Source organism: Kribbella sp. NPDC050459, from assembly GCF_040655315.1.
GTDB lineage: Bacteria > Actinomycetota > Actinomycetes > Propionibacteriales > Kribbellaceae > Kribbella.
On record NZ_JBFAJQ010000003.1, the window covers coordinates 560372 to 647837 of the forward strand.

Sequence of the window (87466 nt, forward strand, 5' to 3'; positions counted from 1 at the left end):
TCTGGGCGCCGTCCTGGGGATGGGTCATCGTCGCCAACATCCTGCTCGGTATGAGCCAGGGACTCACCTGGTCGACGACCGTGATCATGAAGATCGACCTGGCCGGACCCGAACGGCGCGGGCTCGCGATGGGGCTGAACGAGGCGGCCGGGTATGTCGCCGTCGCGGTGACCGCGCTCGCGACGGGCTACCTCGCGGCCCGTCACGGGCTCCGGCCGGCGCCGTTCCTGCTCGGACTCTCGTACGCCGCCCTCGGCCTCGGGCTGTCCGCGCTCGCCGTACGGGAAACACGCGACCACGCGCAGCTCGAGGCCGCGGGTCACCACAGTCGCGGCGAACTGACCGATCAGGAGGTGTTCACACGGACGACTCTGACGGAGCCCGCGCTGTCGTCGGCCAGTCAGGCGGGGATGGTCAACAACCTCAACGACGGGCTCGCCTGGGGCCTGTTCCCGATCCTGTTCGCCACCGCGGGACTGTCCGTGGCGCGCATCGGGATCCTCGCCGCCCTCTACCCCGCAGTCTGGGGCCTTGGGCAACTTGTCACCGGTCCGCTGTCGGACCGCCGGGGCCGCAAGCGGATGATCACGGGCGGCATGCTCGTCCAGGCCGTGGCACTGGCCGTGATCGCGGCAGTCAGCTCCTTCGCGCTCTGGGCCGCCGCCGCCGTACTGCTCGGCATCGGCACCGCCATGGTGTACCCGACCCTGCTCGCCAGCATCGGCGACGTCGCCCATCCGGCCTGGAGAGCCCGAGCCGTCGGCGTCTACCGGCTGTGGCGCGACGGCGGCTTCGCGATCGGCGCGGTCCTGGCCGGCGTGATCGCCGACCTCTGGGGCGTGCGCGCTGCCGTGGGGGTGGTGGCGGCCGTTACCGCGCTCTCGGGTCTCGTCGTCGCGCTGCGCATGTACGAGACCCACCCTCGTCGTACCAGCGATCTGCCAAGGGGGAAGCGATGATCTATCTGGACCACAACGCGACCACACCGATCGACCCGGCCGTCACAGCGGCGCTGCTTCCCTATCTCGGCGACAGCTTCGGCAATCCGTCCAGCGAGCACTCGTACGGCGCCGAGCCCCGGGCCGCGCTGGATCTGGCCCGGCGTGAGCTCGCCGCTCTGCTCGGTACGGGCAACGGCCACGTCATCTTCACGGGCTCGGGATCGGAGGCCGACAACCTCGCCGTCCGCGGCACTGTCCTCGCCGCGGACGCCGCCCGACCGCACGTCGTCACGCAGGTCACCGAGCATCCCGCCGTCCTCCGATCCTGCCAGGCGCTCGAGCGGTGGCACGGCGTCGAGGTCACGTACCTGCCGGTCGACAGCTTCGGCCTGGTCGACCCCGGCGACCTCGAGGCCGCGATCACGTCACGGACTGTGCTGGTCTCGATCATGGCGGCCAACAACGAGACCGGGGCACTGCAACCGCTCGCCGATCTGGTGCCGGCGGCACATGACCGGGGCGTGATCTTCCACTCGGACGCGGCGCAGATCCTCGGCAAGCTGCCGTTCGATGTCGATGCCTTGGGCATCGACCTGGTGACGGTCGCGGGTCACAAGATGTACGCCCCCAAGGGCGTCGGCGCGCTCTTCGTGCGGGCCGGCGTACAGCTGGAGCCGTTGGTGTACGGCGGCGGGCAGGAGTACGGCGTGCGCGCGGGGACCGAGAACGTCGCCCTCGCCGTCGGACTCGGAGTTGCCGCCCGGCTGGCAGCCGAGCATCTCAACGACCGCCACCGGATCCAGAAACTGCGTGACACCTTGCAGGATGAGCTGACTGCCGAGCTCCCCGGGCGCGTGCACGTCAACGGCCCGCTGGCGCTCCGGCTGCCGAACACGCTCAACCTCAGCATCGACCGGACGACCGGTGCCGACGTACTCCGCAACGCGCCCGGCATCGCCGCCTCCACCGGATCGGCCTGCCACAGCGGCGACCCGGAGCCGTCACCCGTCCTCACCGCGATGGGCCTCGACCGCGACCGGGCCCTCGGCGCAATCAGGCTGTCCCTCGGCCGCTCGACGACAGCCGAGGAGATCGGCGCGGCGATCGGCCAACTCGCGGCGGCTGCGCGGATCGTCTGATGGCGATCGACGAGCGGGTGACGCAGGTCCAGGCCGGGCTTCCGCGCCTTACTCCGGCGCAGGCCTTCGAGGCAGTGCGGCGCGGTACGGCGTACATCGTGGACACGCGGCCCGAGTACCAGCGCCGCGCGGCCGGTGAGGTGCCCGGGGCGATCGTGATCGAGCGGAACCACCTCGAGTGGCGGCTCGATCCGTCGAGCGCGTCGCGCATCCCCGAAGCCGTGTCGTCCGGCATCCGGTGGATTGTGCTCTGCGAAGGCGGCTACTCGTCGAGCCTCGCCGCCGAGTCGCTCCGGGAACTCGGCTTGCTCCGCAGTACCGACATCGCCGGCGGGTTCCAGGCGTGGCACGCGGCCGGGTTGCCCGTCGTACACCCGGCGACGCCGACCCGGCCGCGCGGCGCGGGGTCAGCTGGCTGAGCCTTCGATCGGCTTTCGCAGCCGAACGCGTTCGAAGTAGCCGGCCCACAGTCGCCGACGCTCCACCAGCGTGAAGCCGACCCGCTCGCCGACGGTCGCCGGCCGACCGTGCCACCAGCGCTTCTCGAAGTGGTCGAGCAACACCACCTCGCCTCCAGGCCGGATCACGCGGTAGGCCTCGGCCAGGGTCGCCGCCCGGTCGTCCACGTCGCAGATGGCCAAGGTGCAGACCACGGCGTCGAACGAATCGTCGTCGAAGGGCAGCCGCTGACCGTCGGCAACAGCCACGCGAACTGCTCGGCCCAGCGCATGCAGCCGCTCCCCCGCGACCTCGACGCGCTCGCGGTCGATGTCCACCGCAACCACTTCGAGGTCGCCCGGATACCACCGAAGGTTCAACCCGCTGCCAACCGCCAACTCCAGCGTCCGCCCGCTTGCCTGGCGGCACACCCATTCCCGGCTGTTCCCAATCAACACCCACTCACAGCCATACCCAGCGCCGTACCCCGAACGACGGTCCAGTCGACGGCGCCGAGCACGATCCGATCGGTTTGTGCGCAGCATCCGAAACACCTACCGCCGAGCCTACGCCTAAGCTCACCAGCCAGTGAGCATGCTCGCGTCGTGCGGGAGGTTCGGACACCCCGCACCACACACAGCGCGTGCGTCAGGTCAGGCGTGGTCGCAGGTGCACGGGCCTTCTCCGCAGCATGTCGCGGCGGGAGCGGCGCTGAGCGACAGGAGTGACCGGCCGGCTGGTACCACGACGGGCTCCGGGGCCCGGACGGTCCTCGCCGCCTGCGCCGCACGAAGCGCCCGGTGTGTGGGCAGACGCTTCTTCCGGCCAGCACGAATGCCGTTGCCGATCACCAGCACCTCGGCGAGCTCGTGCGACGCGACCACCGCAGCCAGGCCCAGTACGCCGGTCGCGGCCAGCGGCACCAGTGCAACCAGAATCCCTCCGGACAGCACCAGGTTCTGCGTGAAGATCCGCCGCGCCGCCCGGGCGTGCGCGATCGCATCCGGCAGCCGGCGCAGATCCTCACCCATCAACGCCACGTCGGCGGCCTCGATCGCCACGTCGCTACCCATCGCCCCCATCGCGATCCCGGCATCTGCGGTCGCCAGCGCCGGCGCGTCGTTGATGCCGTCACCCACCATTGCCACCGGACCACGCGTCTTCAACTCAGTCACGATGCGCGCCTTGTCCTCCGGTAGCAACTCAGCACGCACGTCCTCGATCCCGGCCTGCGCGCCGATCGCGACCGCCGTACGAGCGTTGTCGCCAGTCAGCATCACCACGTCAACGCCCTGACTCCGCAGCATCGCGATCGCCTCGGCAGCCTCAGGCCGGATCTCGTCGCGCACCGCAACCGCGCCGAGCAGTACGCCGTCGTACTCGACCAGCACCACAGTCGCCCCAGCATCCTGCAGCCGCCCGACGTCGGCGACCATCGCGCCGGCCGCGATGAACCCGGGCTTCCCCAACCGAGCCCGACGCCCAGCGACCGTACCCTGAAGCCCGTGGCCGGGCACCGCCTCGACATCGCCCCCCGGCGTCACCACGTCGGTGGCCGCCAGAATCGCGGCAGCCAGCGGATGCTCGCTCCGCGCTTCCAAAGCGGCCGCCACCGACAACACCCTCGACCGATCCTCGCCGGACACCGCCACGACCTCAATCACCGTCGGCTCGTTGCGAGTCAAAGTCCCGGTCTTGTCGAGCGCGACCACGCGGATCGCGCCGAGCGCCTCGACCGCAGCACCACCCTTGAGCAGTACGCCGGCCTTCGACGCAGCCCCGATCGCCGCCACGACCGCGACCGGCACCGACAGCGCGAACGCACACGGCGCCGCCGCCACCAAAACCACCAGCGACCGCTCGATCCACACACCGGGATCACCCAGAAGACTCCCCAAACCGGCAACCACAGCGGCCAGCACCAGCACACCGGGCACCAGCGGCCTGGCGAACCTCTCAGCCAGCCGCTGACTCGCACCCTTACGTTCCTGAGCCTCGTGCACGATGTGGACCAGCCGTGCCAGCGAGTTGTCCTCCGCCGTGGCCGTCACAGTCACCTCGAGTACGCCGGCCCCATTAACCGTCCCGGCGAACACCTCCGCGCCGACTCCGACCTCCACCGGCACCGACTCACCAGTGACCACCGACGTGTCCAGCGAACTCCGCCCGGACGACACCACGCCGTCCGTCGCGATCCGCTCTCCCGGCTTCACCACAAGCACATCCCCGAGCCGCAACTCCTCCGGCCCAACCACCACTTCAACGCCGCCACGCAGGACGGTCGCCGACGGCGGCACCAGACTCAGCAACGCACGCAATCCGTGCTGCGTCCGCGCAACGGCGTACCCTTCAAGGCCCTCGGCGATCGAGAACAGCACCGCCAGCATCGCCGCCTCGCCATAATTGCCCAAGGCAACCGCGCCGACCGCGGCGAGTGTCATCAACAGACCGACGCCGATCCGCCCACGCAGCAACGCACGCACGGTCCCCGGCACGAACGTCGTCGCACCAGCAATCAGCGCCGCAAGCTCGAGAAGCCGCGCCACATCGGACGGTACGAAGAGCGCGGCCAGGAGCAGCACCGCGGCCACCGCCGCCACCTGCAGCTCGCGCACCTGCCAGATCGCGGCCGGCGGCGCGCCCTCTTCCTCCGACAGCACCGGCCCGTCGGTCGCGCAGCAAGCGTCAGCCACCAGAGACCTCGTCCACGCAGTCGTAGTCCTCAGGCCCGCAGACCTCACCCGCCGCACCCTGATGGTCGACGAGCAGGACAAGCGCGGCCAGATCCGCCAACGCGTGCGCAAGCTTCGGATCAGCCAACTCGTACCGCACCCGCCGCCCGACCTGGACAGTCCGCACCAGCCCACAGCCCCGCAGACAAGCGAGATGGTTCGACACGTTCCCCCGAGTCATCCCCAACTGATCAGCCAGATCCGAAGGAAACCCGGGCTCATTCAGCAGCGCCAGCAACAACCGCCGCCGATTCTCATCCGCCAACGCGACCCCGACACGACCCAACGCCGCCGCATCCACCGCAACAGCCAGTCCGTCACTCATGCGCAAGACGATACAGCCCAGCCTGAATTAAGCCAAGACTGTATTGATCTGGTCGGTCAGCACACCCAGACTCGCATCCGTAGCCGAGGCGCCCCGAGGTGACAACCCCGGGGCGCCTGCTGTTCCGGGGTGGTCAGACCACTCTGTCGTTCACCTGCCCTGGAGTACGTCGAACAGGTGCGTGTGATCGTTCGTGCCGAGAACCGCCTCGGCACCCGGTCCGTTGGCCCAGACCGGCACGACGGCGCCGGTGTGCTGCTGGCTCGGGCCGCTCGCGACCGGCGCCTTGCCGTCGCCGCCGAACCCCGCCGTACCGTAGGTCAGCGTCAGCGTCTGACCGTCCTTGGTCGTCAAGTTGGTCGAGTAACCGGTCGGCAGACCGGTCCCGGAGGCGTCCTCGCCGACGATCTGGCTCGTGTGCGAGTGGTCCGCGGTGACGACGACCAGCGTGTCCGGGTGCGTCTTCTGGTAGTCGAGCGCGACACCGATCGCCTTGTCGAAGTTGACCGTCTCACCGATCTGGCCGCAGGCGTTCGTGGCGTGGTCCTGCTTGTCGATCGAGGCGCCCTCGACCTGCAGGAAGAAGCCCTTCTTGTTCTCCAGCAGGCTGATCGCCTTCGAGGTCATGTCCGCGAGGCTCGGCTCGCTCGCCGGGCGCTGGTTCTCCTGGCAGGACTGCGCCGCACCGCCCTTGCCGAGCGCGGCGGCCGGGCCGCTCCACTCCAGCGACATGTTGCTCTTGGTGAACAGGCCCAGCACCGGCTTGCCGGCCTTCGCCGACTTCAGTCCGGCCGCGTCGGTGACGTACTGGACGCCGTTCGCCTTGGCCTGGTCGACCACGGTCTTACCGGCGTACGGGCCGCCGGTGATCTGCTGCTCGAACCGGCCACGGCCACCACCGAGCAGTACGTCGACCTTGTGATCGACCTCCTGCTCCGCGATCGACCCGAGGCCACCGGCCGCCTTGGTCTCCTTCGGGCAGGCCGCCATGTCGGCCGGGCCCTGGCAACCGCGCAGCGACATGTGCGAGGCCAGCACGGCGGGAGTCGCGTCGGTGATCTCGGCGGTGGAGACGTCGCCGACCTTCAGGCCGCGCTTCTGCGCCAGCTCCAGCACCGTCTCGTAGTTCGTACCCGGCACGTTCTCTGCGCTGCTCGGGCCCTGCGAGATCCGCTCGTCGATCGTCTTCTTGCCGGTCGCCCAGCTCGACCCGGTGGAAGCCGAGTCCGGGTCGTAATCCGGCAGGTACGGCGCCTTGACGCCAGGCTTCACCGACCACGTCGTGTCGAAGCCGGTGTAGCGCGCGCGGTCGACGTTCAGCTTGTTCCGCACGCCCTGGTAGTACCGCGCCGCGGTGATCTCCTGCGTCCCCATGCCGTCGCCGAGGAAGAAGATCACGTTCTTCGGCCCGCGCTGCGGCTGCGGGTTGTGCTTGCCGGCGTCACCGGCCTGAGCAGAGTCGAACGCACCGCTGGCGGCGGCCGAGGCCATCCCCGCCGCGGCAATCACCGTGGCAGCGGCGAACGCAGCCACAAAAGCCTTTTTCCTGATCATTACGGGCCTTTCCGATCGGACGAAACATCGGGACCGTATGCAGTCGTCCCATCCGCCAGGTGGCCGTCAGGCGACCACAAGGTGACATGCGCGCCACCCGGAGGCTCTCTCACCAGGCTGACGGCATGAGCCTCGACATCCCTGACCAGGTTCGCAAAACGGTCATGGCCGACGGGAACGACTCTTGGCTTGACGAGTTGCCCGGCCTGGTCGACTCGCTGGCCCAGGAGTGGTCTCTGGCGATCGGCCCCAGCTTCGCGGGCGGTCACGCCGCACTGGCCGTCGAGGTGACGCTCGCTGACGGAACCCCGGCGGTCCTCAAGATCGGCGTGCCAGGTCGCGACATCAGGCACGAAGCCGCGGCGTTGCGCCTCGCAGACGGGGCGGGATGCGCCAAGCTGCTGCGCGAGGACCTGGGTCGACAAGCCCTTCTGCTGGAGCGCCTCGGTGCTCCGATGTACGACGTCGTGCCCGACCCCACAAGCCGCCACAACCTGCTGTGCGACGTGGCGGTTCGCCTGTGGCGTCCGATCGCTCCCGACATCGACCTTCCCACCGGCGCGACCTTGGCCGAGCAGTACGCCGACCGGCTGCCCAAACTGTGGGAGCAGGCCGGCCGACCATGTTCACCGGCCACCGTGAAGGACGCCCTGAACTGCATGAACCGCCGTCGCGCCGCCCACGACGACCGCACCGCAGTCCTGGTCCACGGCGACATCCACGAAATGAACGCCCTCCAGGCGAGCGACGGCACCTACAAGCTCATCGATCCAACCGGCCTACGAGCCGAACCCGCCTGCGACCTCGGCACCATCGTCCGCTGCAACCCAGACCTCGGCGACGACCTGCGAGCCCGGACCGAGCGCCTCGCCCCCCGCACAGGCGTCGACGCCACCGCCATCTGGGAATGGGGCACCATCCACCGAGTCATCAGCGGCCTCTACGCCCACACCATCGACTTCCAGCCCTTCGGCCACCTCCTACTATCCGAAGCAGACCGCCTCACCGCATAGCCACCGACTGATCACCGAGACGTAACAGGGGCAAGTCAGCCGCGGTTGTAGGGCTGCACCGCCGCCTTGCTCGCGCCGACCCTCACGTTCCGGAAGTCGGAACGGAACGTCGCGCTCGGCTGGTAGTCCTTGTACATACCGAACTTGATCCTGAATTCGTTCTTGAAGGAGTCGTCGGCGCACCTGGAGCGCGTCGCGTAGCCGAAGTACTCGTCCTGCTCGAAGAGCTTCTCCTCGACGGTGGTCGCTCCGACTCTCTTGTGATACACCGCGATACTCCCCTTCGGCGCGCCGTCGTGGTAGGGCTCCACGTGATACTTGATGACGAAGGAATGCCACTCGTTGGTCCCGACGCTCTTGGTCGCCATCGAGGTGTTGTAGTCCGTGCCCGGCTCCTCGCCCCGGCGGACGAACTGGAGGTTGTGCCCGTTGCCGGCACCGGACTGGATGCGCACGCCGCCGATCGGGTTCGCGGTGCACTGCCACAGCTGCAGCACGTACGCCCCGCTGCCCGTCACGTCATCGACGCCCTCGGGGATGCGAACGTCGAACCCGACCCACACGTCGGTGTGGAACGGCAGGTCCCACCCGGTCGCCAGCTCCGAGCGGTCCCGGAGAGTATTCCCGGCAGCGTCCTTCCAGGTGTTCTTGGCGGGGTCCTCGACGATGGCGCCTTCGTACTCGAAGTCTTTGTCCGTGCGGAACGTCAACGCCCGCGCGTCCGAGGTCCCGGTGATCTGGGGTGCCTGCCCCGCTCCCTGACACTTGCCAGGAAACCAGCCTGCGCCCTCCCGGAGGTTGCCGCCGGCGCCCAGCGTCGCACTGCACGCACTGGCGTTCTCGATCGTCCAGCTCTCACCCGCGATACCCGCCGAATAGCTGGGCACCGCGGCTGCTGCCGCGCTGGCGGTTCCTGAGTTCGTCACTGCGGCGAAACCCACCGAGGCGCTCAGGGTCAACGCCACGGTGAGAGCCATCGTGTGTCGAGCACGTCGACTTGGGGCGGGGATCTGCATCTGTGTCACTCCTTAAAGGTCGGGAGGTGTTCCAGGGCTGCGGTTGACGGGATCTCGGGGGCGGGTAGGTCTTGCCTTCGCAGGGTCTCTGCGAACGCTGTGAGGCTCGGAGTCTGGTAGACGGCGGCGGCTTCGTCGGCGAGCCACAGAGCGGTTCTGTCCAGGTCCGAGGGCTGCCGCGGCCAGATCCAGCGGCGGTCGTCGTCGGCATGGCCTGCCCAGAAGTGGAACGCGTCGCGGAGACTGCCGAAGCCGGGTTCGGCGGGCGCATTCCACAGGTCGCGGCCTGCAGCAGCTGCGACCCGACAGCAGACGGCGAAGGCTCTCAGACAGTAGATGGTGTAGAGCAACGAGTCGGGACGAGCCAGTTCTCTCGGGAGTGCGCCGCCGCGAGCAATGTGGCGCAGCCGGATGTCGAACCGATCGAGGATCTTGGTGAGCGCGGCCCGATCATCGACGAACTGCAGATAACGCAGTACCTGCGCGTCCCACCAAACTCCGTGGTTGTTGGTCATCCGTTCTTCCTGCCGGCCGAGTTCGCTCGACCGCATCCAGTGGGTCAACTCGGCGAACCAGTCCTGCAGGAGTGGGAGGCGTTCGGTGAATCGTCCGGCCTTCACCAGCAGGTCGACGTGGTCCAGGAGGTCGGTCAGGAGCGTCGCCTCGATCTGCCCGATCGCCGCACCGTCGTGCTGACCGGGCAGCGCGGCAGCGTGAGCGAAGTTGGGGCGCATCGCGGTCGCCGGGTCCAGGAACCAGCGTTCGAGACGTGCCTCCGCGGCATCGGCGTAGCGCGCCTCGCCGGTTCGGAGGTGGGCTTGCACCAGGGTGTTGACGGCCGCGGCCGTCTGCCGGAACCGCCGTTTGTCGTAGCGATCGCTCCACGCGTCCGGGTTCCGCCGGCCGTCGACCCTGATGTACGGCAGACCGTCGGCTGTCTCCGGATTCGGCCAGGAGTAGTTGCCGACCGAGTAGTAGTCGTGGGCGTCTCCGGCCCAGTCCGACGGCTCCCGGTCGAGGATGGAATACGGCTGACCGGCCAGGAACTCGTCGGCCAGGGTGACCAGCTGACGGCTCACTTGGGTCCCGCCTCCGAGAAAGCCTGTTCGAACTCGGACCGGATCTTGTCGCCGCCGCCGTTGCGCCACTTGGTCACGGCCGCCTTCCAGCTCGAGACGGGTGCGCGTCCGGCCAGGATGCCGTTCCGTGTATCGGTCAGGTCCTTGCCCAACTGCAGACCCTTGGCCGCATCGGTCTCGGAGTACAGGCCCTGGGTCGGATCAGGCGCGAGAATCGGCAGCGCGGCTTCCTGGTAGTCGAAGCGGGCCTGGGCGACATCGCGCCGGCCCGGGTCGTAGATGGCCAGGGTCGGTCCGCTGACGTACCCGAACGGCACCAGCCGCAGATTCTGGCCGCGCGAGTTCACGATCGGGTCGCTGCCCTCCAACTTGTACGTCTGCCCCTCGATCCCGAAGTTGCGCAGGAGGTACTCGGAAGATCCGAACGGCGCGGCGAGCCAATCGAGGACCCGGAGCACCTCGCGAACCCGGTCCGGTTCGGCGCGGGTGACAGCGGTGAACGCCTGAGCTGCACTCCCCCGCGGATGGACGGGCTTGCTCGCCGCGTCGTAGCCGAACATCGGAAGAGACCCGAGCTTGAAGCCCGGTACCTCGGCTCCCCACATCTCGTACTTGCTCCAGCCGGCGTACCCGCCGAAGACGATCGGGGTGGTCCCGTTGGTGAACCAGTCGTTGCGCTGGTTGTTGGACGCCACCAGGCCGTCCGGATGGAAGACGCCGGCGTCGGCCAGCTCGCGGGTGTCGGCCAGCGCCTTCTCGTACGCCTCGAGTTCGATGTTGGAGGTGAACTTCCCGCCGTCCTCGCTCCAGCTGCCGGGGATGCCCAAGGACGCGGCGATCATGGTCAGAGTGCTGCCCGGATCGCCGCAGGCCCAGCGGGACTTGCGCTCGTTGGTCAGCCCCTTCAGCAGTGCCTTGAACTCTCCGATGTCCTTGGGCTGCGCGGGCAGTCCGGTACCGGCGACGAGGTCGGCGCGGATCCAGGCGACCGACGGGATCGGTACCCGGGCGATCGGTACTCCCCACAGGGCGTTGCCGTACACGGTCTTGCGCCACGAGTCGGTGGACAGACCCGCCAGGTTCGGATAGTCCTTGACGGCATCGCCCGACAGGTACTCGGTCAAGTCGGTGAACTTTGCCTTCAGCAACGCGGGCAGCTGCTGCACCGAGCCGTAGATCGACACCAGGTCGGGCAGGTCTCCGCCGGCCACGGTCGTCGCGAACCGTTGAGCGTAGTCAGCCGCCGGCGCGTACGTGATGTCGAGCTTTCCACCAAGTCGCTTGTCGACCTCCTGCCACAGCGGATTGTCGGACTTGCCGGGCGCCACCGGGTCGAAGGTGTAGGTGAGGGCGGAGATCTGGCCACCCGACAGCGGGGGCTTGCTGACCGACGCGACGGGATTCGGCGGGTACTCGAAGTACCCGCTCATGCCGAGCGGGCTTGCGCTCTTCAGCGCGGGTTCGGCGTTCCCGGCCTTGGCGAACGCCGGGAGAACGTCAGCTCCGATGCGGCCGGAGGTTCCCGCCGTCGTCTTGGCGGAGCAGCCGAGACCTGATCCGGCGGCACCGGCGACGGCTGCCGCGGACAGCCCTTTGAGCAACGTACGGCGCGAAAACGCATCCATGGTTACGGTTCCCTCCTCATGGCGGGCGTCCGGTCGATCAGCCTTTGACGGCGCCGATCAGAAGTCCCTTGCTGAAGTGCTTCTGGATGAACGGGTAGATGATCAGGATCGGGATGACGGACATGACCAGAATCGCCATCTGGATCGACGCCTGGGGCGGCAGCGACTCGGTCGACGCCGAGAGCTCGTCCGTACCGAGCGGTGTCTGGTTCACGACGAACGTTCGCAGGACCAGCTGCAGCGGCCACTTCTCCGGCGACGGCAGGTAGAGCAGGGCAGAGAAGAACGCGTTCCAGTAGGCGACGGCGTAGAACAAGCCGACCACCGCGACGACGGCCTTCGAGAGCGGCAGGACGATGAGGGTGAGGATCCGGAGTTCGCCGGCCCCGTCGATCTTCGCCGACTCGGTCAGCTCACCGGGAAGCTCGAGGAAGAAGGACCGCATCACGATCACGTTGAAGGCGTTGACCACCACCGGCAGGATCAACGCCGCCAGGTTGTCGATCAGGCCGAGCTGCTTGACGATCAGGTACATCGGGATCATGCCCGGATTGAACAAGAGGGTGAACAGTGTCATCAGCAGGATGGGCTTGTGCAACAGCGATCCCGGCCTCGACAGGGCGTACGCGAGCATGATGGTGCAGGCCAGCGACAGCACAGTGCCGACAGCGGTGACCGCGACCGACACGCTGAGGGCCCGCGTCACCACTCCTCCCGACAGAACGGCCCGGTACGCCGCGAGCGACGGCTCGCTGGTGAAGAGCACGAGTCCCCCGCGCGCGCTGATATCGCGTTGCGGCGCCAGACTCGTCATCACGACGGCGACGAACGGCACGATCACCGCGAGGCAGGCCACGGTCAGCAGTCCACCGCGCGCCGCGGTCGCCCAGCGCGGTTGCCGTCCCATCCAGGCAGGCCGCTCGTCCGACGCCGGGTGACGGTTGCGCCGAGCCCGGCGTTCAGCGGTGGTTTCCAGCAGTCCGGTCATTTCGAGTACACCCCTCGCTCCCCCATGGCGTGGGCGAACCGGTTCGCCCCGAGGACGAGAACCACGCCGACGACGCCCTTCACCAGGCCGACCGCGGCCGAGACACCCCAGTTCCCGCCGATGATCCCGTTGTTGTAGACGTAGGTGTCGAGCACCTCGGAAGCCTGCGCGCCGACCGGACCCTGCTGCAGGAGGATCTGCTCGAAACCGACCGTGAGCGAATCACCCAGCCGCAGGATCAGCAGCAGGACGATCACGGGCCGGATCGCGGGCAGTGTGACGTGCCACAGCTGCCGGAGCGGGCCGGCCCGGTCGATCGCCGCCGCCTCGTACAGGTTCAGGTCGACCTTGGACAGCGCGGCCAGGAAGATGATGGTCGACCAGCCGGTGTCCTTCCAGATCACTTGCGACGTGATCAGCAGTTTGAACAGCTCCGGTACGCCGATGATCTGGAAGGTTCCCAGGTCCGCGGAACGCAGCCACTCGTTCAGCATTCCGCCGTTGCCGAACATCTGCTGGAACAGCGCCACGACGATGACCCAGGACAGGAAGTGCGGCAGGTAGAGGATCGACTGCGTCAGCCGCTTGGCTCGTTCGTTCAGCATCGTGTTGAGTACCAGGGCCAGCGCGATCGGCAGCGGGAACACGAACAGCACTTGGACCATCGTGATGATCAACGTGTTGACGAGCGCGTTCAGGAACTCCGGGTCACCGTTGAAGATGACCGAGAAGTTGCTCAGGCCAACGAAATCCGATCCGCTGATGCCGAGGAACGGCTGGTAGTCCTGGAAGGCGATCACGTTGCCCAGCAGCGGCAGGTAGTGGAACAGAACCAGGACGATCACGCCCGGTACCGCGAGCACGAGCAGCACCCGGTCCCGGTGCCATCGGGCCGCGAGCTGCCCGCGGACGCTGGTCTCGCGGGCGGCAGGCGCACCGGGATCTGCGCCGGCCCTCGGCCGCACCTTGGTCCCCGACGACATCAGCGGATCCTGCTGCCGACCGCTGCGACGGCGCCCTCGACCATCCCCCGCACGCGCTCCTGCGCGCCGTCCCGCGCCTGCCGCGCGACTTCGGCCGCGGCCGGCCGATCGTCGGCGATCTTCTGCAGGAGTTGCCCGGCCGCAGCGTCGGCCCCAGGTCCCAGCTCGACGAACGGCAGTCCGAGATCGTTGTACATCTGGCCCTTGATCGTGTCGGTCGGCTGACGCAGGTAGACCGACGGAACACCTTCCGCCAAGGCGATCAGAGGTGAGTGGCATTCCATGCTCACGACCGCGCCGGCCTGCCGGTACACCGCGGCCGCCTCGGTCAGGTCCCAGAACCGCGGCAGGATGTGAACCAGGTCGGCCACGTCGGCAGGGAACGTCCCCGCGAACTCCGCCTCGGCGATTTCCATCGCGTAGCTCATCTCCGGCACGACGAGCGCCGGCTCGCCAGTGGCTCGCACCCACCCGATCACGGTCTGCCGCAGAACGTCCAGGTCGGACTTCAGATAGCCCGCGTTGTAGGCCGTCCGGCGAACATCCTCGGCTGCGGGTGGGTAGTTCCGGATCTGGTGGTACGGCGTGAAACGCAGCCGCGGTACGACGCAGAGGAAGCGTCCGGGCTTCAACCCGTACTCCGCGAGGACCGCCTGGCCGTCGCCGTCGTCGACCACGTCGAACATGACGGTGGCGTCCGGACCGAACGCGATCGCGGGCGCCCCGAGGTCCTGGCCGGCCAGGAACCGCTCGGTCAACGAATCCCGGCAATAGACGAACGTGGCCGTGTCGAGCACCTCGCGCTGGAGTTCGGTGAGCAGGTCACCGTCGATCGCGCTGATCATGCTCGCCGCCCGCGCCAGCGTCGAGCCGTACGGCCGGAGCGGATCTACTGTCACACCGAAGATGCCGTGCGGCTTTCCGGTCCGCCGATGCCATTCGGCGACCTCCACCTGGGCAACGAGCGATGGCCCCGACCCGTGGACCAAAAGGTCGCCTTCGGCAAACAACCGGTCCAGCTCCGGGCTGAGCGGCTCGCCGGGCACGACCCGGTCCTCGACGATCTCGACGTCCGGAAAGTAGCGGCCGAGCATCTGCCGTACGTTCTCGTCGATGCTGAGGGCCCACAGCGTCAGCTTCGCTTCCGGTGCGTAGCGCTGAAAGGCCCGGAGCGCGCCTGGCGTATGGGCGACGTCGCCGATGTTGACGGTTTGCCAGCCGGAGACGAGAACGACGTGAACCATGAGGAATTCCCTGTCCAGCCCATCCCGAGCAGCGGTGGGCCTACGGTCGATTCGGAGCTACGGCGAGCATCATGCCGGTGATTCATCGGTTAATCAAGGTCCGACGAATGCGTCGACGGTGACTTCTCGGCAGGTGGGCGCTCAGCCGGCGTACGGTGCTGTCGATCCTCGATCGATCAGTTTCGGCGCCGGCCGCGTCACCAGTGCCGACTGGACGCGGCGGCCGTCGATCATCCGGCGCAGTGTCGTATAGGCGCGCATTCCGGCTTGCTGCACAGGCATCCGGACCGTGCTCGGTGCGGGCCGCATGGCGTCGGCGATAGGCAGATCCTGGTACACGACGATCGACAGATCGGCGGGAATCCGCAGGCCGAGATCGAGAATCGCCGCGATCGCTCCCGGTGCCGCGACGATGTTGTCGATGATCAGCGCGGACGGCGGCCGGGCCGAGCCGAGGAGCTCGCGCGTCGCGGTCGCCAGATCCGGCGGCTCGTAGCCGACCTGCTTGATCAGCGACCGGTCGAAGCGCACACCCGCTGCCCGCAACGCCGAGCGGTAGCCGTCGACCCGGGCGCTACTGGCGATCGGGACGAGGGGGCCGCCGACCAGTGCGATGCGGCGGTGCCCGAGACCCAGCAGGTGCGTCGTGGCCAGACCGATCCCGGCCGCGTCGTCGATCCACACCGACACGGAGTCGTCCGGGCGCGGGTTCTGCAGGATCACGTACGGGATCGACCGCTTGGTGAGTTCCTCAGCGGTCTCGGTCCCCCACTGGGTGGACCGCAACAACACCCCGTCGACCATGCCCGTGCCGACGATCCGGCTCATCAGGTGGCTGCCCGGCTCGATCCACAGTGCGTCGGCCAGCAACAGCACGTCACCGTGTTCCTCGGCGGCCGCGTGCATGCCACGAATCGCCAACTCGAAGACCGGGTTCGCGATCTTCGGCACCACCGCTGCGATCACACCCGATCTGGACAGTCGCAGCGACTGCGCGGCGTGGTTGACGCGATAGCCCGTGTCCTGGATCGCCTGCTCGACGCGGAGCCGGGTCGCCTCGCTCATCCGGATGTTGCCGCGAGCCCCGGAGATCACCGCGGAAACCACGGCCGTGGACACCCCGGCCCGCATCGCAACGTCCTTGATCGTGGTCATGCCGCCAGCGTAACGGCACCCGCCCTTGACGCCGACAGTCTCGTCATACGCAGTGGGTGAGGCCCAGGACGAACCAGATCTCTGCCGGAGATCAAGCGTTCTGTCCCGAGGCCCCACGTGATCACATCGTCATCGCCGTCCCTCGCAGGAGCGTGCGACAGTGACGTTCTCGAACGTGCTCTCCGTGGATGCGTAGAGCCCGACGCCGCCGTTCCGGACCACGGTGTCGCGACCCTCCAGGATCTGAACGCCGTTCAGCGTCACGGTGATGCGGTCGCCGTGGACCGCTGCACCAAGCTCGACGGGACCTGTCAACGGGTTGCTGAGGGACACCGTGCCCACCGTGACCGGACCCGAGGCGTGAGCTTCGCGGACGATACTCGCGTACTGAGTTCTGTTGCTCGTCTTGCCGAGGTGGATCCGGTACCCGTAGGAGTCCGAGGTGTCTCGCAGCGAGATGCCCGCGGTGCCGACGGATCCATTGATCGTGACCCTGACCTTCGCGGCATAGTCGCACGTCTCGGAGAAGCGTGACGGCAACGTCGAGTCGGCCAGTACGTGCGCCCTGCCGTCGGTAGGCGTGAGCTTCAACTGACCCGAGTTGACGGACGCCTTTCCTGCGATACCCCGCCAATTGGCCTGGTCGAGCCCTTCCTTGATCGTGATGTTGTCGAAGGCCGCGGACCGGCCGTTCGTGGAGGCGGCGGCACCACCCGTCGGCAATTGCGTGTCATCTGCGGAGATCGACGTGTTGCCCACTGTGGCGATCAGATGCTTCCCGACTGCTGAAACGGTCAACGTGTGCGCGCTGTCTGCGTTGATGGGCAGCTCCTTCTCCGCGAGGAGCGTAGACGTCGCGTTGTAAACCTTCACGAGCTGCAGCTTCGCGCCGCCCGACGTACTGACGACATCGGCCCGGTAGTAGTTGCGGGAATCGTGGTAGCGGAACGCGAGACCGGTCGTTGCCGTCGTCTGGTTTCGTGTCCCCGGAACGATGTCGGCAGTCACGACCACGTCGTCCGGTACGTCCTGCTGCACCGCCAACGACTGCGTGTCCGTACTCGAGGTCTGCACCAGCTGCGTGTCTGGCTGCGCGCCGCCCAGCGTCCAGGTGCCCTGGACCGGCGTCCAGCCGTCAAGGGAGCCGTTGAAGTCATAGGCGGTGCTGTCCAGGCTCGCGTCGGTGAACTCCTCGTTGAGCAACGGCTTCGGGGCGAAGGCCGCCTTGGCCGAGACGGTGACGAGGTCGCCGGTGCGGGCGAACGCGGTCGGGATGCCGTTGATCTTCACCGCGCGTGCCTTCGGTGCGTTGATCGTGAGGGTGCCGGTGAAGGGGTCTCCGAGCGAGATCCGGGCGGTAGCGCCCTGCAGTTCCACACTGAGGTCGGACACGACTCCGGAGGCTTTGACGACGGTGTCCCCGTCGTCGACCAGCGACGATCCCTGGGTCAGCGCGTACCGCGTCAGCCCGCCGCCCTTGGCACGCTCGATGTAGGCGGTCTCGGCGTTGGTCGCGGCATCCCCGAACTGCCTCGCCGAGGGAATCGCCTCGCGCGACAGGTAGAAGCGGCCGGTCGCTTTCGGCAGGTCGATCTTCATCGCGCTGGCCATGGAGTGATCTACCTGGGGCAGTTCGATGCGCGACGCCTTGACCGAGGGCGCGGCGCCGGCCTTGCCGGGAACTACGACCGTGTCCACTCCTGTGGCGCCGGAGGCGGACCAGTCGTACGACAGATAGTCGACGTCGGTGAGAACCTGCTCGCCGACGCGCACGGCACCGTTCTTGTGGACGTTCGACGTGAGATCGGCGCCGGCCGGGGCCACGGGGACGAGCTGCACGCCGGCAACTGGTGCGGCGCCGGGCACTGTGTCGAACCCGACCGTGGCGACGTTCGTGTTCGGGTCGACGGTGACCGGATCGCCAGGGAAGTGCCAGAGCTGCCGGTAGTCGTGTGCGCCGGTGTCACCCGTGAGGTCGTCGGAGACGACCCAGAAGCCGGGCTTGACGAAGTAGACGACGCGATCGTGCGCGATTGGCCGGTAGGCCTGCGTCTTACCGCGGTAGATGTCGAGGCCCGCGTTCGAGCGCCACAGCGACGTCGAGCGGGGCAAGCCGGCGGGCTGTGGTTGTCCGTCGACCTCGATGGTGTTGTGCGCCTCGGTCGTGCGGCGCATCCAGTCGTTGGTCGGGGTGGCGCTGTAGTCGCCCGCTCCGGGGTCGACGATCAGCGGGCGCCCGTACGCCGCCATCACCAGGCTGAGGTCGTCGGGATGCCGATGGGAGGCCGTATAGCTGGAGTTCTGGTTGTTGATCAGCATGTACCGGGCATCGGCGTCCCACCCGGACCGCTGGACCGCATAGCTGATCGGAAACACCGTGGACGACAGCGTCGGGAGGGTCCCCTCGGTGCGCCCGGAGGCGACCCAGGTGAAGTCGGACCAGGAGTTACGCTCACCGGTCTTGCGAATCGCGCTCGTGCCCGCGTCCGTGTTCGGAGAGTCGCCGACGAGCGCGGGCTCGAGATTCGGCTGACGGGTCGCGAACAGCGCATCCGCGATCCAATCCGCTGACTGAACAATCCCGTCTGGCAGGGTTCGCCCGTTGGCATCCGCGACTTGGATCATCGTGTTGATCAGATCCGCCACGTAGGCCTGATAGTTGAACGTCGGCTCGCGGTACACACCGTCGCCCTTCACCCAGGCGCGCAGGAACCGCTCGACAGAGCGCACCACGAACGGCTCCCAGACGAAGGACGCCTTGAACTCGGGCAGATAGACCGCCGAGACGTAGATCGCGCGGGCCATCGAGACGTACCAGTTGTTTCCGACATGGATCTGCAGCACAGTCGCGAGCAGCTCCGTCGTCGCGTGCACGCCGGACAGATACGCCACGAGGTCCTTCGCGTCGATGCTCGGCTCCGTCCTGAACACGGAGAACGCGCTGACGAGCTGGGCCAGCCGCTTGCCGCCCGACAGGTTGCGGTTCTGCGGCCAGCTCGGATTGTCGGCGAAGAAGTCCAGTGAGATGTCCATCCACGCCGACGCGTACGCCGCACGCTTCTGCGGGTCGCTCTCCTTCAGATAAGCGCTCGTCAGCGTCGACATGAACGCGAAGTCGCTCATCAGGACCTGTGCGCTCCCTGGGATGGTCTCCGTCCCGCCCCAGAGGTCCGCCCAGTCCACGTCGATCCGCTGCGCGGCATCGTCGTAGAAGTCACGGGTCACGGTGCCGAACCGGAAGATCCCCGCCGCCAATTCGTCGGCGGTCGCGTCGCCGCCTCCTTCCCCGCCCACACCCGGATAATCGATGCCCGAGCGCCCCGCGTAGTAGACCTTGAGCTCGGCCGCGGCGCCCGCCTCGTCGCCGGCGGCAAGCTCCGCCGCCACGCGGGCGAGCCCCGGACGCGTCAAGTCGAGCAGCTCGCCGAGATCCGACATGTCGCTCGTGGCGGCCCGGGCCGGCGACAGGCTCGTCGCCAGCAGAGCCAGCGCGACTGTCGTCGCAGCCCACGCACGCGCACGGCGGCGAGTGCTCCGCCGAAGAAGTCTTCGTTGCATCCCATCTCCTCATGACACGTGAGAGTTCTTGCTGAGTCCTTCGACTGCACCCACCAGCGCCCAAGCACCCCGACGGTTCGCACGGTCGGTCCAGGGGTGCGCGGCGGTTGACCGGCCCGGTTCCGAGCCGAGGCCAGTTAGGTGACGTATCGTTAATTCACCGCAGATTTGATTGCGACGTTACGTCAACGGTTCGAGGGAGACAGGCAAGCGTGACAACGCAACGGGACATCGCCCGCACAGCCGGGGTATCGGTCGCGGTGGTGTCGGCCGTGCTCAACGGCACGACCCACACCCGGATGAGCGAGGCCACCCGTGCGCGGGTCCTCCAGGCCATGGAAACCCTCGACTACCAGCCCAACCAGGCGGCCCGGTCCCTGCGGCTCAACCGCACCGGCATGATCGCGCTGATCCTCCACAAGCTCGACAATCCCGTCTACGCCCAGCTGCTGCGCGGCGTCTACGCGGCCGCGGCCGAGCGCGGCGGGACAGTCCTGCTCGGCGACGCCGAGACGATGCGCTCAGGCAGCCAGTTCGTCACCCGGCTGCTCAGCCACGGCACCGTCGACGGCATCCTGATCCGGGACGACTCACTGTTCGACGACGACGTGATGGCCGAGCTTCGCTCCCACCCCAAGCCGATCCTCAGCCTCGACTACGCCCAGGACCACCCTTGGGTCGGCATCGACGACCGCCGCGCGGGCGAGGTCGCGACCCGGTTCCTGCTCAACCTGCGCCATCGCCGAATCGTCTTCATCGGCGGGGCGACCGGGCACGCGTTCCAGCAGCGTTACCTCGGATATCAGCAGGAGATGCAGCAGGCCGGCCTGGAACCGGCGCCGCACCTGGCCACCGGATTCGGTGAGCAGGCCGGCGCCGACGGGCTGCGACAGGCGCTGCAACTGCCGGCCGCGCCGACCGCAGTCGTGGTGAACAACGTCATGAGCGCCGTCGGGGTACTGGCCGCCGCCCGGGATCTCGGCATCGCCGTACCCGACCAGCTGTCTGTGGTCGGGATCCACGACGTCGGCCTGATGGAACACCTGCGCCCAGCCGTGACCGCGGTCCGGATGCCCCTGTACGAGCTCGGCCGCGCCGGCGTCGAGGGGCTGTACGAGCTGATGGCGGGACGACCCTGCGCCGGCGGCATCATCGCCGATCCCGAGCCCGAACTCGTCGTCCGCGACTCGGCGACGGCCCTGGCTGACGCCTGACCAGGCGCGGTACGTCAGACAGACGTGCAGAAAGGGCGACACTCATTTGACGTGGCGTTATGTCATTTCCAGCGCTTCACGGTCCGGGCTGGTCGTCATGGTCGCCGACGGTGCGGTGCGGGGCCAGGTCCAGGCGAACCGCAGGATGAGGGCGAGAAGGATCAATTCCAGGACGACGCCGAGGCCGTAGAAGAACAGCCAGGACCCACCCACCACGTTGAATGCCGTGACGGGGACGTAGAGCGCTGCCACGATGAGGTTCGTGGTGCGGTTCACCCTGGCGGGCAGCGTCATCGACACCACGACCATGAGGGCCGGGATGGCCACGAGGGTCAGCGCCGCGGTCGAAAAGGTCTGGGAGAGGTCGAACTCGAAGACCCTGCCGTCGAGGATGTCTTCGACGACGCCGGGGGTGAAGAAGTTGAGAATGTCCACGTAGGCGTAGAGGAACATGAAGCTCGTCCACGCTGCGGCGAGCTTGGCTCGCACCGGGATCGGCTGGTCTTGCAGTGTGACGGTGGCGGGTTGACGTGTTCTCATCGTGGGCTCCGTTGTCGTGGTGAGGATCGATAGGTCCACGGTCGCCCAGCCCGGCGGCGGGCGCCTCGGCCTGGAGGCTGGGGTTCGCCTGGCCGATGGCATGGTCTGTCTCTAGTTCTTTCGGCGGGTACGCCGAGGCGCGCCCGATCCCTAGGCTGGAGCCGTGGTCACTATCCGGCGCTCCATCTGGCATGAGCCGCGGCCTGCTGACGCCCCACCCATCGGCCGGCTCGACTGGCTGCTGGTGGGCGTGCTCGCGGCCGCCGCCTTGGTCGAGGGCATCGCTCGGCCGGGCTTGGCCTGGCGACCCCTTGTGACGGTGCTCGCCCTGGCGCTGATGCCTGCACTGCTCTGGCGGCGGCGCCGCCCCCTGATGGCTGCCCTGGTCGGGTGGGGCGTCGCCGGGCTGCTCTCGGTCCTCCAACTGACTACGCACGCCGGGGATCTCGGCCTCGACTCCATGACGGCCGTCGTGATCCTGCTCTACTCCCTGGTGCGGTGGGGCTCAGGCCGGGAGATCGTCGTGGGGACGGCGTTCGTGACGGTTGTCGTCGTACTGGGGATGTACGCCTCCTCCGCGAGCCGGTCCGAGATTTTCGGCGGGAGCGTCCTCTTGCTGTTGTTCGTCGCCCTCGCGGTGGTGTTCCGCTACCGCGCGGACCTCTGGCATCGCCGACAGCGCGAGATCCGCAATCAGGAGCGGGTGGCGCTGGCGCGCGAGCTGCACGACACCGTGGCCCACCACGTCTCGGCCATCGCGGTGCAGGCGCAGGCCGGTCGCGTGGTCGCCGGCATCCAGCCTGAGAAGGCTGCCGATGTCCTGGCGGCGATCGAGAGCGAAGCGTCGCGAACCCTGGCGGAGATGAGATCCATGGTGCGGGTACTGCGTGAGGAGGAAGGCGTCGCCTACTCACCACAGCTGGGTGTCGCGGACCTGCCTGCCCTGGCGCGCGCGGACGCGACGCCCACCGTCGAGGTCTCGCTGGACGGTTCGTTGACCCGGCTGGCGCGACCCGTGGACGCCGCGCTCTATCGGCTCGCGCAGGAGTCGCTGACCAACGCCGTACGGCACGCCCGGAGCGCGACCCGCGTCGGGATCGACGTACGCCGGGAGGGCGACGCGGTCAGGCTGCGTGTCAGCGACGACGGACAGACCGAGCCGGGGCCGGCCCCCGGGCCTGGGTTCGGCCTGCTGGGCATGGCCGAACGCGCCCAGCTCCTCGGCGGATCGCTCTCCGCGGGCCCGGGGCCCGGCGGTGGCTGGGTGGTCGAGGCCGTGCTGCCGGTGGAGGCGTTGGGATGAGCATCCGTGTTGTCGTAGCCGACGACCAGGACTTGGTCCGGACCGGGTTGGTGATGATCCTCGGCGCGCAACCCGACATCGACGTCGTGGGGGAAGCAGCAGACGGGCTCGAGGCGCTCGACCTGGCGAACCGCCTGCGTCCCGATGTCCTCCTCGTCGACATCCGGATGCCCGGGCTCGACGGCGTCGAGGTGACCCGGCGCCTGGCCGGGCCGGACGTGCCGGACCCGATGGCGGTCGTCGTGATCACCACCTTCGACCTCGACGAGTACGTCCTAGGCGCCCTCCGCGCCGGCGCCCGCGGCTTCCTGCTCAAAGACGCCGGTCCGCAGCTCCTCGTACAGGCCATCCACGCGGCAGCCAACGGCGACGCGCTGATCGCCCCCAACGTCACCCGCCGCCTCCTGGCAACCTTCGCCGACCGGTCGCCAGTCGTCCCGGTCCAACCCATCGACCCGCTCACCGACCGCGAGGAGGAGGTGCTCGCACTGGTGGCACGGGGCCGGACCAACGCCGAGATCGCCACCGAGCTCTTCGTCGGCCTGAGCACGGTCAAGTCCCACGTCGCATCGCTGATGACCAAACTCGGCGCACGCAACCGCGTGGAGATCGCAATGTGGGCACACGACACCAGACGCGTGAGACCAAATTAGTAGGTACAAATCGCAGCGTAGGCGCCTGGGGTTCATGAGCTTTCGCCGGAGGTGATCCTGCGCACCACAGGCTTGCGGACAACCTCGATCAGGCCGTCGACCGGGACGTCGAGTTCGAGGCCGACCCCAACGCCTTGCGATTGTTGCTCGAGACCGCGCGCGGCACCCGGCGAAATCAGGTCCGGAAGTCAACAGACAAGGAGCACTCGCTCTAGGGTCTACCCAGCTACATGAAGGCGGCACTCGCTGTTGCCTCCCGACAGCTGACACGATGACCAGGTGCGTGACATCACCGGCGACTTCGAGATCCACCTGACGACCACAAGGTCGGGCGTCACCGTCGACCGGACCGGCGGCGAGTTCCGGACGACCACGTGGACCTCCGACGACGTCGCCGCGTTCGCGGCGAGCCACGGGCTGAAGTTCAGCGACATCGAGCTCGACCGCGGACAGTCTCCCAAGCAGCCAATGGTGACAGTGCGGGCGAGCGGCACGCTCGAGGAGGTCGAGCGGGTCAGCCGCGAGTGGAGTGACCGGATGCGGGCGGAGCACTTCTCCGTGGTCAGGACCAAGGTCGAGGCCGCGCCCTGGAACGACGGTGTGCCCGAGAAGGACGCGGACGCAGTCGACGGCCGCTACTTCGAGCATCATGTGAAGCTGCTTCTGCCCGACGCCACGGCCACGACGCTCGTTTCGCTCGCCCGGCTGCTCGAACCGCACCAGGCGAGGTTGTCTCGGAACGCCCGCCGGCAGCGCGACGACGGCCGGCACGAGCGGTTCGCCACTCAGCGCTGTCACCGGGCCGGGAGGAACACCGCCACGGCACGGCTCGATCGCCTATTGGTTGCGCTGAACGGCTACCAGATTCTGGAGGTCGAAGAGGAATACGTCGTCCTCGACAGCCTGCTGAGCCTGGATAGCGGCTGGCTGGAGGAGGTAAGGCCGGGCACCACCCCGTACGAGGACAGCGCCCGGCGGGCGCCCGCTGGGCAACCCGACTATCCAGCGACCTACCTGCCGTTGCCTGAGCCCTCTGTGCAGCAGCGGGCCGCCTTCGACCCGGCGCTCAAGCAGTATCCGCACGCCTATCGGGCCGGTCAGCCAACCTTTGACGACCCGGAACTGGCGGCGCGCTGGCGGTCCACGCGCCAAGCGGCGATCGATCACCTTCTGCGCTTGATCGCCGCTTCCGACTGGGCCGGCAGACTCGTACTGCGCGGCAGCGTCGCCCTGCGCGAGTGGTTCGGCGAACAGGCCCGCGAGCCGGGAGACCTCGACTTCGTCGTCCAACCGCCTAGCATCGGCTTCGACAGCCCAGAAGGACTGCGTCTCCTCGACGACGTGATCGCCGCAGTGGCAGCCGACCCCGGCCCCGGCCTTCAGTCCGCGAAGGCGGCCCGCGACGAGATCTGGACGTACGAGCGCGTCCCCGGCCGTCGGTTGGTCTTTCCGTACGAACACGAAGGCCTGACCGGCTCGGTGCAGCTCGACTTCGTCTACAACGAGGAACTGCCCATGGAGCCGCAGCGCCTGCCGATAGGCGACGCCTGGCTCCTCACGGCCGGCCCCGAGCTCTCACTGGCCTGGAAACTCCTCTGGCTGCATTCTGACGCCTACCCACAGGGCAAGGACCTGTACGACGCCGTGCTGCTGGCCGAGTCGACCGACATCTCCCCCACACTGATCCAGGCAGTGCTCGCAGCCGACGGCGGCAGCCAAGGCTTCGGGCCGACCACCGTTCTCGGATGGGACGTCGACTGGCAGAACTTCCTGGACGAATACCCCACCATCGAAGGCAGCGCCGAATCGTGGAAGCAGCGCCTGGCCCTGGCACTGGAGCGGTCCTACACCAACTGACATACTCCGCCGAGTGAGCTATGACTTCGCGATCTGGGAGACCGACGCATCCACCGGCGAGCACGGTCCTGCGGCCACCTTCGAAGAGCTGTTCACCCGGTACGTCGAGGCCGACCTGGTTGCGCCGACCCCAAGGATCCACGCGTACGCCGAAGCCTTGGCCGCCCAGTTCCCAGACGACGACACTCCCTGGGCAGCGGGCGGTCCGAGCAGCAATTGCTCGGGCCCGATTCTGTACGTCGCGGTCACCTACAGCCGGGCCAACGAAGTCGAAGCAGTCGCGAAGCGACTCGCACAAGAACACGACCTAGTCTTCTTCGACCCTCAAAAGGCGCCGAGCCCACCTGTCAACCACGGTGAGGTGACCATCACCACCCCGCACGGCACAGTAGCCCTACCCGACCGCTGGATGCCCTTCCTATCGCAGGAACTACGCAACTTCGACGACTACATAGTCGTCGACAGCGGCCGAGACCACGTCTTCGCCCAAGCACGCAACGACAACGGAACTCTCACCCTCGAATACCGCGACGGCTCACCGCAACACCACTACCAGGTCCAGGACGTCGACCTAGCCGACGTCGCAGAAGCCCTCTCCCAGTGGTCCGAGAACCGCCGCCACTTCACCACCAAACACACCTGGGACCGCCTAACCCTCTGGGACTGACCACTCCGAGGTTCGCTGTTTCACCGCGGCACCCCTAGATCTATTGCCGGTGCATGTGTGGCGGGCGAGCCAGCGGTCTGAACCATTCGCACGCGCAGCCGAGCCAGCCGCGTGAGCAGTCGGTCTACTTGGTCATCGCGCTCAGCCGTCCCCCTTACAACCGCCGGCGAGCCAGACGCGGGCGCCAGCCGGCAACAAACGCTCTGGCGCCAAGCCCGGGGGTGGGTGGGCAGCGCGCGTAGCAGGTGCGGGAGGGACCGGAGCGACCGAAGCACCTTCGTAGCACGGGGGGCTTCTTATTACCTGATGCGCATGCCTGAGATCGCTCGGGCAATGACCAGGCGCTGGATTTCCGAGGTGCCTTCGAAGATGGTGTAGATCTCTTCCACCCTCACAGACTGCTGCATCTAGGACGCGACGCCTGCAGGTTTGCCTCTCAACGATGATCAAGCCTGATCGGTGATCGTCAGTGTCCCACGGAGCTGTGACGGAGCAGGTGATTGCTAAAGGCAACTGTCCGGATCGCGTCCAACCGACTCGGAGACGCGACCGGACAGCGCACGCTCTGCGACGCCTGACCGGCATCGGACCGGCAAGGTTGCACTAGCTGGCGGCGCGCTGCCCAGTACGCAATGGCGGTTGGATCGACCCCGAAGAGTCCGACCTCATGCCGACTTTCCGTACGTCGAGTGGAACACGGCGTCCGAGAGCCACCTGCGGAACCCCTCGTTGTCGCTGAACTGCTTGAAGAGCTCCGTGTCGTCCCTGAGGACGGCCATCATGACCCGACCGAGTGCGCGGTCATGCTCGACCCGAGCATTGGCGGGGTCGTTGTTCTTCTGGGCGTTCTGGTAGGCCTCGTCCTCGGCGACCTTACGCGGGATTTCCTCGGTGATGAGGCGCCGAACCCGGTCGGCGTCAGTCCACTCGATGTTGCCGAACTGGTCGTTGAACGTCTGCAGAATGCTGGACAGTCGCTCGAGTTCCGGGTCGGCGGTGTGACCGCCGCCGGACGCAGGCACGGGTGCCAGCTCGCCCTCGTCGTCTGCGAGCGCGATCCTCATAGCCTCACGCTTCTCGACCCGGTACGACTCCATGTCGATGGTCTCGAGGATTCCGGCTGACAGGTCGTCCTCCCGTGGCGCAGGAAGCTTTGGGATCAGGTGGTCGAGGAAGATCGAGAGTTTCTCCCACTGCGGGTTCCCGAAAGGCAGCACGCTGGAGAGGAAGTTGTACGTGCGCGTGAAAACTTTGGCGGTCCCCTTGAAGCCGACTTGGTCGTCCTCGTCCGGCAACTCAAGATACTCCGCGACGCAGACGTCGAGGATCGGGTCCAACTGGTCGCGATCCACCCCCTGGAGGTAGAGCTCGACGAACTTGTCGACCGACTCCGGGCTGTAGACCCCGCACGCATTGAGGTCAGCGACCAAGTCATGAAGCTTGTTGGGATCGGTCTCCTGGCTCAACACCGTAGTGCGGTAGTAGGGAGTGAAAGCTCGCTCAATGTCTTCGGCAGTGTTGGCGAAGTCGAGGACAAACGCATCGTGCTTCGCCGGATGCGCACGATTCAGCCGCGAGAGCGTCTGGACGGCCTTTACGCTGGACAATGTCTTGTCGACGTACATTGTGTGAAGGAGTGGCTCGTCATAGCCGGTCTGGAACTTGTCGGCGCAGACCAGGAAACGGTACGGATCGTCCCGAATCTGGTCGGCGATGTCCTTGCTGGGGAAGCCATTGAGGCTAGCTTCGGTGACCTTAATGCCCTTGTACTCGTGCTCGCCGGAGAAGGCGACAATTGCCTTGTAGGGACTCTTGCGCTCGCTAAGGTAGGCGCTGATCGCGTGGAAGTACTCGACGCAGCGCGGGATCAAGCTAGTCACGACCATTGCCCGGGCCTGGCCACCGATCTTGTGCTTGGCGATGACCTGGCTGTGGAAGTGGTCGACCATGATCTCCGCCTTGAGTCGGATGGCGTGCTCGTTGCCTTCGACGAACGCGCGGAGCTTCTTGGAGGCGCGCCTGGTGTCGAACTCGGGATCGTCCTCGATGGTCTTCATCAGCTTGTAGTAGCTGGGGACGGCAGTAAAGTTCTCCAGGACGTCGACGATGAACCGCTCCTGGATGGCCTGCTTCATCGTGTAGCTGTGGAAGGGCCGGTAGCCGGTACCGCCCTCGTGGGGGAACGGTTCACCGAACATTTGCAGGGTCTTGTTCTTCGGGGTCGCGGTGAACGCGAAGTAGCTCGCGTTCGGGAGCATCTTCTTGGACTCGAGGATCCGGTTGATCGCGTCCTCGACGGTCTCGTCGTCCTCGGCGGCACCGCCGGACGCCAGTGCCATCGAGATGGCCGCGGCAGTCTTGCCGCCCTGGCTGGAGTGAGCCTCGTCGATGATGACCGCGAAGGTGCGGTCGCGGTGGTCCTTGCCGATGTCGTCGAGGATGTAGGGGAACTTCTGGACCGTGGTGACGATGATTTTGCGGCCGGCCTGAATCGCCTTGCGCAAGTCACCGGAGCGGTCGGCGTGTACAACCGTCGAACCGACCTGCATAAAGGACTTGATTGTCTCCTTCAGCTGACTATCCAGGATGACCCTGTCGGTGACCACGATGACCGACTCGAAGGCGTTGGCTTCGTCGTGCTTGGCCTCGGTGAGCTGATGGGTGAGCCACGCGATGGAGTTTGACTTACCGCTCCCAGCCGAGTGCTGGATGAGGTACTGGCGGCCGGGGCCGTGCGACTCCACGTCGGCGAGGAGCTTCCGAACGACATCGAGCTGGTGGTAGCGCGGGAAGATCTGGCTTGAGGCCTTCTTGCCCGTGCGGGGGTTCTTCGTCGTGACGATCTGGGCGTAGTTCGCAACGACATTGGCCAGGCTGGCCGGCGCGAGGATCTCGCGCCACAGATAGTCGGTCTTGAGGCCGTCGGGGTTCGGCGGGTTGCCGGCGCCGTCGTTCCAGCCCTTGTCGAACGGGAGGAACCACGACTGGTTGCCCTTGAGCTGGGTGCAGAACCGGACCTGCTGGTCGTCAAGGGCGAAGTGCGCGATGCAGCGGCCGAATTGAAACAGCAGCTCGCGGGGATCTCTGTCGCGCTTGTACTGGTCGACCGCATCGTCGAATGTCTGCTTGGTGATGTTGTTCTTGAGCTCGAGGGTGAAGACTGGCAGCCCATTTATGAACGCCACCAGATCGAGCGAGAGCCCAGTTGCGGTCACGCTGTAGTGGACTTGCCGGGTCACCGTAAAACAGTTGGCCGCGAACAGCTCGATCGCCTTCGCATTGCCCGGTGTCGGAGTCGGGAAGAAGAAGTCGACATGGTGCTGCCGGTGGTCGACGCCCTTACGCAGCACGTGCACGACGCCGTGGCGCGTGATCTCCCCCTGGAGCCGGGAGAGAAATTCATGCCGCGTCGAGGTCGCTTCACGCAGCGACAGAGCTTCGACCAGATCGGGTTGAGTCGCCTCGATGAACGTGGTGAGCCGGGGCAGGTCCAGTGCGTACGCCGGCTCGTAGTCGGTCGCGGCGCCCTGCTCCCAGCCGCCCTCGACCATCTGCCGGACGATCAGCGCTTCGAGGCTCTCCTCGTTCATCAGCGACATAACTCAGACCTCGCTCATCTCCATCAAGTCTTCGACGTCAGCCGGCCGATCAACCGCGGGCCGCTCCAGGTCCATCTCCACGAGGGATGCCGATATAGCGCGCACGTCGACCTGGCCGGTCACCACGTCTGCGACGAGGCAGGCCCTGAACTCTGCGAGCAAGGCGACCTCACGCTCCGCACGCACGATTGCTGCGTCGATACGCCGCGTATCGACCCTGATCTCCTCGACGATGGCTTGTTGCTCATTCAACGACGGAACCAGGACTTCGAGGTTCTTGACCTCGTCTAGGCCCAGCCCCTGTTTCGTTCCGCCGTATTCGCTGCCGCGGAACTGGACTTGGCTCGGCAGACTCTTCATCGCGTAGCCAAGGAACTCCGCGTTCACTACGTCGTGACGAGGCCTCACCAGAGCTACGTGTTGGTTGATGTACGCCTCCTCGTCCCAGTCCTGAGGAACCAGCGCGACATTGCCGGTCAAGGCGCCCGTGATGCAGATGAGGATGTCGCGGCCCTCGACCCTCGTCCGCAGCCCCTCGGTCATCGATGACGGCAGAGCAACCCGCTGCACTTCGCCGAGCTTCAGGTCCAGCTGCCGCCCGAGGTTGCCGCTCTGGAGGAACATGGGCCCGTCCTCGGAGTAGTACTCAGCCCAGCCGCGAGAGCCCGACGTCACGAAGGATGTCAATGTGCGGCACCGCCGCCATTGCCATCCCACCGGTATTGAGTCCAGCCAAGGCGAAGAGGAGGCGGCTCTCTCGGACATTTCGCGGCCAAGGACAAGGGTGTCGACCGCTTGTGCCCGAGACTCGAGCAGCAGCGCAATGAGGCGACGCTTGGCGGCGATGGCCTTGTCGATGCGGGCGTTGGCGTGGGCGAGGTACTTGACGATGGCTGCCTGCTCATCGGCCGGAGGGACCGGCAGCATCTGAGTTGCGAAGGTGTCGAATCGGAAGTCGGTCGATCGCTCTCTGATGCCACGTGACAGAGCCTGGATCCACATGCTCCGAGCCATCTCACGAACGACGGCCGCGTAGTAGTGCGGGTTGGCGTCCCCACGTGGGACGCAGACGCTGTAGACAGGGGTGGCCTTCCCGTCACTGTCAGACACGCCAGCGGCTCCAGCGAACGCATCCATGGCGTGAATGACGAGGTCGCCATTCCGAATCCCCTGGTAGCCAATCTCCTTCAAGGATTCGGTAAAGCCCGTCGTCCGACGCCGACTGCGCAGGGTGACAACGCCGTCCCGAAAACAGGTCACGACGCCGTCGTCGGCTCTCGGTTCACGCTCGACTTTGGCGAACAGCGACTTCGCCCGCCGAACGGCCCAGTGAGCAGGCAACTCTGGCGCCCAAGCGATAGGACTGGATGCGCTCTGCCCATAAGGCCGCAACTTGGCGAACATCAGGCACCGCCCTGCGCAACAGCGAGTAGGTCGTCGGGGTTCCATACCTGCTTGGCAATCGCGCGGTAGAGCTTGCCGCGCTCGATGACATCGGCGGCCTTGAACTCGTCGTAGGCCTTGAAGGGTAGGGCGCTCACCTTGGTGAAAGCGATGAAGCCTGGGTTCTTATCGTAGGTGAGCGCGTTGAGACTAGCTGCGAGGAGGTTCTGGCCGAAGTAGTGCGGGCGCTTCTTCTCGTACGGGTCGTCGTTGTAGCTGGCATTGAACTGTTTTGGCAGCAGGAGCAGGTCGCCGATCCGGTTCCGGTGGCGGGCGAAGTCGGCCTCGTGGCTGAACTCGTCGGTATGCCGCTCGGGGTGATCGGCCCAGATGTGCTCGACCTCGTACTTCACCTTGGCGGCGTTGGTGAGCTCGATGTAGTTCGAGGCCTGCCCGGACGAGACCGTGATGAAGTCGGTCATCCGCGCCAAGATCTTGTGTAGTTGGCCGCGGTTCTGCTGGTGGACGTAGAGGTCGTCATTGCTATCGAAGGTCTCCGCGACACCCATCAGGTAGCCGTGGAGCGTCTTGGCGAGGTCGGGGACGTCGAGCCCGCGAATGTCGCGCATGACCGTGAACATGGCGTACTGCATGGTTGAGTAGTCAGTGGCTCGGAAGTTCCAGATGCGCCACGCCAGCAGGATGTCGGCGAAGCGGCCGACCAACTCGAGCTTCCGATCGATCGTCGCCGGATCGTCGGCAACTCGCAGTGGCGCGAGGAGCAATTGGTCCTGGAGCGTGAAGCGGTGGTCGGCGTTGTAGCGGATGAACCGCAGGGGGCTGCCTGAGTCGAAGGCGCCCTGGGCGGCGTCGATGGTCCTTTCGTACTGCCGGCTGTAAAAGTCGAAGTCGATCGTGACGAAGTCGTAGTACGCCTGGCGGGTGGTGAGGCCTACGCGCTCGTAGTCGCCGCGGAGCCAGCGATGGAACTCGGTGCCGATGCGGTCCCAGTCCTCGGGGCGGGCGTCCTTCTTGCGTTCACGGATCTTGGTGGAGTACTGGCTCCGGAGCCAGGTCTTGAGAAAGTCCGAGCTCGCCTCCTCAGCCTTCTCGGCGAGCTCTCGGAGCCGCTTGCGCCATAGGTCGTTGGCCTTGGTGCGCGGGGTGCCGTCCTCGATGTTGGCGAGCAGGTAGCCCTTGAGCATGTCGGCGGGCGTGAGCTTGAGGCCGCGGTCGTTCATGGTCTCGAAGATCGCGTAGGCGTCGTCGTCGGCGTACGCGGTGATCTGAACGAGCTGCACGCGGTCCTTCAGCCAGTCGACGAAGAAGGGCAATGCCGCCTCACGAAGCTCGTTCGGGAAGAGCCCGTCGAGCTCCTCGTAGCGAGCGACGAGTGTGTGGACCGACTCGGGGTCATCTGGCTTCGGTTCGTAGCCGCCGTCCTCGAAGAGGGCGCTCATGCAGTCGTTGCGATCGGCCACGTCGAGGTTGAAGGACTTCTCGCCGAACTTCTCCGAGAAGATCAGCGGGTCGACGTCGACCTTGTCGGATCGGTCCTGCTGCAGTCGCCGAAGGAACGTAAGGAGCAGGGTCAGGCTGGTCAGCCGCTGCTGACCGTCAACGACGAACGGCTCGCTGCCCTTCTGCGAGATGATGATGGAACCGAGGTAGTAGCCCGGGTACTTCGCGACGTCCTTGCGCGCGTGGTCAGGCTCGTAGAGGTCCAGGAACTTCGTCGTGAGGTCGGCGACAAGCTCCGCGATCTGCTTCGACTCCCACTTGTACTCCCGCTGGTAGTAGTCGATGGAGTACTTCTGGTTGGCGAGGACGCCGGCCACCGTTTTCGCGACGCCGTCGATGCTCCGCTCTACGTCGCTCACTGGCCGCCTCCTGCGATCTCGGCGATGAGGTCTTCGGTCTCCGCTTCGAGCGCTCGGATGTCCGCCTGGATCTCGGCAAGCGTCCGCATGGACGCGCGCTTGTAGAAGTGCCGGGTGAACGAGATCTCGTAGCCGATCTTGGTCTTAGTCTCGTCAATCCACGCGTCCGACGCATACGGGAGAACCTCCCGCCGGAAGAAGGCCTCGATGCCGTCGGCGTACTCGCCTGAGGGCTCATTCAGGGGCACCTGCTCGGAGTCGCGCAGGTCGGTGTCGGGCTCGTACTGGACGACACGGGTCTTGCCGTCGACGACGGTCTCGAAGAGACCGTGCAGCGGGTCCGGTTTGGCCGAGAGCGGCAGGACCTTCTTGATGATGGCCGGCGCGTTCTCGTCGCGCTTGCCTTCCTCCTTGAGCTTCTTGATCTCGGCCGCCCTGTAGACGCGCCCCTCATCGGAACCGACGACGCGCAGCGGTCGCTCGACGACGATCTTGGAGTAGCCAAAGTCGCGGTTGTTGAAGATCTTCGAGTGATCCGGGTCGTCGGCGTCATCGAAGGCCATGAAGGTCTTCAGCACACGGTCGATGTCACTAGGAGTGAGCTCGACGCCCTTGTCACCGAGGTTCTTTCGCAGTGGGGTGAACCAACCGGTGGCGTCAATAAGCTGCACCTTGCCCTTGCGACGCTCCTCCTTGCGGTTGCTGAGCACCCAAACGTAAGTGGCGATGCCGGTGTTGTAGAACATCTTGAGCGGCAGGGCGACGATCGCCTCCAGCCAGTCGTTCTCGATCACCCAGCGACGGATGTTGCTCTCGCCCTGGCCCGCATCCCCAGTGAAGAGCGAGGACCCGTTGTGGACCTCAGCGATCCGGCTGCCGAGCGCTGTGTTGTGCTTCATCTTGGAGATCAGGTTCGCCAGGAACATCATCTGGCCATCGCTGCTGCGGGTCACTAGAGAGAACTCCGGGTCGCCGGCGTGCTCAACTATGAACCGCGCGTCCCGGATGTTCTTGGCGCCGCCCATGCGCTCCTGGTCGGTCTTCCAGCTCTTACCATAGGGCGGGTTCGACAGCATGAAGTCGAACTCGCGACTGGCGAACGCGTCATTCGAAAGAGTCGACCACTGCGGGCCACCGACGACATTATCCGCCGCCTCCCCTTCCCCCTTGAGGATCAGGTCGGCCTTGGCGATGGCGTAGGTCTCGGCGTTGATCTCCTGGCCGAAGAGGTGGGTCTTGACCTTGTGGCCGCGCTCTGCGGTGAGTTGCTGAAGCGTCTCCTCGGCGACGGTGAGCATGCCGCCAGTGCCCATAGCGCCGTCGTAGAGCAAGTAGCTACCGGACTGGATCTGGTCGGCGATCGGCTCAAACATCAGTCGAGTCATCAGCCGGACGGCGTCGCGCGGGGTCCAGTGCTCGCCGGCCTCCTCGTTGTTCTCCTCATTGAACCGGCGTACGAGCTCCTCGAAGACGGTGCCCATGCCGTGGTTGTCCAGACCACGAGGTGTGAGATCGAGGCCCGGGTCGAGGAACTTCTCGATGAGCGTGCCGAGCGCGTCGGCCTTCGTCAGCCGGGGGATCTGGTTGCGGAACTCGAAGTTGTCGAGGATCTCCTGCACGTTCGGGGAAAAGCCGTCGAGGTAGGCCTCGAAGTCGAGCTTGAACCGTGCGGCGCTGCTGATCGAGCGCAGGTCGCGCAGCGTGAAGCCGGATGTGTTGTAGAAGTCCTGGCCGGCGGCCTGGCGCAGCGCAGCGTCCTTGTTCACGATGCCGGCGGCGGTGAGCGCCTTGTTGGTCTCCGCAACGTTATCGCGGGTCGGCTCCAGCACGCTGTCGAGCCGACGGAGAACGGTGAAGGGGAGGATGACGTCTCGGTACTTGCCACGAACATACAAGTCACGCAAGACGTCATCGGCGATGGCCCAGATCAGGGATACAATCCGGCCGTGACTCGTGCTGTTCAAAAGGCTCCTTACATATCTCGGTCACGCGTCTCGCGGGCAGCTCCGGCGTCACAGAACCCTAGCTGGCGACGACGTCGTCGTCAGTGTTTGGACAGACTGTGCTAATCATCGCAAATCCGCATCGGCGGTTATGTTACTCGCCGCCAAGACGCCTTCGAATTTCATGCGACCATCTACGCGGTCTTGAAGTACGTGGACGCAAACACCGAGGTCCGCTCACGTGACCCGGCGCTGCGGCTGCAGCGCCGGGTGGCTTACGGAGCTTGCTGAAAGACGGTCATGACCACCCGCTCGTCTCCCCGCTCGCGCGCAATCACGCCGCGCACGTGCGAGTCACCCATCGAGCAACGTCCGTCCTGCAGGCTGCAGCAGATGAGTAGACAGCGACGACACTGAGCACGACTACCGAGGGTCTGAATATGGCCCGTCCCAGCACGCGGATCGTGACGATCGCCAAGCGCTCTTGAGACCAATGGGGTGCGAGGTTGTCAAGACCGGGGAGTCCGCGTCCGGCCGTAGGGCAGCCAGCGCTGGTCCGCTTCTCGACCTCCTCGAAACAGTAGAACGGCGGCTTCCAATACGTCCACGTCGACTCCATCGCCGCGACCGTCACACCGCACTCGACCAACCAGCCCCGCATCACCCGCAGCGACCCAATCGCAGTCTTAAACGTCCTCGTCTGCGACGAACGGCTCTCCTGCCGCCGACCCCGAACCCGCACGCAAACGGTGACCGACGCCTTGCCCACATCCAAGCCCGCCACCCGCTCGAACAACACCTCCATCGAGCACTCCCTCCGGCCTTGACTCCGACCCGCGACACCCGCGGCCGCGCGCCATCCGGAGGGCTCTCTGCCAGGACACAGACCCACGTGCTCGCAGCAACAATCCACCGGCACCCGAAGACCCCGCGCCTTACACATCTACGGGCTCACCCGCACCAGTGTGACTCGACGTCGCCGGACGGCACGCCCCGATTCTCATCCACCGCCGCAGCGACGAAGTCGCAAGCCGTTACACATCTGGCACCCGAGGAGTTTCACCAATCTGCAACGAGTAATCCGATACTTCTGCGGGCTGCACGTTGAGTAGGCATGGACGACTTGCAGCCCCCGTTCGGGCACGATCTGACCACCCGCCAACACGTCTGTGAGCACTGCGGCGACGCCTTCACCGCAGCCAGATCTGACCAACGCTTCTGCTCGGATCGGTGCCGCCTCCGTCACTGGCGAAGCCGCCGACAGGTACGGTCGGCGGAGGCAATTGAGGCCGAACACGTGGCCGTGCTGCTCGCGGAGGTCGGCCGTTTGCAGCGCCAAGTCAGTGAGCTTCAGCGCGCCAATGCAACACTCCGCGAAGCCCTGAACCGCGCACAAACGCGCCTGATATCGGCTCGAGACCCGTACCGCCGGTGGGATCGGATGTAGCCGCACGGCGAGTATCGGTGTTCGAGATGCGGCGCACGCGGAGCTCGGCGATACCGCCCTAGCTCACCAACCGGTCCGCGACAGATGCACCGGCTCGGTTGGCGCTGAGAGGTGTCAGCGCCAACCGCGCCGGCTCAGATCCTCGACCGTGATCCGTGAGGAGATCCGGCGGCGAGGCTCTGATGGAGGGCGGAACGGGCGCGGAGTGCAGGGGTCATTGAGGAGGGAACCCCTCTCAGCACACCCGCCCCGCCTGTTTGGGAACCTCGGACAGCAGGACTTCGATGTGGCTGGCGAGGAGGTGCTGGCGAAGCTCGATCGGATTTCCGGCCGCCGCGAGATGGAGAAGGTTCGGCAGGATCAGGACGCCCTCGTCGACCTCCATGACGGTAGTGAGCGCCTTGTGCAGCTCTTCTGGCGCAGTCTCCAGCTCATCGATGAAGATAGCGACAAGCGCACAATCGTTCACTCCGGCGCAATCGACAATCGCTCGCCGACGCGCCGCGATCTCGCGGTCGCTCATCAGGAAATGCTTCTTGAAGTACCCGAAGGCGACTCGCATCTGTCTGTAACCCCGTTGGTGTTCACTGGCTGATCTGGCTGTTGCTCGGTACGGACAAGCGTCCAGCAGACCGCACAGCACGCACCATGGACTGCCACTGACGCAGCCCTGAACTTCCGCCGAACCTGCACGGCGGGGTTCAAGTGGAGCGGCACCTTGGACAGTGCGAAACTGAGGCCGTGATGGTCCAGGCCTGGTCCGGCCGCGAAGTACGGGCGCTGCGCGAGTCGCAGCGCCTGAGCATTCGCGAGTTCGCCCAACGGATCGGTGTGAGCGAGCGCATGGTCTCCCGATGGGAAGCCGGCGGAGCCAACATCCGCCCGAGACCGATCAATCAAGAAGGTCTGGACACGCTCCTTGCGGCAGCGACCGATGACGAAAGGTCGCGCTTCGCGGCGCGGCTGGAAGCGTTCCCGAGTCCAGAACCGACGTCGGAGCCGGAGGCCATTCGAACCGGGCCCACTCCCCCGCCTTCCGCAGCTCTGCGTCTGCAGCCACATGCGGCCACCGCAGCCTTGCCGAAGCGCAATGACGGGCCAGACGTACTCGCGATGCAGGCCTTCCGGTCCGCTGACCGGCAGGTGGGTGGCGGCCACCTGTACACCGCCGTGGTCAAGTACCTGCACACACAGGTAGGCCCGCGGCTGTTCGGCGGCAACCTCGTGGTCGAAGACCCAGCTGTCTTCACAGCCGCTGCAGGGCTGACCGAGATGGCCGGCTGGATGGCTCACGACGCAGGCCGCGACGACCGCGCGTACAGCCACTTCCTGCGCGCCTTCCACCTCTCCAAAGCCGGCCAGGACCGCCAACTCGGCGTCCACATACTCGCCAGTCTCAGCCACCTCGCGCACCATCGAGTCGACCCGCACGGCGCCGTTCGCTTCGCCCAAGCCGGCCAAGATGCGCTCGCCGAAGGCCCTCGGAATCCCGAGTTGGCTGCTCGTCTTCTGGCAATGAAAGCCAGGGGACGAGCCGCCCTTGGAGACGATCGGGAGACCCGCGTACTTCTGGGACAGGCTGAAGCTGCGCTCGGCGGACTCCACGAAGGGGCGCCGTCCGATTGGGTCAGCCACTTCGACCGTGGAAGCCTCGCAAGCGAGGCGGCGCGATGCATGCGTCAGCTCGGGAAGCCGGCGGAGGCGCAGGAGCACGCGCAGCTGATCCTCGAACTCCGCCCGTCCAGTCGCACACGCAGCCACGCGTTCGGACAGCTCTTCCTGATCGCTTCCCTGATTGAACAAGGCGAGGCTGAAGAGGCGTGCCGCGTCACGCGTGACGTCATCAATTCAACCCAATCGCTCGGCTCCCAGCTCGTCGTTCAGCAGCTGAGGGACATCCACGATCAACTGTCGCCGTACGCCGACTTGCCAACAGTGAGCGAAACGAGACAGCTCCTCGCGGACACCCTGCGCCAACGAGTCTGGCTCCAGCTGTGGATCAGCTCAGACGCATTCGAAGCTCAGGCGACACCACGGTGACCGCCGACGAACCGCTCTACCGACGCGACCCCGAGGCCTGGCGAAAACACCTGGCCGAGGGCAACGCCAAACAAGCCCGCAAGCGCGTCGGCGCAGACGCAATCATCCGCGATGAGCAAGACCGAATCCTTCTCGTCGACCCCGATTACAAGCCCGACTGGGACCTCCCGGGCGGCATGATCGAGGCCAACGAGCCACCGATCAACGGCCTCATCCGAGAGCTGCGAGAAGAGCTCAACCTCGAACTGGTGCCGAACCGGCTCGCGCTTGCCTGCATCGATTGGGTGTCGCCCCACGGCCCCTGGGACGACTCGTTGATGTTCGTCTTCGACGCCGGACAACTGCCAGCCGAGCAGATTGCGCGGCTGGAACCCGACCGCGACGAGTTGCGGCGGTACGGCTTCCTCGAACTAGAGCAGGCCCAACAACGCCTCCGCCCGTACGTCTGGCTCCGCCTGGACGCCGCGCTTAAGGCCGCCGAATCGCAGACGGTGGCATACCTTCACGATGGCCATCCAGCCTGAGGGAACTATCGCCAGTCCAACGCCGGGTCGATCGATCTCCGGAGGTGACAGGGATGCAAGTTCGAGCATGGAACAACGGCGCACACCATCGGTCCGGTGCCGGATACGGGCTAAAGATTCGCATCGCGGACCGCGACGGCCTCTTCGATCCGGAATGGACCGACATTCTGTTGACGGTTCCGGGCGAAGGTGAAGTCACAGTCTCGCTGTCTGCCTCGTTCTGGCGGACGTGCAGTGAACTCCGAAGCGCCGCGCTCGGACGCTGGCTTCTCCGGACCGGCCAGGCCCCGTGGCCGCAAGGTACGCCGCCCACGCTTCGCCTGATCCACATCAGCGACAACCGGTTCGCTGTCGAGGCGGACACGACGCACAGACTGACTCATAGGTAGCCCGTGGTCTAAACGCGCGACTCGCTCTCGCGAGAAATGCTCATCCACGCGTCCGAGGGCGCGCGGCTCGTCGGCGGCGCGGTAGACAGAGCGCTGCAGCCGCCCGACATCGGCCGTCATCGCACCAATCTCCGATGCGTACGGCCGCCGCCACCAATATCCCGACGGGCACTCACCGTCAGCTGCCGAGCGCAGTTGGTCGCCAGCCGCTGAGGAAGGCAGCAGGTCGTCGACTGCATCGACGGTCTGCTGTGCCCATCGATCCAGCGAAGTCGTCCGACCTCACACGTTGAACTGCCGCACATCGACTACGACGGAGGTGCGGTGCGGTGGCTTATGTGAAGGATCTGTGGACTCGGCCGGTGGAGCAGGCTGACGGGAGTGTGGCGCGGGTTCGGAATGAGCGGTGGGGAAAGGGGAAGCGGTGGTTGGCGGGGTGGGTGGATCCGGAGGGGCGGGGGCGGACGAAGGCGTTCAGTACCAAGGGGCCGGCTGAGCGGCATGCCAACGCTATGGAGACGGATCGGGAGCGTGGGGAGTACATCGATCCGGAGGCTGGGAAGGTTCGGTTTGGGGAGATTGCGGACCGGTGGTTGGCTTCGCGGGTGGTGGATCCAGCATCGCTGATCAGGTATGAGTCGTCGCTGAGGTTGCATGTGGATCCGGTGTTCGGGCGTCGACAGCTGCGGACGATCAAGCCGTCGGAGATCGCGTCATGGGTTGCCGACCTGGACGCGCGGTTCGGTCCGTCGACCGCGCGTACGGCGTACCTCGTCCTGCATGGAACGCTCGAGATCGCGGTCGATGACGAAGCAATCAAGAAGAACCCAGCCAAGGGGCGAGCAGTCAAGGTGCCCGCAGAGAAGAGCGGGAGAACGGTCGCGCGGAGCGACGAGGTAGTCCTTCGGATCGTCGAAGGGCACGCACCTGTGTACCGGCCGATCGCGTCCGTGGGTGCGGCGTGTGGTTTGCGGCAGGGCGAGCTCTTCGGATTGGCAGAGGAGGACATCGACTTCGACGAGATGGTCATTCACGTCCGGCGACAGGTGAAGAAGCTCGGGCGCGAGTTCGTGTTTGCTTTGCCGAAGAACGACACCGAGCGAACGGTTCCGATGTCGGAGGGGACCGCGCTCGTCCTGAGGGAGCACATCGATGCTCACAAGCCACGCCCGTACAGCTTGCCTTGGGAGAAGACGGACGGCGAGCCGCGGATTGTGAAACTCATGTTCCGGTGGACCGATGACAAGCACATTCGGGCTCGGACGTACGACGAGTTGGTCTGGAAGCCGGCGCTGTACTTCGCGGGTGTGATCGCCGAGCCGAAGACAGACCGGCGTGGTCGGCGGCAGTACGTCTCCAGCCGGGAGAACGGGATGCACGCGCTGCGGCACTACTACGCGAGCATCACCCTCGCTGACGGTGTCAACATCAAGGAGCTGGCGGAGTACCTGGGCCACAGCAATCCCGGGTTCACACTGAGGCTCTACACCCACATGCTTCCGTCATCGCACGAGCGGGCGCGGAAGGCCGTAGATGGCCGACTGGCTGCTGTCTTCTCACTCAAATCTCACGGAGCAGTCACGGAGCAGGCCGCCGTACACTCCCCCACTATCTCTTGGGAGGCGGACGGCGGCCTGTACCCGGAAGACCCTGGAATCAGCCTTTGACCTGCGGAAACACCTAGCGGATGCGCATCCCCGAGATGGCGCGGGCGATGACTAGGCGCTGGATTTCGGAGGTGCCTTCGAAGATGGTGTAGATCTTGGCGTCTCGGTGCATGCGTTCTACTGGGTATTCGCGGGTGTAGCCGTTGCCGCCGAGGATTTGGATGGCTTGTTCGGTGACGTGGACGGCTACTTCGCCGGCTTTGAGTTTGGCCATGGAGCCTTCGCCGTGGCGGTAGTCGGGGGTTTCGCCGCGCATGAGGGCGGCGGACATGTTGGCGGCGCGCCAGACCAGGAGGCGGGCGGCGTCGATTTCCAGGGCCATGTCGGCGAGTTTGAAGGCGATGCCCTGGTTGTCGACGATGGGGCGGCCGAACTGTTCGCGGGTCTTGGCGTAGTCGAGGGCGACCTCGTACGCGGCGCGGGCGATGCCGACGGCCTGAGCGCCGACGATGTGGCGGGTGATTTCGAACGTGGCCATCGAGGCGTTGCGCCCGGCCGCGGCGGAGGATCCTGAGCCGGCGGCGGCGCGGGCCTCGTGGGCGCGGGCGATGCGGGCGTCCAACTTCTCCTTGCCGCCGAGGACGTTCCCGGCGGGGATGCGGACGTTGTCGAAGAAGACGTCCGCGGTGTGGGAGGCGCGCAGGCCGTGCTTCCGCAATTTCGTGCCCTGTTCCAGGCCGCGGACCTCGGACTTGGGTACGACGAACGCGGCCTGGCCCTTGGTACCCAGTGACGGGTCGACGGTGGCGACGACGACGTGGATGTCGGCGATGCCGCCGTTCGTGGCCCACGCCTTCTGCCCGTTGATGACCCACTCGTTGGAACGCTCGTCGAAGACGGCCCGCGTACGGATCGCGGACACGTCCGACCCAGCTCCCGGCTCCGAAGAGCAGAACGCGGCCACGCGTACGTCGTCGGGCGTCCCGTAGCAGCGGCCCATCCACTGGCTCCACTGCTCCGGCGTGCCGTTGGAGAAGATCGCGGACGAGGCCAGGCCGGTGCCCTTCAGCGACATCGCGATGCCGGCGTCGCCCCAGAACAGTTCCTCGTGGACGAGCGGCATCAGCAGGCCGCTCGGGTCGACGAAGAGGTTGACGTTCGTGTCCAGGCCGTAGATGCCGACCTTGGCGGCCTCCTGGATGATCGGCCACGGCGTTTCCTCGCGCTCGTCCCACTCGGCCGCGGCGGGCCGGATGACCTCGGCGGCGAACGTGTGGGCCCAGTCGCGGATCTCGCGCTGCTCGTCGTTGATCGCCAGCGAGAACGTGTTCCACTCGGGCTTGGAGCGCTCGGCGCCGAGCTCGCCGGCCAGCGCCATCACGTCTGCGGACACCACAGGGTCGCTCATCAACCATCCTCACGAATCCGGGAAGTTACCGACGAGTGTAACTGTCGTTTGCACCAACGGGTACCACTGTGGCTAAGATCGACGTATGAGCTCCGCGCTGCTCGCGATCGGACGCCGCCGGACCACGGCGGAGCGTCGTCGCGACCGGGAGCGGGACATCATCCGCGCCACCCGCGAGCTGTTCGACGAGCGCGGCACGATCGACGCTCAGATCGACGATATCGCCAAGCGGGTCGGGATCAACAAGGCCCTCATCTACCGGCACTTCGCCGGCAAGGAAGAGCTGTTCGCGCTCACGCTGGTCGACTATCTCCACGAGCTCGACGACTTGCTGGAGCAGAACGACAGTCCGCGGAGAGCGCCGCTCAACCGGCTCAAGGCGCTCAGCGAGACGTTCGTCGACTTCTGCCTCGACTACCCGGCGTTCACCGACTGCGCGATGAGCCTCTTGCGCAGGACCGGCGAGGAACTGTTCGGCGAGATCACCGAGCCGGTGATGATCAAGCTCGGTACGGCGATGGCGGCCGCGCTGGACCGGATCGCCAAGGTCCTGACGGCCGGCCAGCGTGCGGGCGTCTTCGACGAGGTCGACACCGCCTACCTGGCGAACCACCTCTACACCCAGACGCTCGGATCGTTGCACATGGCAAGAGTCGGGCTGATCGTGTCGGGCAGCCAACCGGGGCATCCGGTGGTGCATCATGCCGATGTCGGCACCGTCCGGTCGACGGCGATCACCGCCACGCTCGCCACCGCGGTCGGCCGCAAGGCCCTGAATCAGAAGACAGCAGCCAAGAAACCCACCACCCGCTCCGCCAGAGCAGGAGAGACATCGTGACCGAGACCCGCAAGGTGGCTGTCGTCGCCGGCAACCGGATTCCCTTCGCCCGGCAGGACAAGACCTACCGGCACGCCTCCAACTCCGACATGCTCACCGCCGCGCTGAACGGTCTCGTCGACCGCGCCGGCCTGGGCGGCCAGGAGGTCGGTGAGGTCGTCGCCGGCGCGGTCCTCAAGCACGCCCGCGACTGGAACATGGTGCGCGAGGTGGTCCTCGGGTCCAAGCTCGCCCCGACCACCCCGGCGTACGACATCCAGCAGGCCTGCGGCACCGGGCTGGAGGCGGCGATCCTGGTCGGCAACAAGATCGCGCTCGGCCAGATCGACGCCGGCATCGCGGGCGGCGTCGACACCGCGTCCGACGCGCCGGTCGCGGTCAACGACCGGCTGCGCAACATCCTGCTCGACCTGAACCGCGCGAAGACGTACCCGGACCGCCTGAAGGTGCTGGCCCGGGTCCGCCCGAAGGACGTCGTACCGGAGATCCCCCGCAACGCCGAGCCGCGGACCCGCAAGTCGATGGGCGAGCACGCGGCGCTGACCGCGCTGGAGTGGGGCATCAGCCGCGAGGCGCAGGACGAGCTGGCCTACCGCTCGCATGTAAATCTCGCGAAGTCGTACGACCGTGGCTTCCAGGACGACCTGATCACGCCGTACCTGGGCCTCGAGAAGGACCAGAACCTGCGACCCGACACCACGCTCGAGAAGCTGGCCAAGCTGAAGCCCGTGTTCGGCAAGGGCGAGACCGCGACGATGACGGCCGGCAACTCGACGCCGCTCACGGACGGCGCCTCGACAGTTCTGTTGAGCACCGACGAGTGGGCGGAGCAGCACGGGCTGCGTCCGCTCGCGTACCTGACCCACTCCCAGACCGCCGCGGTCGACTACGTGAAGGGCGCCGAGGGTCTGCTGATGGCCCCCGCGTACGCCGTACCGCGGATGCTGCAGCGCGCCGGGCTCACGCTGCAGGACTTCGACTACTACGAGATCCACGAGGCGTTCGCGTCGCAGGTGTTGTCCACCCTGAAGGCGTGGGAGGATCCGATCTTCTGCAAGGAGCGGCTCGGCCTGGACGCGCCGCTCGGGGAGATCGACCGGGACAAGCTGAACGTGAACGGCAGCTCGCTCGCCGCGGGCCATCCGTTCGCGGCGACCGGCGGGCGGATCGTCGCCGCGCTGGCCAAGCAACTGGACGAGAACGGTGGCGGCCGCGGGTTGATCTCGATCTGCGCCGCGGGCGGCCAGGGTGTCGTCGCCATCCTCGAGAAGTAGGAGCTGAGATGACGGATCGCTACCAGACCTTCACCCGGACGCCGCTCGGCAAGACGCTGGTGAAGAACCTGGGTCTGCCCGACCCGCTGCCGCTGCCCCGCTGGACCGAGGGCGCACCGGTGATCGACGGGCCGGTCGTCTTCGGCGCGATCGGCGAGACCGACGCCGGCAAGGCGGTCCAGGCGCTGCTGCGCGACATCGGCGCCGCGTTCAGTACGGCGACCGAGGGCGTCGCGTCGAGCGAGATCCGGCCGAAGGCGCTCGTCTTCGACGCGACCGGAGCTGCCTCGACCGCGGACCTGACCAGCCTGCAGCGCTTCTTCTCCCCGCTCGTCCGCCAGCTGGCCCCGGCCGGCCGGGTCATCGTCGTCGGCCGTACGCCGGAGCTCGCGAGTTCCGCCGAGCAGCAGGTCGCGCAGCGCGCTCTCGAAGGCTTCACGCGGAGCCTGGCCAAGGAGGTCAAGCGCGGTGCCACGGTCAACCTCGTGTACGTCGCCCCGGACGCGCACGAGCAGCTCGACTCGACGCTCCGCTTCTTCCTCTCCCCCAAGTCGGCGTACGTCGACGGCCAGGTCGCGCGGATCGGCACCGGTCCCCTGGTCAGCAACGACCCGACCCGGCCCCTGAGCGGCCGGGTCGCCCTCGTCACCGGCGCGGCTCGGGGCATCGGCGCGAGTATCGCCGGCACCCTGGCCCGCGACGGTGCGACCGTGATCGGCGTCGACGTACCGCAGAACGCGGACCCGCTGCGCAAGGTGATCTCCCGGATCGGCGGCACCGAGCTGCTCCTCGACGTCACCGCGGTCGACGCGGCGCAGCGGATCGCGGCGCACGCGCAGGAGCAGCACGGCGGTCTCGACATCGTCGTCCACAACGCGGGCATCACCCGGGACCGGCGGCTCGTCAACATGCGCACCGACGCCTGGGACGCCGTACTCGACGTGAACCTCCGGGCGCCGGAGCGGATCACCAAGCACCTGGTGGATTCCGGGGCGCTGCGCGACGGCGGCTCGATCATCGGGGTGTCGTCGATGGCCGGGATCGCCGGCAACAACGGCCAGACGAACTACGCGACCTCGAAGGCCGGCGTGATCGGTCTGGTGCAGGCGCTGGCGCCGGTGCTCGCGGAGCGGCAGATCCGGATCAACGCCGTCGCGCCCGGGTTCATCGAGACCGAGATGACCGCGAAGATCCCGTTCGCGATCCGCGAGGTCGGGCGGCGGATCAACTCGCTGCAGCAGGGCGGCCTGCCGATCGATGTGGCCGAGACGATCGCCTGGTTCGCGGATCCGGCCTCGGCCGGCGTGACCGGCAACGTCGTCCGGGTCTGCGGCCAGAGCATGCTGGGCGCCTGACATGCCGATCCGACGGTACGACGACTCCCCCGGCCTCGGCTCGCTGTACGCGCGGACCGTCAAGGCCACCCTGCGGCGCGCCGACTACGAGCCGGACGAGGACGGGCTGACGCTCGAGCTGCCCCGGTCCGCGATCGACCAGGACCATCTCCAGGCCTACCGGGAGGTCACCGGCTTCCAGGCGGGGCCCGCGCTGCCCCCGACGTACCCGCACGTGCTCGCGTTCCCGCTGCACCTGGACCTGATGTCGGACCCGTCGTTCCCGTACAAGCCAATGGGGATCGTGCACCTGTCCAACACGATCACGCAGAAGCGGCCGATCCCGCTGCACGCCGAGCCGGCGATCCGCGTGCACAGTACGCCGGAGCGCCCGCACCCCAAGGGCACCGTCTTCGACGTGATCAGCGAGGTCTTCGTCGGCAACGAGCTGGTGTGGAGCGATCTCACCACGCTGCTCAGCCGCTCGTCCGGGACGCCCGACGCGCACGCCGACCTGCTGCCCGACCCGGTGCTGAGCCCGACCGCGTGGTGGGACCTGCGCGGCAACCTCGGCCGCCGGTACGCCTCAGCGTCCGGCGACCGGAACCCGATCCACCTGTTCAAGCTGACCGCTCAGGCGTTCGGGTTCCCGCGCCAGATCGCCCACGGCATGTGGGCCAAGGCCGCCGCGCTGGCGTCGATCCAGCGGGCCGGCGAGCTGCCGGACGCCTTCACGGTCCGCGTGGACTTCCGTAAGCCGTTGCTGCTCCCGTCCCGCGTCGGGTTCGGCCACCAGCAGACCGGCAAGACGATCGACTTCGCGCTCTACGACGAGTCGCACGACGTGACCCACCTGATCGGTCAGCTGCAGGAGAGCTGATCTCCAGGCCATAACCACCGCGCCCTCGCGGCGCGGGCACGCTCACGCCGGCTCCGAACGATCGATTGCGAGGGCCTGGGGATCGGCTTCTGCCCTGACCCGGTCGAGAACCTCGCCGATCGGGGCGGGATCCCAACGGTTGCCGTCGCGCTCCCGGACTGCCAGCGCACCGGCCGCGGCCTCGCGGGCGCCGATGACCGCGGCGTACGGCGCCAGCCGGTTCTCGCGGATGCGGGCGCCCAGACTGCCCTCGTCGGCGTGCGCGACCTCCACCCGCAAGCCCCGGTCCGACGCCCGCCGCGCGACCTCGACGGCGAGCTTCTCCTCGTCGTCGGAGATCGGCAGGACGACGAGCTGGACCGGCGCCAGCCACGCCGGGAACGCACCGCCGTGCACCTCGATCAGCTGCGCCATCGCGCGCTCGATGCTGCCCACGATCGCCCGGTGCACCATCACCGGCCGGTGCTTGTTGCCGTCGGCACCGATGTACTCGAGGCCGAACGCGGCCGGCTGGTGGAAGTCGATCTGGACGGTCGACAGACTGAACTCCCGGCCGGCCGAATCCTCCATCTGGATGTCGATCTTCGGCCCGTAGAACGCCGCGTCCCCCGGCGCGTCCTCGAACGCGACGCCTGCGTTCTTCAGCACCTCACGCAGGATCTCGGCAGCCTCGGCCCAGCTGGCCGCGTCACCGACGTACTTGCTCGACGGGCTGTTGAACTCCGCATCGACAGCCGGCAGCGCGAGCACGTAGCGCGAGGCGCTGATGCCCATGTCCGCGTACGCCTGGTTGATCAGGTCCAGCGCCGAGGCGGCCTCGGAGGCGACCTGGTCGAGCCGGCAGAAGATGTGCGCGTCGTTCAGCTGCATCGCGCGGACCCGGCTGAGGCCGCCGATCGCGCCCGACAACTCGGCGCGGTACTGGCCGCCCAGTTCGGACATCCGCAGTGGCAGTTCGCGGTACGAGTGCGAGCGGGAGCGGAACATCAGGGCGTGGTGCGGGCAGATGCTCGGCCGCAGGACGAGTTCCTCACCGCCCATCTCCATCGGCGGATACATGTCGTCGTGGTACTTCGCCCAGTGCCCGGAGATCTCGTACAGCTCCTTCTTGGCGAGCACCGGCGAGTACACCTGCTGATAGCCGGCTCTTCGCTCGACCTCGGCGATGTAGCTCTCCAGCGCGCGGCGTACCGCGGCGCCCGCGGGTAGCCAGTAGGGCAGGCCCGCACCGATCAGCGGGTCGGAGTCGAACAGGCCGAGTTCGCGGCCGACTTTGCGGTGGTCAAACATGGTGGTCTCCTCGTCTGAGAAGGGGCGAGCGACCACGGGAACGACGAAGCCCCGGGGCACTCGCCCCGGGGCTTCGGTCGACAGTCAGGTGTCAGCGCGCCGGGACAAACTCCGGCGTCGTCGTCACTACTGCGCGCTTGAACACGTGTCTACGTTAGCAGATCGGAGTCGAGACCGACGGGACGAATGAGTCCCTCCTGCGCGACCGAGGCGACGAGGTTGCCGTGCTCGGTGTACAGCCGGCCGGTGGCGAACCCTCGAGCTCCGGACGCCGACGGCGAGGACTGGTCGTACAGAAGCCACTCGTCGGCGCGGAACGGGCGGTGGAACCAGAGCGCGTGGTCGAGCGAAGCGGGCTGGACGCGGCGGTCGCCGATCACGATGCCGTGCGGGAGCAGACTCGCGCCGAGCAGCGTCAGGTCGCTGGCGTAGGCCAGTACGCAAGCGTGCAGCGCCGGGTCGTCGGGAAGCTTGCCGGCGGCACGGATCCAGAACTGGCGGCCGGTGACGCCGGCCAGCCGTACGTCGAGCGCCGCCCACTCACGATCCCAGTCGGCGGCCGGGCGGCCCGACTGCGCTTCCAGGACGGTCGCAAGCCGCGGCGCCTCCTCCGGCGGTACGGCGTCGTCGGGCATCGGGTCCTGGTGGTCCAGGCCGGGCTCCGGCCGCTGGAACGACGCGGACATGTAGAAGATCGGCTTCCCGTGCTGCGACGCCACCACCCGGCGGCTGCTGAACGAGCCGCCGTCGCGCGTCGGCTCCGCTCGGTACACGATCGGTACCGACGTGTCACCGGCGCGCAGGAAGTACCCGTGCAGCGAGTGCACGACGCGCTCGGGGTCGACGGACCGCGCGGCCGCCGCGAGCGCCTGGCCGAGCACCTGTCCGCCGAACACCCGCTGCATCGAGGTCTGCGGCTGACGACCACGGAACAGGTCGACGTCGATCTTCTCCAGGTCGAGCAGCTCGACCAGATCCTCCAACGACTCAGGCATGCCTCATCCTGACAGCCTCAGGCCCCGCACACCGCCGTACCTGCTGTGGAAACCATCACGTCCGTCCCGCCGCGCGCTCCCATTTGCCTGGCGGACCAGGCAAATGTGGGGTTTGTCAGCCTGAACAGCGGTGACAAACCCAGCATTTGGCTGGTGTACCAGGCAAATGCCGAGGGTGGCCGGGCGTGTCCGCCGTGCGGGCAGTGGGTGGGCGGGTGGTGCGGCGTTAGTCGTTGTCGTCGCGGTTCAGCTCGGCGAGGAACTGCTCGACCTCGGCGCCGAGCTCGTCGGCGGACGGGGTGGAGTCGGCGAGCAGGCTCTTGCGGCTGAGTGAGCCCTCGGCCGCGTCGTACTGCGTCTCGAGCGCCTTGACGACCGCGCTGGCGTCCTCGGAAGCCTCGACCTGCTCGTCGACCAGCCGGCCGGTGACGGCGGCCTCGTCGAGCAGGGCCTTACTAGGGAGCAGCAGGCCGGTCGCGGCGGAGATCGCGTGCACGAGCGCGAGCGCGGCGCCCGGGAAGCGGTTCTCGGCCAGGTAGTGCGGCACGTGGACGGCGAAGCCCATCGCGTCCTTGCCGGCCTCGCCCAGGCGGACCTGCAGCATCGTCCCGGCGCTCGCGGGCAGCCGCATCTCGCCGTCCCAGATGTTCGACCGGGTGACCAGCTCGGGCCGCGTCGCGTGCGCGGTCAGGCCGAGCGGCCGGGTGTGCGGCACACCCATCGGAATGCCGTGTACGCCGATCGTGAGCGTCACGTTGAACAGCTCGATGAGCTGGCGCATCGCCCCGGCGAACCGGTCCCAGTGGTTGTCCGGCTCGGCGCCCTCGAGCAGCAGGAAATCGACCCCCGCGTCGTCGGTCACCAGGTGCAGGTTCAGGTGCGGCGGGTCGTAGTCGGTGAACCGGTCCTCGGCGAACGTCACCTCGGGCCGCCGGGCCCGGTAGTCGTGCAGCAGGTCGACGTCGAACCGCGCGAGCAACCGGTGGTCCAGCACCTCGAGCAGGTGGTCCGCGGTCACGCGGCCGGCCTGGCCGGCGTCCATGAACCCGTCCAGCGAGTGCACCAGCACCTTCGGCGTCGCCGCCGGGCCGGTCGCCACCGACTCGTCGACGATCTCGTAGAGGTCGTCCGGTCGCAGCATCGTCGTCTCCTTCATCATGGCCGAGAGGTAGTTCTACCTTGACCAACGCCGCGACGTCGCGCGGTAATTCCGGCCGCCGGAAAGATTCAGGATGTTCCAAGACTCGGCGGTCGGCGAGACAGCTGCGGAAAGCGCTTGCTAAGTTGTCGTCGTGAGCCGCGAACCAGATTCCGCCCTGACCGTCATGCTGGCGATGAACGACGCCAGCCGGGACCGCGTCCTCGTACCGCGGGTCCGGCAGCGCCTCGACGCGATCGCCACCGTGCTGCCGGTCGGCCCCGGGACCAGCTTTCTCGCCGACCCCGCCGTCCGGGCGGCGCTCCCGGACGTCGACGTGCTGCTCACCGGCTGGGGCTGCCCGCGGATCGGCCCGGAGGTGCTCGACGCGGCGCCGAAGCTGCAGGCGATCCTGCACGCGGCCGGCTCCGTCAAGGCGATCGTCGACCCGTCCGCGTTCGACCGCGGCATCCAGGTCTCGTCGGCGGCCACCGCGAACGCACAGCCGGTCGCCGAGTTCACGGTCGCCGCGATCGTGCTGGCCGGGAAGCGGGCGTTCCGGCTCGCGGCGCAGTACCGGTTGGAGCGGCGCAAGGCGGACCCGCACGGGATGCCGGGCAGCTACGGGACGACGGTCGGCCTGCTGGGGGCGTCCCGGATCGCGAAGATGGTCGCGGAGCGGTTGCGCGGGTTCGACCTCGAGGTGCTGATCAGCGATCCGTACCTGACCGTGGACGACGCCGCAGCGCTGGGCGCGGAGCTGGTCGACAACGACACGCTTTTCCGGCGCAGCGACATCCTCAGCGTGCACGCTCCGCTGCTCCCGGAGACCGTCGGCCTGGTGGACGCGCGCCTGCTCGGGCTGCTCAAGGACGGCTCCTCGCTGATCAACACCGCCCGCGGCAAGATCATTGACTCCGAGGCGCTGATCCGTGAGTGCGCGACCGGCCGGATCGACGCGATCCTCGACGTCACCGACCCCGAGCCGCTGCCGCCGGACTCGCCGCTGCTCGACCTCCCGAACGTCTTCGTCACCCCGCACGTCGCCGGTGCCGTCGGCAACGAGATCGCCCGGCTCGGCGAGCTCGCCGTCGGCGAACTCGAACGCCTCGCGACCGGCCGGCCGCTCGAACACGCCATCAGCCCCTCCGAACTCGGGAGACTCGCATGACTGCGTCATTGCCGCGCCTCCGGCGCGGCGGGCCATCGGGCTGTCACTCCCGGTCTTCCCTCGTCGCTCCAGTCGCTTCGCTCCCTACGCTCCTCAGTCCAGACCGGGAGGCCCGATGACCAGCCTGATCCTGCCCGACACCGACCGCGAGCTGTCGCGCCAGACCGGATGGGTGCGGGCGCACTGGGAGGCGCTCGCCGATCACCTGCTCGACTCGCTCGTGCCGTACTTCTCCCCCGGCGCTTCCCTGGTCGAGCTGCCCGGCCGGCCGAGCCGGTCCGGTACGGCGTCGGACGCGCTGGAAGGTTTCGCGCGGTCGTTCATGCTCGCCGCGTTCCGGATCGCCGGCGTCCAGGGCAAGGGCTGTGAGCAGCTGATCGAGCGCTACGCGCGCGGCGTCACGAACGGCGCGAACCCGGACCACCCGGAGGCGTGGCTGCGGCTGACCCCTAGGTCGCAGCAGATGGTCGAGGCCGCGGCGATCGCGGTGTCGCTGCACGAAACCCGCGAGTGGATCTGGGACCGGCTCGACACCCGCGCGCAGGAACACGTGGCGGAGTGGCTCGGCGGGTTCAACAACTCGACGACGCACGACAACAACTGGCGGCTGTTCCAGGTCGTCAGTGAGCAGTTCCTCGCGTCCGTCGGCGCGCCCTTCGAGCAGAGCGACATCGACGCCGGCCTCGACCGGATCGAGGACTGGTACGTCGGCAACGGGTGGTACTCCGACGGCGACGGACAGAACTTCGACAACTACATCGGCTGGGCGATGCACCTGTACCCGGGCCTGTGGGCGCGGATGGCCGCCGCCACACCGGGAGCGCAGTACGAGGACCGGCTGAAGCTCTACAAGGAGCGGATCAAGCTCTTCCTGGACGACGCCGTCCACCTGGTCGGCAACGACGGCGCCCCGATCTACCAGGGCCGGTCGCTGACGTACCGGATGGCGGCCGCGGCGCCGTACTGGATGGGCGCGCTGCTCGACTCGACGCCGTTGACGCCGGGCGAGACGCGGCGGCTGTGCTCCGGGATCGCGCGGCACTTCGTGCAGCACGGCGTGCCGGACGAGCGCGGCGTGCTGACGCTGGGGTGGTACGACACGTTCCTGCCGACCACGCAGCAGTACTCAGGACCTGGCTCGCCGTACTGGGCCTCGAAGGGGTTCGTCGGGCTGATCCTGCCGCCGGAGCACCCGGTCTGGTCGGACCCGGAGGACTCCGTCCCGCTCGACGACGCGGACCAGTTGAAGGCGATGCCGGAGCCGGGCTGGATCCTGCACGGGAGCCGCCACGACCAGGTGGTGCAACTGGTCAACCACGGCGCCGACCACGCGCCGGTGGCGGAGCCGGATGGCGTGGAGCCGGCGGGTGACCCGCACTACAACCGGCTGGCGTACGCGAACCACGCGGGGCCGGACCTGTCCGATCACGAGCCGCACGTCGACAACCTGATCTCGCTGGTCTCACCCGACGGGACGGCCAGCGGTCGCGGGCGGATCCGGCGGCTCGGCGTCGACGGGCGGACGGCGTCGTCGTGGCACAACGCCTGGCTCGGCTCCGAGGGACCGTGGGCGATCGAGATCACGTCCGTGGTGCGCAGCGGCTGGGAGATCAGGTGTGCGCTGGTCGAGGGTCCGGCCGGGGCGCTCGTGCGCAGCGGCGGCTTCGCGGTCGCCGGCGAGTCTTTGCCAGCGGCAACGGTCAGCGACGTGGCCGCGGCGGCGCGGAACGCCGACGGCCTGGTGTCCGCGGTGGTCGGCCTGCACGGGTACGACGAGGCGGGCGTGCACCGCGGGCTCGGGGTGAACCCGTTCGGGGCGCACTCGGCGACGCCGTACCTGACCGCACCGCATCGCGGCGAGCCGCTGGTGCTGGTGAACGCCGTGCTGCTGACCCGGGACGCGTTGCGGCCGGAAGCGCTTGCCGAGGGCATCGATGTGATCGTCGACGGGACGACGGTGCGGATCGGCCTGCCCGGAGGTGTCGTGGAGGTCGTCGAGCTGGGACGGAATCGCGCCGGTTAGGTCAGGCTCGCCAAGCGTGTGTATTCGCCGGATGGCCGTTAGATTGACGGCATGAGCACGTACGAGAAACTCCTGCAGGAACAGATCCGGAACGAATTCACCGCCTCGCAGCAGTACGTGGCGGTCGCTGTCTGGTACGACGAGCAGGATCTGCCCCGGCTGGCCGCACACTTCTACAAGCAGTCGCTGGAAGAGCGCAACCACGCGATGATGATGGTCCAGTACCTGCTGGACAACGACGTCCGGCCGCAGATCCCGTCCGTCGGCGAGGTCGAGTCCGAGTTCAAGGACGCGCTCGCGCCGCTCGAGCTCGCGCTGGCGCAGGAGATCACCGTCACCAAGCAGATCGAGACGCTGGCGCGGACGGCGCGTGACGAGAGCGACTACATCGGTGAGCAGTTCATGCAGTGGTTCCTCAAGGAGCAGGTCGAGGAGGTGTCCACGATGAAGACGCTGGTGAACGTCGCCAAGCGGGCCGGCGACAACCTCTTCCACCTCGAGGACTTCCTGGCCCGCGAGGCCGTCGGCGAGGCCGCCGCGGACCCGACCGCCCCAGCCACGGCCGGCGGCGCCGTCTGAGCTACCAGCTCCCGCCGCCTCCGCCGCCGCCACCGCCGCCGGACGAGCCGCCGCTGAAGCCGGACGAGCTCCCGCCGCCACCGCCCGAGCTCGACGGCGTCGGCGGCGGGTCGAAGCTGCTGGCGACGGAAGAGCCGACGGCCCCGGCCGTCCAGCCCGACGTGTAGTAGGACGGGCCGGAGTACCAGTACGGGTCCGCCGGGATCCGGCCCGCGGCGACGAGCTGCTCGCACACCTTCTGCCAGCGGTCGGCCAGGCCGAACGCGATCGCCCAGGGCAGGTACCTCGAGAAGATGTCCTCCCCCTCCTCGAAGCGCAGCTGGTCCGCCTCGGCGGTGGCCAGGTACTTCCGGAAGCCGATCAGCTGGTCGGTCACCGCCCGGCCGGCCGGGTTCCGTTGCCCGCGGCCCCGGATCGCAATCCAGAGGCCGATGGCAACGATCACCGCGAGCACCGGGACCGCCACCACGACGGCCCGGCCGAAACCGCCGGTCGCGGCGCTGGCGACGGTCCCGAAGATCCCGCCGCCGACGACCCAGATGCCGATCATCGCCATGCACGCGCAGCCGAAGCCGTTCTTGAACGCCGAGCCGCCGCCGGCCCGCGGCATCCGCAGGTACCACTCGCGGGCCTTCACCTGGTCGCGGAGCGCCTTGATCATGGCGTTGTGCGCGTTCCGCATGGTGTTGTCGCCCACCGCACCGCGGCGCAACTGCACCTCCGTGCCGGGCTGCAGGCCCGGGAACAGGCCCAGCATCAGCGCCTGCTCGTGCGGAGCGGTCGCGGCCGCCGGGTTCAGCAGCACCGCCTTCTGCGAGTCGCCGTCGTTGTCGATCCGGACACCGCCGCGGACCGCCATGTCGATCAGCGTCGCGGCCGTCTCCGTGGTCGTCGCCTTCGCGTCGATCAGCAGGCCGCCCTCGGCGACCGGGATCCTCGGCGGCGCGAACGCGACCGGGATCTGGTCCTCGCTCAGGTCGTCCTGGACCGGTTGCGCGGCGAAACCGTCCGGCGGGAACGTGCCCGGCGGCATCCCGGCGTACCGCTGGTCCTTGTTGCCGAGCTTGGCGTAGAGCGCGGCGAGCACGATCGCGGCCGCGGTCACGATGCCGGAGCCGATCAGCGACAGCCAGGACACCCCGTTGCGCTCGAGCCAGCTCGGCGGGTCGACCACGATCGGGGTGTCGTTCTGGACCGCGCCGGCGGGGATTCCGGCGACGATCGTCATGCCCTCGCCACGCGCGAGGTCGGTCGCGCCGAAGACGCCCTGCTCGCCGCTGACCGTGCTCGTGCACTCCTCGGTGGAGCCGATCCCGCCCTGGAAGCAGGAGGTCTTCTGGACTCCGCCCGGAACGGTCACCTTGATGTCGACCTGGTTGATGTCTGCGCTCCAGGCCGTGCCGGTCGCGTCCCAGTACAGCTCGCTGTGGTCGTCGAAGTGCCGTAGCGCGCCGCGCACGTCGTACTTGATCACGTACGTCGCCTGCGTGCCGGGAATCGTCTTGTCCGCGGATCCGATCCTGAGCTGCAGCTCCTGGTAGCGGCCCTGGTTGCCGGTGTAGGTGTCCTCGGTGAACTCGGACGGCGCGCCGCTGGGTGACGACACCTTGATGTTCGAGACCCGGTACTCCTGGTCCTTCGACTTGTCGTCCTTGTACGGCTCGCGGATCACCAGGTCGCGGTAGATGCCGTGCCGGCCGCTGTCCGCGAAGCGGTAGTCGATCGTCTCGGTGACGTGCAGCACGCCGTCCATGGACACCTGGTAGTCGATCGCGAAGTTCTCGATCTCGTCCCCGGCCTCCGCCGGGCCGGCGCTCGCCGGTACCGCGAAGCCGGCCAGTGCCAGGACCGCGAACAACAGGCCGACGACTACCCCGAGTGCCCTACGCATGCCCGTGACCCTACCGAGGAGCGGGGTCCGGGTGGCGGAGGCGGTCACGAATCCGGGACCTGATGGGCCTTGTGCGAAGTGACGGTTAGCGGAATCGTGGGTGGACCAGGAGGAACGTCATGGCTGACAAGACGAACACTTCCCAAGGCACCGGAGCCGCGCCCGCTGTGGACAGCCCGGCCGCCATCCGCAACGTGGTTCTGGTCGGCCCGTCGGGCGCCGGCAAGACCACCCTCGTCGAGGCCCTGCTGGTGGCCTCCGGAGTCCTGAACAGACCCGGCACCGTCCTGGACGGAACCACGGTGTGCGACTTCGACGACGCCGAGATCCGGCAGCAGCGCTCGGTCGGCCTGTCGCTGGCCTCGCTCCCGCACGCCGGTGTCAACGGCACGGTGAAGGTGAACCTGATCGACACGCCGGGGTACGCCGATTTCGTCGGCGAGCTGCGGGCCGGTCTGCGCGCCGCGGACTGTGCGCTGTTCGTGATCTCGGCGAGCGAGGGCGTCGACGAGCCGACCCGGACGGTCTGGCAGGAGTGCGACGAGGTCGGGATGCCGCGCGCCGTCGTGATCACCAAACTCGACCACGCCCGGGCGAACTACCAGAACGCGCTCGGCACCGCCCAGGCCGCGTTCGGCGACAAGGTGCTGCCGCTGTACCTGCCCGCTGGTGACGGGCTGATCGGGCTGCTCTCCCAGACCTACTACGAGTACGCCGGCGGCAAGCGGTCGACCTCCGCGCCGGACCCGTCGTACGGCGACCAGATCGAGGAACTGCGCGGCTCGCTGATCGAGGGCATCATCGAGGAGTCCGAGGACGAATCGCTGATGGACCGCTACCTCGGCGGCGAGGAGATCGACCAGAAGATCCTGATCGAGGACCTCGAGCACGCGGTCGCGCGTGGCTCGTTCTTCCCGGTCGTCCCGGTCTGCAGCGCGTCCGGCGTCGGCACGCTGGAGCTGCTCGAGGTGATCACCAGCGGCTTCCCGTCGCCGCCCGAGCACACGATCCCGGAGGTCTTCACGCCGCACGGCGTCGCCCGCCAAGGCGTCACCTGCGACCCCGCCGGTCCGCTGCTGGCCGAGGTGGTGAAGACGACGTCGGACCCGTACGTCGGGAGGGTCAGCCTGGTGCGGGTGTTCTCCGGCACCATCAGGCCCGACGCGACGGTTCACGTGTCGGGCCATTTCACGTCGTTCTTCGGCGCCCAGAACGGTGGCCAGGAGGGCGCCCAGAAGGGTGCACAGAGCGGCGCGTCGCACGGGCACGAGGACCACGACGAGGACGAGCGGATCGGCACGCTGTCGTTCCCGCTCGGCAAGAACCAGCGGCCCGCGGGCGCGGTGGTCGCCGGGGACATGTGCGCGGTCGGCCGGCTGACCAGAGCGGAGACCGGTGACACGCTCTCCGACAAGGCGGATCCGCTGCTGCTCAAGCCGTGGACGATGCCGGAGCCGCTGCTGCCGATCGCCGTCCAGGCGCACGCGAAGACCGACGAGGACAAGCTCGGGGTGGGGTTGCAGCGGCTGGCCGCCGAGGACCCGACGCTGCGGATCGAGCAGAACCCGGAGACCCACCAGATCGTGCTGTGGTGCATGGGCGAGGCGCATGCCGACGTCGTCCTGGACGCCCTGGCGAACCGGTACGGCGTCACGGTGGACACCGTGGAGCTGCGGGTCCCGCTCCGGGAGACGTTCGGCGGGCCGGCGAAGGGGCACGGCCGGCACGTGAAGCAGTCCGGTGGCCACGGTCAGTACGCCGTCTGCGACATCGAGGTCGAGCCGATGCCGGAGGGCACCGGGTTCGAGTTCGTCGACAAGGTGGTCGGCGGCGCGGTGCCGCGGCAGTTCATCCCGAGCGTGGAGAAGGGCGTCCGGGCGCAGATGGAGAAGGGCGTCGCGGCCGGGTACCCGATGGTCGACATCCGCGTCACGCTGCTCGACGGCAAGGCGCACAGCGTCGACTCGTCGGACATGGCGTTCCAGATGGCCGGCAGCCTGGCGTTGCGGGAGGCGGCGGCCGCCTCGCGGGTGGCGATGCTCGAGCCCGTCGACCTGGTCTCGGTGCTGGTGCCGGACGACTTGGTGGGCGCCGTGATGAGCGACCTGTCCGGCCGGCGCGGGCGGCTGCTCGGCACCGACAAGATCGGCGAGAACAGGACGCTGGTGAAGGCCGAGGTGCCGCAGGTGGAGATCACCCGCTACACCATCGACCTCCGCTCGCTGTCGCACGGTTCGGCGTCGTTCACCCGGGAGTTCTCCCGCTACGAGGCGATGCCCGAGTCGGCGGCGGCCAAGCTGAAGAGTTAGCTGAGGCGGCGGCGTACGTCACGGGACTTGAGGTACGCCGCCACGTCGTCGTACCGCTCGCTCTGGTTGGCGAACTCGATGTACGAGCGCACGCGGTGCAGCCAGTCGAGGGTCGACGGCTTCACCGCGGTCAGCGCGTCGGCGAGGTGCGGCATCGCCAGCGGCGGCTCGCCGCCGGTCGACAGCGCCTCGTCGATGACCTTGTCGACGCCGCGCTCGATCAGCGCGCGCAGGTCCGCGCCGCTGAACATCGCGGTCTGCCCGGCGAGCGCCTTCAGGTCGAGACCGTCGGCCGGCACGTCCTTGGTCAGCACGGACAGGATGTCGGCGCGGGCCGGCTCGTCCGGCGGCGGCACGAAGATCACCCGGTCGAAGCGGCCGGGGCGGAGCATCGCCTCGTCCACGTCCCACGGCGCGTTGGTGGCGGCGAGCACGAGCAGGCCCTCGTTCTCCGAGCCGATCGCGTCGAGCTCCTGCAGCAGGACGTCGACCAGCCGGCGCGCCTCGGACCCGCCGTGCTTGTGGCGGGCGAACGCGAGCGCGTCCAGCTCGTCGAGGAACAGCACGCACGGCGCGTTGGCCCGGGCGCGCTCGAACGCGGCGTGCAGGTTGCGCTCGGACACCCCGAGGTACGGGTCCATCACGTCCTCGATGCGGACGTTGACGAATGGCAGCCCGCACTCCCCCGCGGTCGCCCGGGCCAGCAGCGTCTTGCCGCAGCCGGGCGGTCCGTAGAGCATCACGCCGCCGCCGGACTTCCGCCCGTACTTCTCGTACAGCTCCGGGCGGCTCAGCGGGAGGATCACCATCCGGTGGATGACCCGCTTGATCTCCTCCATGCCGCCCACCTGATCGAAGGTGGTGGTCTCCTTCGGGGTGTCCAGGACCAGCGGGTCCTGCTCGTCCTCCGGGCCGACCTTGATCCGGACGCCGCTGCGCTCGGAGATCATGCCGTCGACGAGCTGCTGGAGCCGCCCGGTCCCCTCGACCACGCCCTGCTGGCGCGCCGCTTCGAGCAGGTTCCGCAGCAGGGCAAGCCGCCCGTTCGCCGCGGCCAGCTCACCGACGGGTACGAACTGGTCGTCCGGCAGGCCGTACTGGTCCAGCAGGACGACGTACTGGTCGAGCGCCTCCTCGGTCTCGCCGGCCGCGACCAGCGACTCCGCCAGCACGAGCCGCAGCAGCACGTCGTCCGGGTTGCCGTCGACGGCCTTGCGCAGCGCGTCGATCCGGTCGTTACTCATGAACCCCACTTTCGGTTGAGCCAACGGCGGACCAGTGGCGGGACCACCCACGAGTAGACGCAGAATCCGAGCCAGAACATGGCGAACGCGAAGGACAGCGGCGCGAGCCCGGCGATCCGCAGGCCGTAGATGACCGCGACCGCGGCGACCCAGACGACCAGCGGGTTGAACCGCGCGAACGGCCGCAGCGGCAGCATCAGCGGGTGGTTGAACATCTTCGCCTCGCGGGCGGCGGCGCGCAGGTCCGCGTCACCCGGCTGGGCCGCGGCCGCCGAGGCCAGCGAGCGGTACCCGGACCGCGAGTCACCGGTGAGCATCGACGCCGTACCGTGCAGGGCCCGCGCGTTCGGGTCCTCGGGGTCGTGCGCCAGCGCCTCGGTGCTGTGCCGGTGCATGTCGCGGTCCTTGCCGAGCGCGAACGCCACCTGGGCGCGCGCCGCCGAGACCGCGACGCTCTCCGGGGCATGGGACGCGGCCCGCTCGACCAGGGCGCTCGCCTTCTCGGCCTGTCCGGCCGCGAGGCAGACGTGCGCGTACCCGATCAGCAGGTCGGGATCGTTCGGGTCGAGGCTCAGGCCCTGCAGGAACGCCGCTTCCGCCTCGGGCAGGCGCCCCTCCGACCGCAGCGACGACCCGAGGACGTGCAGCATCGCCGGGAACGGCCCGTGCAGGGTGAGGCCGTCCCGCAGGACGTCGATCGCCTCGGCGTTCCGGTCGAGCGCATGCAGGGCCGCGCCGCGGAACAGGTATGCGCGGTAGTCGACCGCGGCGTCACCGGACAGCCCCTGCAGCTCGTCGAGCACCCGCTCGGGGCGGCCGATCTGCAGCCAGTGCGCGGCCATCCGCAGGCGGGCCTCACTCGGATCGTTCACAGCACCACCGTCACCAGGAGGAGGATCAAGGCCTCGGCGACCGCGCCGCCGATCGTCGCTGCGATCCCCATGCCCCACAGCGATCCGTAGTCCGTGCCGCGCAGCTGGAACGCGCGGTCCATCGGCCGCTGCAGCCGGAGCTGGGCCAGGCAGCACAGGACGGCGACGACGCGGATGCTCACCCGGAGACCGGACGTGACGCCGCTGTCGCCGTACAGCAGGACGAAGACGCCGATCACGGCCAGCAGGCCGGCCAGGCCGGTGAGCAGGATCAGCCGGCGCTTGGCGGCGTCGACACCGAGCCGGCCGGCGTTCAGGTAGGCCACCGCCGTGGACGCGAGCACGCCGCCGAAGAACGCGACGTACGTCTGGGACATCAGCCGCCACGGGCGCGCGGACATGTCCACGCCGGCACCGACGGTCGGGCGCAGGAGTTCGTCCGGCATCGGGCTCCTAGTACGACACAGATGGGCAGGGGTTCGGCTCGCGCAGTGTATAGCCTGTGCGGATGAGCGAGAACTGCATCTTCTGCGGGATCGTGGCCGGCACCATCCCCTCCACGCAGGTCGCTGAGAACGACCGGGCGATCGCCTTCATGGACATCAACCCCGGGACGACCGGGCACCTGCTCGTGGTGCCGCGGGCGCACTCGGCCGATCTCCGCGAAGCCGCTCCCGAGGACCTCACCGGCGCGACCCTGCTCGCCCAGTCCCTGGTCGCCCGCGTGATCGACCGGCTCGACGCCGACGGAGCCAACGTGCTCAGCTGCATCGGCGCCGAGGCGTGGCAGTCGGTGTTCCACACCCACCTGCACGTGATCCCGCGCTACAAGGACGACCCCCTCCAGCTCCCCTGGCACCCGACGCCCGGGGACCTGGACGAGATCAACGCGACGGCCGCCAAGCTCGCCTGAGCCTTATCGCCCGGCGAAGAATTCGCGAAGGTCCTGCAGCAGCAGGTCCGGTGCGTCCTGGGTGGCCCAGTGGCTGCCGCGGTCGAACTCGTGCCAGGACACGATGTTCGCGTGGTCCCGCTCGGCGAACCGGCGCAGCGGACGGAAGTCGAACGCGAAGCTGGCCAGCGCGGTCGGCGCGGTAGTCGGCTCCTTCGGGTGCTCGGCGTGCTTGTCCTCGTAGTAGAAGCGTGCCGACGACGCACCGGTGTTCGTCAGCCAGTAGATCGTCGCGTTGGTCAGGACGTGCTCGTCGGAGCAGGAGCTGAGCAGTTGGGCGATCCACGAGAGCTGACCGGTCGGTGAATCCGCCAGCGCGTGCGCGATGTTCTGCGGCGCCTGCTCCTGCAGCTTCGCGTATGCGCCCAGGTTGTCGTTGAAGTACTGCAGGAACTGTAGATAGCCCTGCTCCTCCTCGGTGAGGTTCTCCAGCTCCGCCGGGTCTCCACTCGGGAACGAGAACAGTTGCGTCACGTGGACGCCGATCACGTGCTCCGGGTCGATCCGCCCGACCTCGGGGGACACGTAGGACCCGCCGTCGTTGCCGTGGGCGCCGTACCGCTCGTAGCCCAGCCGGCGCATCAACTCGGCCCAGGCGCCGGCCACGCGGTACCTGTTCCAGCCGCGGTCCTTGGTCGGGCCGGAGAAGCCGAAGCCGGGGACCGACGGGATCACCACATGGAACGCCTGCTCGCCGTTGCGCGGGTTGGTGAGCGGCTCGATCAGGTCGAAGTACTCGAGCGAGGTGTTCGGCCAGCCGTGCGTGAGGACCAGCGGGATCGCGTTCGGGTCCGCCGAGCGGACATGGAAGAAGTGCACGTTCTGCCCGTCGATCTCGGTGACGAACTGCGGGTACGAGTTCAGCCGCTCCTCCCACTTCCGCCAGTCGTACGACGTCAGCCACTGCTCGGTCAGGCGGCGCACGTAGGACAGCGGCACGCCGTACTCCCATTCGGGCGGCAGCGGCCCGGTCTGGACGGCGTCGGTGTAGTCGATGTCGAGCTCACTCGCCCACCGGGTGCGGGTCAGGCGGTCGCGCAGGTCGTCCAGGTCGGCCTGCGGAATGTCGATGCGGAAGGGCCGGATCTCGGTGTTGTTCGTCATGGCTCTCACGCTAGAAGCCAATTAGGCGAGTTATCTTCCTAATGGTCTGCCAGACTTCCGAGCATGATCGAGACCTCGGCGCGGCTGCTGAAACTGCTCACGTTGCTGCAGTCTCCGCGCGACTGGACCGGTGCAGAGCTGGCCGAGAAGTTGCAGGTCAGCCCACGGACAGTGCGCAGCGACGTCGAGCGGCTGCGGTCCCTCGGCTATCCGGTCGACGCCACCCGTGGATCCGTCGGCGGGTACCGGCTGGGGGCCGGCGCCGCGCTGCCGCCGTTGCTGCTGGACGACGACGAGGCCGTGGCAGTGGTCATCGGCCTGCGGAAGGCGGCCGGCATCGCCGGTGTCGAGGAGATGTCGTTGCGGGCGCTGACCAAGCTCGAACAGGTCCTGCCCTCGCGGCTGCGGCGCCGGGTCAACACGCTCGCGAGTTTCACCGTGCAGGTGCCGCCGGACGAGCCCGGACCGCAGGTCGACCCCGAACTGCTGACGCAGCTGGCGGCGCTCTGCCGGGACCGTGAGCAGCTGCGCTTCGACTACCTGTCGCACTCCGGATCGCCGACTCTTCGGCGGACGGAGCCGCATCGGCTGGTCAACTGGGGCCGGCGCTGGTACCTGGTCGCCTTCGACCTCGAGAGACAGGACTGGCGGACGTTCAGGGTCGACCGGGTCCGTCCACGGATCCCGACCGGGCCGCGGTTCGGACCGCGCGAGCTGCCCGAGGGCGGCGACGTGGCGGCGTACGTGTCGCGTCGCGTGTCCGCGGCGGCGTGGCGCTACCGAGCGTCGGTGACGGTCGCCGTACCCGCTGCTGTGCTGGCCGAGCAGTTGACGCCTGCCGTCGGGACGATCGAGCCGATCGACGAGCGGAGCTGCCTGCTGCAGACGGGCTCTGACACGGTGCAGAGCCTCGCAGTACACCTGGCGCTGCTGGATGTGGATTTCGTGATTCAGGACGGTCCGCCGGAGTTGGCGGCGTACCTCGACCGGCTGGCCGAGCGCTACCGGCGGGCGACCAGCTCGTAGACGGACAGCAGCTCGGGAAGCAGGGCCGACCAGTCGTACTTCGGCACGGTGGCCAGCCCCAACGCGCGCAGTTGCTCGCGCTCCTCGGGTCTGCGCAGGAGCCGGAGGGCGCGGGCCGCCAGCTCGCCGGAGTCGCCCGGCTCGAACAACTCCCCCAGGTGCCCGCCTTCCAGGACCTGCCGGAACGCGGGCAGGTCGCTCGCCAGCACCGGGGCACCTGCCGCCATCGCTTCCAGCAGGACGATGCCGAAGCTCTCGCCGCCGAGATGCGGAGCGACGTACAGGTCCGAGCCGGCCAGCATGTCGGCGCGGGCCTCGTCGTCGATCGGGCCCAGGAACAGCACGTTGTCGTGGTACCGCGGCGGCAGCGTCTCCTCGGCCTGCCCCGAGCCGGCGACGAGGATCTTCAGCCGCGGCCTCTCGGCCAGCAACGCGGGGACGGCGGCCAGCAGCACGCCGAGGCCCTTGCGCGGTTCGTCCAGCCGGCCGAGGAAGCTGATCGTGCCGTCCTCCCCCATCCACTCCGGCCGCGGACTGCCCTTGAACCGGGCGGTGTACAGCCCGTTCGGGATCACCACGGCCTCACCGCCGATGTGCTGGACCATCATCGAGCGGGCGTTCTCGGACACCGCGATCCGGGCGTCGATCTTCTCCAGCGCCGGCCGGAGTAGGCCGGCCGCCACACTCATCGCCCGGGACCGCACCTGCCAGGTGTGGAAGGTGGCGACGAACGGCCCGTCCGCGGACCACAGCGCGATGATCGACGCGCTCGGCGTGGTCGGCTCGTGGACGTGGACGACGTCGAAGTGCCCGTCGGCGAGCCAGCTCTTCACCCGGGCGGCCGTCCGCGGCCCGAACGTCACCCGGGCCACCGACCCGTTGTACGGCACGCCGACGGCCCGGCCGGACGAGACGACGTACGGCGGGACCGCGTCCGCAGCGTCCACCGGGGCGAGGACCGAGACCTCGTGGCCGAGCGCCAGCAGCGCCTCGGCCAGGTCGCGGACGTGGTTCTGCACCCCGCCGGGCGTGCCCAGCGAGTACGGACACACCACGCCGATCCTCACAGCAGGATTGTTACTCCTCCAGGAAAATCCTCTGCAGCATGTGCCAGTCCTGGGGGTGCTCGGCGATTCCCACGGCGAACGCGTCCGCGCACCGCTGGGTCATCGCCGCCACGCCGCCGTCCGGCTCCACGACGTCGTGGAAGGTGATCACCAGGTCGCGGCCTTCGTAGTGCAGCGTCGCCGGGATCAGCGGCGCGCCCGTCTTCAGGCTCAGCGTGGCGGGTCCGACGGGCATCCGGGACGGGCGGCCGAAGAACGTGACCGGCACACCCCGCTCGGACAGGTCACGGTCGGCGACGAGGCAGACGAAACCGCCGGCGCGGAGCCGGTCCGCGAGCACGCCGGTCACGTCCTCGTCGCCACCCGTCAGCGGCAGGACCTCCATGCCGAGCTTCTTGCGGTAGGCGATAAAGCGGTCGAACAGCGACTCCGGCTGCAGCCGTTCGGCCACGGTCGAGACCGGCATGCCGGTCAGCCCGGCCCACGCGCCGGCATGGTCGTAGTTCGCCAAGTGCGGCAGTGCGCAGATCACGCCCTGCCCGGCGGCGTACGCGTCCCGCAGCACCTTCTCGTTGACCGTCCGCACGCTGCCGACGATCTCCTCGCGGGTCCACTCGGGCAGGCGGAACGCCTCCTGCCAGTAGCGCAGGTACGAGCGCAGGCCGGCGCGGGTGAGTTCGTCGAGCTCCGCCTCGGTGGCGTCCGGGTGGACCGCGGCCAGGTTGCCGCGCAACCGCCGTACGCCGCGGCCGTTGCGGCGGAACGTGCGGTCGGCGGCCTGCCGGAACAGCCAGGTGACGGTCCGCTCGGGCAGGCGCCGGACCAGGGTCCAGGCGAGCGCGAAAGCGAGGTCGACGGCCCGCTGCCGACCGCTCTCCATCAGGCCTTGGTGTCCGGCGGCGGCGTGTCGAGTCCGGAGTTCGACGGGTCGGCCAGCACCTGCTTGCGCACGGACAGCGAGCGCTGGATGACGGTGATCGTGCTGGCCGCGGCGACGTACCAGATCACGATCTCGAGCAGGATCGGCAGGTCGAAGATGTCCGAGAAGAACGCCAGGACCAGCGTGAACACCAGCCGGTCGGCCCGCTCGGCGAGGCCGCCGCTCGCCTTCAGCCCGAGGCTCTCCGCCTTGGCCCGCGCGTACGACGTGACCGCGCCCATCACCAGCGCCCACAGCGTCACGGCCGCCATCAGGGTCGAGTCGCCGGCCCGCGAGTTCGCGTAGAACATCACCAGGCCGCCGTACACGGCGCCATCGGCGATCCGGTCCAGCGTCGAGTCGAGGAACGAGCCCCACTTCGACGACGTCCCCGACGTCCGGGCCATGTAGCCGTCGATCAGGTCCGAGAACACGAACGCCGTGATCACCAGGACGCCGATCCACAGCTGGCCGCGCGGGAAGAAGATCAGCGCTCCCGCGGACACACCGATGGTGCCCACCAGCGTGACCATGTCGGCGCTCACGCCGAGCTTGAGCAGGAGGGTGGCGATCGGCGTGATCACCTTGGTCCAGAACTGCCGGAATCTGTTAAGCATGGCGACGCGATCGTAGTTCACCGAGGTCACCATCAGGCGACAAGGCACGGGTTTCGGCCTGCGCGGCGTCCGTTGGCAGGGGATGCTGGAGGGTGAGGAGGTGGCCGCCATGGGTCGCACGCAGCTCGCGGGCGCGCTTGTCCTCCTGCTTGCCGCCAGCGGCTGCTCGGTCGCCCAGCGCGCCAACGGGACCGCTCCCGCCCCGGTGCCACCCAGGGTGATCGTCCCGACCGTGATCGCTCCCCCGCAGGCCGAGGGCCTGGACGGTACGTCGGGAGCGCCCGGGCCGCAGGTGTGTACGGCGATCACGCGCACCCTGACCGCCAAGTTCCGCGGCCCGGTCACGGCGAAGCCGAACGCCTGGAACGACGGCGGACTCCCGGCGATGGACCTCTGCACGCTGCTGCTCGGGGACCTGCCGGTCACGATCGGCGTGAGCGCGCTGCCGATCCAGCCGGACACGCTCAGCCGGCTCGTGGAGAACCCCGGGTCGGTCGCCGAGCTCCCGGAGCTCGGGCCGGAAGCAACCATCAGCGAGTCGCGGATCGTCTTCCGGGTCGGCGACCGCGCAGTGCGGATCACGCCGGCCGGTGGCATCGACCGCGATCCCGCCGACGGGATCGAGAAGGCACGCGCGGTCACTATCGCGCTCGCCGCGCGGGACGCCGTACCGCGCACCCTGCGGCCGGCCCGGCAGGCGGACGAGACCTGTCAGCTGTCGACCTCGGCCGCCGAGCGGTTCATCCAGCTGCGGGTGCAGCTGCGGCGGGACTACCGGGTGAAGGGCGCGCTGACGTGCGTCTGGGGAACGTACGACGCGACCGTGTCGATCGTGGAGGCGTTCGACCAGGCGACGATCCCGGAAGCGCAGCAGGTGCCGCCGCCCCGGTTCGCGCCGATCGGCCAGCCCGGCTACTACCTCCCCGAGGCCGGCGAACTCGTCTTCCGCCAGGGCCGCCGCGTCGTCCGGGTCACGGCCCTGACCAACCCGCCACGCGAGGTCACCCTCGACACCCTGACCACCCTGGTCGACCCGATGCTCCCGCTCTTCCTGCGCTGACCTTCACCGGTCAGGCCCGCGCCGGTGAGTGATCCCGCGTGGGCGATCTGCCGTTTACGGCCAGGACTTCGCGAGCAGCGCCCGGGTGTCGGCGAGGAGTTGCGGGAGGACCTTCGTGTGCGCGATCGCGGGCATGAAGTTGGTGTCCCCCGACCACCGCGGTACGACGTGCTGGTGCAGGTGACCGGCGATGCCGGCGCCGGCGATCTCGCCCTGGTTCATGCCGATGTTGAAGCCCTGCGCCGCCGACACCGTGCGGACCGCCTGCATCGCCTCGCGGGTCAGCGTCGAGACGTCCGCGACCTCGGCGTCGGTCAGCTCGGTGTAGTCGGCGACGTGCCGGTAGGGCACGACCATCAGGTGCCCCGGGTTGTACGGATACAGGTTGAGCACGGCGTACGCCGCCTCGCCGCGGTGCACGATCAGCGCGTCCACGTCCGGCAGCCCCGGGAGCCGGCAGAACGGGCACCCCGCCCCGGCCTCGGAGCTGGTCGGCTTGTTCTCGCCCTCGATATAGGCCATCCGGTGCGGCGTCCACAACCGCATGAACGGGTCCGGCACCCCGACGCCGTCCTGCCGCACCAGCTCCTCGGGCTCGTACGGCGATCCGGGGTGCTCGCTCATACCCGCTCCGTCATACCTGGACGCGCTTCTTCACGGACTCGACGATCTCCGCGACCGCGTCCGCGATCGGTACGCCGTTCTTCTGCGTGCCGTCGCGGTACCGGAACGAGACCGACCCGGCGGCCATGTCCTCGTCGCCGGCGATCAGCATGTACGGCGTCTTCGCCTTCTGGGCGTTCCGGATCTTCTTCTGCATCCGGTCGTCGGAGGCGTCGACCTCGACCCGTATCCCCTCCGCCTTCAGCTGCTTCGCGACGTCGAACAGGTAGTCCACGTGCCCGTCGGTCACCGGGATGCCGACCACCTGGATCGGGGCCAGCCAGGGCGGGAAGGCGCCGGCGTAGTGCTCGGTGAGCACCGCGACGAACCGCTCGATCGAGCCGAACAGTGCGCGGTGGATCATCACCGGCCGCTGCCGGGAGCCGTCCGGCGCGGTGTACTCGAGCTCGAACCGCTCGGGCAGGTTGAAGTCCAGCTGGATCGTCGACATCTGCCAGGTCCGGCCGATCGCGTCCTTGGCCTGGACGGAGATCTTCGGGCCGTAGAACGCGGCGCCGCCCGGGTCCGGGACCAGCTCCAGACCGGAGCCCTCGGCGACCTCGCGCAACGTCGCGGTGGCCTCCTCCCAGACCTCGTCGGAGCCGACGAACTTGTCCGGGTTCTTGGTGGACAGCTCCAGGTAGAAGTCGTCCAGGCCGTAGTCGGCGAGCAGGCCGAGCACGAAGGTGAGCAGGTTGCGCAGCTCGTCGCGCATCTGCTCCCGGGTGCAGTAGATGTGCGCGTCGTCCTGCGTGAAGCCGCGGGCCCGGGTCATGCCGTGCACGACGCCGGACTTCTCCAGCCGGTACACCGTGCCGAACTCGAACAGCCGCAGCGGCAGCTCCCGGTACGACCGGCCGCGGGCGGCGAAGATCAGGTTGTGCATCGGGCAGTTCATCGGCTTCAGGTAGTAGTCCTGGCCCTGCTTGCGGATCTGCCCGTCCGCGCCGCGCTCCTCGTCCAGGTGCATGGGCGGGTACATGCCGTCGGCGTACCAGTCGAGGTGCCCGGAGGTCTCGAACAGCTGGCCCTTGGTGATGTGCGGCGAGTAGACGAACTCGTAGTCGTCCTCGACGTGCCGCTGGCGGGAGTAGTCCTCCATCACCTTGCGCAGCACACCGCCCTTCGGGTGGAAGACGGCCAGGCCGGAGCCGATCTCGTCCGGGAAGCTGAACAGGTCGAGCTCGGTGCCCAGCTTGCGGTGGTCGCGCTTGGCGGCCTCCTCGAGCCGGGTCAGGTGGGCCTTCAGCTCGTCGCGTGACTCCCACGCGGTGCCGTAGATCCGCTGCAGCTGCGGGTTCTTCTCACTTCCTCGCCAGTACGCCGCGGCGGTGCGCATCAGCTTGAAGTTGCCGAGATACCCCGTGGCGGGGACGTGCGGCCCGCGGCACAGGTCCTTCCAGGCGACGCTGTCGTCGCGCCGGATGTTGTCGTAGATCGTCAGCTCGCCGCCGCCGACCTCGACGCTCGCGCCCTCGGCCGCGTCCGCCGCGGAGCCCTTGATGCCGATCAGCTCGAGCTTGTAGGGCTCGCTCGCCAGCTCGGTGCGTGCGTCGTCGTCGGAGACCACCCGGCGGCTGAACCGCTGCCGCTCCTTGATGATCTGCTGCATCTTCTTCTCGAGCTTGGTCAGGTCCTCCGGCGTGAACGGCGTCGGCACGTCGAAGTCGTAGTAGAACCCGTTCTCCACCGGCGGGCCGATGCCGAGCTTGGCCTCCGGGAACAGGTCCTGCACCGCCTGGGCGAGGACGTGCGCGGTCGAGTGCCGGATGATCGCCCGGCCGTCCTCCGACGACGCCTTGACCGGCTCGATCTCGTCGCCGTCGGCGACCACCCGGGACAGGTCCCGCAGCTCACCGTTGACCCGGGCGGCGATGGCGGAGCGGTCCTGGCCGAAGATCCCGGCGAACAGCTCCCCGATCGTCGTCGTCTCGGTCACACTCCGCTCAGCCTCGCCCTCGACGCCGATCAGATGGACCTTGACTTCCGACACGTTCACTCCTCGGTTCCCGACCGGCCCGATTGCCGGTCACGCCACGAATGGTATCGACTCACCTGACGAAAGTAGGGGTCGGGACCAGCCGCTCGTCCGATGTGCCGCGGCAGGCCGGATTTCTAGGTTCTTCGGTATGACCGACGCGATCCTGCACTTCGCCGAAGAGTTGATGTCCTCGTGGTGGATCTATCTCGCGTTGTGGGGGTTCGCCACGCTGGACGGGTTCTTCCCGGCGATCCCCAGCGAGACCCTGGTCGTCACCGCCGGCGTGTTCGCCGCGGCCACCGGCGAGCCGAACCTGTACGCCGTGATCGTGGTCTCCGTGATCGGCGCGTTCGTCGGCGACCACGTGTCGTACGCGCTCGGCCGCGGCGCCGGCGGGCGGCTGCTCGACCGGATGAAGCCAGGCACCAAACGGCACGCGGCCGTCGTGTGGGCCCGCCGCGCGCTGGCCGAGCGTGGCGGTCTGGTCCTCGTGGTCGCCCGCTACATCCCCGGCGGCCGGACGGCGGTCACGCTGACGATGGGATCGGTGCGCTACCCGCTGCGCAGCTTCACGCCCTTCGCGGCCCTGGCCGCCGCCAGTTGGGGCCTGTACTGCACCCTCGTCGGCTACATCGGCGGCAAGGCCTTCGAGGACAACCCGCTGAAGGGCGTCGTCCTCGGGATCGGCCTCGCGCTGGCGGTCACGCTCGTCGTCGAACTGGTCCGCCACCGCCTCCGCAAAGCTCAACCTCAGGTCGAACGTGAGCCCGAACTGATCGACCGCTGACCGACCCCGCGGGCTGTCACACTGTGTGGTCGTGCCCGGAATCCTCCGTAGTCCCAAGATCCTCGTCGCCGCTGTGGCGCTGCTCCTTGTCGCTTGCAGCTCGGACCAGGGCGGGCCGGACGCGCAGTACGTCGTACCGGACACCGCCGGGCAGGCAACGGGCCAGGCGCAGGTCCTCACCGGGGCGCTGCGCAAGCGCGGGCTGGTCTGCTCCGACCTGTACCCGGACAACAAGCCGCTGGTTGTCCGGGGCTGCTACCGCAAGGACGCCACCCACGACATCAAGGCGGACTTCACCGCGACGCCGGACGGTCAGCTGGTCTCGGCGTCGTTCGACATCGCGTACACCGACCCTGCCGACGCCCCGCAGGCCAAGCCGGACCTCGAGGCCGTCGTCGGGGACTTCGCCGCAGCCAGTGGCGCCGGCGAGCTGACCGGCCTGCTCGCCAAGAGCGGCGAGCACCGGACCGCTTGGGGGTCGGCCACCGTGCTGAGCGCCGGGCTCGAGGGCTTCGGCGGAATGGATCTGGAGCGGAAGGGCTGGAAGTGGCCGACGCTCCCCGACCATGCGTTCGCCGGAACCGCCGAGCAGGTGGCCGGCGCCGCCACCGCCGACGGGTTCACCTGCACCAGTTCCAACAGCAGAAGCGTCCAGAACTGCATCCGGGACTCGGACCTGGTGACCGCGATCAGCAGCGTCGACGGCATCCACGTGATCGGGATCCGGGCCGGCTCCTGGACGGCGGCTCGCACCCTCCAGGAGCACATCTTCGCGGCACTGACCGGCAACGCTGGGCCGGCCGGCGACCGGAGGCCGCTGGCGACGCAGTGGTTCGCGGCCGGCGAGGCAGCCGGAGCACGCGCCTACGTCGGCGGACTCCAGCTCTGCCAGGCCAAGCACAGCAGGAGCAGCACTGTCTTCAGCGTCAGCGCCCTCGTACCGGCAGGAACCACCTCCGGGGAGTGCTGACCCCGCTCAGCGCGGGGTGTTCAGCGCGATCGTGATCTGCTCGGACGCCCTGGCGGCCAGATCGAGCGCCGCGCGGCGGGTGCCGGGCTGCAGCGCGGAGTGGTCGAGCGGTCCCTCGGCGGCGATGTGCATGTCGGTCGGGATGTCGACGACGGCGGCGGCGCGGGACTCGAAGTACGGCCGGAGCTGCTTCTCGACCTCCTTGTTCACGTCGCCGGGACCGTTCGAGACCGCGATGATCGCGCGGCGGATCAGCCGCTGCGCCTCCGGGCCCTGGTTGTCGAGCTCCTCCAGCATCTGTACGGCGGCCGCGCAGGACAGGCTCTTCCACTTGATCGGGATGACGAGGGCGTCGGCCGCCTTCATCGCCTCGCGCCAGTTGCTGGAGCCCTCGTTGTTGCCGGTGTCGATCACGAGCACCTTGTAGAACCGGCTCAGCAGGCGGTGGATCTGGTCGAAGTCCTTGGCCTCGATCTGCGCGTACGTCGTGGTCGCGGACGTCAGCACGTCGTACTGACCGGCGACCTGGTGCCGCAGGTACGCCGCGACGTCCCCGAGCCGCGCGTCCGGCTGGGTCAGCATCGGCATCGCCTGCAGCATGTCCGTGACGGTGGACCGCGAGTTCGTGTCGTGGGTGCGCAGGTGCATGTTGCCGCGCAGCTCGTTGTTGTCCCAGGCCACGACCCCGCCGCCGCGCGCCTGCCCGAGCGCACCGGACAGCAGCAGCGTGGTCGGCGTCTTGCCCGAGCCGCCCTTCGGGTTCGCCACGACGATCGTCACCGGACGCCGGAAGGCCGTCGCGGCGGTCGCCCGCGCGATCCGCTCGGAACGCTCCGAGCTACCGGGCCGCAGCTTCAGCACGCTGCGCATACCGCGCTCGGCCGGAGCCTCCCGCGGCAACGGCAACGCCTGGATCAGCTCGTCGGCACGGTACGACAGGTTCTGCGGCGGCTGCTGCGCTTGCTGACCGGGGACGCCCTGCGGGAAGAACTGCTGAGCGGCCTGCGACAGCGGCTGACCGGGCTGGCCGTGTTGGACAGGCTGAGCGGGCTGACCAGGCTGACCGGCTTGACCGGCGGCGTGCTGCGCCGGCCCCTGCGGGAGCTGGCCACCCTGCGGCTGACCGCCCTGCGGCTGACCGCCCTGGTCGTCGTGCCCGGAGCCGTGGAACGAGGAACCCCCGAACACCGGGGTGCTCTGGCCCGTCTCCGGAGCAGCGCTGTCGGCTGCCCCGGTCGACGCCGCCTCGCCGTCGACAGCCAACTCGTCGTCCTGCTCCTCGGGCTGGCTCCACGACGCCGCACCGGACTCGGCGGCCGGCTGGGTCCAGGACGGCGCGGGCTGGCTCTGCGGCTGCGTCCACGGCGCCGGCTGGTCCACGGGCTTCGGAGCCACTCCCCACGAGTCGGTCCGCGAGAGCGCGTCCTCCTGCTCGTCGGTCTCCTCGACCTGGTCGGCGTCCGGCGACTGGTTCGGGTCCGGCTGGGTCCAGGAGGGGGTCGGCTGCCACATTCTCCGGACCTCGGCCGCCGCCGCTTCCCGGTCCTTGTGCTGTCCGGAGGTGTGCGAGTCGGTCACGACCTGGATCCCCGATTCTGTGAGAGGGGGCGGGTGGCCCCTGAGGCTTGCTGGGTGGCCCGGAGGATGTGAGGGCCCCCGGGAGGGTCCACTATCCCATGACCGGGTGTCCTCACAACGTCACGACCCGGAGCGTCCGGTGACGGTTCCGCACCAGTACCCCACTGTGCGTCAGCCCGTGACCAGCCCGGCTTCGTAGGCGACGATCGCGGCCTGGACCCGGTTCTTCACCCGCAGCCGCAACAGGATCGCGCTGACGTACGCCTTCACGGTCCCCTCGACCAGGAACAGCCGCGCCGCGATCTCGGCGTTCGACATTCCGGCACCGAGCAGTCCGAGCACCTCGAGCTCGCGCGGAGTCAAGGTACTGACCTGCTCCTTGGCGGCCGCCGCCCGCGCCATCGCGCCGCCGCCCGCGCCGGCGCTCAGCTCGGCGATCACCCGCTGCGCGACCTTGGGAGACAGGTACGCGGCGCCGTCGGCGACCGCCTTCAGCCCGGCGATGAGTTCGCGCGGATCGCCCGACTTGAGCAGGAAGCCGCTCGCGCCGTCGCCGAGCGCGCGGGCGATGTAGGCGTCCTCCGAGAACGTGGTGAGGACGACGACCGCCGTCTCCGGTACGGTCCGCCGGATCTCCGCGCCGGCGGCGAGTCCGTCCATCCGCGGCATCCGGATGTCGAGCACGGCGACGTCCGGCCGGTGCCGCCGTACCGCTTCGACGGCCTCGACGCCGTCGGCCGCTTCGGCGACGACCTCGATCTCGTCGTCGGTGCCGAGGATCGCGCGGACCCCGGCCCGCACCATCGCCTCGTCGTCGGCGAGCATCACCCTGATCATCGATTGCCTTCCGGTGTCGGTGGAACAGATCCGCTCTGTACGACGGCCTTGGCGACCAATGCGCCGTCGGCGAAACACAAGCGGTAGACGTAATTGGCGGAGAATGGGGCCGCCGGGCGGTAGTACCGGCAGCTCCATCCGACCGGAGCGTGGTAGCTCTCCCCCGGCGGGTCGATCATCTGCATCCGTGGCAGCAGCTTCGCGACGTCCGCCTCTGACTGGCCGACGGTGAGTGCGTCGTACTGCGCCGGACGCAGGATCGCGCTGTAGCCGGCGACGAGGTAGTAGCCAAGGGCAACCGCACCGACGACGGCGCCCAGCAGGACGGGCGCGGCAATCGCGGTGATGAGGCCACGCTGTGCGCTACGCCGTACCGTGGCACGCTCCACCGCCGCAGTGGGTGGCTCCGGTCGGCCGCCGGCGCGGGGCATCGTGGCACTGACCTCGAACCCACCACCCGGACGCGGTCCCGCCGCGAGCGAACCGCCGGCCAGCCGGACCCGCTCACGCAGCCCGTCGAGCCCACGCCCACCTGACGGCGCGGCCACTACCTGGGTCGCACCGGTGTCCACCACCGCCACCCGTACGTCGTCCTCGTGCGTCGTCACGCTGACGGTCACGGCCGCGCCAGGTGCGTGTTTGCTCGCGTTCGTCAGCGATTCCTGGACCACGCGGTGTACGGCGCGGTCGACCATCGGCGCCAGTACGCCGTCGATCTCCTCTGTCAGCCGCACCGCCAGACCGGACGCTGCCGCCCTGTCCACCAACGCACGCACCGTCTCGTCGTGCGGCACGGTCGGTGCGTCCTGGTCCCTCAGTACGCCGACGATCTCGCCCAGTCGCTCCGTGGCGGTCGCCGCCGACTCGCGGAGCTCACCCGCGGCCCGCCGGTGCTCCTCCGGGAGCGACGGGTCGAGCTCGAGGGCGGCCGCGCGCAGCGCGATCAGGCTGAGCTCGTGACCGACCGAATCGTGCATGTCCTCGGCGATCCGGGACCGCTCGCGCAGCCGCTCCTGGTCGATCTCCATCTGCTGTTCGCGCTCGATCCGCTCGGCCCGCTCCCAGCCGGCCGACGCCAGCAAGGCCTGCTGCGCCCGGTACCGGCCCATCAACCAAGGCAGCACAACCAGGAGCAGTGCGAGCAGGAGCAGCATCAGCCAGGTCAGGATCGCCTCTGTTGCCTGCGCTCCCCTACGCATCGTCAGTGCAAGCACCAGCATCCCGAGCAGCGACCAGCTGCAGAGCAGGACGAAGTGCTTGAGCTGTGTCTCCCTGCGCCCGGCCAGATAGCTCAGGAGACTGATCGCCGGTACCAGCGCGATCTGGACGCCGTTCGTCGTACCGAGCGCGAAGGCGAGCACGACGATTTCCGTCCACGCCACGACGCACAGAGCGACCAGCGGCCACTTCCGCCGGCCGAAGACAGCGAACGCCAGAACAGCGAGGCAGGCGGCCCGAAACCAGTACGGATCGTGGCGCGCGCCGCTCTCCGCGAGCACGAGAAGGCTCAGCGCGGCCCACAGACCCGCGTCCCCCAGGCGCCGCCACTTCATGGCGTAGACGCTACACAGTCGCAGCACGCCCGCCGTACTGCCGAAAGTCAGGTCTCGGCGTCGATCAGCTCGAACGGTACGTAAGACAGCGTCGGCACCGGTTCGCCGCGCAACTGGGCCAGCAGGAGGTCCACGGCGAGGCGGCCCATTTCCGTCTGGTTCTGGCGCACGTGCAAGTACGGCGGTCCGCCGATGGAGTCGCCCGGCGAGTCGAAACACGCGACCACCCGATCACCGCCCAGTGCCCTGTCGACCATGCGGGCCAGGTTGTACTCACAGGCGAAGTACGCCGTCACCTCGGGCCGCTGCTCGCGGAACGCCCGGATGGTGTCCATGTCCGCCCGGACGCTCTCGGTGGTCGTCGAACCGGGCAGCGTGCTGCGCAGGTCGGTCAGCTCGTACGGACGGCCACGGTCGCCGAAGGCAGAGCGGAAGCCCTCCAGCCGCTCCTCGATCGAGGACGTGTTCACCGGCGGCGGCGAGACGAACGCGATGTGTTCATGTCCCTGGGTCAGCAGCCGCTGCGTCAGCGCCCGAGCGGCGGCGACGTTGTCCGTCAGTACGGCGGACACCGGGATACCGGACAACTGGCGGTCGACCAGCACGACCGGGAAGCCGTCCAGCACCTGCCGGAGCAGGCTGGCGTTGTAGAAGTCGCCGTACACCGGGAACACGATCAGACCGTCCACCGTGGCCACCAGCGAGTCGACGGCCTTCTCCTCGTCGGTCTGACGCCCGTGCGTCCGCCGGATCACCAGATGGGCGCCCTGCTCCGCGCAGCGCTCCTCGATGGTGTTGAGGAGGTCCAGCCCGAACGCCTCCGACATCGACGGCACGATGTAGGCGATCGAGAGCGTCTCGCGCCGTGGGTTCGACCGGAGCGGGACGGTCAGCTCGGTGAGGTCGGGCAGCCGGGGTACGACGAACGTGCCCTTGCCGCGGACACGCTCGACCAGGCCGGCTTCCCGCAGCACCTCCAGCGCACGCTTGGAGGTGATCCGGCTGACCGCGAACTGCGCGGCGAGCTCCATCTCCGACGGCACCCGGTCGCCCGGCCGCAACGTGCCGCGGCGGAGCTGCTCCAGCACGTGATCACAGATCCGCTCGTACAGCAGTGCCACAGCGCCTCCCCCTCATGACTTGTCCGGTTGACATATCCAATCATCCACGGGAACTGTCGGTGGGCGGTGGCACCGTGCTGACCATGGACATCGCAGGCAAGACTGCAGTGGTCACCGGAGCCGCCGTCGGGATCGGCCGGGCGATCGCCGCCCGGCTGGGCGCCGCGGGCGCGTCGGTCGTGGTCGCCGACCTCGATGCGGCAGGCGGCGAGGAGACCCGCGCGCTGATCGGGCCGACGGCGCGGTTCGTCCAGGTCGACGTGCGCGACGACGACGCCGTGCGCGAGCTGATGGCGTGCCGGCCGCAGATCCTGGTCAACAACGCCGGCGGCGGCGCGGTGCTGCGGCCGTGCTTCCCGGAGGCCTCGGTCGAGCGCTGGACAGCGGCGCTGGACGTGAATCTCCGCGCTCCGATGCTGACCACCCAGCTGGCGATCCCGGGGATGCGGGCGGCGGGCGGCGGCGCCGTGGTGAATGTCGGCTCCACGGCTGGGGTGGGCTTCGGGCAGCACGTGTCCCCTGAGTACGGCGCGGCGAAGGCGGCCTTGATCCGCTTCACGACCACGTTGCCCGACCTCGACGGCGTCCGGGTGAACTGCGTGGTCCCCGACTGGGTCGCCACGCCACGCGGGATCCGCGAGCGCGCGGCACTCCCGCCGGCCGAGCGCGGCCAGGCGCTGGTCCCACTCGAGGCGGTCACCGACGCGGTGGTCGATTTCGTGGCGGACGACTCGCTCGCCGGTCGGGTCGTCCTGCTGGAACGCGAGTCGGAGCCCCGGTGGTTGAACTAGGTGGTGGCTAACCCCTGCGGCTGGCACCATTCCGTCATGACGCGCCCTCCGGTGGCCGCATTCGCGGCCCGGCCCGTGACGACCGTTGCGCTGATCGTCGGTGCGGTGCTGACCGCGCTGTCCGGGCGCTACGGCTACCACCGCGACGAGCTGTACTTCATGGTCGCCGGCCGGCACCTCAGTTGGGGGTACGTCGACCAGCCGCCGCTGACCCCGTTCATCGCGCGCGTCTCGACCGCGGTCTTCGGTGACACCGTGATGGGGCTGCGGGTGGTGTCGACGGTGAGCACCGTCGCGACGATCGTGGTCGTCGCGCTGATCGCCCGCGAGTTCGGCAGCGAGCGACGCGGGCAGATCCTGGCCGCGGTCTGCGCCGCCGTCTCCGGCTTCGTCCTCGGCGTCGGGCATCTCGTGTCCACCGCGACGTACGACCTGCTCGCCTGGATGCTGATCGGTCTGTTCGCCGTGAAGCTGCTGCGGACGGGCGACGGCCGTTGGTGGCTCGCGCTCGGCCTGACGGCCGGGATCGCGCTGGAGAACAAGTACCTCGTCGTGCTGCCGATCGGCGCCCTGTTCGTGTCGCTGCTGATCGTCGGTCCGCGCGGCGTACTGCGTTCCTGGTGGGTCCTCGCAGGTGTGGCCGTCGCAGGGCTGATCGCCCTGCCCAACGTGCTGTGGCAGTTCCAGCACGACTGGCCGCAGCTCAAGGTGGCCGGCGGCATCAGCGAGGACGACGGCACCGAGAACCGGATCATGTTCGTCCCACTCCAGATCCTGCAGCTGTCACCGTTCCTGGTCCCGGTCTGGATCGCCGGGTTCCGCCGGATCTGGCGTGAGCTGCCGTGGGCGCGGGCCGTCGCCCTCGCCTACCCGGTGCTGTGCGTCATCGTCCTCGCGGCCGGGGGCAAGTCGTACTACGCGCTGCCGCTGCTGCTGGTGCTTGTGGCGGCTGGTTGTGAGCCGACGCTTCGCTGGATCGGTCGGCACCGCGGTGTCGCTGTCGTCGGTCTGACGCTGACCGCGCTGACCTCCGCCGTGTTCACCCTTCCGGTGCTGCCCGCGTCGGCCGCGGACTACGTCATCCCGGTGAACAAGGAGCAAGGCGAGCAGATCGGCTGGCCGGCCTTCGCCGCGTCCGTCGCCGACGTCTGGGATCGGATCCCTGTTGGTGAGCGATCGACGGCGACGCTGTTCACCGGGAACTACGGCGAGGCCGGTGCACTCGTGCGCTACGGGCCCGCGCACGGGCTGCCGTCGCCGTACTCCGCGCACATGAGTTTCTGGGATTGGGCGCGACCACCGGACACCAACACCGGCCCGGTCCTCCTCGTCGAGCTCGAACGGACGCCGACCTTCGAGTCGTACTTCCGGGACTGCGAGCAGGTCGGCACGATCGACAGCATCGTGGCGAACGACGAGGACGGGACCGCGCTCGTCCTGTGCTCCGCACCCGCCGAGGCCTGGTCCACGTTGTGGCCGAAGGTCCGGCAGTTCTACTGATCCGCTTACGGTTGCGGGATGCTCGACGTACCAGCTGGATTGCTGTTCCTGCGCGACGACCGGGTGGGCAGGCGCTGGCCTGTGGATCTGCCGGCCTTCCGGCTCGCCCCGTACCCGGTCGCGCGGGACGGCGTGCCGCTCACCGGCGTGAGCTGGTACGACGCCGTTGCCTTGTGCAACCAGATGTCGGCGGACGCCGGGTTGCCGCTCGCCTATGCGATCGACGGCGAGCAGGTCGCGTGGGATCGGTCCTCGCCCGGCTACCGCCTGCCCACCGAGGCCGAATGGCAGTACGCGTGCACCGCCGGCACGCCCGGCTATCGCTACGGGCCACTCGACGAGATCGCCTGGTACGCCGCGAACTCCGGCGGACACCCGCATCCGGTCGGCCTGCGCGCGCCGAACGCGTGGGGGTTCCACGACATGCTCGGCAACGTGTGGGAGTGGTGCTGGGACCTGTACGACCCGGAGACCTACGGCTCGTACCGGATCTTCCGCGGCGGCGGCTTCGCCGACGAAGACCGCTCGATCGGCTCCACCGTCCGCCGCCGGTCACACCCGACATTCGCGATCGAGGACCTGGGCTTCCGGGTCGCGCAGTCGATCGTCGACAGGGCCTAGGGCCTGAGTGCGAGTTTGCCGACGGTGGCGCGGGCCTCGAGTTCGCTCAGCGCCTTCGGGCCGTCGGCGAGGTCGTAGACGGTCGGGCGGCCGGGTGGGTAGACGCCGGCCTCGATCAGCTCGTCGAGCTCTGCGAGGACCTTCGCGAACAGCTCCGGCGCGTGCCGGATCGTGGTGGTCAGGTGCTGGCCGATCACGTGCACCGGGTGCCGGAAGTTGAGCTCCCGGTTGCTGATCGAGGCTTCGCCCGCCGCGGCCCCGATCACGACAACCTTCCCCGTCACCCGGCGCGCGACCTCGACGCTCTGCCCAAACGTGTCACCGCCGACTGATTCGAGCACGATGTCGGCGCCGCGTCCGTCCGTCAGCCTTCCCACCTCGGCGACCAGATCCGCGTTCCGGTAGTCGATGACATGATCCGCGCCAAGCCGCCGTACGACGTCGTGCTTCGCGGCGGACGCGGTCGCGATGACGCTCGCACCGTAGTACCTCGCGATCCGCACCGCAGCCTGCCCGACACCACCAGCCGCCGCATGGATCAGCACAAAGTCACCCGCGCGGAGCTGCCCCAGACGGAGCGACACAAGCGCGGTGGCCCAGTTGAGCACAAGCCCGAGCGCTTCCTCATCACTCCGCCCGGCCGGCACAGGCACGACAGCGTCCGCTGCCATCACCATGTACTCCGCAAACGCCCCGGGGCCTGTGCCGATGACGTGGTCTCCTACAGCCACCCGCGTCACGTCCTCGCCCAGGGCGACGACGGTGCCTGCGGCCTCGAAGCCCGCGACGTACGGCGGCTTGGGACCGCCGTCGTACGTGCCCCGGGTCTGCATCACGTCGGCGAAGTTCACGCCGGCGGCACCAACCTTCACGAGCACCTCATCCGGCCCCACCACCGGCACCGGAACGTCCACGACCCGCATCACCCCGGGCCCGTCCAACGAAGGCTGCTCCAACGCCCGCACGATCTCACCATCCCTCTATCTGTTTGATCGTGATCATACATCTGTTCGCTGCTCATCAAACAAGATCTCGGCATCCGGCCGGTTTCGCCAGCCTGCCGTTCGTGAAGTCCGCCCACTGGCCGATCGAGTCCGGCGTCCAGCCCCTCGCGAGCAACCTCGACAGGACGTCTCGCCGCCCAGCCCTTCTCGCCACGCTCAGCCACCGCCCAACCCCCGCGAAATGACCACACACGTCCTGTCGACCTGGCACACCCCAAGGTCGAGGTCCCGGGACTTTCGACCAGCGTCGCCGGGCCTGACAGCCCTTGGTCGCCGTTCGGCTCCCACCTACACACGAAGTAGGTAACACTCCGTGTTCCCTCACGAGGAGAGGAGCCCGGATCTCGCGGTTCAGCTCAGTGCGGGCAGACCGCATTACGGGGAGGGGGGACACGAGCATGTCTCAGCAGCATCCGCGGCGGAACGATCAAGTGAGGCGGAGCATCCTCACGGCACTGGTATCCGGAATGGTTGTCATTGGCCTGGTGGCGTGTGGCGGGGTGGCAGGCAATCCGGCTGATACGCAACCGACGGGCACCAACGCACTTCCCGAGTCGACAGCGACCTCGGCACCTACCAGCGAGACGCCGGCGCCGACCGACGAACCGTCCACCTCTGAAACCACCGTCACGTTCGGCAAGGCGTTCACCTGGGAGAACGGCATCTCCGCAACTGTGTCCGCGCCGAAGGTATACCGGCGGTCAGATACCGGATTCGGCGGCGAGAGCTTCAAGCACGCTGTTCAGTTCACGATCACGATCGTGAACAGGTCCGGCAAGGCGTTCGATCCTTCGACGGCCACTGCCACCGTTCAGAGTGGCGACGTCGAGGGTGACGAGATCTTCGACTCGGCCCACGGCATCAACGGCTCACCGGACACGAAGATCCTCGACGGCCGGCAGGCGCGGTACAAGGTCGCCTTCGGGGTCTCGAATCCCAAGGACATCGTCTTCGAGTTCACGCCCGGTTTCGAGTACGACTCGGCGATCTGGACGACGTGATCCGGGCGGACGCCGGAAGTGAAGACACGCGCCCAGTGGCCACGCAACGAAAGACCCCTCCCAGATCACCGGGAGGGGCCCTGTCTGCCTGCCTTTGAAATTTGGTGGACGATACTGGGATCGAACCAGTGACCTCTTCCGTGTCAGGGAAGCGCGCTACCGCTGCGCCAATCGTCCGTCTGGAACCTGATTGAGGTTCTCGAGGTGGAGACGGGATTCGAACCCGTGTACACGGCTTTGCAGGCCGTTGCCTCGCCTCTCGGCCACTCCACCACTGAGAAAGCTGGCCTGCCGAACCCTCTCCGAGCGGACGACCGGGTTCGAACCGGCGACCTCAACCTTGGCAAGGTTGCGCTCTACCAACTGAGCTACGTCCGCATTGCGCCCGGTTTCGATGTCCCCGGCGCGAGAAGAACATTAGCCCATCTCCGCCCCAGTTCAAAAACCGGGGTCCCCCACAGGTCGACGTACGGTCATCAACTGCTCACCTCCGGACTGCCTCGCGGCCCCGGATCACCTGCGCACTAAGGTGATTCCCGGAAGGAGCACCACATGCGTATCTGGCTCAACGGCGCCTTGCTGGACGACGAGGCGACGGTCTCGCCGCTGGACCACGGGCTGACCACCGGCGACGGCGTCTTCGAGACGATCAAGATCGAGAGCGGCCGCCCGTTCGCGGTCCGGCGGCATCTCGACCGGCTGGTCCGTTCGGCGGTCGGGCTCGGCCTCCCGGCGCCGGACGTCGCGGCGATCGAGGCGGGGATCGACGCCGTGGTCGAGGCCGATCCGGGGATCCCGTTCGGCCGGCTGCGGATCACGTACACCGGCGGGGTCTCGCCGCTGTCGTCGGACCGCGGTACGTCGGGGCCGACCGTGCTGGTCGCGACGCAGGAGATCAAGCGCCCGTCGCCGGTGTCGGCGATCGTGACCGTGCCGTGGGTACGCAACGAGCGCAGCGCGGTGGCCGGTCTGAAGACCACGTCGTACGCCGAGAACGTCCGCGCGCTCGCGTACGCGAAGGAACGCGGCGGCAGTGAAGCGATCTTCGCGAACACGATCGGCAACCTCAGCGAGGGCACCGGCTCGAACATCTTCTGCGTGTACGACGGTGAGCTGGTCACGCCGACGCTCGCATCGGGTGCACTGGCCGGCGTGACGCGCGCGCTCGTGCTGGAGTGGTTCGGCGGCGTCGAGCGCGACGTGCCGCTGGAGCGGCTGTTCGAGGCCGAGGAGATCTTCCTCACATCGACAACTCGTGACGTCCAGGGCATCCAGCGTGTCGACGACCGCGACCTGCCGGCGCCCGGCACCATCACCGCGCAGGTCGCGAAGATCTTCGCGGAACGCTCCGCGGAGAACCCCAACCCCTGACAGACGCCGGCCTGGGGAGGAATTCGTCCCTGATCGGGCGGACAATCCTCCCCAGGCCGGCGTTCGTTCCCGAGTTACTCGCCGGAGGCCTTGCGGCGCTCGCGGTACGCCGCGACGTGCAAGCGGTTGCCGCACGTCCTGGCGTCGCAGTACCGCTTCGAACGGTTGCGCGACAGGTCGATCAAGGCGTCGTCGCAGTCCGGCGCCTCGCAGCGGCGCAGGCGTTCGCGTTCACCCGCGGAGATCACCTGGGCGAGCGCGATCCCGCACTCCACTGTGATCCGGCAGGCCAGCGACGCGCCGTCGCGGGAGTAGTGGATGTGCCACGGGTGCCCGTCGTGGTTGGTCAGCCGCGGAGTCGACGTCCCACGCGCGATGATCGCGTTGATCATCGTCGCCGCGGACGCGTCGGAATCCGTGGTGAACACCGGCGCGAACAGCGGGCGCAGGTCCCGGACCTCGGCCAGGTCCTTCTCCGTCAGCATGTCGACAGCGCTGAACTCCCGTTCCTGGACGAACTTCTCCAGATCCTCCAGGGTCTCCAGCGAGTCGACCTGACTGTTCGGTCCGGGCATGGTGTTGACGAGCCGGACCAGCGTCCCGAGCGCCTGCTCGGTGTCGTGCGAGAAAGTCACAATCACGTCTCCAACGCGACGGGATCTCCGTCCTGCAGCAAGAGTAGCCCGGCCCGATTAGATCGTCGCTTCATCATGCGCTATGGTTTCACCCGCAACACCACATAAGAAACATCAGCACCACCTCGGGCGATTGGCGCAGTGGTAGCGCGCTTCGTTCACACCGAAGAGGTCACTGGTTCGAACCCAGTATCGCCCACGAAATCGATAGGCGGCGTGTGCTCGCGGAATGCGCGAGCCGCGTCGCCTCCGTCGTTTTGTGCGGCTGCGCTTCGCTTGCCGCCGGCGGGGGCTCCGCCACCCGCATCCCCTGTGCCGTCGCTGCGCTCGGCGGCGGTGGTTGGGGTTGGGCGGCCAGCTCACCTGCGTGGGTTGAATTCGCCGAGACACTCACCGGGTTGGCAGCGCTGGGCAGTCAGCTCACCTGCGGGGGTTGAGGTTCGCCGCTCCACTCGGCGGCGCTGCGCCCGCTGAGCAGTGCGCTCACCTGCGGAGCTCTGGTTCGCCGGGCTCGCCCCTGGTGGATGAGGTTGGGCAGTCAGCTCACCTGCAGAGGTCGGGTTCGCCGCGCCTCTCGCCCGCGGTTGTCAGGTGGGCGGTCAAATGGGTGGGGTTGCCTTGCCTCTCGAGCCCACTCGTCAGGTCGGGCAGTCAGCTTGTCTGTGCGGGTCGGACGGCGGAGACGCTCGACTAGCCGGACCCGAAGTATCCGAAGGTTCCGTTCGGATGCGCCCAGGTGATCGTCAGCTGTGGCTATGCCCCGAAGTCTGCCCAGTCCCTGGCCAGTGCTGGTACCGCAGGAGGACTCGGTTCCGCTGCCGGCCCCAGGAGCGGCTCCGGTGAGGAGTTCCTCCAGGGTCGAACCGAAGGCCCCACCGTTCTGCGAGTAGTAGCCGAAGTACTCGGTGCAGACCCAGACCAAGGTCTTGATGTACGGCGGCATCAATCGACCGCAGCCCGCCAGGGGGCCCTCAGGCCGTCAGAGCGCGGACGATCGGCCAGGCGCCGGGTGAGGTGTTGGACAGCACGGTGCAGGTCCTGCCGGTCCGTGGGTCGTGCGTGGACTTGAACGAGGCGCCGGCGTCTGCCCCGATCAGCATTACCGTGTCGGTGCTTTCGTGCAGCCAGAAGCCGAGACCGTAGCGCCGCGCGTCCTCGGGTACGGCGCAACGCGGCCGTACGACGTCTTCGACGCGATCCACGATCTCGCCGGCAAAAAACGCGCGCCAGAACGTGGACATGTCGGCCGCGGTGGTGTGGATGCCTCCGTCGCCGTTGGCCAGCACCGGCAGGTGGAACACGTTCGACCGATCCACTCCGTCCAGCGGCAGATACCCCACGGCCGCGTCGGCGGGTAGCTCGTCGGAGCGGAGGAACTCGGTCCTGGTCATGCCGGCTGGGCCGAGCACGCGCTCCCGGACCAGCTCGTGGTACCCGACGCCGCTGACCCGTTCCGCGAGCAGGGCAAGGACCACGAAGCCGCCGTTGCAGTAGCCGAACCGCTCACCGGCACGAAACTTGGTCGGATGCCGGTCCAGCAGGGGCAGGAAAGCCTCGGTGGTAGTCAGCTCGTGCGCCGCGCCGATCACATACTCGGTGATCTCGGTGTCGGCCTCCTCGTCCAGGTAGTCGCCGATACCGGAGGTGTGCGTGAGCAGATGTTCGACAGTGACGTCGTCCGCGATCAGCGGCAGATCCTTGCCGAGCAGGGATCGCGCGGTCGTACTCAACTCCAGCACGCCGTCTTCCACCAATGACAGCACCGCGAGGGCGGTGAATCCCTTGCTCCCGCTGGCGATGCCGAACCTGGTGTCCAGCGAGTTGGGAACGCGGTAAGCGCGGTTCGCCAGCCCATAGGCCTTCGCGAACTCGACCTGGCCTCCTCGGTCTGTCCAGACCACCCCCGAGAACCCGGTCTGCTCAGCGATCCTGTCGATGTCCCCCTGCGCCATGACCGGAGACTAACCCGGGCCCGTGGCTCACACGACCCAAGCGCCGTCGTCCATCAACGCGCGGTCCTTGAGTTCGTTGACCTCACGCCAGGCCTGGATCCGCGTCGGCGTCACGCGGAAGAACGGGTAGTTGCCCAGCGGCCGCGGGTCGAAGCCGGCCTTCTCGGCGAACGCCTGGCCCTCGGCGTCCGACGGCTCGACGACCTCGACGGTGCCGGTCACATGGATCACGTCGCGCACCTCCCCCAGCGCCAGCTGTACGACGGGGTTCGCCAGCAGGTTGCGCCCGGTCGGGTTGGTCCGCGCGGTCGACAGCAGCAGCGTCCCGTCGCTCCACAGGAACGAGAGCGGCATCAGGTACGGCGTGCCGTCCGGCGAAGCGGTGGACACCCAGGCGTCGACGTCCTGCTCGAGACGGGCCAAGGTGTCCTGCTTGCGCACGTCCAACGGGCGGGGTGCTGCCGTCATCGCTCGCTCCTCTGTCACATGTTGTGCTCGTGGTCCGTCAATCATCTGACGGCGCTCGGCCGGTCAGTGTGACAGGTGAAGGATGTGGTCGCGATGAGCGGGGACGAGTGGCTGGCGACGCGGTTCGAGCAGAACCGGGACCGGCTGCGGGCCGTCGCGTACCGGATCCTCGGGTCCGAGCCGGAGGCCGAGGACGCGGTCCAGGAAACCTGGATCCGGCTCAGCCGCAGCGACAGCGCGACGATCGACAACCTGGGCGGCTGGCTGACCACCGTGGTCGGGCGGATCTGTCTCGACATGCTGCGTGCGCGGCGCGGGCGACCCGAGCTGCCGGTCGGCGATCACGCGCCGGGGCTCGCGGACGACGTCGTACCGGATCCTGAACTCGAAGCAGTACAGGCGGATTCGGTCGGGCTGGCGTTGCTCGTCGTGCTCGAGACGCTGTCGCCGGCCGAGCGGCTCGCGTTCGTGCTGCACGACCTTTTCGCGGTGCCGTTCGAGGACATCGCGCCGATCATCGGGAAGTCGCCGGCCGCCGCGCGGCAGATCGCCAGCCGGGCGCGACGGCGCGTCCGCGGTACGCCGGAGCCGGCCGAGGTCGACGTACAGCGACAGAAAGAGGTCGTCACCGCGTTCCTCGCCGCGGCCCGGGGCGCCGACTTCTCGGGACTGTTGCGGGTGCTCGATCCGGAGGTCGTCGTCCGCGCGGATGCGGGCGCCGCGGCGTACGGCGGGCCGGCGGCGGAGGTGCTCGCGGGCGCGGAGCGTGTCGCACACGAGTTCTCCGGGCGGGCCGCGGCGGCGAAGCTGGTGCTCGTCGACGGCTGGCCCGGGCTGGTGTGGATGCGACGGGGCGAACCGCTGATTGTGTTCTCTTTCACCGTGGCCGACGGGCGTGTCGCGGCGATCGATCTCCGAGGCGACACGGAGTACCTGGAAAGCGTCGATCTGGTGACCTTGAAGGGGTGATCCGGCGGCGTGGCGAGTGGACAGAACAGATGGGACTCGTGTGACGGATGGGGCACTCCTCGCGCTCGTCGCGACACAGCGGAATCCGGTTTTTGTCCGGACGGAAAGTGCGCTACTGTTCTGCTCTCGCACCGAGCGGAAACGCCCCGGAGCGAAGCGCGGACGTAGCTCAGTTGGTAGAGCGCAACCTTGCCAAGGTTGAGGTCGCCGGTTCGAACCCGGTCGTCCGCTCGGAGAGGGTTCGGCAGGCCACCGTCCTCACAAGGGAAAAGGCCTCAGTGGTGGAGTGGCCGAGAGGCGAGGCAACGGCCTGCAAAGCCGTGTACACGGGTTCGAATCCCGTCTCCACCTCGAGAACCTCATCGGGTTCCAGACGGACGATTGGCGCAGCGGTAGCGCGCTTCCCTGACACGGAAGAGGTCACTGGTTCGATCCCAGTATCGTCCACGAAGTCGATAGGCGACTCGTGTCCGCGGAGAGCGTGGACCGGGTCGCCTTCGTCGTGTTGTGCGGCTGCGCTTCGCTTGCCGCCGGCGGGGGCTCGGCCACCCGCACCCCCTGCGCCGTCGCTTCGCTCGGCGGCGGTGGTTTGGGTTGGGCGGTCAGCTCACCCGCGTGCGTTGGGTACGGCGGCAGTGGTCGGGTTGGGCGGTCGACTCACCCGCTCGGGTTCGGCACGGCGGCAGTGGTCGGGTTCGGCGGCCAACTCACCCGCTCGGGTTCGGCACGGCGGCAGTGCCCGGGTTCGGCGGCCAACTCACCCGCTCGGGTTCGGCACGGCGGCAGTGCCCGGGTTCGGCGGCCAACTCACCCGCTCGGGTTCGGCACGGCGGCAGA

General features: G+C 68.2%; 73 protein-coding genes and 7 tRNA genes (1 of these 80 only partly in view). 36 read left to right on the plus strand and 44 right to left on the minus strand.

Annotated elements, in window-relative coordinates; all coding sequences use genetic code 11:
• The 3 genes in view from AB0I12_RS13895 to AB0I12_RS13905 are tightly spaced (each overlapping or abutting the next) and all read left to right on the plus strand, a layout consistent with a single transcriptional unit that may run on beyond the window.
• A protein-coding gene (locus tag AB0I12_RS13895; RefSeq protein WP_359929008.1) for an MFS transporter crosses the window boundary here: on the plus strand, positions 1-959 show its 3' portion. It extends 283 nt beyond the left edge of the window; only the last 959 of its 1242 coding nucleotides appear in the window; the start codon falls outside the window, past its left edge; its stop codon occupies positions 957-959.
• Entirely contained in the window at positions 956-2080 is a 1125-nt protein-coding gene (locus AB0I12_RS13900; protein ID WP_359929009.1) for a cysteine desulfurase family protein, read from the plus strand. Before AB0I12_RS13895 ends, AB0I12_RS13900 begins: the two co-directional genes overlap by 4 nt.
• The gene (locus tag AB0I12_RS13905) at positions 2080-2499 is read left to right on the plus strand and encodes a rhodanese-like domain-containing protein (RefSeq protein WP_359929011.1); all 420 of its coding nucleotides are present in this window, start codon (positions 2080-2082) and stop codon (positions 2497-2499) included. The genes AB0I12_RS13900 and AB0I12_RS13905 overlap by 1 nt, the downstream gene beginning before the upstream one ends.
• Here AB0I12_RS13905 and AB0I12_RS13910 read toward each other — a convergent pair.
• The 4 genes from AB0I12_RS13910 to AB0I12_RS13925 form a co-directional block, all read right to left on the minus strand.
• The gene (locus tag AB0I12_RS13910) at positions 2488-3063 is read right to left on the minus strand and encodes a class I SAM-dependent methyltransferase (RefSeq protein ID WP_359929758.1); all 576 of its coding nucleotides are present in this window, start codon (positions 3061-3063) and stop codon (positions 2488-2490) included. The two genes, AB0I12_RS13905 and AB0I12_RS13910, sit on opposite strands and share 12 nt — an antisense overlap.
• Before the next feature lie 108 nt (positions 3064-3171).
• The gene (locus AB0I12_RS13915) at positions 3172-5211 is read right to left on the minus strand and encodes a cation-translocating P-type ATPase (RefSeq protein ID WP_359929013.1); all 2040 of its coding nucleotides are present in this window, start codon (positions 5209-5211) and stop codon (positions 3172-3174) included.
• Entirely contained in the window at positions 5204-5575 is a 372-nt protein-coding gene (locus AB0I12_RS13920; RefSeq protein ID WP_359929015.1) for a metalloregulator ArsR/SmtB family transcription factor, read from the minus strand. The genes AB0I12_RS13915 and AB0I12_RS13920 overlap by 8 nt, the downstream gene beginning before the upstream one ends.
• Positions 5576-5725: 150 nt before the next feature.
• Entirely contained in the window at positions 5726-7108 is a 1383-nt protein-coding gene (locus tag AB0I12_RS13925) for an alkaline phosphatase (protein ID WP_359929017.1), read from the minus strand.
• A 107-nt stretch (positions 7109-7215) separates the two neighbouring features.
• Here AB0I12_RS13925 and AB0I12_RS13930 point away from each other — a divergent pair, with 107 nt between their 5' ends.
• Complete coding sequence (locus tag AB0I12_RS13930) at positions 7216-8142, plus strand: aminoglycoside phosphotransferase family protein (protein WP_359929019.1); 927 nt, start codon at positions 7216-7218, stop codon at positions 8140-8142.
• Positions 8143-8177: 35 nt separating this feature from the next.
• Here the strand turns inward: AB0I12_RS13930 and AB0I12_RS13935 are convergent, their stop codons facing one another.
• The 8 genes from AB0I12_RS13935 to AB0I12_RS13970 form a co-directional block, all read right to left on the minus strand.
• Positions 8178-9119, minus strand: a complete 942-nt coding sequence (locus AB0I12_RS13935) for a heparin lyase I family protein (RefSeq protein ID WP_359929020.1) — start codon at positions 9117-9119, stop codon at positions 8178-8180.
• 44 nt (positions 9120-9163) lie between these two features.
• Entirely contained in the window at positions 9164-10237 is a 1074-nt protein-coding gene (locus AB0I12_RS13940) for an alginate lyase family protein (protein WP_359929022.1), read from the minus strand.
• Positions 10234-11862, minus strand: coding sequence for an extracellular solute-binding protein (locus AB0I12_RS13945; protein WP_359929023.1), 1629 nt, complete (start codon positions 11860-11862; stop codon positions 10234-10236). The genes AB0I12_RS13940 and AB0I12_RS13945 overlap by 4 nt, the downstream gene beginning before the upstream one ends.
• Positions 11863-11899: 37 nt before the next feature.
• Positions 11900-12850, minus strand: coding sequence for a carbohydrate ABC transporter permease (locus AB0I12_RS13950; RefSeq protein WP_359929025.1), 951 nt, complete (start codon positions 12848-12850; stop codon positions 11900-11902).
• The gene (locus AB0I12_RS13955; RefSeq protein ID WP_359929027.1) at positions 12847-13833 is read right to left on the minus strand and encodes an ABC transporter permease subunit; all 987 of its coding nucleotides are present in this window, start codon (positions 13831-13833) and stop codon (positions 12847-12849) included. Before AB0I12_RS13955 ends, AB0I12_RS13950 begins: the two co-directional genes overlap by 4 nt.
• Positions 13833-15077 (minus strand): polysaccharide pyruvyl transferase family protein, encoded by a 1245-nt coding sequence (locus AB0I12_RS13960; protein WP_359929029.1) that lies wholly within the window; start codon positions 15075-15077, stop codon positions 13833-13835. Before AB0I12_RS13960 ends, AB0I12_RS13955 begins: the two co-directional genes overlap by 1 nt.
• 141 nt (positions 15078-15218) lie before the next feature.
• Positions 15219-16232 carry a LacI family DNA-binding transcriptional regulator gene (locus AB0I12_RS13965; protein WP_359929030.1) on the minus strand — a complete coding sequence of 338 codons (1014 nt, stop codon included), beginning with the start codon at positions 16230-16232 and terminating at the stop codon, positions 15219-15221.
• 129 nt (positions 16233-16361) lie between these two features.
• A complete protein-coding gene (locus AB0I12_RS13970) occupies positions 16362-19790 on the minus strand; it encodes an alginate lyase family protein (protein WP_359929032.1) in 3429 nt (1142 codons plus the stop codon).
• Between the two features lie 212 nt (positions 19791-20002).
• Between AB0I12_RS13970 and AB0I12_RS13975 the strand changes: the two genes are divergently transcribed.
• Positions 20003-21004 (plus strand): LacI family DNA-binding transcriptional regulator, encoded by a 1002-nt coding sequence (locus tag AB0I12_RS13975; RefSeq protein WP_359929034.1) that lies wholly within the window; start codon positions 20003-20005, stop codon positions 21002-21004.
• 57 nt (positions 21005-21061) lie between these two features.
• Here AB0I12_RS13975 and AB0I12_RS13980 read toward each other — a convergent pair whose 3' ends face one another.
• A complete protein-coding gene (locus AB0I12_RS13980; protein ID WP_359929035.1) occupies positions 21062-21583 on the minus strand; it encodes a DUF6326 family protein in 522 nt (173 codons plus the stop codon).
• 124 nt (positions 21584-21707) lie between these two features.
• On the opposite strand from AB0I12_RS13980, the gene AB0I12_RS13985 reads away from it, so the two are divergent.
• From AB0I12_RS13985 to AB0I12_RS14000, 4 genes are all read left to right on the plus strand, one after another.
• Positions 21708-22847: a histidine kinase gene (locus AB0I12_RS13985; RefSeq protein ID WP_359929037.1), complete on the plus strand. Its 1140-nt coding sequence runs from the start codon at positions 21708-21710 to the stop codon at positions 22845-22847.
• Positions 22844-23500, plus strand: a complete 657-nt coding sequence (locus AB0I12_RS13990; protein ID WP_359929039.1) for a response regulator transcription factor — start codon at positions 22844-22846, stop codon at positions 23498-23500. The genes AB0I12_RS13985 and AB0I12_RS13990 overlap by 4 nt, the downstream gene beginning before the upstream one ends.
• A gap of 279 nt (positions 23501-23779) precedes the next feature.
• Positions 23780-25357 (plus strand): nucleotidyl transferase AbiEii/AbiGii toxin family protein, encoded by a 1578-nt coding sequence (locus AB0I12_RS13995; protein WP_359929041.1) that lies wholly within the window; start codon positions 23780-23782, stop codon positions 25355-25357.
• A gap of 13 nt (positions 25358-25370) precedes the next feature.
• On the plus strand, positions 25371-26024 hold the full coding sequence (locus AB0I12_RS14000) for a hypothetical protein (RefSeq protein ID WP_359929043.1): 654 nt from the start codon (positions 25371-25373) through the stop codon (positions 26022-26024).
• Between the two features lie 299 nt (positions 26025-26323).
• Here the strand turns inward: AB0I12_RS14000 and AB0I12_RS14005 are convergent, their stop codons facing one another.
• From AB0I12_RS14005 to AB0I12_RS14025, 5 genes are all read right to left on the minus strand, one after another.
• Positions 26324-26431, minus strand: a complete 108-nt coding sequence (locus AB0I12_RS14005) for an acyl-CoA dehydrogenase family protein (RefSeq protein WP_359929045.1) — start codon at positions 26429-26431, stop codon at positions 26324-26326.
• A gap of 258 nt (positions 26432-26689) precedes the next feature.
• Positions 26690-29623: a type I restriction endonuclease subunit R gene (locus AB0I12_RS14010; RefSeq protein ID WP_359929047.1), complete on the minus strand. Its 2934-nt coding sequence runs from the start codon at positions 29621-29623 to the stop codon at positions 26690-26692.
• A 3-nt stretch (positions 29624-29626) separates the two neighbouring features.
• Complete coding sequence (locus AB0I12_RS14015) at positions 29627-31027, minus strand: restriction endonuclease subunit S (protein ID WP_359929049.1); 1401 nt, start codon at positions 31025-31027, stop codon at positions 29627-29629.
• Positions 31027-32886, minus strand: a complete 1860-nt coding sequence (locus AB0I12_RS14020) for a DUF262 domain-containing protein (protein WP_359929050.1) — start codon at positions 32884-32886, stop codon at positions 31027-31029. Before AB0I12_RS14020 ends, AB0I12_RS14015 begins: the two co-directional genes overlap by 1 nt.
• Entirely contained in the window at positions 32883-34850 is a 1968-nt protein-coding gene (locus AB0I12_RS14025) for a class I SAM-dependent DNA methyltransferase (RefSeq protein WP_359929052.1), read from the minus strand. The genes AB0I12_RS14020 and AB0I12_RS14025 overlap by 4 nt, the downstream gene beginning before the upstream one ends.
• A 1093-nt stretch (positions 34851-35943) precedes the next feature.
• On the opposite strand from AB0I12_RS14025, the gene AB0I12_RS14030 reads away from it, so the two are divergent.
• Positions 35944-36276, plus strand: coding sequence for a DUF2116 family Zn-ribbon domain-containing protein (locus AB0I12_RS14030; protein ID WP_359929054.1), 333 nt, complete (start codon positions 35944-35946; stop codon positions 36274-36276).
• A 235-nt stretch (positions 36277-36511) separates the two neighbouring features.
• Here the strand turns inward: AB0I12_RS14030 and AB0I12_RS14035 are convergent, their stop codons facing one another.
• Positions 36512-36799, minus strand: a complete 288-nt coding sequence (locus tag AB0I12_RS14035; RefSeq protein WP_359929055.1) for a hypothetical protein — start codon at positions 36797-36799, stop codon at positions 36512-36514.
• A 221-nt stretch (positions 36800-37020) separates the two neighbouring features.
• On the opposite strand from AB0I12_RS14035, the gene AB0I12_RS14040 reads away from it, so the two are divergent.
• The 3 genes from AB0I12_RS14040 to AB0I12_RS14050 all read left to right on the plus strand — a co-directional run bounded on the left by AB0I12_RS14040 (position 37021) and on the right by AB0I12_RS14050 (position 40896).
• The gene (locus AB0I12_RS14040) at positions 37021-38316 is read left to right on the plus strand and encodes a helix-turn-helix transcriptional regulator (protein WP_359929760.1); all 1296 of its coding nucleotides are present in this window, start codon (positions 37021-37023) and stop codon (positions 38314-38316) included.
• Positions 38313-38840, plus strand: coding sequence for an NUDIX hydrolase (locus AB0I12_RS14045; protein ID WP_359929056.1), 528 nt, complete (start codon positions 38313-38315; stop codon positions 38838-38840). Before AB0I12_RS14040 ends, AB0I12_RS14045 begins: the two co-directional genes overlap by 4 nt.
• 718 nt (positions 38841-39558) lie before the next feature.
• Positions 39559-40896, plus strand: a complete 1338-nt coding sequence (locus AB0I12_RS14050; protein WP_359929058.1) for a site-specific integrase — start codon at positions 39559-39561, stop codon at positions 40894-40896.
• Positions 40897-40909: 13 nt separating this feature from the next.
• On the opposite strand, the gene AB0I12_RS14055 is transcribed toward AB0I12_RS14050, so the two are convergent.
• Positions 40910-42244 (minus strand): acyl-CoA dehydrogenase family protein, encoded by a 1335-nt coding sequence (locus AB0I12_RS14055; protein WP_359929060.1) that lies wholly within the window; start codon positions 42242-42244, stop codon positions 40910-40912.
• Positions 42245-42329: 85 nt separating this feature from the next.
• On the opposite strand from AB0I12_RS14055, the gene AB0I12_RS14060 reads away from it, so the two are divergent.
• The 4 genes from AB0I12_RS14060 to AB0I12_RS14075 are packed head-to-tail and all read left to right on the plus strand — an operon-like array spanning position 42330 to position 46570.
• Positions 42330-43082: a TetR/AcrR family transcriptional regulator gene (locus AB0I12_RS14060; RefSeq protein WP_359929061.1), complete on the plus strand. Its 753-nt coding sequence runs from the start codon at positions 42330-42332 to the stop codon at positions 43080-43082.
• Positions 43079-44356, plus strand: coding sequence for an acetyl-CoA C-acetyltransferase (locus AB0I12_RS14065; protein ID WP_359929063.1), 1278 nt, complete (start codon positions 43079-43081; stop codon positions 44354-44356). The genes AB0I12_RS14060 and AB0I12_RS14065 overlap by 4 nt, the downstream gene beginning before the upstream one ends.
• An 8-nt stretch (positions 44357-44364) precedes the next feature.
• On the plus strand, positions 44365-45711 hold the full coding sequence (locus tag AB0I12_RS14070; RefSeq protein WP_359929065.1) for a 3-oxoacyl-ACP reductase: 1347 nt from the start codon (positions 44365-44367) through the stop codon (positions 45709-45711).
• A 1-nt stretch (position 45712) separates the two neighbouring features.
• Entirely contained in the window at positions 45713-46570 is an 858-nt protein-coding gene (locus AB0I12_RS14075; RefSeq protein ID WP_359929066.1) for a MaoC/PaaZ C-terminal domain-containing protein, read from the plus strand.
• 42 nt (positions 46571-46612) lie between these two features.
• On the opposite strand, the gene thrS (AB0I12_RS14080) is transcribed toward AB0I12_RS14075, so the two are convergent.
• From thrS (AB0I12_RS14080) to AB0I12_RS14090, 3 genes are all read right to left on the minus strand, one after another.
• Positions 46613-47920 (minus strand): threonine--tRNA ligase, encoded by a 1308-nt coding sequence (gene thrS / locus AB0I12_RS14080; protein WP_359929068.1) that lies wholly within the window; start codon positions 47918-47920, stop codon positions 46613-46615.
• An 89-nt stretch (positions 47921-48009) separates the two neighbouring features.
• Positions 48010-48855 carry an acyl-CoA thioesterase II gene (locus tag AB0I12_RS14085; protein WP_359929070.1) on the minus strand — a complete coding sequence of 282 codons (846 nt, stop codon included), beginning with the start codon at positions 48853-48855 and terminating at the stop codon, positions 48010-48012.
• Between the two features lie 226 nt (positions 48856-49081).
• Positions 49082-49996: a PAC2 family protein gene (locus AB0I12_RS14090; protein ID WP_359929071.1), complete on the minus strand. Its 915-nt coding sequence runs from the start codon at positions 49994-49996 to the stop codon at positions 49082-49084.
• A gap of 151 nt (positions 49997-50147) precedes the next feature.
• Here AB0I12_RS14090 and AB0I12_RS14095 point away from each other — a divergent pair, with 151 nt between their 5' ends.
• From AB0I12_RS14095 to AB0I12_RS14105, 3 genes are all read left to right on the plus strand, one after another.
• Positions 50148-51164 carry a hydroxyacid dehydrogenase gene (locus AB0I12_RS14095; protein WP_359929073.1) on the plus strand — a complete coding sequence of 339 codons (1017 nt, stop codon included), beginning with the start codon at positions 50148-50150 and terminating at the stop codon, positions 51162-51164.
• Positions 51165-51279: 115 nt separating this feature from the next.
• Positions 51280-53187, plus strand: coding sequence for a DUF2264 domain-containing protein (locus AB0I12_RS14100; protein ID WP_359929075.1), 1908 nt, complete (start codon positions 51280-51282; stop codon positions 53185-53187).
• A 51-nt stretch (positions 53188-53238) separates the two neighbouring features.
• Positions 53239-53766, plus strand: a complete 528-nt coding sequence (locus tag AB0I12_RS14105) for a ferritin (protein ID WP_359929077.1) — start codon at positions 53239-53241, stop codon at positions 53764-53766.
• A gap of 1 nt (position 53767) precedes the next feature.
• On the opposite strand, the gene AB0I12_RS14110 is transcribed toward AB0I12_RS14105, so the two are convergent.
• The gene (locus AB0I12_RS14110) at positions 53768-55657 is read right to left on the minus strand and encodes a DUF2207 domain-containing protein (RefSeq protein ID WP_359929079.1); all 1890 of its coding nucleotides are present in this window, start codon (positions 55655-55657) and stop codon (positions 53768-53770) included.
• A gap of 119 nt (positions 55658-55776) precedes the next feature.
• Here AB0I12_RS14110 and AB0I12_RS14115 point away from each other — a divergent pair, with 119 nt between their 5' ends.
• Positions 55777-57966 (plus strand): elongation factor G-like protein EF-G2, encoded by a 2190-nt coding sequence (locus AB0I12_RS14115; RefSeq protein ID WP_359929081.1) that lies wholly within the window; start codon positions 55777-55779, stop codon positions 57964-57966.
• Here the strand turns inward: AB0I12_RS14115 and AB0I12_RS14120 are convergent.
• From AB0I12_RS14120 to AB0I12_RS14130, 3 genes are read right to left on the minus strand one after another with little or no spacing between them, the layout of a single operon-like run.
• Positions 57963-59210, minus strand: coding sequence for a tetratricopeptide repeat protein (locus tag AB0I12_RS14120; RefSeq protein WP_359929083.1), 1248 nt, complete (start codon positions 59208-59210; stop codon positions 57963-57965). The genes AB0I12_RS14115 and AB0I12_RS14120 overlap by 4 nt on opposite strands.
• The gene (locus AB0I12_RS14125) at positions 59207-60082 is read right to left on the minus strand and encodes a tetratricopeptide repeat protein (protein WP_359929085.1); all 876 of its coding nucleotides are present in this window, start codon (positions 60080-60082) and stop codon (positions 59207-59209) included. Before AB0I12_RS14125 ends, AB0I12_RS14120 begins: the two co-directional genes overlap by 4 nt.
• A complete protein-coding gene (locus AB0I12_RS14130) occupies positions 60079-60528 on the minus strand; it encodes a hypothetical protein (RefSeq protein WP_359929086.1) in 450 nt (149 codons plus the stop codon). The genes AB0I12_RS14125 and AB0I12_RS14130 overlap by 4 nt, the downstream gene beginning before the upstream one ends.
• A 62-nt stretch (positions 60529-60590) precedes the next feature.
• Here AB0I12_RS14130 and AB0I12_RS14135 point away from each other — a divergent pair, with 62 nt between their 5' ends.
• Entirely contained in the window at positions 60591-60995 is a 405-nt protein-coding gene (locus AB0I12_RS14135; protein WP_359929088.1) for an HIT domain-containing protein, read from the plus strand.
• A gap of 3 nt (positions 60996-60998) precedes the next feature.
• Here the strand turns inward: AB0I12_RS14135 and AB0I12_RS14140 are convergent, their stop codons facing one another.
• Complete coding sequence (locus AB0I12_RS14140) at positions 60999-62138, minus strand: epoxide hydrolase family protein (RefSeq protein ID WP_359929090.1); 1140 nt, start codon at positions 62136-62138, stop codon at positions 60999-61001.
• Between the two features lie 63 nt (positions 62139-62201).
• On the opposite strand from AB0I12_RS14140, the gene AB0I12_RS14145 reads away from it, so the two are divergent.
• Complete coding sequence (locus tag AB0I12_RS14145; protein ID WP_359929092.1) at positions 62202-63164, plus strand: transcriptional regulator; 963 nt, start codon at positions 62202-62204, stop codon at positions 63162-63164.
• Here AB0I12_RS14145 and AB0I12_RS14150 read toward each other — a convergent pair.
• Genes AB0I12_RS14150 through pgsA form a run of 3 tightly spaced genes read right to left on the minus strand, consistent with a single transcriptional unit; the run spans position 63140 to position 65767 of the window.
• The gene (locus tag AB0I12_RS14150; protein WP_359929094.1) at positions 63140-64231 is read right to left on the minus strand and encodes a glycosyltransferase family 4 protein; all 1092 of its coding nucleotides are present in this window, start codon (positions 64229-64231) and stop codon (positions 63140-63142) included. The two genes, AB0I12_RS14145 and AB0I12_RS14150, sit on opposite strands and share 25 nt — an antisense overlap.
• 10 nt (positions 64232-64241) lie before the next feature.
• Positions 64242-65111, minus strand: a complete 870-nt coding sequence (locus AB0I12_RS14155) for a phosphatidylinositol mannoside acyltransferase (protein ID WP_359929096.1) — start codon at positions 65109-65111, stop codon at positions 64242-64244.
• Positions 65111-65767: a phosphatidylinositol phosphate synthase gene (gene pgsA / locus AB0I12_RS14160; protein WP_359929098.1), complete on the minus strand. Its 657-nt coding sequence runs from the start codon at positions 65765-65767 to the stop codon at positions 65111-65113. Before pgsA ends, AB0I12_RS14155 begins: the two co-directional genes overlap by 1 nt.
• Before the next feature lie 109 nt (positions 65768-65876).
• Here pgsA and AB0I12_RS14165 point away from each other — a divergent pair, with 109 nt between their 5' ends.
• Entirely contained in the window at positions 65877-66827 is a 951-nt protein-coding gene (locus AB0I12_RS14165; RefSeq protein ID WP_359929100.1) for a hypothetical protein, read from the plus strand.
• A gap of 54 nt (positions 66828-66881) precedes the next feature.
• Here AB0I12_RS14165 and AB0I12_RS14170 read toward each other — a convergent pair whose 3' ends face one another.
• Both AB0I12_RS14170 and thrS (AB0I12_RS14175) read right to left on the minus strand, forming a co-directional pair.
• On the minus strand, positions 66882-67451 hold the full coding sequence (locus AB0I12_RS14170) for an HIT domain-containing protein (protein ID WP_359929102.1): 570 nt from the start codon (positions 67449-67451) through the stop codon (positions 66882-66884).
• A 10-nt stretch (positions 67452-67461) separates the two neighbouring features.
• Positions 67462-69483 (minus strand): threonine--tRNA ligase, encoded by a 2022-nt coding sequence (gene thrS / locus AB0I12_RS14175; RefSeq protein WP_359929104.1) that lies wholly within the window; start codon positions 69481-69483, stop codon positions 67462-67464.
• A 136-nt stretch (positions 69484-69619) separates the two neighbouring features.
• Here thrS (AB0I12_RS14175) and AB0I12_RS14180 point away from each other — a divergent pair, with 136 nt between their 5' ends.
• The gene (locus AB0I12_RS14180; RefSeq protein WP_359929106.1) at positions 69620-70258 is read left to right on the plus strand and encodes a DedA family protein; all 639 of its coding nucleotides are present in this window, start codon (positions 69620-69622) and stop codon (positions 70256-70258) included.
• A gap of 31 nt (positions 70259-70289) precedes the next feature.
• Positions 70290-71228 carry a hypothetical protein gene (locus AB0I12_RS14185; protein WP_359929108.1) on the plus strand — a complete coding sequence of 313 codons (939 nt, stop codon included), beginning with the start codon at positions 70290-70292 and terminating at the stop codon, positions 71226-71228.
• Positions 71229-71234: 6 nt separating this feature from the next.
• Here the strand turns inward: AB0I12_RS14185 and AB0I12_RS14190 are convergent, their stop codons facing one another.
• From AB0I12_RS14190 to AB0I12_RS14205, 4 genes are all read right to left on the minus strand, one after another.
• Positions 71235-72806 (minus strand): AAA family ATPase, encoded by a 1572-nt coding sequence (locus AB0I12_RS14190; protein ID WP_359929110.1) that lies wholly within the window; start codon positions 72804-72806, stop codon positions 71235-71237.
• Between the two features lie 171 nt (positions 72807-72977).
• Positions 72978-73643 carry a response regulator transcription factor gene (locus tag AB0I12_RS14195; RefSeq protein ID WP_359929112.1) on the minus strand — a complete coding sequence of 222 codons (666 nt, stop codon included), beginning with the start codon at positions 73641-73643 and terminating at the stop codon, positions 72978-72980.
• On the minus strand, positions 73640-75196 hold the full coding sequence (locus AB0I12_RS14200; RefSeq protein WP_359929114.1) for a histidine kinase: 1557 nt from the start codon (positions 75194-75196) through the stop codon (positions 73640-73642). The genes AB0I12_RS14195 and AB0I12_RS14200 overlap by 4 nt, the downstream gene beginning before the upstream one ends.
• Positions 75197-75243: 47 nt before the next feature.
• Positions 75244-76317, minus strand: coding sequence for a GntR family transcriptional regulator (locus tag AB0I12_RS14205; RefSeq protein ID WP_359929116.1), 1074 nt, complete (start codon positions 76315-76317; stop codon positions 75244-75246).
• Positions 76318-76400: 83 nt separating this feature from the next.
• Here AB0I12_RS14205 and AB0I12_RS14210 point away from each other — a divergent pair, with 83 nt between their 5' ends.
• The 3 genes from AB0I12_RS14210 to AB0I12_RS14220 are packed head-to-tail and all read left to right on the plus strand — an operon-like array spanning position 76401 to position 79229.
• Entirely contained in the window at positions 76401-77108 is a 708-nt protein-coding gene (locus tag AB0I12_RS14210) for an SDR family NAD(P)-dependent oxidoreductase (protein WP_359929118.1), read from the plus strand.
• 36 nt (positions 77109-77144) lie between these two features.
• Complete coding sequence (locus AB0I12_RS14215; RefSeq protein ID WP_359929120.1) at positions 77145-78608, plus strand: glycosyltransferase family 39 protein; 1464 nt, start codon at positions 77145-77147, stop codon at positions 78606-78608.
• An 18-nt stretch (positions 78609-78626) separates the two neighbouring features.
• Positions 78627-79229, plus strand: coding sequence for an SUMF1/EgtB/PvdO family nonheme iron enzyme (locus AB0I12_RS14220; protein ID WP_359929122.1), 603 nt, complete (start codon positions 78627-78629; stop codon positions 79227-79229).
• On the opposite strand, the gene AB0I12_RS14225 is transcribed toward AB0I12_RS14220, so the two are convergent.
• Positions 79226-80194: a zinc-binding dehydrogenase gene (locus AB0I12_RS14225; protein ID WP_359929124.1), complete on the minus strand. Its 969-nt coding sequence runs from the start codon at positions 80192-80194 to the stop codon at positions 79226-79228. The two genes, AB0I12_RS14220 and AB0I12_RS14225, sit on opposite strands and share 4 nt — an antisense overlap.
• Positions 80195-80592: 398 nt before the next feature.
• Here AB0I12_RS14225 and AB0I12_RS14230 point away from each other — a divergent pair, with 398 nt between their 5' ends.
• Complete coding sequence (locus AB0I12_RS14230) at positions 80593-81234, plus strand: hypothetical protein (RefSeq protein ID WP_359929126.1); 642 nt, start codon at positions 80593-80595, stop codon at positions 81232-81234.
• 102 nt (positions 81235-81336) lie between these two features.
• On the opposite strand, the gene AB0I12_RS14235 is transcribed toward AB0I12_RS14230, so the two are convergent.
• The 3 genes from AB0I12_RS14235 to AB0I12_RS14245 form a co-directional block, all read right to left on the minus strand.
• Positions 81337-81411 (minus strand) — tRNA-Val (locus AB0I12_RS14235).
• A 25-nt stretch (positions 81412-81436) separates the two neighbouring features.
• Positions 81437-81507: transfer RNA gene (locus tag AB0I12_RS14240), tRNA-Cys, on the minus strand.
• Between the two features lie 32 nt (positions 81508-81539).
• Positions 81540-81612, minus strand: a tRNA-Gly gene (locus AB0I12_RS14245).
• A 174-nt stretch (positions 81613-81786) separates the two neighbouring features.
• Between AB0I12_RS14245 and AB0I12_RS14250 the strand changes: the two genes are divergently transcribed.
• Positions 81787-82605, plus strand: a complete 819-nt coding sequence (locus tag AB0I12_RS14250) for an aminotransferase class IV (protein WP_359929128.1) — start codon at positions 81787-81789, stop codon at positions 82603-82605.
• Between the two features lie 74 nt (positions 82606-82679).
• On the opposite strand, the gene AB0I12_RS14255 is transcribed toward AB0I12_RS14250, so the two are convergent.
• On the minus strand, positions 82680-83246 hold the full coding sequence (locus tag AB0I12_RS14255; protein WP_359929130.1) for a CGNR zinc finger domain-containing protein: 567 nt from the start codon (positions 83244-83246) through the stop codon (positions 82680-82682).
• 121 nt (positions 83247-83367) lie between these two features.
• Between AB0I12_RS14255 and AB0I12_RS14260 the strand changes: the two genes are divergently transcribed.
• A tRNA-Val gene (locus tag AB0I12_RS14260) sits at positions 83368-83439 on the plus strand.
• A 772-nt stretch (positions 83440-84211) separates the two neighbouring features.
• Here the strand turns inward: AB0I12_RS14260 and AB0I12_RS14265 are convergent.
• Both AB0I12_RS14265 and AB0I12_RS14270 read right to left on the minus strand, forming a co-directional pair.
• Positions 84212-85192 carry a serine hydrolase domain-containing protein gene (locus AB0I12_RS14265; RefSeq protein WP_359929132.1) on the minus strand — a complete coding sequence of 327 codons (981 nt, stop codon included), beginning with the start codon at positions 85190-85192 and terminating at the stop codon, positions 84212-84214.
• Between the two features lie 27 nt (positions 85193-85219).
• Positions 85220-85660 carry a pyridoxamine 5'-phosphate oxidase family protein gene (locus tag AB0I12_RS14270; protein ID WP_359929134.1) on the minus strand — a complete coding sequence of 147 codons (441 nt, stop codon included), beginning with the start codon at positions 85658-85660 and terminating at the stop codon, positions 85220-85222.
• A 93-nt stretch (positions 85661-85753) separates the two neighbouring features.
• Between AB0I12_RS14270 and AB0I12_RS14275 the strand changes: the two genes are divergently transcribed.
• The 4 genes from AB0I12_RS14275 to AB0I12_RS14290 all read left to right on the plus strand — a co-directional run bounded on the left by AB0I12_RS14275 (position 85754) and on the right by AB0I12_RS14290 (position 87076).
• Positions 85754-86629 (plus strand): sigma-70 family RNA polymerase sigma factor, encoded by an 876-nt coding sequence (locus AB0I12_RS14275; RefSeq protein ID WP_359929136.1) that lies wholly within the window; start codon positions 85754-85756, stop codon positions 86627-86629.
• A gap of 158 nt (positions 86630-86787) precedes the next feature.
• Positions 86788-86860 (plus strand) — tRNA-Gly (locus AB0I12_RS14280).
• Between the two features lie 49 nt (positions 86861-86909).
• A tRNA-Cys gene (locus AB0I12_RS14285) sits at positions 86910-86980 on the plus strand.
• A 24-nt stretch (positions 86981-87004) separates the two neighbouring features.
• A tRNA-Val gene (locus tag AB0I12_RS14290) sits at positions 87005-87076 on the plus strand.
• Positions 87077-87466 lie beyond the last annotated feature (390 nt).

Bases quoted from the DNA above. Each gene is read 5' to 3' on its own strand.
- AB0I12_RS14030 (WP_359929054.1), top strand. From the start codon at position 35,944: ATGGACGACTTGCAGCCCCCGTTCGGGCACGATCTGACCACCCGCCAA.
- AB0I12_RS14105 (WP_359929077.1), top strand. From the start codon at position 53,239: ATGAGCACGTACGAGAAACTCCTGCAGGAACAGATCCGGAACGAATTC.
- AB0I12_RS13965 (WP_359929030.1), bottom strand. From the start codon at position 16,232: ATGACCACGATCAAGGACGTTGCGATGCGGGCCGGGGTGTCCACGGCC.
- AB0I12_RS14140 (WP_359929090.1), bottom strand. From the start codon at position 62,138: ATGACGAACAACACCGAGATCCGGCCCTTCCGCATCGACATTCCGCAG.
- AB0I12_RS14040 (WP_359929760.1), top strand. From the start codon at position 37,021: ATGGTCCAGGCCTGGTCCGGCCGCGAAGTACGGGCGCTGCGCGAGTCG.
- AB0I12_RS14100 (WP_359929075.1), top strand. From the start codon at position 51,280: ATGACCAGCCTGATCCTGCCCGACACCGACCGCGAGCTGTCGCGCCAG.
- AB0I12_RS13920 (WP_359929015.1), bottom strand. From the start codon at position 5,575: ATGAGTGACGGACTGGCTGTTGCGGTGGATGCGGCGGCGTTGGGTCGT.
- AB0I12_RS14265 (WP_359929132.1), bottom strand. From the start codon at position 85,192: ATGGCGCAGGGGGACATCGACAGGATCGCTGAGCAGACCGGGTTCTCG.
- AB0I12_RS14070 (WP_359929065.1), top strand. From the start codon at position 44,365: ATGACGGATCGCTACCAGACCTTCACCCGGACGCCGCTCGGCAAGACG.
- AB0I12_RS14060 (WP_359929061.1), top strand. From the start codon at position 42,330: ATGAGCTCCGCGCTGCTCGCGATCGGACGCCGCCGGACCACGGCGGAG.
- AB0I12_RS14170 (WP_359929102.1), bottom strand. From the start codon at position 67,451: ATGAGCGAGCACCCCGGATCGCCGTACGAGCCCGAGGAGCTGGTGCGG.
- AB0I12_RS13990 (WP_359929039.1), top strand. From the start codon at position 22,844: ATGAGCATCCGTGTTGTCGTAGCCGACGACCAGGACTTGGTCCGGACC.
- AB0I12_RS14005 (WP_359929045.1), bottom strand. From the start codon at position 26,431: ATGCAGCAGTCTGTGAGGGTGGAAGAGATCTACACCATCTTCGAAGGC.
- AB0I12_RS14115 (WP_359929081.1), top strand. From the start codon at position 55,777: ATGGCTGACAAGACGAACACTTCCCAAGGCACCGGAGCCGCGCCCGCT.
- AB0I12_RS13950 (WP_359929025.1), bottom strand. From the start codon at position 12,850: ATGACCGGACTGCTGGAAACCACCGCTGAACGCCGGGCTCGGCGCAAC.
- AB0I12_RS14130 (WP_359929086.1), bottom strand. From the start codon at position 60,528: ATGCCGGACGAACTCCTGCGCCCGACCGTCGGTGCCGGCGTGGACATG.
- AB0I12_RS14090 (WP_359929071.1), bottom strand. From the start codon at position 49,996: ATGCTGCGACCGGACGACCTCTACGAGATCGTCGACGAGTCGGTGGCG.
- AB0I12_RS14085 (WP_359929070.1), bottom strand. From the start codon at position 48,855: ATGCCTGAGTCGTTGGAGGATCTGGTCGAGCTGCTCGACCTGGAGAAG.
- AB0I12_RS14215 (WP_359929120.1), top strand. From the start codon at position 77,145: ATGACGCGCCCTCCGGTGGCCGCATTCGCGGCCCGGCCCGTGACGACC.
- AB0I12_RS13960 (WP_359929029.1), bottom strand. From the start codon at position 15,077: ATGGTTCACGTCGTTCTCGTCTCCGGCTGGCAAACCGTCAACATCGGC.
- AB0I12_RS14010 (WP_359929047.1), bottom strand. From the start codon at position 29,623: ATGTCGCTGATGAACGAGGAGAGCCTCGAAGCGCTGATCGTCCGGCAG.
- AB0I12_RS14015 (WP_359929049.1), bottom strand. From the start codon at position 31,027: ATGTTCGCCAAGTTGCGGCCTTATGGGCAGAGCGCATCCAGTCCTATC.
- AB0I12_RS14165 (WP_359929100.1), top strand. From the start codon at position 65,877: ATGGGTCGCACGCAGCTCGCGGGCGCGCTTGTCCTCCTGCTTGCCGCC.
- AB0I12_RS13910 (WP_359929758.1), bottom strand. From the start codon at position 3,063: ATGCTGCGCACAAACCGATCGGATCGTGCTCGGCGCCGTCGACTGGAC.
- AB0I12_RS14250 (WP_359929128.1), top strand. From the start codon at position 81,787: ATGCGTATCTGGCTCAACGGCGCCTTGCTGGACGACGAGGCGACGGTC.
- AB0I12_RS14200 (WP_359929114.1), bottom strand. From the start codon at position 75,196: ATGAAGTGGCGGCGCCTGGGGGACGCGGGTCTGTGGGCCGCGCTGAGC.
- AB0I12_RS14210 (WP_359929118.1), top strand. From the start codon at position 76,401: ATGGACATCGCAGGCAAGACTGCAGTGGTCACCGGAGCCGCCGTCGGG.
- AB0I12_RS13935 (WP_359929020.1), bottom strand. From the start codon at position 9,119: ATGGCTCTCACCGTGGCGTTGACCCTGAGCGCCTCGGTGGGTTTCGCC.
- AB0I12_RS14195 (WP_359929112.1), bottom strand. From the start codon at position 73,643: ATGATCAGGGTGATGCTCGCCGACGACGAGGCGATGGTGCGGGCCGGG.
- AB0I12_RS14275 (WP_359929136.1), top strand. From the start codon at position 85,754: ATGAGCGGGGACGAGTGGCTGGCGACGCGGTTCGAGCAGAACCGGGAC.
- AB0I12_RS13900 (WP_359929009.1), top strand. From the start codon at position 956: ATGATCTATCTGGACCACAACGCGACCACACCGATCGACCCGGCCGTC.
- AB0I12_RS14155 (WP_359929096.1), bottom strand. From the start codon at position 65,111: ATGGAGAGCGGTCGGCAGCGGGCCGTCGACCTCGCTTTCGCGCTCGCC.
- pgsA (WP_359929098.1), bottom strand. From the start codon at position 65,767: ATGCTTAACAGATTCCGGCAGTTCTGGACCAAGGTGATCACGCCGATC.
- AB0I12_RS13955 (WP_359929027.1), bottom strand. From the start codon at position 13,833: ATGTCGTCGGGGACCAAGGTGCGGCCGAGGGCCGGCGCAGATCCCGGT.
- AB0I12_RS14035 (WP_359929055.1), bottom strand. From the start codon at position 36,799: ATGAGCGACCGCGAGATCGCGGCGCGTCGGCGAGCGATTGTCGATTGC.
- AB0I12_RS14055 (WP_359929060.1), bottom strand. From the start codon at position 42,244: ATGAGCGACCCTGTGGTGTCCGCAGACGTGATGGCGCTGGCCGGCGAG.
- AB0I12_RS13945 (WP_359929023.1), bottom strand. From the start codon at position 11,862: ATGGATGCGTTTTCGCGCCGTACGTTGCTCAAAGGGCTGTCCGCGGCA.
- AB0I12_RS14270 (WP_359929134.1), bottom strand. From the start codon at position 85,660: ATGACGGCAGCACCCCGCCCGTTGGACGTGCGCAAGCAGGACACCTTG.
- AB0I12_RS13970 (WP_359929032.1), bottom strand. From the start codon at position 19,790: ATGCAACGAAGACTTCTTCGGCGGAGCACTCGCCGCCGTGCGCGTGCG.
- AB0I12_RS14075 (WP_359929066.1), top strand. From the start codon at position 45,713: ATGCCGATCCGACGGTACGACGACTCCCCCGGCCTCGGCTCGCTGTAC.
- AB0I12_RS14145 (WP_359929092.1), top strand. From the start codon at position 62,202: ATGATCGAGACCTCGGCGCGGCTGCTGAAACTGCTCACGTTGCTGCAG.
- AB0I12_RS14220 (WP_359929122.1), top strand. From the start codon at position 78,627: ATGCTCGACGTACCAGCTGGATTGCTGTTCCTGCGCGACGACCGGGTG.
- AB0I12_RS14135 (WP_359929088.1), top strand. From the start codon at position 60,591: ATGAGCGAGAACTGCATCTTCTGCGGGATCGTGGCCGGCACCATCCCC.
- AB0I12_RS14120 (WP_359929083.1), bottom strand. From the start codon at position 59,210: ATGAGTAACGACCGGATCGACGCGCTGCGCAAGGCCGTCGACGGCAAC.
- AB0I12_RS13930 (WP_359929019.1), top strand. From the start codon at position 7,216: ATGCGCGCCACCCGGAGGCTCTCTCACCAGGCTGACGGCATGAGCCTC.
- AB0I12_RS14110 (WP_359929079.1), bottom strand. From the start codon at position 55,657: ATGCGTAGGGCACTCGGGGTAGTCGTCGGCCTGTTGTTCGCGGTCCTG.
- AB0I12_RS14180 (WP_359929106.1), top strand. From the start codon at position 69,620: ATGACCGACGCGATCCTGCACTTCGCCGAAGAGTTGATGTCCTCGTGG.
- AB0I12_RS13905 (WP_359929011.1), top strand. From the start codon at position 2,080: ATGGCGATCGACGAGCGGGTGACGCAGGTCCAGGCCGGGCTTCCGCGC.